The following is a 112,474-nucleotide window of genomic DNA, read 5'->3' on the forward strand; positions in this document are numbered from 1 at the left end:
AACAGGTGACGGCGGGGCTTCTCGCCATTGTTCTGCAGGACATGGGCATCTGGGCCCGTTCCTGGCAGGGCTGGCAGATCCCTATCCTGACCGACGGCGCCCACGGCGCTGCGCGAATCATCGGTGTCGACGGCTCGCGCATCATCCAGCACTTCGAGGAGCGCAACGAGGTTGCCGTGGTCACCGGCTTCCAGGGCATCCATCAGCCGACGAACCGCATCACGACGCTCGGCCGTGGCGGCTCGGACACGAGCGCGGTGGCGCTCGCCGCCGCCATCCACGCCGACCGTTGCGATATCTACACCGACGTCGACGGCGTCTACACGACCGACCCGCGCATCGTGCCCCAGGCCCGGCGCCTCGACCGCGTCTCCTTCGAGGAAATGCTGGAGATGGCCTCGCTCGGCGCCAAGGTGCTGCAGGTGCGCTCGGTCGAGCTCGCCATGACACACAACGTGAAGACTTTCGTGCGTTCCAGCTTCGACGATCCCGCCGATCCCAAGCCGGGCACGTTGATCTGTGACGAGGAGGATATCGTGGAACAGCAGATCGTCACCGGGATCGCCTTTTCCAAGGACGAGGCCCAGATCACGCTCCGGCGCGTCGCCGACAAGCCCGGCGTGGCCGCTGCGATCTTCGTGCCGCTGGCGGAAGCCAACATCAACGTCGACATGATCATCCAGGTCGTCTCCGATGACACGACGACGACCGACATCACCTTCACCGTGCCGGCCGCCGACTACGAGCGCGCCAGGACCATCCTCGAGAAGGCGCGCGAGGAGATCGGCTTCGCCACGCTGCAGGGCGCAACCGACGTGGTAAAGGTCTCCGCCATCGGCGTCGGCATGCGCAGTCACGCAGGCGTCGCCGCGAGGGCGTTCAAGGCGCTGGCTGAGAAGGGCATCAACATCCGTGCCATCACCACCTCGGAGATCAAGTTCTCGGTGCTGATCGACGCGGCCTACACCGAGCTTGCCGTGCGCACGCTGCATTCGCTCTACGGCCTCGACAAGGCGTAAGTGGAAGAAGCCCGGCAGCCGGGCTGCCGGGTTCGCAGGCGCTGGGCTGTGGCGGCGCGGGATACCTCGCATCGCCGCAGGTCGCTGATCAGCATGACAGCCCCGTGTACCAGCGCCGATCGCGCATTGTGTCGAGGTTTCGGAAGAACTCGCTTGTCCCGGGCCAACAGTTCCGCCTCCGTCGGTCTTCTCGGGCCCTTCGTCAGACCGTACGCCATATCCAGGTCATAGGCGCCCAGCCCCTTGGGGCCGGTGTGGCGCTTGTTTTCCGGATCCGTCACGACTCTGTACTTGTTGCCGCGATGCGGCACCGCTTTCTTGCGGAAGGTTTCCTCTTTATCGGCCGCGCCGCTTCGCATCTACCAAGAAGTATAATTTGCTGATACAACAGAGTTATATCGACCATCCTAATTTCCTCTACTACACGAAGTGCCGAAATACAACTGACATATTTTTCTGATATTCACCGACATTGGTAGAATTCATAATTCGGAACCCGGCCGGTGTGAAGTCGCCATGCAGACGCCACGAGCCGAATGCCCGACATTGCTGCCCGGCGCAGTTTTCGGGTGGGTCAAACCGCCCGCCGTAGTAATGTGCGCGGCCGCTGCACGCAGCGGTCCGCGGAGCACGAGGCATGACAACCCCACGCAGCCAGTCCATGGGATCCGCCGAATGGGCGATGCTCATCGCCCTCTCCATCCTGTGGGGCGGCTCGTTCCTCTTCATCGGCATTGCCGTCAAGGCGGTGCCGCCGCTCACCATCGTCCTCGCCCGGGTGGGCATCGCGGCCCTTGCGCTCAACCTCGTCCTGCGCCTGTCGGGCCAACGCCTGCCGCTCGACGGCCGCGTCTGGGCGGCCTTCGCCGTTATGGGCTTTCTCAACAACCTCATCCCATTCAGCCTCATCGTCTGGGGACAGGCGCGCATACCGAGCGGCGTCGCCTCCGTGCTCAACGCCATGACGCCGGTCTTCACCGTCATCGTCGCCCACTTCTTGACCAGCGACGAGAAGCTGACGGGCAACCGGCTGGCCGGCGTCGCGCTCGGCCTTGCAGGCGTTGCCGTGATGATCGGGCCGGCCGCGCTGGCCGGGGCGGGCGCCGACGTGATCGGCGCCTTCGCCGTCCTGCTCGCGGCCCTGTCCTATGCCTTCTCCGGCATCTACGGCCGCCGCTTCCGCGGCTTCCGGCTGAGTCCGCTCGTCGTCGCCACTGGCCAGCTCACGGCGACGACGATGATGATGGCCCCGCTCGCCCTGGTGGTGGAGCAGCCGTGGACGCTGACGGCCCCGGGCCCCGGGCCCGTGGCAGCCATCGTCGCGCTGGCACTCGCCTCCACCGCCCTCGCCTACATCCTCTTCTTCCGCATCCTTACTGCGGCCGGAGCGGTCAACCTGTCGCTGGTGACGCTGCTCATCCCGGTGAGTGCCGTCCTTTTCGGTGCCGCCTTCCTGGGCGAGACTATCGCGATGCGGCAGCTTGCCGGAATGGGGCTCATCGGCCTCGGCCTGCTGGCCATCGACGGGCGTCTCTTTGCCGCCATGAGGCGGTCCCCCGCGTGAAAGGGCGGGAAGGAAATCCGCACCCATATACGAACGGCGGCTTGCGGGTGCGGCAAGACCTTGGTTATACGGCTAGTCGAAGCTGTCGCCGGAGTCGAGCATCGGCACCGGCCGACGAAATTGGAACGGGCCGTGTCCGCGGCCCGATGACGGGAACCGGCTGATGCGAGGCGCTCTCGGTGGCCCGCGCGTTCTCCTGCGCCGCCTCCGCGAGGTCATGGCGGAGCCGGTCCACGCGCAGGAGAAGCTCGACAGGATCGTCACCCAGATCGCTGCCAACATGGTGGCGGAGGTGTGCTCGGTCTACGTCATGCGCGCCGACGGCGTGCTGGAGCTGTACGCGACCGAGGGCCTGAATCGCGAGGCAGTGCACCTGACGGCCATGCGCGCTGACGAGGGCCTTGTCGGCCTCATTGCCCGCGAGGCCGAGCCGCTGGCCCTCTCCGACGCCCAGTCGCACCCCGCCTTCAGCTACCGCCCGGAGACAGGCGAAGAGATCTACCACGCCTTCCTCGGCGTGCCGATCCTGCGGGCGGGCAACACGCTCGGCGTGCTCGTGGTGCAGAACCGGGCCCACCGTGTCTACAGCGAGGAAGAGATCGAGGCGCTGCAGACGACGGCGATGGTGCTTGCCGAGCTGATCGCCTCGGGCGAGCTGCAGGCCATCGCGCCGCCCGGCGCGGACATCGCCATCCGCCGGCCGCTGCATCAGCGCGGCGTGAGCCTCGCCGACGGTGTCGGTCTCGGCCACGTGGTGCTGCACGAGCCGCGCGTCGTGGTGAAGAACCTCATCGCCGAGGACGTGCAGCGGGAGGTGCAGCGCCTCGAGGATGCCATTGCCGCCATGCGCGCGGCCATCGACAAGCTCATCGAGCGCGGCGACGTCGCGCACCACGGCGAGCATCGCGACGTGCTCGAGACGGTGCGCATGTTCGCCAACGACCAGGGCTGGCTGCGCCGCATCCGTGAGGCGGTGCTGACCGGCCTCACGGCCGAGGCAGCCGTTGAGCGCGTGCAGTCGGACACGCGCGCCCGCCTCCTGCGCCAGACCGACCCCTATCTGCGCGAGCGCCTGCACGATCTCGACGATCTCGCCAACCGGCTGCTGCACACACTGGCCGGCACCGAGCTGGCGACGAGGCGAGAGGATCTGCCGGAAAACGCCATCCTCGTTGCCCGCTCCATGGGGCCGGCGGCGCTCCTCGACTACGACAGGTCACGCCTCAGAGGCGTCATCCTGGAGGAAGGCGGGCCGACAAGCCACATCGCCATCGTCGCCAGGGCGCTCGGCATCCCTGCCGTCGGCGAGGTCGAGAACATTACGAGCCTCGTCGAGCAGGGTGACCCCATCATCGTCGACGGCGGCGCAGGCGAGGTGCAGATCCGGCCGGCGCCGGACGTCGAGGCCGCCTATGCGGAGAAGGCGCGGCTGCGCGCCCGCCGGCAGGAACAGTACCGCCGCCTGCGGGATTTGCCGAGCCGCACGCGCGACGGCGTCACGATCGACCTGCACATCAACGCCGGCCTCCTCGTCGACATGTCGCACCTGGCGGAGACGAACGCGGCCGGCATCGGGCTGTTCCGCACCGAGATCCAGTTCATGGTGGCCCAGCGCCTGCCGACGACTGGCGAGCAGTACGCCCTCTATGCAAGCGTGCTCGAGGCGGCGCGGGGCCTGCCCGTCACCTTCCGCACGCTCGATATCGGCGGCGACAAGGTGCTGCCCTACATGGAAAAGGTGGAGGAGGAGAACCCGGCGCTCGGGTGGCGGGCCATCCGCATCGGCCTCGACAGGCCGGGCCTGCTGCGCTCGCAGGTGCGCGCGCTGCTGCGCGCCGGCGCGGGACACCACCTCAGGATCATGTTCCCGATGGTCGCGACCGTCGAGGAATTCGAAAGCGCCAAGGCCATCGTGGCGCGCGAGGAGGCGCATCTTGCCCGCCACGGCCACCCGCCGCCGGCCTCGCTGTCGCTCGGCGTCATGGTGGAGGTGCCCTCGCTTCTCTTCCACCTCGACGAGATCGCCAGGCGGGTCGACTTCATGTCGGTCGGCTCCAACGACCTGCTGCAGTTCCTCTTTGCCGCCGATCGCGAGAACCGCCAGGTTGCCGGACGGTTCGACCCGCTGAGCCGGCCCGCGCTGCGTGCGCTGAGGCTCATCGCCGAGCGCGCCGAAGCAGTGGGCTGCCCCGTCACCCTCTGCGGCGAGATCGGCGGACGGCCGCTGGAAGCCATGGCGCTCATCGGGCTCGGCTACCGGCGCCTGTCGATGTCGCCTTCCGCGCTGGGGCCCGTGAAGGCAATGGTGCTCAAGCTCGATGCCGGCGCCATCACGGCCGAGATGGAGCGTCTGCTCGCGCAGGACGGCGAACTGTCCGTGCGCAACGCGCTCCAGCGATTCGCCGAGGCCAACGACATCCCGTTGTAGCGACGCTGTCGCTCATCCCGGTTCCATGGCGGCCGGCCGAGCGACGGCCGCCGCATCGCACTGCCGCATTCCAGAAGAGCCATGTCCGAGAACACCTTCACACCGCCGCGCGAGCGGCTCGACGCCATCAGGGCGCGGCGTGACATCGTCTCCGCGACGCTGGCGGCCGGCGCCGGGGCGGACGATTTCGTGGCCCTGTCGCGCGAGCTGTCGGAGCTCGATCCGGTCGTCGCGGCCATCGACGCCTTCGAGGGCGCGCAAAAGAACCTCGACGAGATCACGGCCCTCCTCGACGACCCCGCCACGGATGCCGAGATGCGCGCCCTTGCGGAGGAGGAGCTGCCCCAGGCCCGCAAGGCGGTGGACGAGGCGGCACATGCCCTCAAGCTGATGCTGCTGCCGAAGGACGAGGCCGACGAGAAAAGCGCCATCCTCGAGATCCGAGCCGGCACCGGCGGCGATGAGGCGGCCCTCTTCGCGGGTGATCTCTTCCGCATGTACAGTCGCTACGCCGACCTCAAGGGCTGGAGCGTCGAGATCCTGTCACAGAGCGAGGGCACCGTCGGCGGCTACAAGGAAATCATCGCCCAGGTGAAGGGCCGTGGCGTCTTCGCCCGGCTCAAGTTCGAATCCGGGGTGCACCGCGTGCAGCGTGTGCCGGAGACGGAGGCTTCGGGCCGTATCCACACCTCCGCCGCCACCGTCGCCGTGCTGCCGGAGGCGGGGGAGGTCGACTTCGCCCTCGACGAGAACGACCTCAGGATCGACACCATGCGTGCCGGAGGCGCCGGCGGCCAGCACGTCAACAAGACGGAATCGGCCGTGCGCATCACGCACCTGCCGACCGGCATCGTCGTCGTCGTACAGGACGAGCGCTCCCAGCACCGCAACCGCGCCAAGGCCATGGCGCTGCTGCGCTCCCGCCTCTACGATGCCGAGCGCCAACGCAAGGATGCCGAACGCGCGGCCGACAGGCGGGCGCAGGTCGGCTCCGGCGACCGCTCGGAGCGCATCCGCACCTACAACTTCCCCCAGGGGCGCGTCACCGACCACCGCATCGGCCTCACCCTCTACAAGCTCGACGAGGTGATGATGGGCACGGCCCTCGACGAGGTGATCGACGCCCTCGTCACCGAGCACCAGGCGGCGCAGCTCGCCGCGCAGGAGGGGTGATCCGACCGTCGTGCCCAGCGCTGCCCCGCCCCTGACGCCCTCGACGATACGCGCCGACGCCCTGCGGCAATTGCGCGCGGCCCTTGCCGCGGCCGGCATCGACAGCCCCGCGCTCGACGCGCGCCTGCTCCTGCTCGCGGCACTCGACATCAGCAGCGCCGAACTCGCCGGCCTGCCCGAGGCGCCGCTCGGCGAGGAGGGTGCGTCACGCCTTGCGGGCTTCGCGGCCCGGCGGCTCGCCCGCGAGCCGGTGGCGCGCATTCTCGGCGAGCGGGAGTTCTGGGGCCTTCCCTTCCGGCTGTCCCCCGCGACGCTTGAGCCGAGGCCGGACACCGAAACGCTCGTCGAGGCCGTGCTGAAGACGCTCCGGAGGCGCGGCCACGCCGACTGGCCGCTCACCATCGTCGACGTGGGCACCGGCACAGGCTGCATCCTCGCTGCGCTGCTGCACGAGCTGCCCCAGGCGACAGGCCTCGGCATAGACCGCGCCCCGGAAGCGGCGCGGACGGCCCGCGACAACGCCGGACGCCTCGGCCTTGCCGCGCGTGCGCATTTCATCGTCGGCGACTGGTCAACGGCCGTTGCCGGGCCGGTCGACGTGCTCGTCTCGAACCCGCCCTACATCGAAAGCGACCTTATCCGGACGCTCGCGCCGGAGGTGCGGCGATACGATCCGCTCCTTGCCCTCGACGGCGGCCCCGACGGGCTTGATGCCTATCGCGCCCTGGCTGCGGACGCGCGGCGCCTGCTCGCCCCCGGCGGCCTTGCGGCGCTCGAGGTGGGCGAAGGGCAGGCCGATGCCGTTGCGGGCCTCCTCGCCGGCCTCGGCCCAGTCTCCATCCATCCCGATCTTGCCGGCATCGACCGTGTCGTCCTCGTTGAGGCCCGCGGCTGAACCTGCGGCAACACACTCGCCGGCCGGACACAAAAAACGCTTGGCGCGCACGGTTAAAGCCGCTAGTGTCCCGGCAGGAATCGCGCTCCACGACAAATGATCTGGCTTCAAGCCCGGTCGAGGTTGCGACAGCAAGCCTCCGGGTCGGCGCGAACATCAAGTCTTCGGAGTGCCGGGATGCGTCTGCACCTGGCATGAAGCGTCGGACGGCGAGGCGACGCCGGGTCGGCGCGGCCGGGGAAGTATCCGGAGAGCTCGATCGCCCTCGGATCATTGCCGCTGTTACATGACGTTCTCGGCTGACAAGCCCTTTTCGGTTCGGCACGCGATCCGAACCAACCGGCTCGCTCAATGCCTCTCGGCGGTTTCCGTTCGGGATGGCTCGCGGCGCCGGAATGTCATGCGGTTCAGGAAGCCTCAAAGAGACACTAGATGAGACCAGGTCAGAACAGGCGTATGCGGGGACGCAACCGCAAGGGGCCCAACCCGCTGACGAGAAGCTACGAGTCCAACGGTCCGGATGTGAAGGTGCGAGGCACCGCCCAGCACATAGCTGAGAAATACACCCAGCTGGCGCGCGACGCCCAGGCTTCCGGCGATCCGGTCGCGGCCGAGAATTACTTCCAGCACGCGGAACATTATTTCCGCATCATCGCCGCGGCGCAGGCGCAGCTTCAACAGAACTATGGCGGTTTCCAGCGCTCCTTCGACGACGAACGCGACGACCTCGATCTCGACGAGACCAACGGTAACGGTTTCGGCTACGGCCAGCAGCCCGCCGTGCACGAGCTGGGCGCGCCCCAGCCGGACGTCCGCGGCGAGGCCTTCGCCGACGAGGAGGGCGAGAGCAGGGGCGAGCGGCCGCAGCGCCTCGAGCAGCGCGGCCAGCGCGGCGACCGCCAGATGCGTGCGGAGCGCAGCGAGCGTCATGAGCGCAACGAGCGCCAGGAGCGCCAGGAGCGCAGTGAGCGGCGCGAGCGCGGCCCGCGTCCGGCCTATGTGAACGGCAACGCCGGTGGCGAGGACCGCCGCGCCGGGAGCGAGGACAAGGCCGACCTGCCAGCCTTCCTGACCACGCCCGTGCGCACAACCGTCGCCGCGGCCGAGGCCGAAGAGGCGCCCGCCCCGGCCAGCGAACCGGCGGCCGCCGAGGACACCGCGCCCCGGCGTACGCGCCGGCGCAAGGCCGCTCCGGCGGAGGAGGCTGCCGGTGAGGGCGCCGAGGCGAGCGCGCCGGCGGATGAGAAGCCCGCGCACACCCGCCGGACCCGCGCCCGCAAGGCGGCGGACGACAAGCTGCCGGCTGGCGAATAAGCCGCGACATTGCAAGGACTTCAAGGAAGGCGGGCGCAGGCCCGCCTTTCGCGTTTCGGCGCCGCTGCGGCGGTCCTGAAAAAAGAGCTGCGGCCATCCGGACTCTGCCCCTTGATGTGGCCGACGCGCAACACCTACATGATTGATGCGGCTCAATGACCTGGGCCGCAGCCGTGCCAAGGATCGCCGCAACGGGGTCTGAGGCTGGCACTTCATTGAATGGGGGACGCCTTCCCGGGCATTATCTGGCGGGCGGCGTGGCCTCGAGGAGGTATTGATGAACGTCGACAAGTACACGGACCGCTCCAAGGGCTTCCTGCAGTCCGCGCAGTCCCTCGCCCTGCGCGAGGGCCACCAGCAGTTCTCACCCGAGCATCTCCTGAAAGTGCTGCTCGACGATCCCGAAGGGCTCGCGGCCGGTCTCATCGACCGCGCCGGCGGTCGTTCGCGCGAGGCGCGGCAGCTGGCGGAGCAGGCGCTCGCCAAGCTGCCGAAGGTGGAGGGCGGCTCCGGCCAGCTCTATCTGACGCCGGGCCTCGCCCGCGTATTCGACACGGCCGAGAAGGCGGCGGAGAAGGCCGGCGACAGCTTCGTTACGGCCGAGCGGCTGCTCCTCGCCCTTGCGATCGAGAAGGATACGGAGGCCGGCAAGGCGCTCGCCAAAGCGGGCGTGACGCCGCAGAGCCTCAACGCCGCCATCGAGGCCCTGCGCCAGGGCCGCAAGGCGGACACCGCCTCGGCCGAGGAAGGCTACGACGCCCTCAGGAAATATGCTCGCGACCTCACCCAGGCGGCGCGCGAGGGCAAGCTCGACCCGGTCATCGGTCGTGAGGAGGAGATCCGGCGCACCATCCAGGTTCTGTCGCGGCGCACCAAGAACAACCCCGTCCTCATTGGCGAACCCGGCGTCGGCAAGACGGCCATCGTCGAGGGCCTCGCGCTGCGCATCGTCGACGGCGACGTGCCCGAGAGCCTCAAGGACAAGCGTCTGCTCGCGCTCGACATGGGCGCGCTGATCGCCGGCGCGAAATATCGTGGCGAGTTCGAGGAGCGGCTGAAGGCCGTGCTGCAGGAGGTGCAGGCGGCCGAGGGCGGCATCGTGCTGTTCATCGACGAGATGCACACCCTTGTCGGTGCCGGCAAGGCGGACGGGGCGATGGACGCCTCGAACCTGCTGAAGCCTGCCCTCGCCCGCGGCGAGCTGCACTGCGTCGGCGCGACCACGCTCGACGAGTACCGCAAGCACGTGGAGAAGGACGCGGCGCTCGCCCGGCGCTTCCAGCCCGTCTTCGTCTCTGAGCCCACAGTCGAGGACACGGTCTCGATCCTGCGTGGTCTCAAGGAGAAATACGAACAGCACCACGGCGTGCGCATCCAGGACGCGGCGCTCGTTGCGGCTGCGACCCTCTCGAACCGCTACATCACCGACCGCTTCCTGCCCGACAAGGCCATTGACCTCGTCGACGAGGCGGCAGCGCGCCTGCGCATGCAGGTCGACTCCAAGCCCGAGGAGCTCGACCTGCTCGACCGCGAGATCGTGCGCCTCAAGATCGAGGCCGAGGCCCTGAAGAAGGAGAGCGACGCCGCCTCCAAGGACCGGCTCGTGCGGCTCGAGAAGGAGCTGGCGGAACTCGAGGAGCGCTCGGCGGCCCTCACCGCCGTCTGGCAGGCAGAGAAGGACAAGCTCGGCCGTGCCGCGGAACTCAAGAAGAAACTCGACGAGGCCCGCAACGAACTCGCCATCGCCCAGCGCAAGGGCGAATACCAGCGCGCTGGCGAGCTCGCCTACGGCATCATTCCGCAGCTCGAGCGGGAGCTGGCCGAGACCGAGGCCAAGGCCGACGGCAAAACCGACGGCGCCGGCGTGGTGCAGGAGGCAGTAACCCCCGACAACATCGCCCAGGTGGTGTCCCGCTGGACCGGCGTGCCCGTCGACAAGATGCTGGAGGGCGAGAAAGAGAAGCTCCTCAAGATGGAGGAGGAGCTGTCGCGCCGTGTTGTCGGCCAGACCGAGGCCGTGGAAGCGGTCTCGACGGCGGTTCGCCGTGCCCGCGCCGGCCTGCAGGATCCGAACCGGCCCATCGGCTCGTTCATGTTCCTCGGCCCCACCGGCGTCGGCAAGACGGAGCTGACCAAGGCGCTCGCCGCCTTCCTGTTCGACGACGAGACCGCGATGGTGCGCCTCGACATGTCGGAATACATGGAGAAGCACTCGGTCGCGCGGCTCATCGGCGCTCCGCCCGGCTATGTCGGCTACGAGGAGGGCGGTGCGCTGACCGAGGCGGTGCGCCGGCGGCCCTACCAGGTCGTGCTCTTCGACGAGATCGAGAAGGCGCATCCGGACGTGTTCAACGTGCTCCTGCAGGTGCTCGACGACGGGCGCCTGACGGACGGCCAGGGCCGCACGGTCGACTTCCGCAACACGCTCATCATCATGACCTCCAACCTCGGTGCCGAGTACCTCGTCTCCCAGAAGGCCGGCGAGGATACGGAAGCCGTGCGTGAGGAGGTGATGGGGGTGGTCAGGGCCCACTTCCGGCCGGAGTTCCTCAACCGCGTGGACGAGATCATCCTCTTCCACCGTCTGCGGCCGGAGCAGATGGGTGCCATCGTCGACATCCAGCTCGGACGCCTCGCCCGCCTGCTGGAGGACCGCAAGATCACGCTCGCCCTCGACGACGCAGCGCGCGAGTGGCTCGCGACCAAGGGCTACGACCCCGCCTATGGGGCGCGGCCCCTGAAGCGCGTGATCCAGAAGAACGTGCAGGATCCGCTGGCCGAGATGATCCTCGCCGGCAAGGTGAAGGACGGCGAGACCGTGCGGGTGACGGCGGGTCCCGACGGTCTCGTCATCGGCGACACGCCGGTGGTGCGCGAGCGCCGGCCGGCGGGTGTGCCCCTGAACTGATCAGGCGGAGCCGCGGCCTGTGCCGCGGCTCCCCGCCCCTTCACGCCGTACACGAGTACTCGAACAGGTGCGACGCCTCCGCCGGGGGCTGCCGCGGCTCGACGGCCGCCGCGTCGGGCGCCGGTGCCTCGATGGCGCGCGCAGGAGCGCCTCCCAACGCGGTTTCGAGCCGACGGGACACCGCATCCTTCGCATGCTTCGCCGCGATGGCGACCCCCTTCAGCGCCGCGGCATTGCCATAGATGCCGGACACCGGCACCCTCACGGCGAGGGCCACGCTCCTTCCCGCCAGGTCTCCCCCGTACCGGGAAGCGCCCCAACTCTCGACTCTCCCCTTCACACCGGCTCTTGTCACGCCCACAAGGCTCATGCCCCCGATGAGGAACCCGCCAAACGCGACGTTTTCGGCCAACCGGGGCAACGGCCCGCCTTCCCCCCTGCAGAACGCCTTGACGTCAGCGATCGCGGCGTTCGCTGTGTCCAAGGGCAGCCGAACAACCTTGCGCCCGACATTGAGCGCAACATCACGCGTGGACGATGCTTTCAGCTGATCATAAGCCGCCTCCCAGTCACGCCTGGCGAAAAGCCACAGGGGACCACGCCTGCCACCGCGGTACTCGACACAGTAGCGGAAGCATTCCCAGGCGGCGCCGCCCGACAGCCGCAGGACGCTGTTGAGAACCAGGTCGCATTTGGCGGCGAAGAGGGCAGACGTTAATGCCTCAACGGCAGCTGCTACGGGGATCAGCATCGCGTTGCGCACAGGTGACACCTGGTTTACCAAGAAGCGGCTCCAGAATGCCTCGCAGAGTCCCGGTTCCATGCGTTCCAGCGCCGCAGCCGCCGGTTCAACCAGCTTGTCCGCCTTCGGCGCCAGATAGTACCGGTCGCCTGCGTCCGGCGGCGTGAGGCCCGCGGCGAGCGCATAGCAGCCGACGACATCGGCCCCATGCTCGAAAGCCGCGGCCTGCGCCGCGACGCTGGCTGCTTCGCCCAGCGGATTGCCCCGCGTTTCCGACTGGGCGAAGAAGTGCGGCGTGAAGTCGCCCACGGCCCCGGCCGTCATGGAGGGCAGCGCATTGGCCGCACCACAGGCAAGAGCCGCCCAGAGGTCGCGGACCATGGCTTTCTCAACCAGGCCCCTGATATCCTCCAGCCGCTCGCCTTTCTCCACGAGGCGGCGGCCGACCTCGTCAAGATGAGGCAGAAGGGCAGCGCGAATCTCTTCAGCAAGCCCTGTCGGGATGAAGGAATTCAGCCACGAGGTGATCGCCATTTCCTCGGGGATGTCGACCGCGACACTCGCGGCGGCGGACGCTTCCCGCGTGGCGGCCGTACTGTCGACTGCGGGCGGATCGCCGATTTCGATGACCACCGAATGATCGGCACGGTATCGCACGCGCGCGCCCGGCAAATCGAGCGGAACTTCGACCAGCTCGGTCTCTGCAGCAGGGCGGGCCGATCCGGCTTGCACCGCATCCCGGAACCGGGCCGCCGCCGATGTATCGCACGCACCAGGGGAACAGAACAGATTATTAGTGTCGACTACACCTAAGCCCATCGCTTAAAGCCTTCGAAAATTGTTACGCAACATAACGCGCGTCTATAGATAACCAAAATTGATAGTGCAGTCATATATTACAATAAAACATGACAAATATGACTTGCCGACATTCGGCCTGTCCATCGGCGATGGCACGCCGCGCAGCTGTCGCTTTTACTTTCTGCGTGCCTGGCCGATATCAAGCAACACTGCTCATGGGTTCCCGGGGTCTTGCGCGGTCCCCCTCGCCCAAGGATCTGCTGGCCCTTCCTCATTTGTCGGCCAGCGGATGCAGGTCGCGCACCATGGCCTTCAGGCGCTCGTCCAGCACGTGGGTGTAGATCTGCGTCGTGGCAATGTCGGCGTGGCCGAGCAGCTCCTGCACGATGCGCAGGTCCGCCCCGTTCTGCAGGAGGTGGCTGGCGAAGGCGTGCCGCAGCACGTGCGGGCTGACGCGCGCGGGATCGAGCCCGGCGGCCATGGCGAGATCCTTCAGCTCGCGGGCGAAGGCCTGACGCGTCAGGTGGCCGCTCTCGCTGTCGGCCGGGAAGAGCCACTGCCATGGCCTGTCGGCGGATTCACCCGTGGCGGCGAGGTCGAGCCAGGTACGCATCGCCCGGCGGGCGGCTTCCGTCAGCGGCACGAGGCGCTCCTTGCCGCCCTTGCCCTTGACGAGCAGGAAGCGCTCCTTGGTGCGCGCGGCGGATGCCGGCAGCGAGACGAGCTCCGACACGCGCAGCCCCGTGGCGTAGATGAGCTCCAGAAGGCAGGCGAGGCGGGCGGCACGGCGGCGCTCGCGCAGGGGGCGCTTCTCGTCGTCGACGCCCTCGTGCGCCGTGGCGATGAGCCGGTCGACCTCGGCCACGGTGAGCACCTTCGGCAGGGGCCGGCCCTGCCTGGGCCCCTCGATGGCGCCGGTGGGGTCGTCGCCGCGGTAGCCCTCGGCGTAGAGGAACTTGTGTAGCTGCCGCACGGCCGAGAGGCGGCGCGCGGCGGAACTCGGCTTGAAGCCGCGCGCATGCACATCCTGCAGGTAGGCGCGCACCGTCGCCGCATCGGCCCCCGTCAGATCGGTGCCCGCAGCAGCGAGGAAGGCGGCATAGTCCGCAAGGTCACGCCCATATGCCGCGAGCGTGTTGGCGGAAGCGCCGCGCTCGGCCGCCAGCATGTCGAGATAGAGGGCGATCAGCCGGTCGTCGCGCATCGTCGCTGGCCGGAATCACTTGCCTAAGCGGGCGTTGGGGATGGTCACTGTGATGTCCCGCTCCTGCGGCTCGACGAAGGTGGCGAGCGCCCACATGCCTGCATAGACAGCGCCAACGATGACGCCGATGATGAAGAGGAAGCGGAACAGGGTGGGCACGTCCTGAAGCCTGCTGTCGCAATCGGTACCGCGGCCACCGTGGCGCGGCATTTCGGTCCGTGATAGTGAAGCATCAAAGAGTGAATACCAAGATGACGAGCTATCAGGACATGGCGACCGTGGACGGCGAGGCTCCACCGGCCGTCCTCGCTCCCGCCGCCTTGCGTGCCCGCCTCGGCAAGCGTTCGATCGTGCTCGTCGGCATGATGGGCGCGGGCAAGAGCACGGTCGGGCGTCGCCTCGCCGCCAGGCTCGGCCTGCCCTTCGTCGATGCCGACAACGAGATCGAGGCGGCGGCGGGGATGACCATCCCCGAGATTTTCGCCACCCACGGCGAGGCCGCCTTCCGCGACGGCGAGCGGCGGGTGATCGAGCGGCTTCTCGGTAACGGGCCGCAGGTGCTCGCCACCGGCGGCGGCGCCTACATGAACGCGGAAACCCGCGCGCGAATCGCCGAGGCGGGCATCTCGGTCTGGCTGAAGGCGGACCTCGACGTGCTGCTGAAACGCGTGCGCAAGCGCCCCAACCGGCCGCTGCTGCAGACACCGGATCCGGAAAAGACCCTGCGCGACCTCATCGCACTGCGCTACCCGGTCTATGCCGAGGCGGCGATCACCGTGATCTCGCGCGATGCCCCTCACGAGGCCGTGATGGAGGACATCATCCGGCACCTCTCGGCCTATCTCCAGACGCCTGCCGCCCATTCATAACGGTCCCTGACGTGACGACATCCGATCCTGCCTCCCGTCCCGCCCCCCCTGCACGCGTCGTCACCGTCTCGCTGGGCAGCCGGTCCTACGACATCCGCATCGGCCGCGGCGTCCTCGCGGAGGCGGGCGCTGCCGTGGCGGCGCTCAAGCCCTCGGCCTGTGCCATCGTCAGCGACGAGACGGTTGCCCCGCTGCACGCGGCGGCGCTCACCGCTTCGCTCGAGGCCGCCGGGCTGCGGACAGCCCTCGTCACCGTCCCGGCCGGCGAATCGTCCAAGAGCTACGCCCGTTTCGCCGAGGTGTGCGACGGCATCCTCGCCGCGCGCATCGAGCGGGGCGATGTCGTCGTGGCGCTCGGCGGCGGTGTCGTGGGCGACCTCGCGGGCTTCGCGGCCGCCGTGGTGCGGCGCGGCGTGCGCTTCGTGCAGGTGCCGACGACCCTGCTTGCCCAGGTCGATTCCTCCGTCGGCGGCAAGACCGGCATCAACTCGCCGCTGGGCAAGAACCTCGTCGGCGCCTTTCACCAGCCGAGCCTCGTCCTCGCCGACACGGCGCTGCTCGACACGCTGCCGGAGCGCGAGTTCCGGGCCGGCTATGCCGAAGTGGTGAAATACGGCCTCATCAACGACGCCGGCTTCTTCGACTGGTGCGAGGCCAACGGCGCACGCGTCTTTGCCCCCGGCGAGGAGCGCGACCATGCCGTGGCGGTGAGTTGCGCCGCCAAGGCAGCCATCGTCTCGCGCGACGAACGCGAGACGGGCGAGCGGGCGCTGCTCAACCTCGGCCATACCTTCGCCCATGCGCTGGAGCGTGCCTGCGGCTACGACGGCCGCCGCCTCGTGCACGGCGAGGCCGTGGCCATCGGCCTCGCCCTCGCCTTCCGCTTCTCACAGCGGCTCGGCCTGTGCTCCGGCCAGGATGCGGTACGCGTCGCCCGCCATCTCCAGGCGGTCGGGCTGCCGTCGCGGCTGCAGGACGTGCCTAGCGGCGTCGGCACGGCGGACAGCCTGCTCGACGCCATGGGGCAGGACAAGAAGGTGGAGCGCGGGGCGCTCACCTTCATTCTCGCGCGTGGCATCGGCCAGAGCTTCGTCGCCAAGGGCGTCGAGGCCAGCGCCGTGCGCGACTTTCTCACGGAGGAACTGACGCCGTCATGACGGCCGACCTTTGGCTCGCGCTCGGGACCGTTCTCATCTGCCTCATCCTCTCGGCCTTCTTCTCCGGCTCCGAGACCGCGCTGACCGCCGCCTCCCGCGCGCGCATGCACGCGCTGGAGAAGAGCGGCGATGCGAAAGCCGGCATCGTCAACCGCCTGCTCTCGATGCGGGAGCGGCTGATCGGCAGCATTCTCATCGGCAACAACGTCGTCAACATCCTCGCCTCGTCGCTGGCGACGAGCGTGCTGGTCGCCCTCTTCGGCAACGCGGGCGTCATCTACGCGACGGCGGCGATGACCGTGCTGGTGGTCGTCTTTTCCGAGGTGATGCCCAAGACCGTTGCCATCAACGCGCCGGACCGGATGGCGCTCCTCGTGGCGCGTCCGGTCGCCTTCGTGGTGGCGCTCATCGGCCCTCTCACGCTCGCCGTCGAGGCTATCGTGCGGCTGACGCTGCGGCCCTTCGGCATCCGCATCGGCGAGAACCAGACGATCCTCTCCGCCCGCGACGAGCTGCGCGGCACCGTCGACCTGCTGCACCGCGAGGGTGGCGTGGTGAAGGACGACCGCGACATGCTCGGCGGTCTCCTCGACCTGCAGGATCTCGAGGTTTCGGACGTGATGGTCCACCGCACCAAGATGCGGACCATCAACGCCGACCTGCCGACGCGGGAGATCGTCAACGAGGTGCTGTCCTCACCCTACACGCGCCTGCCGCTGTGGCGCGGCACGGGTGACAACATCATCGGCATCCTGCACGCCAAGGATCTGCTGCGGGCGCTCGCTGCCGCCGGCGGCGACACGGACAAGCTCGACATCGAGAAAATCGCCCTGCCGGCCTGGTTCGTGCCGGACACGACCGGGCTGGTCGACCAGCTGCGCGCCTTCCTGTCGCGGAAGACGCACTTCGCGCTCGTCGTCGACGAATACGGCGAGGTAATGGGCCTCATCACCCTCGAGGACATCATCGAGGAGATCGTCGGCGACATCAAGGATGAGCACGACATCATCGTGCAGGGCGTGCGGCCGTTGCCGGACGGCTCCATCAACGTCGACGGCTCGGTGCCGATCCGCGACCTCAATCGCGCCATGGACTGGGACCTGCCGGACGAGGAGGCGACGACCATCGCCGGCCTCGTCATCCACGAGGCGCAGACCATCCCGGAGCAGGGGCAGGCCTTCACCTTCCACAACTTCCGCTTCCAGGTGCTGCGCAAGACGCGCAACCGCATCACCCTCCTGCGGGTGACGCCGCTCACCCCGCGCCGCAAGGCGGCCGGAGAGTAGCCGGACGGGCCGCGGCCTCACGTCTCGGCGATTGCCTTCTCCGGTCCCGCCTCGGCATCGGCGAGGAACTGCGCCCGTGCGAGCGCGGCGAAGTGGCCGCCCTTGGCCACCAGCTCGGCAAAGGTGCCGCTCTCGATGATGCGCCCCTCGGAGAAGACGAGGATGCGGTCGGCGTTGCGGATGGTGGCGAGCCTGTGCGCGATGACAAAGGTGGTGCGCCCGGTCATGACAGCCTCCAGCGCCTTCTGCAGCCTGGCCTCGGTCGCCGCATCGAGCGCGCTCGTCGCCTCGTCGAGGATGAGGATCGGCGGGTCCTTGAGGAGCACGCGGGCGATGGCGAGGCGCTGGCGCTCGCCGCCGGAGAGCGTGCGCCCCCGCTCGCCGATCACCGTGGCAAGCCCGTCCGGCTGGCGGGCCAGGAACTCCCCCGCCTGCGCCTTCGCCAGCGCCTGCCGCATTTCCTCCTCACTCGCGTCCGGCTTGCCGACGGCGAGGTTGTCCGCGATGGAGCGGGCGAAGAGCATCGGCTCCTGAAAGACGACGCCGATGTTGCGGCGCAGGCTCTCGAGCGTCAGCGAGCGGATGTCGCGCCCGTCGATGGTGATGGTGCCCGACTGCGGATCGAAGGCGCGGTAGAGGAGGCCGAGCGTGGTCGACTTGCCCGAGCCCGTGGCGCCGACAAGCGCCACCGTCTCACCGGGCGCGACGGAGAAGGTCACGTCTGCGACGGCCGGCCGCTTGCCGTCGTAGGAAAAGCTGACGTTCTCGAAGGCGACGGCGCCCGCGAGTCTGCCCGCGGGCACCGCATCCGGCCGGTCAGCGACGGTGGGGGCGGTGTCGGCCACGGCGAAAAACTCGGCGATTTTCGGCGCCTGCATGAAGAGCACATTGACGAAGCCGACCGCCTGCTCCAGCCGTCCGATGAGCAGGGTGGCGAGGCTCATGAAGGTGACGATCTCGCCAATGCTGGCCTCGCCGCGCAGGTGCAGCCAGGTGCCGAGGAGGAAGACGGCGAGGATGGTCAGCGTGGCCGCGGCGCGCGTCGAGATGGCGGCGAGCGCCCACCAGGACAACACGGGCGTCTGCGCGGCGAGCAGCCGGTCCGTCGTCTCGCGCAGGGCGCGCGCCTCCGCCTCGATGCGCGTGAAGCTCTGGATGACGGGCACGTTGCCGAGCGCATCAGACGCCTGTTCGGCCAGCGCACTGTAATACCGCTCCACCGTGCCCTGCAGCGTCTGCGTGCGCCTCAGCACGAAGTTGATCAGCCCCGCGAAGACGCCGACGAGGACGAGCAGCAGGGCCCCGAGGCGCAGGTTGATGATGAGCGACAGCGGCAGCAGCACCACGAGCATGACGAAGGCGGCGCAGTGCTCGCGGAAAAAGGAGAGCCAGAGGCTGGCCATGCCGTTTGCACCTTCCAGCATCACCTTGAGAAGGCGGCCGGAATGCGTCTCGCCGTGGAAGGATAGCGGCAGGCCGAGCACGTGCTCGAAGAGCCGCGACATCACGGCGAGCCGCCGGCGGTGCGACAACCGGTCGGCATGCAGCGCAACCACCACGCCCATGGCGATGGAGAACAGGCCGAAGGCCACCCACAGCGCCGCGAAGGTGACGAGGCGGTGCGTGTCGAGCGGCGCTTCCGGCGCCTGGGCGCGCGCCAGCACGTCGATGAGCCTTCCGAAGAGGACGGGCTCGGCAAAAAGGGCTGCAGCGAGCGCCACATTGGCAAGCGCGAGCATGATCGCCAGGCGCGCCTCGTCCCTGAGCAGGCCGAGGACGCGGGCGTAGAGACGGATGATCGACATGGACGTCAGCGCGATGGACCGGCTCCGCAGCTTGCCCGCCGGAACCCGTCGTCGCAACCCACTCCGGAGGCATTAAGACTTCCTTCACCGATCATCCCCTTGCTCGACGATGAGGGCAGCGCCGGTGCCTTGTCTTTGCCGCAACCTCGGAAGAGGTTGCCGCAGGCGGCCGTCGGGGGGCTGCGCCGAAGCAGCGGATGCCGCATGCGCACGACACGTTCTGTCCCCTTGTCTCGTCTTGCGGCGATTATCGCTCTCGCCGCCGCCCTGTTCACCGCCCATTTCTGGTTGGTCGGCCTGCCTGCCGCTGCACAGGATGCGACGGCGCAGCCGCAGCCGGCGCAGGCAGCGCCGCCCCCGGCCGCCGAGGCGGGCGCTGGCCAGGATCCGGCGGCGCATCGGGCCCGGCTCGACAGTGCCCGCGCCCAGCTCGACCAGATCGAGAGTGCCCTCGCCCGGCAGGATCTCTCGGAGGGCGACCTGCAGCGGCTGCGTGAGCTCCTCGCCACGCCCGCCGCCCAGATCGAAGCGGCGCTCACCGCCCTGGCGCCCAAGGTCGATGCCGAGCGGCAGCGCCTCGTGCAGCTCGGCCCGGAACCGGCGGCAGGCGCGACGCCGGAGACACCGGAGGTCAGCAGCGAGCGGACCGAGCGCACGCGCGCACTGAAGGAGCTGGAGGACACGATCCGCCTCGCCAGCGCCCTGAAGGTGCAATCCGAGCAGATTCGCGCCACGCTGCTGGAACGGCGGCAGGCGGCCTTCACGCGCATGATCTTCCAGCGCTCGCAGGGTCTCCTCAGCCCGGGCCTCTGGTCACGGCTGGTAGCCGCCCTGCCGGGCGAGTTCGCCGCCCTCTCCACCGTCGCGGGGGACTGGCTCGCCACCTTCGAGCGGCGCGCCCGCAGCGGCCAGGCCCTGGTGCTGCTCGCAGCCATCGGCATCGGCCTGGCGCTGCACTTTGCCCGCGTGCGGCTGCTGCCGCATGTCGCGCGACGACCGGCCGAGGTGACGGACCCGAGCCGCCTGCGCCGGTCCGTCACCGCGCTCGGCATCGTGCTGGCGCGGACCGGGCCGGTGCTCGCCGGCGCGCTGGTGCTCTATTTCGCCTTGGAGAGCATCCAGCTCCTGCCACCCCGCGTCGCGCCCGTCATCGCAACCTTCCTGACGAGCCTCGTTTTCCTCGCCTTCGTGCGCGCCCTCGCCCACGGCCTGCTCGCGCCCGGCCTGCCGGCCTGGCGCCTGGTGCCGGTGCAGGAGGGAACGGCGCAGAAACTCATCGCGGCGGTCACGACCGGCTCGGCGCTGGTCCTTCTCTTCACGACGGCAGTGCGCGCCGCCGAATCGATCGGCGCCGACTATTCCGTCCTCGTCCTGCTGCGTGGCCTCTACGCCACGACGATCGCGGGGCTGCTGGCCCTGACGCTGCACCGCACGCAGGGAGGTGGCGCCGAGGACGAAGCCTGCCTCGGCCCCTATGTGCCGGACTCCACCGCGGGCGGTCCGCTGCGGGCGGTCGGCTGGCTCGTGACGGCCGTCATCGTCATCGCCTGCCTTGCCGGCTACATCGCGCTTGCGAACTTCCTCGTCGAGCAGGTGCTCTGGGTGTCAACGCTCGCGGCCCTGCTCTACCTGCTGCTCGCGCTCGTCGAAGAGACCTTCGAGCACGCCGTGCGGCCCGAGAGCCGCTTCGCCCTCACGCTCCAGACGAGCCTCGGGCTGCGCCGCCGCGCGGTCGATCAGTTCTCGGTGCTCCTGGGCGGCGCGCTGCGCATCCTCCTTGCGGTCGGGGCCCTGGTGCTGGTGCTCGCGCCATGGGGCATCGAATCGTCTGACATCCTCGCATCGCTGCGCCATGGGCTCGCCGGCATCCAGTTCGGCGAGGTCAGGCTTTCGCCCACGGCGATCGCCATCTCCATCGTCACGTTTCTCATCGTCATCTTGGTCACGCGGGCCGTGCAGCGCTGGCTCGACAAGACCTTCCTGCCGACGACCGATCTCGACGCGGGCCTGCGCAATTCCATCCGCACCGCGACCGGCTATCTCGGCTTCTTTGCGGCGGTCGCCCTCGCCACGGCGCAGATGGGCCTCAGTCTTGAAAAGATCGCCATCGTCGCCGGCGCCCTGTCGGTTGGCATCGGTTTCGGCCTGCAGTCCATCGTCAACAACTTCGTCTCGGGGCTCATCCTCCTGTGGGAGCGGCCGATCCGTGTGGGCGACTGGGTCGTCGTCGGCGACGAGCAGGGCTACGTGCGGCGCATCAACGTGCGCGCCACCGAGATCGAGACCTTCGACCGGGCGATGGTCATCGTGCCGAACTCCAACCTCATCTCCGGCGTCGTCAAGAACTGGGTGCACAACAACCGCGTCGGCCGCATCATCGTGCCGGTCGGCGTCTCCTACGATGCCGACCCGGAAGAGGCGGCGCGCATTCTCGAGAGCTGCGCCCGCGAGCATTCCGAGATCCTCAGTGATCCGGCGCCGACCGTGCTGTTCACGCGCTTCGGCGACTCCTCGCTCGATTTCGAGCTGCGCTGCTTCGTCGGCAACGTGGAAACCGCCGGCAGCGTGAAGAGCGCCCTGCTCTTCACCATCTTCCGCAGGCTGCGCGAGGCAGGTATCGCGATTCCCTACCCGCAGCGCGACCTGCATCTCCACGGCAGCGAGCGGCTGGAACAGGCCCTCGAACGGCTGAGCGACACCGCTCCGCCCGCCAGCACCGGCGAGACACCGCCTCCCGAGGGATGACCCTGATGATCGAACGACCCTGCCAGCGCCTCGTGCGCCGCGCACTCGCCGCCGCCTCGCTCGCAGCCCTTGCCGCCTGCACCACCCCGCCGCCGCGGGAGCAGCAGCCGGCCTTCTACCGCTCGCTCGCCCTGGCCGGCGCGCGCATCGATGCCGAAAGCGCCGCCGGCATGATCTCCGCCTACCGCCGCAACCATGGTTTGCCACCGGTGACGGTCGACCCGGCCCTGCAGCAGGAGGCGGAGGCCGAGGCCCGGCGCATGGCGGCTGCCTACCGGCCGAGCTCGGCCGATGCGGTGAAGCAGCGGCTCGCCGGCGCAGGCATCAAGGCACCGGCGGTCAACCTCTCGGCCGGATATCACACCATGGCCGAGGCATTTTCCGGATGGCGCGAGTCGCCGCAGCACAACCGCACCATGCTCGCTCCCGGTGCGACGCGCCTCGGCATTGCCACGGCCTACGCGCCGGGCTCGAAATACAAGGTCTACTGGGCGCTGATCCTCGCCGGCCCCTGACGCACCGCCGGCGCAGGGCGCCCGGCCTGCGCTCAGGACGGCTGCTCGACTGCGTGGACCTTGAGCTGCCGCCGCTCGCCGCTCCTCGTCTCCCACGAGATCGACTGGCCGGCAGACAGGCCGAGGAGGGCGACGCCGATGGGCGTCAGGATGGAGATGCGACCTGCCGCGATATCCGCCTCGCCGGGGAACACGAGCTCAACCGTCTGCACCTTGCCCGTCACCTCGTCCTCGAAGGTGACACGCGAGCCCATGCCGACAACTGCGCTGCGCAGCTTGCTGGCGGGCACAACCTTCGCCCGCTCGAGCTCGCCCAAGAGATTCTCAGCCACCTCCGGCTGGCGGTCAGCCGCAGCCTCGGCCAGGGCGTAGAGGCGGTCGAAATCCTCCTGCGAGACCGTGATGGGGGGGCGGCGCAATGTGCGGCGCGAAGACACGATGGTCATGGGAAAGAACCTCTTGATCAGATGTTCGCACCCGGCACGGCTCCTGCCGGGCAGAGGACTGCGGAACAGCTCCTGTGGCGTGGCCGCTCGTGGCCGGGCGCCACGCGGCCTCACGGCCGCGTCATGGAACGGTTGTCATGGGATATTGGTGGAAGGCCGGCCCACGCCGGCGGTCGTCGGGCAGAGCCCGGCGGCTGCCCCGAGCCCGGGCAGCCATTGGCCACACCGCGCCCGGGGCTATAGTCCCGCGATGAGGGAACCCGCGCGAAGCAGGAAACGGTGCAGTGGGGCGACCTTCGACATCATGCCTTGAATATGGGTTCGGCCCGGCTGGCTGTCAAACGGGGCGAGCCGTCTGCCACATGTTTCCTGCAGCCAGGCCGGTGGAGGCGGAAAGACTGTGCTTGCACGAGCCGGCGGCGCCGGCAGGGCCGCAACTCCAGCCGCGGCTCGGCGACATCGCCGCGATCGATCGTTTAGCGCTGGGGGGCCGTGGCGCGGCCGTTGCCTCTTTTCTCCGCTCGCGGCCATCCAGCCCAGGCCTTGGCCCGAAAGGCAAGTGGCGTCCCGGATAGGATTCGAACCTATGACCTACGGTTTAGGAAACCGTTGCTCTATCCTGCTGAGCTACCGGGACAACCGCAGCCCCTTTAGCACATGATTCTCAAAATTGCAGCGCGGCAGATGCAACCCATCGGGCTCGCAGTTGCGCTCACGGTGCTGCTCGCTGCGGCGCCGGCAAAGGCGGCAACCTGTGCTGGCAACGGCGTGGAAACCGCCCGCGTCGCTGCGGTCACGAGGCACGGCGACCTACGTCTCGAGGACGGGCGCACGATCCGGATCGCCGGGACGTTGCTGCCGCAGGAGGGGCCGGCTGCAGACGCCTGGCGTGGGCGGCTTGCAACACTCGCCGGGGAAGAGGTCGCGCTCGCTGCCGTCGGGGCAGCAACGGATCGCTGGGGCCGCAATGTTGCCTCAATCTTGGTCGGAAAAAACTTTTCTGCTGTCTGGGACGTTCTCCCGGAACGCGCGTCAACCGATGCCGGGGGCGCTTCCGACATCGTGATGCTCGAGGAGCTGCTGGTGCGGAACGGCCTGGCGCGCGTGTGGCCCCAGTATGGCATAAGGGATTGCATAAAGATTCTGCTCACGGCAGAGACAAAGGCACGGCGCGAGGGGCGTGGGCTGTGGCGCGAAGCCGACCATGCGGTGCGTGAGGCGGATGATCTCGACGGGCTTGCGGCCCTTGAGGGACGCTTCGCCGTTGTCGAAGGCACGATCGTGAGTGTGGGTGAGCGTGCGGCACGCACCTATCTCAATTTCGGTCGCAACTGGTCCGAGGACATGACGGTCATGGTCTCGAAACCGATCTGGCGAAGGCTGCGTGCGGCGGGCTGGAGCGCAGCGTCCCTGAAGGGGCGCCGCGTGCGCGTGCGCGGCATCGTCGAGCTTCGGGGTGGCCCGCTGATCGAGGTGATGCGGGCTGAGGACATCGAGTGGATCGAGGTGGCCGGGACGGAATGAGCAGGTGGAGCGTCAGGACAGGTCGAACCGGGCCGGGGCGCGCCATGCGTCTGGCGGCCGGACTTCTCACGGCCCTTCTCCTCGCCGGCTGTGCCTTCGACGCCGATCGCCTGCCGCCTACGGCGCCCCTGCCGCCGGCGGCGCCGAGGCTGACCGGTATCGACCGGGCCGCGAGCCGCGAGCACCACCAGCTTGTGGCCGCGCTCGGCGGCGAGTACCGCCATGCCAGGGCAGAGCAGCTCCTGCAACAGGTGGTGGCGAGGCTGACGCCGGCGAGCGACCTGCCGGCCGAGCACTACCGCGTCACCATCCTCAACTCCCCCACCGTCAATGCCTTCGCCCTGCCGACAGGCCATGTCTATGTGACGCGTGGCCTCCTCGCCCTCGCCAACGACACGTCGGAGATTGCCGGCGTGCTGGCGCACGAGATCGCCCACGTCACGGCCCGTCACGCGGTGGCGCGCGCCGAGATGGAGCAGCGCTCCATGCTCGTCAGCCGCGTCGTCGCGGAAGTGCTGAACGATCCGGTGGCCGGCGAGATCGTGCGCGACCAGACGCGCCTGTCGATCGCCGGCTTCTCCCGCGCCCAGGAGCTCGAGGCCGACCGCATCGGCGTGCGCACCATCGCCAAGGCGGGCTACGACCCCTACGGTGCGGCGCGTTTCCTCGTCTCGCTCAGCCGCAACGCCGAACTCAACGGCGGCGCGAGCCGGACGGCGCCGGGGGAGAACTTCCTCTCCACCCACCCCACGACGCCGGAGCGTGTGTCCCAGGCCATTGCCGCGGCGCGGCTCGTGAGCAACGGGCGGCCCGGAGTGGCCGACCGCGACACCTATCTCAACGCCATCAACGGTATAGCCTATGGCGAGGACCCTGCTGATGGCGTCGTCCAGGGCCGCCGTTTCCAGCACCCGCGCCTCGGCATCACCTTTGCCGGACCGGAGGGGTTCCAGCTCGACAACACCGCCCAAGCCGTGTTCGGCGTCTCGCCCGACGGCTCGCAGGCCCTGCGCCTGGACGCCGTGGAACTGCCACCGTCACAGAGCCTCAAGGACTTCCTCGCCTCCGGCTGGATCGAGGGCATGACGACGCAGGACATCGCGGAGACGACGGTTAACGGCCTGCCGGCGGCGACGGGCGTCACTCACGGCAAGGAGTGGCATTTCCAGCTGGCCGCGATCCGCGTCGATGGCGCCGTCTACCGCCTCGTCTATGCCTCGCGCGACAGCAGCAGCGCCGCCATCCGCAACTTCCGGCAGACGCTGGCCAGCTTCCGCCGGCTCTCCTCGCACGAGATCGCGTCCATCCGCCCGCGGCGGATCGCCCTCGTGACGGCGCAGCCCGGCGACACGGCGGAGAAGCTCGCAAGCCGCATGTCAGCGCCCGACCGGCCGCTGGAGCGCTTCCTCGTGCTCAACGGGCTGACAGCCGGCAAGCCCCTGACGCCGGGCTGGACCTACAAGATCATCACGGAGGATTGATCGGCAGCGCAGTCCCGGGGGCAGCCTTGCGTCCGGCTGCACCGGGCGGGCTGCCCGTGCGCGATCGCGCCCGAGCGGCAACAAGGCCCGGCCATCCGGGCAAACAAAAGCCCGGCATCTCTGCCGGGCTCTTGCTGCGTGAAAGGTGGTCAGGCTGCCTCTTCCTGCACATCCTCGCCGTCGAGGTCGGCATCGGCCGGCGCCTTGGCGGCCCGCTTGGGCGACTTGGCGAGGCTGTCCTCGATGAGCTTCAGCGCCTCGGTCTCCGTGATGCGGTTGACCGCCGAGATCTCGCGCACCATCCGGTCGAGCGCGGCCTCGTAGAGCTGCCGCTCGCTGTAGGACTGCTCCGGCTGGGCGTCCGAGCGGTGCAGGTCGCGCACCACCTCGGCGATGGCGATCAGATCACCCGAATTGATCTTGGCCTCGTACTCCTGAGCACGACGCGACCACATCGTGCGCTTGACGCGCGCGCGGCCAGTCAGCGTCTCGAGCGCCTTGGCGACCATAGGGGTCTCGGCGAGCTTGCGCATGCCCACGCTGGCCGCCTTCGTGGTCGGCACGCGCAGGGTCATCTTGTCTTTCTCGAACGTGATGACGAACAGTTCCAGCTTGAAACCGGCGACCTCCTGCTCCTCGATGGCGACGATCTGGCCGACGCCATGAGCGGGATAGACGATGGATTCCCCCGTCTTGAAACCCTGACGCTGGGCGGTCTTCTTGGCATTCGTCATGATAGTGGTCGCCTCCTGTCGCACTCGCCTCGCAGCGGACGATACGCTCCACCACCGGGAAGGCTGGTTCACGGTGGTGGCACAACATCAGCGGGGCCGGAGTGACGTCTCCGCCTCGCAACCAGTCTCAGTCGATGAACTCGTGACGCACAAAGGCCTTGGGCGCCTGCGCGGCCTCGCAGGTTCCGATACCGACGTTCGTTGGCTGAACTGAAGTACGGCGAAAACGACCGTGCCCGTGCGCTAACCGACTGTAGGCCCACAACCTATCATAAAATGCGCTGAAAATCAAAGGCCTACCGCGCCGCAGCCTCGCTGCGCACGCCCAGACGATCAATCTCCCTGGCCCGGTTCAGGCGAAAAATACTTCTCAAACTTGCCGGGAACGCCATCGAACTCCTTGGCGTCCGGCGGCGGCTCGCGCTTCTGCGTGACATTCGGCCAAACCTTGGCGTAGTCCGCATTGAGCTTCAACCAGTTCTCGAGGTTGGGCTCGGTATCCGGCTTGATCGCCTCGGCAGGACACTCGGGCTCGCAAACCCCGCAATCGATACACTCGTCCGGATGGATGACGAGCATGTTTTCGCCCTCGTAGAAACAGTCGACCGGGCAAACTTCGACGCAATCCATATACTTGCAACGAATGCAGTTGTCGGTGACGACGTAGGTCATCCGCTTCTCCTGCTGCCAGGTCCCGTCTCAGGAGGCGTGGGCCTCGCCTCCTTCCGTCAGTATGAAAGCGCGCTCTACCCTCTCCCGACCGTCAACGCAAGCGACGTGTCGTCGCGCACTGCTGGCGAGAGCGGCATCCTGCAGCGCAATGTCGCAGCCCGCCCGTCTCCCTTGGTCTGCCGCCCTGGAGGCGGCCGGTGTGCAGTCATTCACGGGGCGCGGGTCCGTCCTGCAAATTTTCGACATATAGAGTGCGCGCTTCTGCCGCAGGCCCGCGCCGGGTGCCGAGGGCGACCACCCTGACGACGAACGTGCCATGCGCCAGGGCGATGGTGAGGACATCGCCCTTGCCGATGCGCCGGGCAGGATCCTCCATGCGCCGGCCGTTTACGCGCACGTGGCCGGCCGTCACCAGCTTGGCGGCAAGCGTGCGGCTCTTGGCCATGCGCGCGTGCCACAGCCACTTGTCGAGACGCAGTCGCTCGGCTTCCTGCTCCGCCATGCACTCCGCCCGCGCGGGCGGCGGGGCGCCGGCCCCTCCGCCCTACTTCTTGTCGTCCCGTGCCTCGAGCTGCTGCTTGAGGACGAGCAGCTTGGCGAACGGCGAGTTCGGGTCGGGCGCGCGCTCGCTGCGCTGGTCCTGCCGGCGCTCGCCACGCCCTTCCCCCGGCTTGCCGCGGCGTGGCCCGCCGTCGGCGCGTTTCTCGGGGCGCCCGTCGGCCGGTCCGCCGTTGCGCGGCTGAGCGGGACGCATCGGTCCGCGCACCGCCGGCTTTTCCGGGCGACCTGATGCGCCCTCGCGTGGTGCCTCGCCACGGCCGTGGCGACGGCCGCGCTTGTCGGCACCCTGCCGCTGCTGCGCGTGGTGGTGATGCCGGTGCGGCCGCCAGACCTCGATGAGCGCGGGCTCGGCCGGCTCTTCGGCGGCGCCCGCCTGTGCCTGAGGCTCCTGCTCTTCTGCCAGTTGTGCGACGCCTTCCGTGGCTTGCTGCGCCTCGGCGGCGGCCTCCGCAGACCCGGTGACGACGGCTTCCGCCCCGGCGGCCGGCGCGGCCGCTACGGCCTCGGCAGTCGCTTCCTGCTCGTCCGCCTGCGTGGCGGCGTCCTCCGTTCCCTCGGCCTGCGACGCCGTGGCATCCTCACCCGCCTGGTCGCCTTCCGTGGACGCAGTGCCCTCCGGTGGCGTGATCTGGCGGGGCGCCGGCACGAGCGGCACGGTGATCGCCGGGCCTGGGCGGCGGTCCATGACATAGCCGAGCGCCTTCAAGATCGACGAGAAATCCTCGCCCGAGCAGCCGACGAGAGACGTCATGGTCACGGTGACGACGAAACCGTCACCATCGGCCGCGCCGGGCGGCGGCTCGCCGGGCGTCGTGCCGGGCCGGTAGGCGATGGCCGGCCGGATGAGGTCGGCGAGACGCTCGAGGATGTCGACACGCACCGCCCGCCCGCCACAGACGCGGAAGCCGGCGGCGCGATAGAGCGCCTTCGGCACCTCGGGGTCCACGGGGATTGACGTGCGCCCGGAGGCGGCAAGATGGGGGATGTCGTCGAGCCCCTTGATGTCGAGGCCGCCGTGCTTGAGCGCCCAGAGCTGCGCGGCGAGCGCCCGCGGCGCCGGCTTCAGCAGCTGCGGCAGGTAGAGGTGGTAGGCACCGAAGCGCACGCCCATGCGCCGCAGGGCACCACGCTGCTCCTGGTCGAGCCCCTTCACCTCCTGCGCCACGCGCGCCCTGTCCAGCACGCCGAGGGATTCGGCGATCTGGAAGGCGATGCCACGGGCGATGCCGGTGAGCTCGTTCGCCTCCTCGAGGGCAATGAGCGGCCCGAGCAGCCTGGCGATGTAGGACTTGAGCCACAGGTCCAGCCGCTGCTCCACCTTCTCGCGTGCCGGGCCGGTCAGGTGCTCGTCGGACAGGATGCGCAGGCGCGGGCCCAGCAGCTTCTCGCCGGGGATGAGCCGCGCCACCGCCTCGCCCATCCAGCGCACGACACCGTCGTTCGCGAGCACGAACGTGTCGTCGCCGGAATTGGCGAGGCGCTCGGCGCGCATCTCGATCTCGCCGGCCAGCGCCTTCTGTGCCGCGGCCCGCAGGGCCTTGGCCTCAGTGCCATCAGCCTGCGGGTCTGCAGCGAACTGAAATCCGTGGAGCTGGCCCACGTGCTGGCCTTCGACCAGGACGTCCCCAGCGGCGGTGACTTCCGCTTCAAGCATCGCATTCTCTCTCAAACGCCGCATCAGGACACTGGTGCGCCGGTCGACAAACCGGCTCGCCAGGCGCTCGTGCAGCGCATCTGACAGCTTGTCCTCTACCTGACGGGTTCGCGCCTGCCAATGCTCCGGATCGGTCAACCAGTCGGGACGGTTTGCGACGAACGTCCAAGTGCGTACCTGTGCGATGCGTGCAGACAGCGTGTCGATGTCACCATCAGTGCGATCGACGAGTCGCACCTGCCGGGCGAACCAGTCCTCCGCTAGCACGCCGTTGCGGATGAGATCGCGGTAAATCGTGATGACGAGGTCGGCGTGGGCGGCTGACGCCACGCGCCGGTAGTCCGGCACCTGGCAGACCTCCCACAGCCGCTCCACTGCCGCGCGCGAGCTTGCGAGCTGGCGCACCTCGGGATCGCGGGCGGCGATCTCGAGCGCCGCCTCGTCCTCGGCGGTGGGCGCCCGCGCCAGCCCATCCTCGCGCGGCGGCATGGCGAGGCTGCGCTGCAGGGCGGCAACTGAGGAAAAGTCGAGCTCCGGGTTGCGCCACTGGAGCATGCGCACCGGCTCGAAGGCATGGTCCTCGAGCGCCGCGACAAGCTCGGCGTCGAAGGGCGGGCAGCGGCCGGTCGTGCCGAAGGTGCCGTCGCGCATGTGGCGGCCGGCGCGGCCCGCGATCTGGCCGAACTCGGCAGGCGTCAGCCGGCGGAAGCCATAGCCGTCGAACTTGCGCTCGGCGGCGAAGGCGACATGGTCGACGTCGAGGTTGAGGCCCATGCCGATGGCATCGGTGGCGACGAGATAGTCGACGTCGCCGGACTGGTAGAGCTCCACCTGGGCGTTGCGCGTGCGCGGGCTCAGGGCCCCGAGCACGACCGCCGCCCCGCCCTTCTGCCGGCGGATGAGTTCGGCGACCGCATAGACCTCCTCGGCCGAAAAGGCGACGATGGCCGAGCGGCGCGGCAGGCGCGTGATCTTCTTCTCGCCGGCGTAGGTGAGCTGCGACAGGCGCGGCCGGGAGATGATGTTGGCGCCGGGCAGCAGCTTCTCGACGAGCGGGCGCATGGTGGCCGCACCGATGATCAGCGTCTCGGAGCGGCCGCGCTGGTTGAGCAGCCGGTCGGTGAAGACGTGGCCGCGCTCGAAGTCGCTGGCAAGCTGGATCTCGTCGATGGCACAGAAATCCACGTCGAGATCGCGCGGCATGGCCTCCACAGTCGCCACCCAGTAGCGGGCGCGTGGCGGCTTGATCTTTTCCTCACCCGTGACGAGGGCCACCTTGTCGACGCCGGCACGCTCGACGAGGCGGCCATAGACCTCCCGCGCCAGGAGGCGCAGCGGCAGGCCGATGACGCCGCTCTCGTGCGCCAGCATGCGCTCGATGGCGAGATGCGTCTTGCCCGTATTGGTGGGTCCGAGGACGGCGGTAACGCCCCGGGCGCGCACGGAAGGCGGCAACGATCGAAACAGCATGCGATCCCGACTACGACAAACAATCCTGCGTCGCGGAGCCTGACCCCGGTACCCTCCTGTACCACAGTGGCACGCCTGCCCGCGCGCTTTTTAACGATGCGAACCTTCCGAGAACGAAATGCGCCCGAATCGCTGACGCACACAGAATCAGGATTCGTTCGCTACGATATATGGTGGTCGCCAAGGCCCTCCACCACAATGGTCGCCGATACCCCTTCCCCACGGCAGGACGAAGGCCCCGGAATGGTTAATGCGCCGGATCCCGCCCGAACGGAAAGGCGTTAACGCACCGGAGCGGCACCGCTGGCCTGGTGTTAACGATCGGGCTGAAACGAGAACAGAGATGCGACGAATCAGTGCGGAACCGCTGTTCTCCATCCGGTCCCCACGAGATATCGTGGCCCGCCCGCCCGACGGCCACAAGCGGCCCGACAACGCGAGCCGAACGCGGAGGCGAAAGACGGCCGCCCGTTTACCGAACCGTGCCGGATCGGCACAGGATTCCCCGCTCGCACGCATTGCGCTTCAACGAAATCGTAAATTCGCCGTCCGTCGTGGTTCAGTTCTGGGCCCGCACCGGCGACATGTCCCGGCCGAGGGGAACGCCGTCCATCGTCAGGCTCGTCGCCTCGATCTCGCTGAGGCCGATGGGCGTGCGCACGGAGATGCGGTAGGGCATGAACAGGCGCGTGCCGGCCAGCGGCGCGAGCCACACCTGCATGTCCCTGTTCTCCTCCATGAACTTCGTCACCTTGCGGTTGGCGCGATGCCCCGCGATGGCAGAATAGCGCACGTCACAGACGGCAACGGGGCCCTGGTAGCCGACGCCCTTTATGGTGCGCACCGTCCGCGGCGTCAGGGTAATGTCGTAGCGGGCCGCCCCGTCGAAGATGGGCAGGGTGCGCCGGCAGGCGCTCTGGCCCACGCTTGCCGCGTTCGCCGGAGACAGCGTGGCGCCGACCGGCATCAGCAGGGCGCTGACCGGGTCGAGCACGTTACGCCGGTGCTCATCGGTGACAGCGATTCGGTCAGGATGCGGCTCGATCTCCGGGTTGATCTCGACAGCCTGCACCACGCCGCCGGACATGGCCATGCGCACAGTGATGGATTTTTCCGATCCCGCAGTGGTGATGGCGAAGGTTTTAGGGGCGGGGCGGGTGTCCGTGAGGCTGCCCGTCGCCGTGGCGGCACCCTTGCCGCCGGTCATGACGCCGGCAAGGCCTGTGAGCTTGGCCCAGATCGACAGGTCATAGCGATCGCCGTCGATCTGCGCCTTGAGCGTGGCGACGCCGATCTTGAAACCCATCAGGGAGATGTCGTATCGCGCCTCAAGGTTGCCGGCGGCAGCCGGCGACAGCAAGGCGACGAGCGCCAGGGAGGCGCCGACAGGCGCGGGAAGACGCGCCCTGCCCAAGCCAGAGCGGCACAGCATGCGGGGAAGGGACTTCCACCGCCTCGTTCGGTTGCGCTGCATGTCGAACCCCGGATGCCCGCTGTCCTTACTGGCTCGCGAATCAGTCCGAATCGTGGCGCTTCCCCCCCCGTTTGGCGAGATGGCCGTCTTCACGTCCTTGACGAGCACCTGAGAAGTCCACTATACACCCGCGACTTTCTCGGGACATGTGGTGCCCAGCCGCCGGCGACGGTTGCCGGTCAAGGGGCTTTGCCTGGTCGGCGGCACCTGTAGCGTTGAGGACGATAATCATGGCACGCCGTTGTGAACTGACGGGCAAGGCGGTTCTGACCGGCCACCTCGTGAGCCACTCGAACCGCAAGACCAAGCGCCGGTTCCTGCCGAACCTGTGCAACGTCACGCTGCAGTCGGATGCGCTCGGCCGCGCCGTTCGCCTGCGCATCGCCGCCTCCGCCCTGCGCTCTGTCGAGCACCGCGGCGGCCTCGATGCCTTCCTGCTCAAGGCGGCCGACAGCGAGCTGTCGCAGGGTGCTCGCGCGCTGAAGCGCGAGGTCGAGAAGAAGCTCGCCGCCGCACAGTAAGGCCCGACGCGTCAGCCTTCCCGCGGGCGGCTCCGGCCGCCCGTTTGCGTTTAGACACCCGCGACGACGGGAGCCGGTCATGGAGCACGCGCGAGGCCTTTTCCTGAAGGTGCAGGCACGCCGCCTGTGGGCGCCCGTCATCGCCATGGCGCTCGTCGTCCTCGCCTCCAACGTGGCGGTGCAGTATCCCTTCACGACCTGGGGGCTCGAGGACTACCTGACCTGGGGCGCCTTCACCTATCCGGTCGCCTTCCTCGTCACCGACCTGACCAACCGCCGCTACGGCGCGTCGGCAGCGCGGCTGCTGGTCGTCGCGGGCTTTGTGGTGGCGCTTGCTGCCTCCGTCGTCGCGGCGACCCCGCGCATCGCCTTCGCGTCCGGCACCGCCTTCCTCGTCGGGCAGCTTCTCGACATCGGCGTATTCAACCGCCTGCGCCGGCTCGCCTGGTGGAAGGCGCCGCTGACCGGCAGCCTCGTCGGCTCGGCGCTCGACACGGCGCTGTTCTTCACGCTCGCCTTCGCGGGCGACGTGACCGACCTTGCCACCTATGGCGCCGGCGCGCTGACCGCGACCGTTCCCGTGTGGATCGGCTGGGCGGTTTGCGACTTTCTCGTCAAGGTCGCGATGGCTCTCGCCATGCTGGTGCCCTACGGCGCGCTGCTGGGCATCGTGCGCCCCGTCGTCGAGGCCCGCGCCTCCTGACGCGCTATGGCGTGAGGGCAAACTCCAGCAGCAGCGTGCGCTGGAGCATCGAGAAATTGTCGTCGGAGATGAGGGTGAGAACGATCTCGCCCCCCGCGCCGCGGCGGACGGCGAGGCCCTCCATGTTGTCGATCTCGCAGCCGTTGTCCGCCTCGATCAGCCGCGTGCCGTCCAGGGTAGCGCCAGGCACGAGGGCCCGCGCCTCAATGTGCCGGATGCGCATGCCGATGCTGAAGGGCGGCACGTAGCGCCGCTCGAGCACGACAAGATCGCCTCCGGGCAGGAAAGCGAGGTCCGTCACGTCGAAACCGTCCCGTCGGCGGAGGGTGAACCGGCCGGGGCGACGCCCGCCGATCATGAAGCCGGCTGTCTCGTCCTCGCCCGAACGCTCGGCGATGGCCACGATGGCGCCGGCCACGGGGCTGCCCTGCGGCGCCACCCCGAGGGCCTCGAGCCCGCGGTTGCGGCGCAGGTGCCGCACCTCGGCCGGCACGGCGAGCTGTCTGGCGCGGGCGGCGATGCCCGATCGTGCCCAGTCGAAGGAAAGGATCTGGTGGACGCGCTCGACGCCGACATAGGCGGTGCCGCCGGCAATCGTGAGGCTCTCGGTATCGTAGGCCGGGGTTGCTGCCAGAGGCTCGCCGTTACCGGCCAGCATCGGCGCCATCACCGCCTCGGCGAGGCCGACGACGTGATCGCCCTCGCGCAGTGGTCGCGCCACGAGCCACTCGGCCGCGTCCGAGATCGCGACGAGTCGTCCGTCGCCGGCATAGTCGAGGCTGGAGAAGCCGCCGAACCCTTCATAGCTCGCGCTGAGCTTCAGTCCGCCGAGGAAGGTGAGGTCGCCGAAGCGCCGGCGGTCGGGATCGCCGGGGCGGAAGGCATCGATGCGGTGCGCCTCGATGTCGAGGCGCACGGGCCCTTCCGGCACCGGCGGGCGGGCGCTGACACGGCGAAGGCCGCAGGCAGCGAGCCCGGCAACCGCCAGCCCGCCCCCGAGCAGGGCGCGGCGAGTCGGCCGCGGCAGCCTCATGCGTGCAGGCGCTGGCGCTGGCGGCGGCCCCTTGCCGGCGCGGCGCGGCTCGCCGTCTCGTCGAACAGCTCGGCCAGCTTCTCCGTCATCGCGCCGCCGAGTTCCTCGGCATCGACGATGGTCACCGCCCGGCGGTAGTAGCGGGTGACGTCGTGGCCGATACCGATGGCGATCAGCTCGACCGGCGAACGCTCCTCGATCTCGGCGATGACATGGCGCAGGTGCCGCTCGAGATAGTTGCCGGGATTGACCGAGAGTGTCGAATCGTCGACCGGCGCGCCATCCGAGATCACCATGAGGATGCGCCGCTGCTCGGGCCGCGCCAGGAGGCGCTTGTGCGCCCAGTCCAGCGCCTCGCCGTCGATATTCTCCTTGAGCAGGCCCTCGCGCATCATCAGGCCAAGGTTGCGCCGGGCACGGCGCCAGGGCGCGTCGGCCGCCTTGTAGATGATGTGGCGCAGATCGTTGAGGCGGCCAGGGTTGGCCGGCTTGCCGGACTGCAGCCACAGCTCGCGGCTCTGCCCGCCCTTCCAGGCGCGCGTCGTGAAGCCGAGGATCTCCACCTTGACGCCGCAGCGCTCCAGCGTGCGGGCGAGAACGTCCGCACAGGTCGCGGCGACGGTGATCGGGCGCCCGCGCATGGAGCCCGAATTGTCAATGAGCAGGGTCACCACGGTGTCGCGGAAGTCGGTGTCCTTCTCGCGCTTGAAGGAGAGCGGCTGGAACGGGTCCGTCACCACGCGCGGCAGGCGCGCGGGGTCGAGCATGCCCTCCTCGAGGTCGAACTCCCAGGCGCGGTTCTGCTGGGCGAGCAGCCGCCGCTGCAGGCGGTTGGCGAGGCGGGCGACGACGCCCTGCAGGTTGGCGAGCTGCTTGTCGAGATAGCTGCGCAGCCGCGCCAGCTCCTCGGCGTCGCACAGGTCCTCAGCGGCAACCGTTTCGTCGAAGCGCGTCGAGAAGGCCTTGTACTCGGGGCCACGCGGCTCGTTGGAGAGTGAGGTCGGGGGGCGTCTCGCTTCCCCCGCATCATCTGCCTCGGCCAGCTCGCCATCGTCGGCCATCTCGCCGGCGGGCGCCTCGGCGGCCTCGCTCTCGCCGTCCTCCAGATCATCCTGCACGGCGTCGGCGGACGCCTCGCTCTCGCCGCCATCCTCCTGCGCCTGGCGCTCGCCTTCGCCCTCGTTCTGGTCCTGCCGCTGCTCGGAGCTGTCCTGGCTGTCGTCGTCCGTCTCGTCCTCGGCGTCGAGATCGGTCTCGTCGATCATGTCGAGGCTGACGAGGATGTCGCGCACGCCGCGGGCGAACGCGCGCTGGTCCTCCAGCGAGGCCGCCAGCCTGTCGAGCTCGCGGCTCGCCTTGTCCTCGATCACGTCGCGCCAGAGGTCGACAAGCTTGCGCGCCGAGGGCGGCGGACGCAGGCCCGTCAGCCGCTCGCGCACGATCAGGGCGACCGCCTCCTCGATAGGGGCGTCGCTGCGGTCGACGACATCCTGCATGTGGGCGCGCTGGCAGCGGTCCTCCAGCATGGCCGTGAGATTGGCGGCGACACCGCTCATGCGGCGGGCGCCGATGGCCTCCACGCGCGCCTGCTCCACCGCGTCGAACAGCGCCCGCGCCTGCTGCCCGCTGGGGGCCAAGCGGCGGTGCACCTCCTCGTCATGGCAGGCAAGGCGCAGCGCCATGGCATCGGCGTGGCCGCGCAGAACGGCAGCGTCCGCCTCGCTCATGCGGCGCGGCGGCTCCGGCAGGCGAGCTCGCTCGCCGACGAGGGCCGGCCGGTCCACGGCGAAGGTGATGTCGAGATCCGGCCGCCGGGCCATGGCCTTCATGGCGCCGGAAACGGCGCGCTTCAGCGGCTCGCTCGGCGCCTCCTTCGACGTGGCAGGCTTGCGGTTAGAGATGCTCACGGCGCTGCCCCTCTGGCCGTCCTCAGCTCAGGGCGAAGTTGACGGCCGATTCCGGCAGGTCCTTGCCGAAGCACCGCTGGTAGAACTCCGCCACCAGCGGACGCTCCAGCTCGTCGCACTTGTTGAGGAAGGTGACACGGAACGCAAAGCCGATGTCGCCGAAGATGTCGGCGTTCTCGGCCCAAGTGATGACCGTGCGGGGGCTCATCACCGTCGACAGGTCGCCGTTGATGAAGGCATTGCGCGTCAGGTCTGCCACCCGCACCATCTTGTTGACGATGTCGCGGCCCTCGTCGTTCTGGTAGTGCTTGGCCTTGGCCAGGACGATCGCCACCTCCCTGTCGTGCGGCAGATAGTTCAGCGTCGTCACGATCGACCAGCGGTCCATCTGGCCCTGGTTGATCTGCTGGGTGCCGTGATAGAGGCCGGAGGTATCGCCGAGACCGATCGTATTGGCCGTCGCGAACAGGCGGAAGGCCGGATGCGGGCGGATGACGCGCTTCTGGTCGAGCAGCGTCAGCTTGCCCGAGACCTCGAGCACCCGCTGGATGACGAACATCACGTCCGGGCGGCCGGCGTCATATTCATCGAAGACGAGGGCCACGTTGTTCTGCAGCGCCCAGGGCAGGATGCCGTCCTGGAACTCCGTGACCTGCTTGCCCTCCTTGAGCACGATCGCGTCCTTGCCGACGAGGTCCACGCGGCTGACGTGGCTGTCGAGGTTCACGCGCACGCAGGGCCAGTTGAGGCGAGCCGCGACCTGCTCGATATGCGTCGACTTGCCGGTGCCGTGATAACCGGTGACCATGACGCGGCGGTTGCGCGCGAAGCCCGCGAGGATGGCGAGCGTCGTCTCGCGGTCAAAGAGATAGTCGGGGTCAAGGTCGGGCACGTGTTCGTCGGGCTTGGAATAAGCCGGCACCTCCAGATCGGTATCGATGCCGAACACCTGCCGCACGGACAGCTTCATATCGGGCAGGTTAGCGCCCGTATCGGTGGTCGCTTGCATGGCTCCTCACAATCGGCGGGACCTTCCGCCGCGTCGCGGCAGAGTTTCACCGCCTCCGCCCGCGGGCAAGCCCAAATCATCGCTATCGCACTCGATACGGGCTCGCGTAGGCGCGCACAAATCACCTTGCATCATCATGTCCATCACGACGACGGGTGATTCAGCACAATCCGACCGTCTTCAGGGTGTTGTAGGCGCGGATGATCTCCTGCAGCCGCGCCTCGAAGGACCGGTCGCCGCCGTTGGCGTCGGGGTGAAACCGTTTCACGAGCTGCTTGTAGCGCGCCTTGATGGCGGCCGCATCAGCCGTCTCGTCGAGACCGAGGACATCGAGCGCCTGCATGGCAGGGGCCGACAGGCGCCGCGCCGGCTCGGCCCGGCGGGATGCGCTCTGCGCGCCGCGCACGCCGGCAAAGAAGTCGAACGGGTCGACCACCTCCGCCTCCTCCGCAGCCCTGGCATAGGCTGCGGCACGCATGCGCGCGGCACCGTTGACGCCCATCTTCCACGTGGGCCGGTGGCCGATGACCGAGGCCTTCTGGTAGGCGACGACGGCATCCTCGCTCATGCCGGCAAAATAGTTATAGGACTGGTTGTAGGCCCGCACATGCTCAAGGCAGAAGAGGAAATACTGCCCCTCCTGCCCGCGCCCCTTCGGCGCCCGGTGCAGGCCAAGGCCCGTGCAGCCCGGATGCTCGCACCCCGGCTCGTTGCGACGCGCCCCTTCGTCCGCCACGGGACGGACGCGAATGCGATCGAAAAGGGGCGAGTTGAGATTCATGGCTCAAAGCTTATGTGAGACGCTGTTATCAGAACAAGTGCCGCGGAGACACAGCGGCGTTGCAACGCAGGGTGTACGCATGGGCATGAAGGACGCCATCGCCGCCAAGCTGACGGCGGGGCTCTCTCCCACCCATCTCTCGGTCACCGACGAATCGGACAGGCACATCGGCCACTCCGGCTGGCGCGAGGGTGGGGAGACGCATTTCAGGGTCGACATCACTTCGCCCGCCTTTGCCGGCAAGAGCCGTATCGAGCGTCACCGCATGGTCAATGCGCTGCTCGCCGAGGAGTTCGCCAGGGGCATGCACGCGCTGGCCGTGACCGCGCGGGCTCCCGGGGAGTGATCCGCAACGGCACGGCATCGTCGGCTCTGGCGGAAGGTCACGGGCGGGAATATGGGCATCGCCGCCCCAAATGCAACGGGGCGCCCGCGGCGCCCCTGATCGCCTGGCGGTGGCTGTCGCCGGCTACTTGATGCGCTCGAGCACCGAGACGTAGTTGGCGACCGCCGCCCCGCCCATGTTGAAGATGCCGGCCAGGGTCGCGCCCGGCACCTGGATGCCCCCTGCCTCGCCGCACAGCTGCATGGCTGAGAGGGCATGCATCGACACGCCCGTCGCGCCGATGGGGTGGCCCTTGGCCTTGAGGCCGCCGGAGGGATTGACCGGCAGACGGCCGCCCTTCTCCGTCCAGCCCTCCTTGATGGCGCGCGCGCCCTCGCCCTCCGGCGTCAGGCCCATGGCCTCGTACTCGATGAGCTCGGCGATGGTGAAGCAGTCGTGCGTCTCGACGAAGGACAGGTCGTCGAGCGTGAGGCCGGCCCGGTCGAGCGCATCGTGCCAGGCCTTGGCGCAGCCCTCGAACTTGAGGATGTCGCGGCGCGACAGCGGCAGGAAGTCCTGCACATGGGCCGTGCTGCGGAAGGCCACGGCCCGGCGCATCTTGAGCGCCGTCTCGATGTCCGCAAGAACGATGGCGGCCGCGCCGTCCGAGACGAGCGAGCAGTCCGTGCGCTTCAGCGGTCCGGCGACGATGGGGTTCTTCTCGCTCACATTGCGGCAGAAGTCGAAGCCCAGATCCTTGCGCATCTGGGCATAGGGATTGTCGACGCCGTTGCGGTGGTTCTTCGCCGCGATCATGGCGAGCGCGTCGGACTGGTCGCCGTGGCGCTGGAAGTAGGCAGCGGCGATCTTGCCGAAAACGCCGGCGAAGCCCCCGGTAATATCGCCCTCCTCCTTGAGGTAGGAGGCCTTGAGCAGGTTCCTGCCGATCTCGGGCCCGGGGGTCGTCGTCATCTGCTCGACGCCGACGACGAGCACGATGCGCGCATTGCGCGCGTCGATGGCCCTGATGCCCTGCCGCACGGCGGCCGAGCCCGTGGCGCAGGCGTTCTCGACGCGCGTCGCGGGCTTGAAGCGGAAGGCCGGGTCGGCCTGGAGCACGAGCGAGGCCGTGAAGTCCTGCTGCGAGAAGCCGCCGTTGAAATGGCCGAGCACGATCTCGTCGACATCCTCGGCGCCGATGCCGGCATGGGCGAGCGCCTCGTTGGCGACACGGACGATGAGGCTCTCGACGCTCTCGGCATCGAGCTTGCCGAACGGCGTATGGGCCCAGCCGACGATTGCCGCGGTCATTCTGTCATCCTCCCGATCATTTTGCGGCGCACTGTGCACGGGCGCCGGGCGGCCCGCAACCCGCTTTCTCACTCATATCACTGTGCGACGAAGAGCATCGCGACGCCGGCGCAGACAAGCACCATGCCGGCGATCTCGCGGCGCGAGGCCGTTTGCGCGAAGAGGCGCCGCGCCGCGATCTGCGCGAAGAACACCTCGACGAGGGCGAGGGTGCGCACGTTGGCGGCGCTCGTGAGCGAGAAGCCGATGAACCAGAACTGGGAGGCGAGCGCCCCCATGAAGCCGGCAAAGAGCGACGGCCGCCAGGCGCGGAAGCTGCCGACGAGCGCAGCCTTGTCGAACAGGGCGAGATAGAGCACGAGCACCAGGGTCTGGATGCCGAGGCCAAAGGCCAGCGTCGTCGTGGCCCGCACCAGGAACGACCCCTCCGGCAAGGCCAGGATGGCGCCGCGGAAGCCGATGGCGGCGAGCGCAAAGCAGGCGCCGGAGGCGATGCCGGCCAGGGCCGGGCCGCCGCGCGCGAGCGACGTGAGCCGGCTGCCCGGCTTCACCGACATCAGGATGACACCGAGCGTCGCGACGATGACGGCGGCGGCGCCGAGCAGGGTCAGCCGGTCGCCGAGGACGATGAGCCCGAAGAGGGCGACCTGCACCGGCTCGCTCTTGGTGTAGGCGATGGTGACGGCGAAGCCCTCGCGGCGCATGGCAGCGAGCATGAGCGCGGTCGCTACAATCTGGGCCACCGCCCCGCCCGTGACGAAGGCAAGGAAACGCCCCCCCGGCAGCGGCACGGCCTCCCCCGTCACGGTGGTGACGAGCGCGAGGAAGATGAGTGCGAAGGGAAAGCCGTAGAGGAAGCGCACCTGGGTGGCCCCGACGGTGCCGAGCACGTCGGTGAGGCTGCGCTGCATGGCATTGCGCAGGGTCTGCGCAGCCGCGGCCGCGATCGTGGCGGGGATCCACAGAAGAGCTGTGAACACGATTGAGATCCGATGCAACGGAATGTGGAAGACGCCACCGTCCGCCCGGACGCTGCCGCAATTGCTGTCTACAGGCGGCAGCATCCCTATGCAAATCAGACGACACGGGTTACGACTGACCAGCGACAATGCCTGCCTTTCCGGCCCTCGATGCCGGCAAGGCGCATCGGGCCACATCGCATCGCGATGGCGCCACGCCGTCAGGCGACCCGGACAGGTTCGACATGAGACCCGCTCTCTTCTCGCGAACGGCACCGCTTTTTTCCGGCCTTGCGGCGCTTCTTCTCTCGGCGTCGATGGCGCTCGCCGCGCCGGCCATCGTCGTCGATGCCAGCTCCGGCCGCGTGCTGCACGCGGAGGATGCGACGCTTGCCTGGTATCCGGCCTCGATCACCAAGCTGATGACGACCTATGTCGTGCTCAGTGAGATCCGCGCGGGCCGCATCAGCCTCGACACACCGCTCACGGTGAGCCCCAAGGCTGCGGCTGTCATCCCCTCCAAGATGGGCTTCAAGCCCGGCACGGAGGTGACGGTCGACAACGCCCTCAAGATGATCATGGTCAAGTCGGCCAACGACATGGCCGTGGCGCTCGCCGAAGGGGTCGGCGGCTCCGTGGACCGTTTCGCCGACATGATGAACGCTGCGGCAAGCCGGCTCGGCATGCACGACAGCTATTTCGTCAATCCCCACGGGCTGCCCGACGAGCGCCAGCGGACCAGCGCCCGCGACATGGCCATCCTCGCCCGCGCCCTGCTGACGGAGTTTCCCGAGTACAAGCAGTATTTCGGCATCGGCGCCATCCGCTTCGGCAAGCGCATCATGCGCAACACCAATGGCCTCATCGGCCGCTATCCGGGCGCCGACGGCATGAAGACCGGCTTCATCTGCGCCTCCGGCTTCAACGTGGTCGCCACGGCAACGCGGGGCGGACGCACGCTTATCACCGTGGTGCTCGGCGCCCACAGCGCCACCGAGCGCACGATCCGCGCCGCCGCGCTCTTCGACAAGGGCTTCGCCAGCAACGGCTGGGGCAGCTCCACCCTGGAGGCCCTGCCCGTCTCCTACACCTCCCCGCCGGACATGCGTGAGGCGGTTTGCGGCCGCAATCGCGGCACGGTCGGCGAGGACGGCGAGGAGATGCAGCTGGTGGAGGCGAATGCCGGCGGCCTGTTCAACATCTTCTCGCCGAGCCCCGGCCTGTCAAAGGTGCTGGGCCCCAAGCCCGGCACCCTCGCCCCGCGCGAGCCGACGACGCCGGTCGACGTCTATGTCGGCCGTGCGCCGGGCTCCAGGGCCGCACCGGCCGCCGTCGCCGCGACGCCGCCCGCCGCCCGCGCCTTCGCGCCGCAGGAGGCCGAAGGCACCACGCTCGGCGGCAACGGACCGATGGTGCTGCAGGGCGCCGTGCGGCCGCCACCGCGCCCGGTCATCAAGACGAAGGCGGCGGTGAAGAAGCCCGCCGAGAAAAAGTCCGTGCAGAAGACGCCTCCCGTCAGGGCGACCAGCAACTGACGGCCGCGGGGCGGAAGGCATTTTCCCGTCCCGGCCTTGCGCTTGTCCGCCCCCCGACAGATGTAATAGTGGAACATCGCCGCCGGTGCAGGACCGGCGGAGCCGATGCCCATGCAGCCGCCGGCGCACCCGGCGGCCTGCCAGCCATGCGGGGCTCCCGTCATGACCGCTCCACAGCCCGGCCGCCCGGCGCCGATCCCGCTCAATGTCGTCACCGGCTTTCTCGGCGCAGGCAAGACGACCCTGCTCAACCGGCTGCTGCGCGACCCCTGGATGGCCGACACCGTGGTCGTCATCAACGAGTTCGGCGAGATCGGGCTCGACCATCTCCTCGTCGAGAAGGTGGACGAGGATCTCGTGCTGATGGCGGCGGGCTGCCTGTGCTGCAGCATCCGCGGTGATCTGGTGGCGACGCTTGAGGATCTGCTGCGCCGGCGGGACAACGGCCGCATCCGACCCTTCCGCCGCGTCGTGATCGAGACCACGGGCCTCGCTGACCCGGCCCCCATCCTGCACACGGTCCTGCGCCACCCCTACCTGTCGATGCGGTACGCGCTCGACGGCGTTGTAACGCTCGTCGACGCCGTCAACGGGGCGGCAACACTGGATGCGCAGAAGGAAGCGGTGAAGCAGGCCGCCGTCGCTGACTGCCTCGTCCTCACGAAGACCGACCTGCTGCACGACGACCCGGAGCGGCTCGGGCAACTCACGGCCCGCCTCGCCGCCCTCAACCCGGCGGCGGACATGCTGCGTGCCGACGATGCTGCAGCAACCGCCGAGCGCCTCCTCGGCCGCGGCCTCTACAACCCGGAGGGCAAAATCGGCGACGTCGCCCGCTGGCTCGGCGCCGAGGCGTTCGAGGACGCGCACGAGCACGACCATGGCCATGAGCATGAACATGGGCACGGGCATGAACATGGGCACGGGCACAGCCATCACGACGTCAACCGGCACGATGCGCGCATCCGCGCCTTCTGCCTGACGAGCGACCGGCCGATCTCCGCCCCCTCCTTCGACCTCTTCCTCGACCTGCTGCGCTCGGCGCACGGTCCCAACCTGCTGCGGGTCAAGGGTATCGTGGCTGTGAAGGAGGGGCCGGACCATCCGGTCGTCATCCACGGCGTGCAGCACGTCTTCCACCCGCCGGTGGTGCTCGATGCCTGGCCGGACGACGACCGGCGCACCCGCATCGTCTTCATCCTGCGCGATCTCGACGAGAGCTTCGTCCGCCGCCTGTGGGGCGCCTTCGACGGCACGCCCGCGATCGACACGCCGGACGCGCAGGCCCTCACCGACAATCCGCTCGCCATCGGCGGAGGCCGTTGACACCGGCTGCACCGGGCAGCCCGCGTCGCAACGGCAGGCCGAATGCCTGCAGCAACACCGCGCCCACGCGCAGGGGACCGCTCAAACTATTGGCTATGCTGGCGTTTTTTGGAGCGGGCGAAGGGAATCGAACCCTCGACATACAGCTTGGGAAGCTGTCGTTCTACCACTGAACTACGCCCGCCGAAGACGCCGTCGGAACCGCAGCGTTCCTGGAGATGCCACCGGACGGTGGGGCCCATTGTGTACTCGGTTCCCCCCTCGCCGATCAAGCCCATTCTGTCGCCGGAAAGCTGTTTGTCCGCGCCCGCATTGCCGGTGGCGCGGCGCATCTGTCATGCTGCAGGCGGAGGTGCGCCGATGGACGAGCCGTCCGATGTTCCGCCGGGCTGGGAGAGCCGCCGCGAACGGCGCCTGTGGCTGATCGCCTACATCGTCATCCTCGTGGTCGTCGGCCTCGGCGCCGTGCGCCAGCTCCACAAGCTCTTCGGCGCGCCCGCGCCGGAGGTGCGCACGAGCGCGTCCCCGCCACCAGTCGTTCATCATTCCCGCTGACGGGCGGCCTCACCCGGCACGATCCCTGCTACAACATTCCCGTCGGCCGCAGGGCCGCCGGGATCCGTCCCGTGGTGGAACACGCGTTGCAAATCGGAACAGCGACATGACATCCAACGTCGCACGTCTCTCGCAGACTGGAAAGAAGAAGCCGCTCTCAGCGGACGGCGCCGTCGGGACCGTCGCCGAGCAGAATGCCGTCTCCGGCAATCGTTTCGTGCTCGAGCGGCGGCCGGCCGTCAGGCTTGCCGACATTGCGGAGGCGTGGGACGACCTCGCCCGCCGGGCGCTCGAGCGCAACATCTTCACCGAAAGGGCCTTTGCGCTCACTGCCGCGCAGCACATCGCCTCTGAGCAGCACATGGGTGCCGTGCTCGTCTGGCGGAGCAGCCGCAAGGCGCCGGGCGATCTCCTCGGCCTGTTCCTCGCCAACGGCAGGCGGATCGACGTGCCCGGCGTGTCGCGCCTGTGGCACATGCCGTTCTGCGGCCTCGACACGCCGCTGATCGACGCCGAGAACGCGCTGGATGTTGCGGGCGCCTTCCTCGACCACATGGCGAAGCGCGCCGCCCTGGCCGGCGGTGTCATGTTTCCGCTGCTTCCTGTTGAGGGCGCTGTGGCGAAGACCTTCGCGGCTGCGGCCGAGGCCCGTGGCCTGGCGACGCAGCTCTTCGACCGCCATGAGCGCGCCGTGCTCAACGGGGGCCATGATCCCGAAACGTTCCTGACCTCGGCCCTTCCCGGCAAGAAGCTGAAGGAGTTGCGCCGGCAGCTGCGCCGCCTTGACGAGCTCGGCGCGGTGCGCGTCGAAACCGCGGTCGAGCCGCAGGCCGTGCGCGACGCTACGGAAGTCTTTCTGGCGCTTGAGGCATCCGGCTGGAAGGCGCAGCGCGGCACCGCGCTGCTGCAGTCCGACGGCACGGCGACCTTCGTGCGCACCATGACGCGGCTGCTCGCCAGCAAGGGCCGCTGCCGCGTCATCACGCTGCGCTCCGGAGACAAGCCCATTGCTGCGGGTGTCCTCCTCGACGCCGGCAGCCACAGCTGGTTCTGGAAGATCGCCTACGATGAGCAGTTCGCGCGCTTCTCGCCGGGCGTTCAGCTCACCTTGGCCCTGACCCGGTACCAGCTCGAGCGCAAGACAGTGGAACGCACTGATTCCTGCGCCATTGCCGGCCATCCGATGATCGACCACCTGTGGCCGGAGCGGATGGCTGTCGCCGATCTCTTCATCGGCCTGCGTCCGGGTGGTCATGGTCTCCCGGCCGCCGTCATCCGCCTCGAGCGCCTGCGTCGCAACCTCCGTGGCGCCGCCAAGCATGTCTACTACCGCCTGAAAGGATACTGACAGCCATGACTGCCGAGATCACTGCCGCAGAGGCCGATCTTGCGAACCGCTTTCCCCACGAGCCGTTCGCCACGCGCCACAACCTCGCCGGCCATCCGCTGTTCTCGCTGCCCGCGCTCGCCCGCCTTGCCAAGACGCTGCCGCGCGACCGGGTGGAATACAACGCTGGCGACCTCGAGCCCGGCGTGAAGCCGGAAGACGTGCCGACGCTCGACATGTCGGCCGAGGAGGTCGTGCGCCGCATCGAGCAGTGCAACGCCTGGATGGTGCTGAAGCGCGTGGAGGTGGAACCGGCCTATCGCGCGCTGCTGGAGGAGGTCCTGACCGGCGTCGCCCAGAAGCTCGGGCACCGCTCGCTGGAGGAGGCCGGCTTCTACGACATCCAGGGCTTCGTCTTCGTGGCCTCGGCCAATGCGACGACGCCCTTCCATGTCGACCCGGAGGAGAATTTCTTCGTCCAGATCCACGGGCCGAAGTTCTTCCACATCTTCGACAACCGCGACAGGTCATTCCTGACCGACGAGGAGCTGGAGATGTCGCCCTCCAAGCACCGCAACAAGCGCTACGACCCGAGCTACGAGGCGAAGGCGCAGGTCTTCTCGCTCCAGCCCGGCGACGGGCTCTTCGTGCCCCACCTGTGGCCGCACTGGGTGCGCACGGGCGACAGCTATTCCGTCTCCATGGCCATTACCTGGAAGTCGCCGCGCGCCGAGCGGCTCAACACCCTGCTGCGCGCCAACGGGCTGCTGCGCAAGTACGGCTTCCCGCAGCCTGCGCCGGGGGTGAACCCGGTGATGGACGGCGTCAAGATCGCCGCCTACAGGGCGCTGCGCACCGCCGTCGAGCCACTGCGCCGCACGGAGGGGATGCGCCGCTTTCTGCGCGGCCTCGTCTTCGGCCGGCAAGCGAACTACTACTACCGTGAGAAGAAGGCCTGACGCGCCTTGCGGCCCGGGCGCTGCGTCCGCGCCGCGCGCCGCTCAAGAATAGCCGGCTAGACGTCCATGACGAAGTGCTTGGAGAGCTTGAGCCCCTGCGCCTGGTAGTGCGAGCCGGCGCCGGCGCCGTAGAGCACTGCCGGGCGGCCGGCCATGCGCTCGTAGACGAGGCGGCCGACGATCTGCCCGTCTTCCAGGATGAACGGCACGTCGCGGGAGCGCACCTCGAGCACGGCGCGCGCGCCCGCCCCGCCCGCGCCGGCATGGCCGAAGCCGGGGTCGAAGAAGCCTGCGTAGTGCACGCGAAACTCGCCGACCAGCGGATCGAACGGCACCATCTCCGCCGCATAGTCCGGCGGCACGTGCACGGCCTCCTTCGACGCGAGGATATAGAACTGGCCGGGGTCGAGGATGAGCTCGCCCTCCTCGCCGGCATAGAGCGGCTCCCAGAAGGCGCTCGCCTGGTAGGCACCTGGTCTGTCGACATCGACGAGGCCGGTGTGGCGCTTGGCCCGGTAGCCGACAAGCCGGCGCTCGCCGAAGCCGGACAGATCGACACTGACCGCGACGCCGGACTGGATCGAGGGCTCGTGCGAGGTGACCACCCGCTCCTTCTCGTGCAGGGCCGCGAGCTCCGCGTCGCTCAGCCGGCAGGCGCCGTGGCGAAAGCGCAGTTGCGACAGGCGCGAGCCCTGGCGCACCAGGACCGGGAAGGTGCGTGGCGAAATCTCGGCGAACAGCGCCCCCGCATAGCCGGCGTCGATGACATCGAACTCGCGGCCACGGTCGGCGATGACGCGGGTGAAGACATCGAGGCGCCCCGTCGAGCTCTTGGGGTTGGCCGCAGCGGCGAGCCCGGCGGGCAGCGCAAGCGCCTCCTGCAGTTCTGCGATATAGACGCAGCCTGTCTCGAGGACGGCGCCGCGCGTCAGGTCGATCTCGTGCAGGGAGAGGCTCGCAAGGCGCTCGCGCACCGAGCGGCCACGGCCCGGCAGGAAGCTCGCCCGGACACGATAGGCTCGCGCGCCGAGGCGCAGGTCGAGGCTCGCCGGCTGGATCTGGTCCGCGTCGAAGGGCGCCGCGGCGCGGATCACGCCGGCGGCAGCGAAGGCGGCGATCGTTTCTGCAGGCTGGATACCGGGAACGAGCTGGACCATGAAACCTCGCAGGAACCTCGCGGGGGCTGGACTGCGCCCGAAGGCCGGGCGCGGGGTCTTGTGATTACCGCGCTTTCGTGCCGATGGCTACTCGGCGCGTCGGTCCGCCCGGGACGTGGAAAAGCCCGGCTCCGCTCCATGCGGAGCCTCGCGGAACCGCTGCCAGCCCGCGAGCGCCCGGCCGAGGGCCGTGGCGAGCGTCATGGCGGCGAAGACATAGGCGATGGGCGGGAAATGCTGCGGCAGCGTCAGCATCAGGAGGAAGGCGAGGATCGTCTCCGTGCCCTCGGCAAGGCCCGCTGTGAAGTAGATGGATTTGACGCCGCGTGCCCGGCTTTCCCACCCCCGGCGCGCCGCCACCGCCGCATAGGCGAGGAACGTGGCGCCGTTGGCGTAGAAGCTGAACAGGAGGACGGCCGCAGCCAGCGCATTGGCCTGCGGCTCGCGCAACGCGAAGGCCAGTGGGAAGGCGCCGTAGAAGGCGAAGTCGCACACGATGTCGAGAAAGCCGCCGCGGTCGGTTCGGCCGCGTGCGCGGGCGATCGCGCCGTCGAGGCCGTCCGCGAACCGGCCGGCGAGAAAGAGCACAGCGGCGAGAAGATCGAGCCTCAGGACCACCGCAGCCGCGCCGCCGAGCCCTGCGGCGAAGCCCGCCAGCGTCACGGCATCGGCCGAGACGCCGGCCGCGGCCAGCCGGCGGCCCGCGACGGCAAGCGGCGGGTCGATGACACGGCGCATGATCCCGTCGAGCATGTGCTGCGGCCTCCCGGGCGTGCGGGACAATTGACGCTCGGCCCCGTTAGCGCTTACCACGCCGGGTGGGACGTTGTCCGCTCGCGACGTTCACGGAGCTGCGAGATGTACCGGGCCGAGACGAGGGGCATTCGCGTCACTGTCGAGCCGCGTTTCCTGGAGGAGGAATCTTCGCCGCGCGAAGGCCGCTTCTTCTGGGCCTACACGGTGGAGATCGTGAACCTCAGTGCCGAGACGGTGCAGCTCAAGGCCCGGCACTGGACCATCACCGACGGCGAGGGTCGCTCCCAGGAGGTCCACGGCCCCGGTGTCGTCGGCGAGGAGCCGATCCTCGAGCCGGGCGAGAGCTTCACCTACACCAGCGGCTGCCCGCTCTCGACGGCGCACGGCACGATGATGGGCTCCTACGACATGATCACGCAGCGCGGGGAGCGTTTTCCCGTGGATATCCCGCTGTTTCCACTGGACAGCCCCTATGTGCGACGGGTCATGCATTGATCCTCCGCAGCAACAATTGAACGGGCACCGCATGACTGGCACGCGCCTTTCCCCCCTCGACATGCTGGCGCGGCTCGTCGCCTTCGACACCGAGAGCTCCAAGTCCAACCTCGCGCTCATCGACTTCGTCGCGAGCTATCTCGACAGCTGGGGCGTGCGCTACATCCGCCTGCCGAATGCGACGGGCGACAAGGCGGCGCTGCTCGCCACGGTCGGGCCGGCGGTGCCCGGAGGCGTCGTCCTCTCCGGCCACACGGATGTGGTGCCCGTGGCGGGTCAGGCCTGGACCAGCGATCCCTTCACCCTGCGTGTGGAGGACGGACGCGCCTATGGCCGCGGCGCGGTGGACATGAAGGGCTTCTGCGCTCTGGCGCTTGCGCTCGTGCCGGAGTTCCTGGAGGCGGACCTCAAGCGGCCGATCCACATCTTCCTCTCCTATGACGAGGAGACGACCTGCCTCGGCGTGGTCGACGGCATCGCCCGCTTCGGCAAGGACGTGCCGATGCCGTCGGCCGTCTTCGTCGGCGAGCCGACGGGTCTCGAAGTGGCCGATGCGCACAAGAGCGTCGTCACCTTCGAGACGCAGGTGCACGGGGTGGAGGCACACTCGTCCAAGCCCGAGCTGGGCGCCAGCGCCGTCATGGCGGCCTGCGATCTCGTGGCGGAGCTCAACCGCATGGCCGAGGAGTTCGTGGCGCGCAGCGACGCCTCGGGCCGGTTCGACCCGCCCTACACGACGATCCACGTCGGCACCATCGCCGGCGGCACGGCGCGCAACATCCTGGCGCGGCACTGCTCCTTCCACTGGGAGTTCCGCGGCCTGCCGGACCTCGACCCGGAGGAGATCCCGCGCCGTTTCGCTGCGGTGTCGGAAAACGTGCTCGCCCGCATGCGCCGCACGGCGCCGGCGAGTCGCATCGAGACGCGGTGCGAGGTCTCCGTCCCCGGCCTGCGGCCCGACACAGGCTCGGCCGCCGAGACGCTGGCGCTGCGCCTCGCCGGCCGCAACCGCACCATCACGGTGCCCTTCGGCACGGAGGCCGGGCATTTCCAGAACGCCGGCATCGCGACAGTCGTCTGCGGGCCGGGCACCATCGACCGCGCGCACCAGCCGGACGAATACATCACGCTCGCGGAGCTGGAGGCGGGCGCCGCCTTCATGCGCGCGCTGGCGAGAGACCTCGCACAATAGGCTGCGCCGGCCGCACCGCCCGCGGGCGCCGGGCCTGACGGTCAGCCGGCGTCCGCCGCCGCAGCGACATCGGCAGGGTCGATGTCGTAGTGGCGCGAGCAGAACTCGCAGGTGATGCCGATGCGGCCGTTGTCCCCCACCATGTCGGCTCGGTCCTCGGGCGAGAAGCCCTTGAGCATGGCGAGGATGCGGTCGGACGAGCAGCGGCAGCTCTCCTCGACAGGCAGCGGCTCGAAGACACGCACGCCGCGCTCGTGGAAGAGACGGTAGAGCAGCTGCTCGCGCGTCAGCGTGGGATCGAGCAGCTCGTGGTCCTCGACCGTGGCGACGAGGAACTTGGCCTCGGTCCAGGCGTCGTCCTCGCCCGGCCCGGCTGCCGGCTCGTATCCCTCGGGCGCATCGCCGGGGTTGAGGTCCTCCCGGCGCATGCGCTCGCTCGAGCGCGGCAGGAACTGCACCATGAGACCGCCAGCCCGCCAGGCGTGGTCGCCGCCGCCCATCGCCTCGCCGACGGCCAGGCGCACGAGGGTCGGGATCTGTTCCGACTGGCGGAAATACTGGTGGGCCGCCTCCTCGAGGCTCTGCCCCTCGAGCGCCACCACGCCCTGATAGCGTGTCATGGTGCCGCCCTGGTCGATGGTGAGGGCGAGATGCCCATGGCCGAGGAGCTCGCCCGTCGTCGTCTCCCCGGCGGCCATCGCCGCCTCGACGCGCGCGGCATCGAAACGGGCGCAGGCGCGCAGCCGGCCCGGCGCGTCGAAATCGACGACGATCATGTTGATCGGCCCGTCGGTGCGCGTCTGCAGCTGGAAGCGGCCGTCGAGCTTGAGCGCGGAGCCGAGCAGCGCCGTCAGGACCACGGCCTCGCCAACGACACGCGAGACGGGAGCCGGATAGGCATGGCGCGCGATGATCGTGTCGATGCTGGGCCCGAGGCTCGCGACGCGACCGCGCACGTCGAGTGCCTCGACCGCGAAGGGCAGAACGCGGTCGTCACCCGCCGGCGTCACAGCCGCATCCATCACGAGATCGCTCCCAGACACCAGGCCAGAATACCCTTTTGCGCATGCAGGCGATTTTCCGCCTCGTCGAAGACGACCGACGCCGGGCCGTCCATCACCTCGTCCGTCACCTCCTCGCCCCGGTGCGCCGGCAGGCAGTGCATGAAGATGGCGTCCTTGCCGGCGGCTGCCATCAGCTTGCTGTTGACCTGATAGGGCCTGAGCAGGTTGTGGCGGCGCCCCTCATCCTCGTCACCCATGGACACCCAGCAGTCGGTGACCACGGCATCGGCGCCCTCGACGGCGGCGAAGGGATCGGTGGTGACGTTGACGCGCGCGCCGGCCTGCCGCGCGAAGGCCAGGACATCCTCCGGCGGCGCGAGCTCCCGCGGGGTCGCGATGTTGAGCGTGAAGTCGAGACGCGCCGCAGCGTGCACCCAAGAGGCGAGCACATTGTTGGAATCCCCCGACCAGGCGACCGTGCGGCCCTTGATGGGGCCGCGGTGCTCCTCGAAGGTCAGCACGTCCGCCATGATCTGGCAGGGGTGCGAGCGTTTCGTGAGGCCGTTGATCACCGGCACATCCGCGTGGCGTGCCAACTCCAGCATCGCCTCATGGTCGAGGATGCGGATCATGATGGCGTCGACATAGCGCGAGAGGACGCGGGCCGTGTCGGCGATGGTCTCGCCGCGGCCGAGCTGCATCTCCTTGCCCGTCAGCATCAGCGGCTCGCCGCCCAGTTCGCGCATGGCGAGGTCGAACGACACGCGCGTGCGCGTCGACGGCTTGTCGAAGATCATCGCCAGCACCTTGCCGGCGAGCGGCCTCTCCTTCGGCGGCTCGCCCTTGCGGCGGCTGGCCTTCAGGGCCGCGCTGATCTCGAGCACCCGGCGCAGGTCCGCCTGCGTGAAATCGCTGATGTCGAGGAAGTGGCGCACTGAACCGTTCATCACGCCGCTCCCTTCGCGCTGGCACGGGCCTCCAGCGCCGCCACCGTCGCCTCAAGGCGCTCCAGCGCCTCGCTCACCTCGGCCTCGCCGATGATGAGCGGCGGCAGCAGCCGCACCACGTTGTCGCCGGCGCCGATGACGATGAGGCGGTTGGCGCGCGCCTCGTCAACGAATTCCGTGTTGGGGACGCCGAGCTTGAGGCCGAGCATCAGCCCCTCGCCGCGTACCTCCGTGATGATGCCGGGATGCCGGTCCTTGAGCGCGGCGAGCCGCTGCTTCAGCAGCAAGCCGGTGCGCGCCACCTCCTCGAGGAAGCCGGGCGCCAGGACCACATCAAGCACCGCATTGCCCACCGCCATGGCGAGCGGGTTGCCGCCGAAGGTCGTGCCGTGCACACCCACGGTCATGCCGCTCGCTGCCTCCGCGGTGGCAAGGCACGCTCCCATGGGGAAGCCGCCGCCGATGCCCTTGGCCACCGCCATGATGTCCGGCGTGATGCCTGACCACTCGTGCGCGAAGAATTTGCCGGTGCGGCCAACGCCGCTCTGCACCTCGTCGAGGATGAGGAGCAGGCCACGCTCGTCGCAGAACTTGCGCAGGCGGCGCAGCACCTCCGGCGCGACAGTGCGGATGCCGCCCTCACCCTGGATCGGCTCGACGAGAATGGCGCCGGTCTGCGGGCCGACAACCGCCTCAAGCGCCTCCCAGTCGCCGAGGGCGACCTGGTCGAAGCCCTGGACCTTGGGGCCGAAGCCTTCGAGATATTTCTTCTGCCCGCCCGCGGCGATGGTCGCCAGCGTGCGGCCGTGGAAGGCGCCCTCGAAGGTGACGATGTGGAAACGCTCGGGCTGCCCCTTGGCGAAGTGGTAGCGCCGGGCCATCTTGATGGCGCATTCCAGCGCCTCGGCGCCGGAGTTGGTGAAGAAGACGCTGTCGGCAAAGGTGGCGTCGACCAGCCGCTGGGCAAGCCGCTCGCCCTCGGGGATGCGCACGAGGTTCGACGTGTGCCAGAGCTTGCCGGCCTGCGTGGTCAGCGCCTCGACGAGATGGGGATGGCAGTGGCCGAGGGCATTGACCGCGATGCCTGCGCCGAAATCGAGATATCGCTCGCCGCTTCGCGTCACGAGCCACGCGCCCTCGCCTTTCTCGAATTCGATGTCGGCACGCGCATAGGTCTGCAGAAGCGGCGAAGTCACGTCTTTCGTCTCCGCGATGAGACGCCGGCCCGCTGCCGGACGCCCCGGATTTTCCCGAAAATCAAAGTGCCGCCCGGGCAGGGGCGGCACCATCCACAATTTTAGATGGGTCACGATGCCTGTCAATTCAATCGCATTGATACCTTCGATCAGCACCTGCCCGATCGCTGTCATGATCTTGGGGAAAACGCAGATCTGCCGGCACGGAGCCTTGCTCGCGCCTTCCCTCATATTGTAGTTTCCGGGCCATAGACCACGACATATCGTGTGGCATTTCCCTATCGGCGCTACCTGGAGCAGGATGCGACGAGGCGAGAGCCTCTTTCGCATGCGGACGGCGTGTGCCGAGACGAGCCGGGCGGAGAGAGCGATGAGCGATCAGAGCAATACCTGGAGCGACGAGCGGGTTGAGCTGCTGCGCAAGCTCTGGGCCGAGGGCCTCAGCGCCAGCCAGATCGCTGCCGAACTCGGAGGCGTGACGCGCAATGCCGTGATCGGCAAGGTGCATCGCCTCGGCCTCTCCGGCCGCGCCAAGTCGGCGGCGCCGGCGGCATCGCGCCCGCGCAAGGCGGCGCCGACGCGCAGCCCGAGCCACCCCATGACCCAGCCGGCGAACCCCACGGTCGTGCGCGGCAACACAGCCCTTGCAGCGGCGCCGGAGATCGAGGCGGAAGTGGAGCCGCAGGAGGCGTTCCAGCCTCAGGAGGAGGTGGTCGTGCCGCTGAGCGAGCGCGTGACCATCATGGAGCTGCGAGAGGCCATGTGCCGCTGGCCGATGGGCGACCCGACGACGCCTGACTTCCGCTTCTGCGGCGCCCGCTCCCTGCTTGGCATGCCCTATTGCGCACACCATGCGCGCATCGCCTACCAGCCGGCCGCCGACCGCCGGCGCGAGAAGAAGGTGCTGCGGTCCTGACCGGAAGCGGACAGGGACAGCGAAGGCCGGGCAGCAAGCTCCGGCCTTTTTTCATGGCCGGAGCGGGCAGCCGGCGTCATTGCACGTGCGCGAAGGTCTCGTCGAAGGAATAGCCGGCGCCGCGCACCGTGCGGATCGGGTCCGGCTGGCGGGGACGGTTGAGGGCCTTGCGCAGCCGGCCGACATGCACGTCCACCGTGCGCTCGTCGATGTAGACATCGTGGCCCCAGACGCCGTTGAGGAGCTGCTCGCGCGTGAAGACGCGGCCGGGGCTCTGCATCAGGAACTCGAGCAGCTTGAACTCCGTGGGGCCGAGGTGCAGCTCACGACCGCCCCGGCGCACACGCCGCGTCTCCCGGTCAAGCTCGATGTCTCCTGCCCTGAGCACGGTGGCCACGTGCCCCGGCTTGGCGCGGCGCAGCAGCGCCCGCACCCGCGCCAGAAGCTCCGGCACCGAGAAGGGCTTGACGACATAGTCGTCCGCACCTGTGGCGAGGCCGCGCACGCGTTCGTCCTCCTCGCCGCGGGCGGTGAGCATGATGACGGGCAGCCGCTCCGTCTCGCGCCGGGCGCGCAAGCGCCGGCACAGCTCGATTCCGGACAGGCCGGGCAGCATCCAGTCGAGCAGCACGAGGTCAGGCACCTGCTCGCGCAGCCGGACCTCCGCCTCGTCGCCGCGCGCCACGGTGTCGACGGTATAGCCCTCGGCCTCAAGGTTGTAGCGCAGGAGGAGCGTGAGCGGCTCCTCGTCTTCGACGATGAGGATTCGGGGTCCCATCGGTCCTCCGTCCGGGCGCCTACTGCTGGCCGGAGACCGGCACGGTGGTGAAGCTCGACTCGTCGCTCTTCGGGCGCTCGGCGACGACCGGCTTGCCGGTGACGAGATAGTGGATCGTCTCGGCAATGTTGGTGGTGTGGTCGCCGATGCGCTCGATGTTCTTGGCGAGGAACAGGAGGTGTGTGCAGAAGCTGATGTTGCGCGGATCTTCCATCATGTAGGTGAGCAGCTCGCGGAAGATCGAGGTGTAGAGCGCGTCGATGCGGTCGTCGCGCTGCCACACGTCGAGCGCGCGGGCCGTGTCTTTCTGCGCATAGGCGTCGAGTACGTCCTTGAGCTGGGCCTGCACGAGGTCGCTCATGTGCTGCACGCCACCGACGATCTTCTGCGGCTGCAGCTCGTTGCTGATGGCGACGACACGCTTGGCGGTGTTCTTGGCGAGGTCGCCGATGCGCTCGATGTCTCCGGCGATGCGGATGGCGGAGATGATCTCGCGCAGGTCCACCGCCATCGGCTGGCGCTTGGCGATGGTCAGCACGGCGCGCTCCTCCACGTCGTGCTGCAGGGCATCGAGCCGCTCGTCGACGGCGATGACCGCTTGGGCGAGGGCCGCATCACGCCGCACGAGAGCCATGATGGCATCGCCCAGCATCTTCTCGGCAATGCCGCCCATCTCGGCGATCTTGCTGCGCAGGGTGTCGAGCTCGACGTCGAACGAGCTGACGATATGGTCGGTCATCGTCGGCACTCCCCTCTCTCGCGACGGCCTCAGCCGAAGCGCCCCGTGATGTAGTCCTGTGTCCGCTTGTCCTGCGGCGCGGTGAAGATCTGCTCGGTCGGCCCCTCCTCCACGAGCCTGCCGAGGTGGAAGAAGGCCGTGCGCTGCGAGACGCGCGCCGCCTGCTGCATCGAGTGCGTCACGATGACGATCGTGTAGTTCTCGCGCAGCTCGTCGATCAGCCCCTCGATCTTCGCCGTGGCGATCGGGTCGAGCGCCGAGCACGGCTCGTCCATGAGGATGACCTCGGGATTGACGGCGATGGCGCGGGCGATGCACAGGCGCTGCTGCTGGCCGCCGGAAAGGCCCGTGCCCGGCGCTCCAAGCCGGTCCTTCACCTCCTCATAGAGACCGGCGCGCTTGAGGCTCATGATGACGATCTCGTCGAGTTCGGCCTTCGAGCTGGTGAGCCCGTGGATGCGCGGCCCGTAGGCGACGTTCTCGTAGATCGACTTGGGGAAGGGGTTCGGCTTCTGGAACACCATGCCGACCCTGGCCCGGAGCTGCACCGGGTCGAGGCTGCGGTCGTAGATGTCGCGGCCATCGATCTCGATGCGGCCGGACACCCGGCAGATCGGGATCGTGTCGTTCATCCGGTTGATGCAGCGCAGGAAGGTGGACTTGCCGCAGCCGGACGGCCCGATGAAGGCGGTGACCGCCTTTTCGGGAATGTCGATGGAGACGTCGTGAAGGGCGTGCTTGTCCCCGTAGTAGACGTTGACGTCCCGGGCCACGATCTTCGTCGCCGCCTTCTCGGCGGCCCCGGCCGTCGCGGCCCTGGCCAGCTCGATGTTCGGCATCGTCGTCATCATAGGAAACTCCCTTCGCCTCGGGACAAGGGCTACCAGCGGCGCTCGAAACGGCGGCGCAGCAGGATGGCGAGCCCGTTCATGATAAAGAGAAAGCCGAGCAGGACCAGGATGGCGGCGGCCGTCTTGGCCTGGAACAGCGGCTCCGGCAGGTCGGACCACAGGTAGATCTGCACCGGAAGCGCCGTCGCCGCATCGGTGATGGAGCCCGGCACGTCGACGATGAACGCCACCATGCCGATGAGCAGGAGCGGCGCGGTCTCGCCGAGCGCGTGTGCCATGCCGATGATGGTGCCGGTCATGATGCCGGGCATGGCTAGCGGCAGCACGTGATGGAACACCGCCTGCTGGTGTGAGGCTCCGATGCCGAGTGCCGCCTCGCGGATCGACGGCGGTACAGATTTCAGCGCGGCGCGGCTGGCGATGATGATGGTCGGCAGCACGAGCAGGGCGAGCACGAGGCCGCCGACCAGCGGCGCCGAGCGCGGCAGGCCGAAAAAGTTGAGGAACATCGCAAGGCCGAGCAGGCCGAAGACGATCGACGGCACGGCGGCGAGATTGTTGATGTTGACCTCGATGAGGTCCGTCAGCCGGTTCTTCGGCGCGAACTCCTCGAGATAGACGGCGGCACCGACGCCGATGGGCAGGCACAGCACGAGCGTCACCAGCATGGTCAGTGCCGAGCCGACGAGCGCCCCGAGGATGCCGGCCTGTTCCGGCTCGCGGCTGTCGCCGGAGGTGAAGAAGCGGGTGGCGAAGTGCGACGAGACGAGGCCGCGCTGCTTCAGGTTCTCCAGCCAGGCGATCACCTGGTCGTCGAGGCGGCGGTCGGCTTCCGGCTGGGTCAGGGTGACGATCTCCCACCGGCCGGCCGGCGCAGCATCCGTATTGGCGAGAGGCACGAGCACGGTGCCGCGCGCCTCGGCGGCGCCGATCTCGGTCAGCTTGACGATGCCGCCGTTGATGAAAACAAGTTGTGAGGGCCGGCTGGCCGTCAGCGTCTCCGGCGCCTCGGCATTGGCGGCGCGCGCCTCGGCGGCCGAGGCTTTGGCCTCGAAGTCGGCGATGCGCCGGCTGAGCGCCTCGCGCTGGCCCTCGCCGCTGGTGGCGGCAGCAGCGGCCGCGAGCCGCGCGGCCTCGCGGCGGTTGGCCGCTGCCTGCCCGCGCAGGTCCTCCTTGATCCCGGCCAGAATGCGGGCGAAATCGGGTGCCGTGCTCCGCAGCAGGACGGTCCCGCCGTCGACCGTCACCTGCGCCTGCCCCTGGCCCGCGGTCTGGCGCCGCCCGGTCATCAGGCCCTTGAGGTAGAGATCGGCCGCATCGTCGAGCAGCGCCTCGATGGTCACCGGGTGGCCGATGATGGCGGGGTCCGCGAGGACCGCATCGCGCAGTGCCATCGCCGCACCTGAGGACAGGAGCTCGTTGTTGAGCTTGCGGCGCAGGGCCCGCGTCGTCACCTGCGGGAAGAGCTGCTGCAGCCCGGCGCGCAGCGCCGCGTCATAGTCGCCGCCGCGCAGCGCCTGCGGGTCGGTGGTGCCGTCGCTCGATACCTGCTCCAGCGTCGGCGTGACGGACATCGTCAGGCGATATTCCGTGAAGGCCGGCAGCGCCTTGATGATCACGTCGCCAATCAGGACGACGAGGAAGATCCCCGCGAGCGCGATGGCGCCGATGCCGTAGGCGCGGAAGCGCGCCTCCGCCGCATGGCGCCGCCTCAGCCGGGCCGCCGCCTCGTCAGGCGAGAGCCCCAACCGACGGGCGCCTGGAGAGGGTGCTGCGATGTCAGTCATATTGCTCTCGGTACTTGCGGACGATGCGCAGGGCGATGACGTTCAGCGTCAGCGTGAAGAAGAAGAGCACGAAGCCGAGGGCGAAGGCCGACAGGGTCTTTGCGCTGTCGAATTCCTGGTCGCCGACGAGCAGCGTCTTGATCTGCACCGTGACCGTCGTGACGGCCTCGAGGGGATTGAAGGTCAGGTTGCCGGCCAGCCCCGCCGCCATGACGACGATCATTGTCTCGCCCACGGCGCGCGAGACGGCGAGCATGAGGGCGGAGACGATGCCCGGCAGCGCCGCCGGCAGCACGACATGCTTGATGGTCTCCGATTTCGTCGCGCCCATGCCGTAGGAGCCGTCGCGCAGCGACTGCGGTACCGCGTTGATAACATCGTCCGACAGGGAGGAGACGAAGGGGATGATCATCACCCCCATGACGAGGCCGGCCGCGAGGGCGCTCTCGGACGCCACCGAGAGGCCGAGCGCCTCGCCCACGTTCTTGATGAACGGCGCCACGGTGAGCGCCGCGAAATAGCCGAAGACGACGGTGGGGATGCCGGCCAGCACCTCCAGCACCGGCTTGGCGATGGCGCGCACGCGGGGCGTCGCGTATTCGGACATGTAGATCGCTGCGAAGAGGCCGACAGGCCCCGCAACGAGCATCGCGATCAGCATGATGAGCGTGGTGCCGACGAAGAGCGGCACGGCCCCGAAGGTACCCGACTGGCCCACCTGGTCGGCGCGGATCGCCGTCTGCGGCGACCACTGCAGGCCGAAGAGGAAGTCGTACCAGGGATAGCGGGCGAAGAAGCGCAGCGTCTCGAACAGCACCGAGAAGACGATGCCGAGGGTCGTCAGGATGGCGACGGCGGAACAGGCGATGAGAACGACCTTTGTAACCTGCTCGAAGCCGTTGCGGGCGCGGAAGCCGGGCGCTAGCTGCCGGCGGCCCACGGCAAAGCCCCCCGCCGCGCCGGCAAGGCCGAGGACGATGAGCACCACCTCCGCCTCGGTGCGGGCGTCCCTGTAGGCATCAGCGGCGACGGCGATGCCGGGATGGGGCGTGCCGGCGAACTCGCCGAGGGCGAGAAGACGCGCCTCGCGCAGGCGCCCCTCCTGCTCCAGCGCGTTCTGCGGCGCGAGCTCCGCCGGCAGGGCCGCGAGCGTGCGCGCCTCGACATAGCGCGGCGCAAGCGGTGTCCACAGCGCCACGACGACGAGCATCGGCAGGACGCAGAGCGTGGCCAGGAACAGGCCGTGGTAGACCGGCAGGGAATGAAGGCGCGCGCCGCCGTCCCTGAACCCACGCCCCCTGGACCGCCCGAAGGCGAAGGCCGCCAGCGCCACGGCGACAACGAGCAGGAAGAACAAGCTAACCATCTCCGCTCCCGGGGGAGAGCACGGCAGGAGGCCGTCTCGGCGAGGGCCTCTACCGCATTTCGACGGCAAAACGAAGCGGATGGCCGTCCATCCGCCCCGCTTTCCGTTGGACGATCAGAGGCCCGCGTCGGCCGACAGCGGCTTCTGCTCCTTGACGTCCTCCCGCACCCGGGCGAGCTCGTCAGCCGGCAGCGGCACGAGACCCTTGCGCGAAAGATAGCCGTCCTCGCCCAGCGCCTTCTCGGAGACGTATTCGGCGATGAACTTGTCGAGGCCCGGCACGACGCCGATGTGCTGCTTCTTGAAGTAGACGTACAGCGGGCGCGAGACCGAGTACTCGCCTTCGGCGATGGTGTCGAAGTTTGGCGCCACACCGTCGATCTTGGCGCCCTTGATCTTCGCCGCGTTCTCCTCGAGGAAGGAGTAGCCGAAGATGCCGACCGCCTGCGGATTGGCATCGAGCTTCTGGACGATGAGGTTGTCGTTCTCTCCGGCGTCGATGTAGGCGCCGTCCTCGCGGATCGTCTTCCACGCGACGGCGAAGGCGTTCGGGTTGCTCTTCTTGAGGTCCGCGAGAACCTTCTCCGCGCCGGGCTCCATGACGAGTTCGAGGAACGAATCGCGCGTGCCAGAGGTGGGCGGCGGGCCGAGCACCTCGATCTTCTCGTTGGGCAGCGTCTTGTCGATGTCAGACCAGGACCTGTAGGGGTTGGGGACGAGCTTGCCGTCAGGACCCGGCACCTCCTTGGCGAGGGCGAGGAAGAGCTGCTCCTTCGTCAGGTCGAAGTCCGGCCCCGCCTTCGAGTTGGCGACGGTCAGACCGTCGAAGCCCACCTTAAGCTCGATGATGTCGGTGACGCCGTTCTTCCGGCAGTCCTCGAACTCGGATTTCTTGATACGGCGCGAGGCATTGGTGGCATCTGGATGGTCCGTGCCGACGCCGGCGCAGAACAGCTTCATGCCGCCGCCGGTGCCGGTCGACTCGACGACGGGCGCCTTGCCGAGGCCCGCGCGGGCGAACTGCTCCGCAACCGCCGTCGTGAAGGGATAGACCGTCGAGGAGCCGACGATGCGGATCTGGTCGCGCGCCTCGGCGGTACCGGCTGCGGCGACGCCGGCCAGGGCGAGGGCGGCGACGCTGGCGAGGGAACGGAATTTCACGGTGTGTCTCCCTGATCTCTGGAGCGGGGCGACGGTCGCATGACCGCGACCGGCCCTGTCGCTTCCGCTTCGGCGATGCCGCGGACGTCGCCGACGCCCCCCTGTCTATGAGGGCAAGGTGACAACCGAATGACAGCGTAAAATCTTGTTCTGTTTCACTTTCTGGATTCGCCGACGAGCACGGGAAGCGTCACCGTGAACGAAGCCCCCTTGCCCACCTCGCTCGCGATGGAGAGCTGCCCCCGGTGGCGCATCACGATGTGCTTGACGATGGCCAGGCCAAGACCAGTGCCGCCCTTGCCACGGCTCGCGGCGACATCGACGCGGTAGAAGCGCTCCGTCAGACGCGGCAGATGCTCTGGCGCGATGCCGGGTCCATAGTCGCGCACCTCGACAGACACCGCGCCCGCGCCGTCGGGGCGCGTCGCGGTCGTCACCCGCACGTCGACGCGGCCGCCGCTCTCGCCGTACTTGACGGCGTTCTCGATGAGGTTCTCGAAGACGCGCAGGAGCTCGTCGCGCTCCCCGCGCACGTTGACCGATCCCTCCGGCACGTCAAGCGCGATCTCGACGCCGCGCTCGCGCGCCAGCGGCAGGAGCGCGTCGATGAGGTGACGCAGCAGTGCGACAACGTCGACGATCCCGGTGGGCTGCACATGCACGCTGAGCTCGATGCGCGACAGCGACAGCAGGTCGTCGATGAGTCGGGCCATGCGCTGCGCCTGCTCGCGCATGATCGCGAGGAAGCGCTCGCGGGCCGCTTCGTCGTTGCGCGCCGGCCCCTGCAGGGTCTCGATAAAGCCCATCAGGGAGGCGAGCGGCGTACGCAGTTCGTGGCTGGCGTTGGCGACAAAGTCGACGCGCATGTGCTCCAGCCGCCGCGCCGGTGTCAGGTCGCGGAAGTAGAGCGCGGCGCCGGCGCGGGCGCCGTCGTTGCCGGCCTCGCCGGTCAGCGGCGCGATGTGCACCTCGAGGGCGCGCTCCACCGGCACGCGCTCGACGAACTCGACCGCTTCGGCCTCGCCGCCCTTCACCACCCGCTCGAGGCCGTCGAGCACGTCCGGCGCGCGCAGCGCAAGGGACAGGGGGTGGCCGTTGCGCAAGCCCGGCAGAACTGCCGTTGCCGCCCGGTTGGCGTCCACCACGAGGCCGCGCCGGTTCACGATGATGACGGGGTCGGGCAGCGCCGCCAGCACCGCCGCGGGGCCGAAGGCCTGCTGCTCGCTGCGCTCGCTGATGGTTACCGCGCGGTCGCCCGGCGGCCGGCGGTCGCGGAAGGCGAGCCCCGCCACCGCGAGACTGGCGAGTGCCGCCAGGGCGGTCCAGACGCCGACGACACCACCGGCGAGCGCTGCCAGCGTGAAGATGGCACAGCTGAGGCCCGCGGTCCTGAGCGCGATGGCATTGGCGCTGAGCCGCAGGCTGTTCTTGGTCGTCTCGATCATGCCCCTTGCCCGAACCGGCCGCCCCGGGGGCCGAGGCCGGCGAATCGGGACGGGCGGCAGGTCTCAAGAAGTCATCTCAACCGCGCTTCCGCGTCATCCCGATGACAGTGGCCCGGCGCTTCTCATCCGCGGCCGGCCCCTTTGGCCAGCTCGTCGAGCCGCGCCTGCATCTCGAGCACCTGGCGCTTGAGCTCGTCCAGGTCGTCGCTCGACTGACGCGCTTCGCCCTGGCGCGGGCGGGCGGCAGCCTCCTCCTGCTGCTCGACGCGCGGCCCGAAGGGGGAGAACAGCTTCAGCGCCTCGCCGAACATCGCCATGTTCGTGCGCACGTGCTCTTCCATGCTCTTGAACGCTGCCGCGGGGCCGAAGGCCTCGGCCATCTTCTCGCGCAGCTTCTGCTGCTCGCGCGTGAAATTCTCGATGGAGAACTCGAGGTAGCTCGGCACCAGCGCCTGCATGCTGTCGCCATAGAAGCGGATGAGCTGGCGCAGGAAGGCAACCGGCAGCAGGTTCTGCCCGGCCTTGTTCTCCTCCTCGAAGATGATCTGCGTCAGCACGGAACGGGTGATGTCCTCGTTGGTCTTGGCGTCGAAGACGACGAAATCCTCCCCTTCACGCACCATCTGCGCGAGATCCTCGAGGGTGACGTAAGTGCTGGTTCCCGTGTGATAGAGGCGACGGTTGGCGTATTTCTTGATGACCGTCGGATTTTCTTTTGTCGCCATGGCTCTGCTTTGTCTCGTCCCGGCCCGGATGCAGGCTCCGCCGCAGCGCCCCGAAGCATCTCCGGCACCGACCGGTTGCCTGCGCACGGCCTCCCCGGCCAGACGATAGGCGCTAATCGGCGCGACGAAAACTCATTTGTGCGACATGGCGGCGCGGAGTGCATTGACGTGTTGCGCTTGACGCTATGCAGCCCCCCCTCGAAGATGACCCACGACCCGTCACACATGGCCGCGTCGGGGCGACCACGGCATGGGAGCAAGGGCCGCCAGGACCGGTGAAACAAGGAAACTCAAGGAGATCGCCATGGCCTCCACGGACATCGTCATCGTCGCCGCCACACGCACGCCGGTAGGCTCTTTCAACGGCTCCTTCGCCAACGTGCCGGCGCATGTGCTGGGCGCTGCCGCCATCAAGGGCGCCCTGGAGCAGGCGGGTGTGGCTGCCGAGGAGGTGGACGAAGTCATCCTCGGCCAGGTCCTGACGGCTACCGAAGGCCAGAACCCTGCCCGCCAGGCCGCCATGAAGGCCGGCATCCCGGTCAGCAAGACGGCCTGGGGCCTCAACCAGGTCTGTGGCTCCGGTCTGCGCGCCGTCGCCCTCGGCATGCAGCAGATCGCCAACGGAGACGCCTCGGTCATCGTCGCCGGCGGACAGGAATCGATGTCGCTGGCGCCGCACGCGGTCCATATGCGCGCCGGCACGAAGTTCGGCGACGTGCAGTTCATCGACACGATGATTCGTGACGGCCTGTGGGACGCCTTCCACGGCTATCACATGGGCGTAACCGCCGAGAACGTGGCGCAGAAGTGGCAGATCAGCCGCGAGGAGCAGGACGCCTTCGCCGTCGCTTCGCAGAACAAGGCCGAGGCGGCCAAGAAGGCCGGCCGCTTCGCAGACGAGATCACGCCTGTGACGGTTGCCTCACGCAAAGGCGACATCGTCGTCGACAGCGACGAGTACATCCGCGAGGGCGTGACGCTTGAGGCGGTCGGCAAGCTCCGGCCCGCCTTCCAGAAGGACGGCACGGTGACGGCGGGCAACGCCTCCGGCCTGAACGACGGCGCTGCGGCGCTGGTGCTCATGACGGCCGCCGAAGCCGAGCGGCGCGGCCTGACGCCGCTTGCCCGCATCGCCTCTTGGGCGACGGCGGGCGTCGAGCCGGCTGTCATGGGCTCGGGTCCCATCCCGGCCTCGCGCAAGGCGCTCGAGAAGGCAGGCTGGAAGGTGCAGGACCTCGACCTCGTCGAGGCGAACGAGGCCTTCGCCGCCCAGGCCCTCGCCGTCAACAAGGACATGGGCTGGGATCCGCAGATCGTGAACGTCAACGGCGGCGCGATCGCCATCGGCCATCCCATCGGCGCCTCGGGCGCACGCATCCTGACCACGCTGCTTCATGAGATGCGCCGGCGCAATGCCAAGAAGGGCCTCGCGACGCTGTGCATCGGCGGCGGCATGGGCATTGCCATGTGCGTGGAGCGATAAGGGGGGCGGACGCAAGGGGTCCGGCGGCCGCGTCCCTCCTGGGCAAGGATAATGGCCAGAGGGAGAAAGAAATGGCACGAGTTGCAGTTGTCACCGGCGGTACACGCGGCATAGGGGCCGCGATCTCACGCGCCCTGAAAGCGGCAGGGCATACGGTCGCCGCCAACTACGCCGGCAACGATGAGGCCGCCGCCCGGTTCAAGAGCGAAACCGGAATCGCTGTATACAAGTGGGACGTGGGCGATGCCGCCGCCTGTGCCGAGGGGCTCGCGCGTGTCGCGGCCGACCTCGGCCCGGTGGACATCCTCGTCAACAACGCCGGCATCACCCGCGACGGCATGTTCCACCGCATGACCTTCGAGCAATGGCATGCGGTGATCCGCACCAACCTCGATTCCATGTTCACGATGACCCGCCCGGTCATCGAGGGTATGCGCGAGCGCGGATTCGGCCGCATCATCAACATCTCGTCCATCAACGGCCAGAAGGGCCAGATGGGCCAGACGAACTATGCGGCCGCCAAGGCCGGCGTGATCGGCTTCACGAAGGCGCTGGCGCTGGAGAACGCCGCCAAGGGCGTCACCGTCAACTGCATCTGCCCCGGCTACATCGACACCGACATGGTGGCTGCCGTGCCGGAGGACGTGCTGAAGAAGATCATCGCCGGCATCCCCGTGGGCCGGCTCGGCCGCGCGGAGGAGATTGCTGCCGCGGTGGTCTATCTCGCCTCCGACGCCGCCGGCTTCGCTACCGGCTCGGTCATGACCATCAACGGCGGCCAGTACATGGCCAACGGCTGACCAGGCGCGCGTCATTCCTCCCGGAAGGCGCGCGCCCATTGGTCCGTCAGCGGCTTCATCAGATAGGACAGGGCCGAGCGCGAGCGCGTCATGATGTGAACCTCGACCGGCATGCCCGGCACGAGTTCGCGCTGGCCGAGGCGCGCCAGCTCCTCCGGAGCCAGGCGGACGCGGACCTTGTAGAACGCCACCCCCGTCGCCGCGTCGGTCGTGAGATCGGGCGCGACGCTGATGACCGTGCCGAACAGCTCGGGTGTGGTGCGCTGGTTGAAGGCCGACAGGCGCGCCACGGCCGTCTGGCCCACCACGACCTGATCGATATCCGCCGGCGAGACCCGGGCCTCGACGACGAGTTCGTCGCCGCGCGGCACGATAAGCATCATGACCTGCCCGGCGGTGACGACCGCCCCGGCCGCATGCACGTCAAGCTGGTGGACAATGCCATCCTGCGGCGCGCGGATGTCGACGCGCTCGAGCTGGCTCAGCGCCGCAGCCCTGCGCTCGACGAGATCCCCGATGCGGGTCTCGTAATCGCGCAGTTCGTGCATAACTTCGGTGCGGCGATTCTGGTCGAGCTGGATGATCTGCAGTTCCATCTCGGCAATGCGGCCCCTGACCTGCGCGATGGCCGCAACGATCTGGCCGCGCTCGCCGCCGAGGCGCGCAGCCTCGCGCTGCAGCAGCTTGAGCCGATTGATCTGCACGAGGTTGCGCTCGAACAGGGCGAGGACACCCGAGAGCTCTTCCTCGATCAGCGCGATCTCGCGTTCCTTGGCTGCCTGCTGGGCCTCGAGCCCCTCGATCTCGCGCAGCGACTGCGCGATGCGCTCGCGAAGCTGTGCCTTCTGTCCCTCGATCGCCAGGCGGCGGGCGCTGAAAAGACCGTTTTCGCCGTCGATCACCGCTGCGACCTCCGCATCCGTCTCACCCCTCGCGGCGAACTCCGGCGGGAAGGCGACGGCGGCGAGGCCGTCGCGCTCGGCAACCAGACGGGCGACGCGCCCCGTCGCCTGGTCAAGCTGCTTGGAGACGAGCTGCAGGCTGGCAGTGGCGATGGTGTCGTCGAGACGCGCCAGCACGTCGCCCTCCCGCACCACGTCGCCTTCCCTGACCTTGAGCACGGCGACGACGCCGCCCGTCGGATGCTGCACGCGCTTGACGTGTGACTTCACCACGAGCAGGCCGGGGGCGATGACTGCACCGGCGAGCTGGGCCACCGTGGCCCATCCACCGATCGAGCCGATCAGCAGGAAGGAAAGAGCAAGGCCCAGCGTCAGATGGCGCTGGATCGACCGCTTTTCCCCTCCGGGCAACAGGGATCCGTTCATTGGGCACCGACCTTGCTGTTCTGGTCCGTGGCGGACGGCGACGCGCTGCCGGCCGATCCCGGCTGGCCGCGCATGCGGCGCAACACCTCCTGGTGCGGGCCGAAGGCTTGCAGTGCTCCGTCGCGCATGATCGCGATCCGGTCGACGCCGGCGAGCACGGCCGGGCGATGCGCTACGACGACCACAATGCCGCCACGGGCGCGCACGCCCTGAATGGCTTCCGTCAGCGCGTCCTCGCCTTCCGCGTCGAGATTGGAGTTGGGCTCGTCGAGAACGACGAGAAAGGGATCGCGATAGAGTGCCCGGGCGAGCGCCAGGCGTTGCCGCTGGCCTGCCGAGAGGATTTCGCCCCCCTCGCCGATCTCCGTTTCGTACCCGTCCGGCAGGCTCAGAATCATCTCGTGCACGCCAGCGGCCATGGCGGCGGCGATGACCGCCTCGGCGGCCGGATTCTCCTCGAAGCGGGCGATGTTGGCGGCGACGGTGCCGGCGAGCAGTTCCACGTCCTGGGGCAGATAGCCGATGTGCCGGCCGAGCGCCTCGCCCCACTGGTCGAGCGCGGCCCCGTCGAGGCGCACGGCTCCCGACACGGGCGGCCAGACACCGACGAGCGCGCGCAGGAGGGTCGACTTTCCGGCGGCGCTGGGGCCGATGATGCCGAGCCCCTGCCCCGCCCGCAGGGCAAAGGACACGTTGCGCACGCTCGGCCGGCGCTGCCCCGGCGCGGCGACCGACAGCTGCTCGACGACCACGCTGGCGACGGGCGCCGGCAGGTCGAGCCGGGGCGATGGTGGCGGCAGGGCCGAGAGAACCCTGGCCAGCCGGCGCCAGCTGTCGCGCGCCGCCACGAAGGACTTCCACTGCCCGATGGCAAGCTCGACCGGTGCGAGCGCCCGCGTGGTGGCGATGGACGCGGCGATGATGGCGCCGGCTGTCATCTGGCCGCGGATGGTCAACCACGCTCCGAGTGCCAGGATGAGCGACTGCAACAGGATCCTGAGGGCGCGCGAGGCGGCACCGAGCCCTCCGACGATGTCGCCCGCCCGCCGCTGCTCGGCGAGAAAGGCCGTATTGAGACGCAGCCAGCGCTCCGTCACCCGCTCACCGAAGCCCATCGCGCGCAGCACCTCGGCGTTACGGCGCCCGGCAAGGCCGAGGCCGATGCGCTGTGCGTTCTGCGTGGCCAGCGCGCGCTGGGGGCCACGTGACATCATCTCGGTCGATACCGTCAGGGCGACCAGTATCAGGGCTCCGAAGGTCGCGAGCAGGCCGAGGAAAGGATGCAGCGCGTAGACGAAGAGCAGGTAGAGCGGCATCCAAGGCAGGTCGAAGAAGGCTGACGGACCGGGCCCGGCGACGAAGTGACGCAAGGTGTCGAGGTCGCGCACCGGGGTGAGGCCGTCGTCCTGTACGGCGCTCCTGAGTGGCAGGGCGAGGACGCAGCTGAACACACGCGAACCGAGCTGCGCGTGCAGGTGGCCGCTGACACGAGTCAGGATCCGGCTGCGCACCGCCTCGAGCACGCCTTGGAAACCGAGCAGGAGCACCACAAGGACGCACAGCGTGGCGAGCGTCGGCTCGCTGCGGCTCGACAACACCCGGTCATAGACCTGCAGCATGAAGATGGAGCTGGACAATGCCAGACAGTTGATGACCCCCGAGACGAGGGCGAGACCCGCGAAAACCCGGTTGAGACGCAAGAATGCCGTAGCCAGTTCGCTGCGCGGCTCGCTCATCGACACGTATCCTCAGGGCCGAATCCGCAAGGGGCATCACACGGGCAGCGATGTCGGTGGCCGCCGTATTAGGGCTGGGAGAGCCGGGGGCGGCGAGCTGCGGCACACCGTGGGGGAAAGGTGGAAGGACCGCCGCCCCCGGCTCGAAGCGCTCCTGACCGGTAGCGCCCGCAATAACTGTATACGTCGATCTTATTACTTCATAAACAGCGACGACGATCCTGCAACATCAATTGCACAGGAAGCAATATTTATTCCGAATGCTTCTTATTTAGTAGAAACCGTCTGGAATTTTTCCATGCGAACGACACATAATGACATGCAAAGCCTTCCCGCCCGCGTGGCATCGCGCGCTCGTCCGGCAGCGGACTGCGAATCAGGCTTTCGATGTTTCGGCTGTCGTGTCCGCCGGCATCGTCCCGCGCCAGCCGGCGGCGGTGAGGGCAGCGTGCATGTGCGCCGGTGCGGGCGCCGCGACACGCACGGCCGCGCGGTTCGGATAGAGCGGAATAGCGAGTGCGGCGGCGTGCAGGTGCAGTCCGGGCCCGCCCGTGCGCGGGGCGTGGCCGTAGATGGCGTCGCCGCGGATGGGAAAGCCCGCCGCGGCACAGTGGACGCGCAGCTGATGGGTGCGGCCCGTCACCGGCGTCAGGGCGAGCCAGGCGAGGCCCTCGCCCCGGCCGAGCACACGCCAGCGCGTCAGTGCCGGCTGTCCGGCAGGGTCCACCTTCATCCACCACCCGCGCGAGGGATCGCGGGGGGCGAGCGGCAGGTCGATCTCGCCCGCCTCGTCGGCCGGCCCACCCTCGACGACGGCCCAGTAGGTCTTCTCGACCTTGCCGGACCGGAACAGCCGCCCCAGCTTGTCGAGTGCCTTGCGATGGCGGCCGAGGACGAGGCATCCCGACGTGTCACGGTCGAGCCGGTGGGCGAGTTCCGGACGGCGCGGCACGCCGAAGCGCAGCGCGTCCAGATGGTCGCTGAGCGTCTCGTTGCTCTTCGCCGTGCCGCTGCGCGGGCCGGGATGGACCGGCATGCCCGCCGGCTTGTCGATCACCAGCATCAGCGCGTCGCGATAGATGAGGCGCGACATTATATCGAAGGGCAACTCTTTCTCGTTCATGCGCTTCGGGCTATCGAGGGGGCAGGCCGAGAGCAAGGGAAAAGACGCGAGGACAGATGAGCGACGGCGACAAGGACAAGCGCGGGATGCTGGCCCGGCTCTTCCGGCGCGGTGAGGCCCCCCAGTCGCAGCCCAAGGTGCCGCCTCCGCAGGCCGAAGCGCCGCAGGACGACACGCCCCCCTCGACGCCCGAGACGGCCCCCCCGCCCGCTCCGCGGCGCAGCTGGTGGCAGCGGCTGAAGGAGGGACTGGCGCGCACCTCCTCCTCGCTCGGCCTCGGCATCACCGAGCTGTTCTCCAAGCGCCGGCTCGACGCCGCAACCCTCGAGGATCTGGAAGACATCCTCATCCAGGCCGACCTCGGCATCGAGACGGCAGCGCGCATCACGCGCTCCATCGCCGAGGGGCGCTACGACAAGTCCATCGACCCCGAGGAGGTCAAGGCGGTGCTGGCGCGCGAGGTTGAGGCAGTGCTCGCCCCCGTCGCCCGGCCCCTCGCCGTCGATGCCGACCGCAAGCCCTTCGTCATCCTGATGGTCGGTGTCAACGGCTCGGGCAAGACCACCACCATCGGCAAGCTGGCGGCGAAGTTCCGTGCGGAGGGCCGCAAGGTGATGCTGGCCGCGGGCGACACGTTCCGCGCCGCGGCCATCGAGCAGCTCAAGGTCTGGGGCGAGCGCACCGGCGCCAGGGTGATCGCACGCGAGCAGGGCGCCGACGCGGCGGGTCTTGCCTTCGACGCCCTGACCGAGGCCCGGGCCACGGGAACCGACGTGCTCCTCGTCGACACGGCCGGCCGCCTGCAGAACAAGGCCGGCCTGATGGCCGAACTCGAGAAGGTGGTGCGCGTCATGAAGAAGATCGACGAGACGGCACCCCATGCCGTGCTGCTCGTCCTCGACGCCACCACCGGCCAGAACGCGGTGAGCCAGGTGGAGATCTTCGGCAAGACGGCCGGCGTGACCGGCCTCGTCATGACCAAGCTCGACGGCACGGCCCGCGGCGGCATCCTCGTCTCCATCGCCGCCAAATTCGGCCTGCCGGTGCATTTCATCGGCGTCGGCGAAGGCGTCGACGATCTCGAGCCCTTCACGGCGCGGGACTTCGCCCGCGCCATTGCCGGACTGGAATGACAAGCCCCATGTCGAAAGAGCTCATCGAGAGCGATCCGAAGGGTCAGCACCTGCCGCCGCTCGTCAAGCTTGCACTGGAGCTGGGGCCGCTCGGGCTGTTTTTCCTCGCCAACAGCCGGCCTGGGCTTTTCGCGCCGCTCGTGCCGGCGTCGATCCTCGCCGGCGAGCAGGCCGGCATCTTCACCGCAACGGCGGTCTTCATGGTGGCGACGCTGGTGGCGCTTGCCATCCACTACCGGCTCGTTCGCAAGCTGCCGATCATGCCGCTCGTCTCGGGCATCGTCGTGCTCGTCTTCGGCACGCTGACGCTCGTGCTGCACGATGAGCTGTTCATCAAACTCAAGCCGACCATCGTGAACACCCTGTTTGGCGTGGTGCTGCTCGGCGGCCTCGCCTTCGGCAAGTCCCTGCTCGGCTTCGTGCTCGACAGCGTTTTCGAGCTCGATGCCGAGGGCTGGCGCAAGCTGACGCTGCGCTGGGGTCTCTTCTTTCTTTTTCTCGCGGTGCTCAACGAGGTCGTCTGGCGTACGCAGTCGACGGATTTCTGGGTGAGTTTCAAGGTCTTCGGCGTGATGCCCATCACGCTCGCCTTCGCGCTCGCGCAGACGCCGCTCATCATGCGCCACAGTCCAGCGGAGAAGGACGAGCGGTCGTGATGCCGGCTCCCGCTCAGTCCTCGCTGCCGGCGAGCGTATAGATCGGCATCGCCTCGCTGCGCCCGCGCAAGGCCTGGGTGCCGAGGCTGCGCCATGGCGAGCCCGGCTGCTCCGGATCCTCGCCCGCCGCTGCCAGCACATCGCGCGAGGCAACCAGCGACACCTCGAAGGCCTTGGCAGCATCCTCGAGCCGGGCTGTGACGTTGACGGCATCGCCCATGACGGTGAATTCGAGGCGCTGCTCGTCGCCAATCGCGCCGACGAAGGCCGTGCCGAAATGGACGCCCATGCCCACGGCCACGGGCGCGGCATCGGCCGCCTTGCGCAGGGCGTTCCATTCGTCGATCGAGGCGAGCATGGAGCGGCAGAAGGCGAGCGCCCGGGCCGCGTCGTCGCCGCCGGTCTGCGGCAGGCCGAAGATGATGAAGGCACCGTCGCCGATGAACTTGTCGATGACACCGCCGTGCTGGCGCGCCGCGCGCGTGACGCGGGCCCGGAAGGCGCCGATGAAGCTCGTCAGTGCCGCCGGGCTCATGGCCTCGCCCATGGCGGTGGAGCCGCGGATGTCGATGAAGACGAGCGCCACCTCGGCACGACGCCCGGTGCGCAGCTCCTCAATGTTGTCGCTCGACAGCACCGGCACCAGCTCGGCGGGCAGATAGCGCGCCAGGTTGAGCCGGCGCGTCGTCTCCTCCACCGCCTGGTGGAGGAGGCGCCGGCCGCGCAGCGTGGCGAGGACAAGCGCCGCCCCGCCGAGGGCGAACATGGCGGCCCGGGCCGTGTTCGCCGGCAGGGAGTAGAACATCCCCATGTCGTGCAGGAGGACCTCCGGAAGCGGCGGCGTGCGCGCCCCTCCCACGCCAACGACGAGTGCGAGGCCGGCCAGCATCAGGCAGAGGGCATAGAACTGCACGCCGGGGCGAATGCGCAGGGCGCTGACGGCGAGGAGCAAGGGGAAGACGCCGACCACCGGGAACATGCTCATGAAGGCCACCGGCAGGCCCATGTCGCGCAGGTCGGCGAGGAGGCTTCCGACGAGGACGACAACGTCGACCGTCACCGTCACATAGGCCATCCACGGCCGCCAGCGGCCGAACTTCACGAGAAGGTAGACGACAAGGCCCGCGAAGAAGAGCAGGGCGAGCGTCGCCCTCGCCTGGTTGCGCGCCTCCGTGAGGTCGAGCAGGGAGATGTTGTTGCTGCGCTTGAGGACGATCTCCACCGTACCGAGCAGCGCGACGGCGATGGCCATGCGCACCACGCTTGCAGCCCGCTCGGCCGACAGGTCGGCCTCGAGCAGCAGACGATCGCTGCCATTCACCGGCGCTGGCGCCATCGCTCCCCCTAGTGTTGCTGCGCTGCTCGCAGCGCAGGCAGAAAGGTTCCGCTCAGGCTGTCCGGCGTCAACGGGCCGATGTGCTTGTGCCGGATGGTGCCGTCCGGGCCGACGATGAACGTCTCCGGCACGCCGTAGACCCCCCAGTCGATGGCGGCGCGGCCGCTCTCGTCGACGCCTACCGCACTGAAGGGGTTGCCGAGGGCGCCGAGGAAGCGGCGCGCATTCTCGGGATTGTCCTTGTAGTTGAGGCCGAGGAGGCGCACGCCCGGCTGGGCCGCGAGCTCCATCAGCAGCGGATGCTCCTGCCGGCAGGGCGCGCACCAGGACGCCCAGACATTGACGACAGTGACCTCGCCCCGCTTCAGGTCCGCGTCGGAAAAGCCGGGCACCGGCGCGCCGTTCGCTCCGGTCAGGCCGTCGAGCGGCGGCAGAGAGAAGGTGGGCACCGGGCGGCCGATCAGCGCCGAGGGCACCCGCGAGGGGTCGCCCGAGAAGAGGCGCACGAGGAAGAGCCCCGCCAGCAGCAGGAAGACCACGAGGGGAATGAGGAGGATGAGCCGGCGGCGGCGCACCTCGGGAGACGCCGCTTCGGCCTCGGCGGCGATGCCGTTCCGAGGGTCGCTCATCGCGCCTCCTCCCGACGGGCCGACCGACGGCGCACGCCGCGAGCCTCAAGCTGCGCAATGGCACGCCGCAGGGCGCGATGGTCGAAGACGGCGCGCAGCACGAGCCCGCCGACGACGAGCGTGGTCAGGGCATAGCTCGCGACGATGAAGCCGGTGTGAGGATCGTTCATCGGGCAGCTCCCGCAGCCGGCTCGACGCCTGCGTCGAGCTGCTCGGCCTCCATCAGTCGCAGGCTGCGCACGCGCCGGCGCAGGATCTCGTTGCGCATGCCGGCAAGGTGCAGGGCGATGGCGAGGACCGTGAAGGCGACGGCCATGACGAGGAGTGGCCACAACATCGAGGGATGGATGGTGGGCCCGTCGATGCGGAAGACCGCCGCCGGCTGGTGCAGCGTGCTCCACCAGTCCACCGAGAACTTGATGATGGGGATGTTGACGACGCCGACGAGTGTCAGCACAGCCACGGCCCGCGCCGCCCGGGCGGGGTCGTCCACGGCCCGCCACAGGGCGATGATGCCGAGATACATGAGAAAGAGCACGAGGACGGAGGTGAGCCGCGCGTCCCACACCCACCACGTGCCCCACATCGGCTTGCCCCAGAGCGAGCCGGTGACGAGGCAGACGAAGGTGAAGGCGGCTCCGATGGGCGCCGCAGCCTTCTGCGCAACGTCGGCAAGCGGGTGGCGCCACACGAGCGTGCCGAGCGCCGAGGCGCTCATCATCACGTACATGAACAGGCCGAGCCACGCGGCGGGCACGTGGACGAACATGATGCGCACCGTCTCGCCCTGCTGGTAGTCCGGCGGCGCCACAAAGAAGGAGAGGTAGAGCCCGACGGCGAGCAGGACGGCCGCGAGCGCGGCGAGCCACGGCAGCAACCTGTCGGCGAGGCCGAGAAAGCGCGTCGGATTGGCGAGGTTCCAGAGGCTCGTGAGGCGCGGCACGCGGTCGTTCGTTCCAGAATTCGAGGGATGGCTCCGGGGACCGCGGATGCGGATCCCTCCGCCTGATCTAACGTCGCGCGATCGTGGCCGCAATTGGGCGCTTCGTCACGCGCCCTGCCGCAGGGCCGCGGCAGCGGCGAAGGTGCCGATCACGATCGCGACAAGGGAGAGGGCAACAAGGACGAGAAAGGGCGTGAGGAAACCGACGGTGGCGGCTGTCGCCGCATTTGCCGCCGAGACACCGAAGATGAGGGTCGGCACCATCAGCGGCATGACGAGGATGGCGAGCAACAGCCCGCCGCGCCCGAGCGAGGCCGTGAGCGCCGCCCCCACCGCACCGATGAAGGTCAGCGCCGGCGTGCCGACGAGAAGGGTTGCCGCCACGGCCAGCATCGCCTGCGGCGTCAGGGCGAGCAGCAGGCCGAAAAGCGGCGCGCACAGCGCGAGCGGCAGGCCCGTGGTCAGCCAGTGGGCCACGCCCTTGGCCGCCACCAGCACCTCGAGCGGCGTGTCGCTCGCCAGGATGAGGTCGATGGCGCCGTCCTCGACGTCGGTCTGGAACAGCCGGTCGAGCCCGATGAGCGTGGCGAGCACGGCCGAGAACCACAGCAGCGCCGGGCCTATGCGGGAGAGAAGGTTGAGATCCGGGCCGAGCGCGAAAGGCACGACGGCCACCAGCATCAGGAAGAAGACGAGCCCCATGGCGCCGCTGCCGCCGACACGGGCGGCGAGCCGCAGATCGCGCAGGACGAGGGCAAGGAAGGCACGCGTCATGTCAGGCCGCTTCCGTGTTCGCGCATTCGTGCCCGTGCGCAATGGCGCGAAACCGCCAGGCCGGGCTCCAGCCGCACCGCTCTCATGCCTCATCTCCCTGCACGGCGCCGGACGCGCCCGAACCCGGAGCGTGGGCGTCGATGTCCAGCGTCTTCGCCCCCTCCAGCCCGAGCGGCGCATGGGTGGCGGCGATGATGAGACCGCCTTCCGCCAGGTGCTCGCGCATGATCCCGGCGAGCCGGGCCTGCGAGGCCGCGTCGAGGGCGGAGGTCGGCTCGTCGAGGAGCCACAGCGGGCGATGGGAGACGAAGAGCCGCGCGAGCGCGACGCGTCGCCGCTGCCCGGCGGACAGGTAGCCCGCCGGCAGGTCCGCAGCGCGGGCGAGGCCCACGCGGGCGAGCGCCTCGCGCGGCGACATCCGCGGCCGGCCCAGCATGGCGCGGGCGAAGGCAAGGTTCTCCTCGGCGGTCAGGGCCGCCTTCAGCCCCTCCTTGTGGCCGACGTGGTTGGTGACCTCGGCGAGCGTCGCCTCGCCGATGCCCTCCGCCCGGATTTCCCCGGCCGCGGGCGCGAGGCGGCCGGCGAGCATGGCGATGAGGCTCGACTTGCCGGCGCCGTTGCGGCCCGTCACGACAAGCGCCTCGCCGCTCGCGAGCGAGAACGAGAGGTTGCTGAACAGGAGGCGTTCCCCGCGCCGGCAGGCCAGCCCCTCAACCGAAATGCGCATGAGCCCGCCTCTCCCGCATGCCTGCCTTCTTTAGAATGATTGTCGTCCGTGTAGCGGAACGCAGGAAAATTCTCTATATGACCGGTGGCTGCGCCGCGCGCCTCGTCGCGTGGATCCCCGGGCGCCCCCGGAGCGGCGCGCGCACTTCGCGCATCGGCCGAACGAACCTCTAGTTCGATCATCCGTGATGTGAGGATCCCGCCGTGACGACCATCGACAGTTTCAAAAGCCGCAAGACGCTGACCGTCGGCGGCAAGACCTACACCTATTACTCCCTGGCGGAAGCGGAGAAGAACGGCCTCGAGGGCATCTCGCGCCTGCCCTTCTCGATGAAGGTGCTGCTCGAGAACCTGCTGCGTTTCGAGGACGGGCGCTCCGTGACGAAGGATGACATCGTCGCGGTCAAGGAGTGGCTGGTCAACAAGGGGGCCGCGGGGCGCGAGATCGCCTTCCGCCCGGCGCGCGTGCTGATGCAGGACTTCACCGGCGTGCCGGCGGTGGTGGATCTTGCGGCCATGCGCGATGCAATGAAGCAGCTGGGCGGTGATCCGACGCGCATCAACCCGCTCGTACCGGTCGATCTCGTCATCGACCATTCGGTGGTCGTCGATTTCTTCGGTTCGTCTTCCGCGCTCGCCCAGAACGTGGCGCGCGAGTATGAGCAGAATCAGGAGCGCTACCGCTTCCTGAAGTGGGGCCAGAGCGCCTTCAACAACTTCCGCGTCGTGCCGCCCGGCACCGGCATCTGCCACCAGGTCAACCTCGAGTATCTCGCCCAGACCGTCTGGACGAAGACCGAGGGCGGCGAGACGGTGGCCTATCCTGACACGCTCGTCGGCACCGATTCGCACACCACGATGGTCAACGGCCTCGGCGTGCTCGGCTGGGGCGTCGGCGGCATCGAGGCCGAGGCCGCCATGCTCGGCCAGCCCCTGTCCATGCTGCTGCCCGAGGTCATCGGCTTCAAGCTCACCGGCCGCCTGAAGGAGGGCGTGACGGCGACGGACCTCGTGCTCACCGTCACCCAGATGCTGCGCAAGAAGGGGGTCGTCGGCAAGTTCGTCGAGTTCTATGGCCCCGGCCTCGCGCACATGACGCTCGAGGACAAGGCCACCATCGCCAACATGGCGCCGGAATATGGCGCGACCTGCGGCTTCTTCCCGGTCGATGCCGAGACGCTGCGCTATCTCGAGAAGACGGGCCGCGACGCCGACCGTATCGCGCTCGTCGGCGAGTACACCCGCGCGCAGGGCATGTTCCGCGAGGAGGGCACACCCGACCCGGTGTTCACCGACACGCTGGAGCTCGACCTCGGCGACGTGGTGCCTTCGCTCGCCGGCCCCAAGCGTCCGCAGGACCGCGTGACGCTGGCCGACGCCAAGGCCGGCTTCCTCGCCTCGCTCGAGAACGAGTTCAAGAAGCCGGGCGAGGCCACCAAGACCGCGCCGTCCTCCAACCTGCGCGGCGACACCTTCGAGCTCGGTCACGGCGCTGTCGTCATCGCGGCGATCACCTCCTGCACCAACACCTCGAACCCGAGCGTGCTCATCGGCGCCGGCCTCCTCGCCCGCAAGGCGCGTGAAAAGGGCCTGAAGCCGAAGCCGTGGGTCAAGACCTCGCTCGCGCCCGGCTCGCAGGTGGTGGCAGAGTATCTCGCCAAGTCCGGCCTGCAGGCCGACCTCGACGCCATGGGCTTCAACCTCGTCGGCTTTGGCTGCACGACCTGCATCGGCAACTCTGGCCCGCTCGAGGCGCCGATCTCGAAGACCATCAACGAGGCCGACCTTGTCGCCGCGGCGGTGCTGTCCGGCAACCGCAACTTCGAGGGCCGCGTCAACCCGGACGTGAAGGCGAACTATCTCGCCTCCCCGCCCCTCGTCGTCGCGTACTCGATCGCCGGTTCCATGCAGGTGGACCTCACCACCGAGCCGCTCGGCACGGGCTCGGACGGCCAGCCCGTCTTCCTCAAGGACATCTGGCCGTCGCCGCAGGAGATCCAGCAGTTCATCGACGCCTACATCACCAACGAGATGTTCCGCTCCAAGTATGCGGACGTCTTCAAGGGTGACGAGAACTGGCAGAAGATCGACGCGCCGACCGGGCAGACCTACGCCTGGGACAGCAAGTCGACCTACGTCGCCAACCCGCCCTACTTCGTCGGCATGAGCAAGACGCCCGAGGCGCCGAGCGACATTGTGGGCGCGCGCATCCTGGGCCTCTTCCTCGATTCGATCACGACCGACCACATCTCGCCTGCCGGCTCCATCAAGGCGGCGAGCCCGGCCGGCAAGTATCTCATCGAGCACGGCGTGGCAGTCGCCGACTTCAACCAGTACGGCACGCGCCGCGGCAACCATGAGGTCATGATGCGGGGCACCTTCGCCAACATCCGCATCAAGAACCAGATGGTGAAGGACGAGGCGGGCAACGTGGTCGAGGGCGGCTACACCCTCCACTGGCCGGATGGCGAGCGCCTGCCGATCTACGACGCAGCCATGAAGTACAAGGCCGAGGGCGTGCCGCTCGTCGTCTTCGCCGGCCGCGAGTACGGCACCGGCTCCTCGCGCGACTGGGCGGCCAAGGGCACCAACCTGCTCGGCGTGCGCGCCGTGATCGCCCAGAGCTTCGAGCGCATCCACCGCTCCAACCTCGTCGGCATGGGCGTGCTGCCGCTCGTCTTCGAGGAGGGCACCTCGTGGCAGACGCTCGGGCTCAAGGGCGACGAGACGGTGACCATCCGCGGCATCGCCGACGGCCTCAAGCCGCGCCAGACGCTGCAGGCCGAGATCACCTTCGCCGACGGCACGGTCAAGACTGTGCCGCTGACCTGCCGTATCGACACCCTCGACGAGCTCGAGTACTTCAGGAACCGCGGCATCCTGCACTACGTGCTGCGCCAGCTCGCGGCCTGATCCGGGCCCGGCTTGCCGGCGCTTGCACAGTGGCCGGCAGCGGGTTTATGGAGGACAACGACGCCGGCGGTTGGACAACCGCCGGCGCTCATGTATAGGGAACCGCTTTCAACGGAACCTGCGTTCGGCGGATGTCGGGGTGCCCATCCGCGACCGCTGCTCCGCCCCGCCGCAAACAGACAGGAGAGAGAAGCGATGGCTTCCACTTTCGAGACCGTCGCCGGCATCATCTCGGAGACGTGCGACATTCCCCGTGAGCAGATCACGCCCGAGAGTCACGCGATCGACGATCTCGGTGTCGACTCGCTCGCCTTTCTCGACATCGCCTTCGCCATCGACAAGGCGTTCGGCATCAAGCTGCCGCTCGAGACTTGGACGCAGGAAGTCAACGAGGGCAAGGTGCCTGCCGAGGAATATTTCGTGCTGAAGAACCTTTGCGCGCGCATCGACGAGCTCGTCGCCGCCAAGGCCTGACGCACGCCTGAACACGCCTTTCCCCCGGCGGCGCGCCTCCGTCGCGGCGCCGGGACCGCCGGAACCCGAAGAACCCATGCGCCTCGAATATTTCCAGATGATCGACCGTGTCGCCCACTTCGACGAGGCGGGCGAGCGGCTCGAGGCCCATTCGACGGTGCCGATGGAGAGCCCTGTCTTCGAGGGGCATTTTCCGGACCATCCGCTGATGCCGGGCGTCCTGCTCACCGAGACGATGGCGCAGGCTTCGGGCTATCTCATCCTGGCGCTGACGCGCTTCACGCACATGCCCTTTCTCGCCGGCGTGGAGAAGGCGAAGTTCCGCTCCTTCGTCGGGCCAGGCGCGCCGCTCGTCATCGAGGCAAGGCGCATCCACCAAGGGTCCGGCTATGCCGTGACCAAGGCGAAGATCGCAAGCGGCGGCAAGGGCATCTGCGACGCCGAGCTCATGTTCCGCATGCTCCCCTTCCCCGAGGGGCTGTCAGACCGCATGCGCGAGCAGGCCCGCACGATCGGCCTTGCGCCCGACGCGCCTGCCCCGGAGGCATGACATGACGCGCGAGGTCCTCGTCACCGGCATCGGTATCGTCTCCAATCTCGGCGAAGGCATCGAGGCGCATCTGGCCGCCATCGACGCTGGCCGTCCGGGTGTGGTCGATACGGAACGCTTCAAGCCCTATCTGGTGCATCCGGTGGTGCCGCTCGAATGGGAGCGGCAGATCCCGAAGAAGTCTGACCAGCGGCAGATGGAGGCCTGGCAGAGGCTCGGCGTCTACGCGGCCGGGCTCGCCCTCGACGATGCCGGCCTCAAGGGGGACAAGGAGCTCCTCGGCCGGATCCACCTCATCTGCGCCGCCGGCGGCGGCGAGCGTGACTACCAGGTCGACAGCCAGGTGCTCACCGGACTGCCGCAGGCGGCGGACCCTGGTGCTTTCCTCAACGAGCGGCTGATGAGCGACCTGCGGCCGACGCTCTTCCTTGCCCAGCTGTCGAACCTGCTCGCCGGCAACATCTCCATCGTGCATGGGGTCACGGGCGCAACGCGCACCTTCATGGGCGAGGAGCAGGCCGGCGTCGACGCGCTGCGCATCGCCAAGGCGCGCATCGCCGCGAACCAGGGCGACATCTTCCTCGTCGGCGGCTCCTACAACGCAGAGCGGCCGGACGTGCTGCTCGTCTACGAGATGGCCGGCCTCCTGTGGAAGGACGGCTTCGCGGGCGTCTGGGAACGCGAGGCGAAGGGCGGTGGCTTCATTCCCGGCAGCGGCGCCGCCTTCCTCGTGCTCGAGGCGCGCGAGCATGCCGAGGCACGCGGGGCGAGGCCCCTTGCCCGCCTCACCTACGTGTGTGCCGACCAGGTTCGCCGCACGCCGGGCGCGGCCGGCGAGTCGCTCGACGGCCTCTTCGCTGCTGCAGCCGCCTTCGACCCCCGGGACGGACTCGTCGTCTCCGGCGCCACGGGTGTTGCCGGCATCACGGGCGAGGAGCAGGCGGTGCTCGACCGGCGCACGGGCGGCGCACGGCGCATCTCGACCGGCGACCTCTTCGGCAACATGCTGGAGCCGCAGTTTCCTGCCGGCGTCGCGCTGGCGGCGGCCCTTCTGCACCGCGGCGACGCGCGGCAGGCGGCGGTGACCAGCGTCGGGCACGCCCGCGGCGAGGGCCTCGCCCTCGTCGAGCGTATCTGAGCGGAGACAGCAATGGCCGCGCCACACAGGGACAAGCACGGACGCCCCCTCGTCGTCGTGACGGGCATGGGCGTCGTCACCTCGCTCGGCGAGGGCAAGGCCGACAACTGGGCGGCGCTCACCGCCGGGCGCTCCGGCATCCACCGCATTACGCGCTTTTCCACCGAGAACCTGCGCACCACCATCGCCGGCACGGTGGACTTCATCCCCGCCGAACCGTTCTGTGCGCCCGCCCTCTCCGAGCAGCTGGCGCTGCGCGCGGCGGCCGAGGCCGTGGGTCAGGCCGCCATTGGCCGGCCGGGCGACTTCCCCGGCGCGCTGTTCATGGCCGTGCCGCCGGTCGAGATGGAATGGCCGCAGCGCGAGGCGCTGGCCGAGGCCGGCGGGCGTAACGGCGAGACCGACTATGGCACCCTGCTCGCCGGCGCGCGCACGGGCCGCTTCAGGGCCTGGCACGAGCTGTTCCTTTTCGGCACCGTGGCGGCCCGCATCCAGGAGCGATTCGGCACCAAGGGCTCGCCCATCTCGCTGTCCACTGCCTGCTCCTCGGGCGCTACGGCCATCCAGCTCGGCGTCGAGGCCATCCGCCGCGGCGAGGTGCAGGCAGCGCTCGCCATCGGCACGGACGGCTCGGTGAATCCGGAATCGCTCATCCGCTTCTCCCTGCTCTCGGCTCTGTCGACGCAGAACGACCCGCCGGAGGAGGCCGCCAAGCCCTTCTCCAAGAACCGCGACGGCTTCGTCATGGGTGAGGGCGCCGCGGCGCTGGTGCTGGAGGACTACGACCATGCGCTGGCGCGCGGGGCGAAGATCCTCGGCTTCATTCTCGGCTGCGGCGAGAAGGGCGACGGCTTCCACCGCACACGCTCGAGCCCGGACGGGGCACCTGCCATCGCCGCCATGCGCGAGGCCATCGCGGACGCCGGGCTGACCCCGGACGACATCGACTACATCAACGCCCACGGCACCTCGACGCCGGAGAACGACAAGATGGAGTCGATGGGCTGCCTCGCCGTCATGGGCGAGCGCATGCGCGAGGTGCCGATCTCGTCCAACAAGTCGATGATCGGGCACACGCTGACGGCGGCGGGCGCCATCGAGGCGGTGTTCTCGCTGCTCACCATCAGCGAGGGGCGCATTCCGCCGACCATCAACTACAAGGTGCCCGACCCGACGATTCCGCTCGACGTGGTGCCGAACGTGGCGCGCGACGCGAAGGTCGGCCGCGTGCTCTCCAACTCCTTCGGCTTCGGCGGGCAGAACACCTGCCTCGTCTTCGCGGCGGAACCGGCATGAGCGACGAAACGGCAAGGCGTGTCCTCGTTACCGGCGGCGCCAAGGGCGTCGGCGGCGCCATCGTGCGTGCGCTCGTGGCGCAGGGCTTCGACGTCGACTTCACCTACCGGGCCTCGTCCGCAGCCGCCGAAGCGCTCGCCGCCGAGCTCGAGACGGCCCATCCCGGCCGCTCCGTGCGCGCCCTCGCGCTCGACCTCGCCGACCGTGCGGCGCTCGACGCCTTCTGCACGACCGCCGAGGAGACAACCTATTACGGCCTCGTCCACAACGCCGGCCAGTCCTATGACGCGCTGGCCGCCATGATGGTTCAGGACAGGGCCGAGGCGGCGATGCAGGTCAACTTCTGGTCGCTGACCCAGCTCGCCAAGAGCCTGATGCGCTCGATGCTGCGCGCCCGGGCCGGGCGCATCGTCGTCATCGGCTCGGTCGCGGCGCTGCAGGGCAACCCCGGCAATGCGGCCTACGCGGCCTCCAAGGGTGCTCTGCTCAGCTACATCCGCACGCTCGCGGTCGAGACGGCGAAGCGCGGTGTCACCGTCAACTACGTGGCGCCGGGCTTCATCGACACCGACATGATGGCGCCCTACGCAGCCTACCGCGCCAGCATGGAAAAGCAGATCCCCACCGGCCGCTTTGCCCGGCCGGAGGAGGTCGCCGGTCTCGTCGCCTTCCTTTTCTCGGAGCCGGCGGGCTATATCACGGGGGCTGTCCTGCCGATCGACGGCGGGCTCACCGCACAGATCGGCGTGCACCGCTGAGGCGGCACACGCCGGAACCACATTGTTGAGTTGAAGAGACGACGAGGCTCATGCGCGCACTAAGGCTCCACGGCGACCGCGACCTGAGGCTGGAGGAGGTGGACAACCCGCCGCATCCCGGCCCCGGCGAGGTGCAGATCCGCGTTCACGCCGTCGGGCTCAACCACATCGACGTGTGGGGCTTCCGCGGTATGGCCTTCGCCCGGCGCAAGATGCCGCTCATCGTCGGGGCCGAAGCCGCCGGCGCGGTGGTCGCCATCGGCGAGGACGTGACGCATGTCGATGTGGGTGACCGGGTCGTCATGTACGGTGCGCGCACCTGCGGCCATTGCCGGGCCTGCGTCCAGGGCCGTGACAACCTGTGCGAGAACGTCGGCGGCATCATGGGCTTCCACGTCGACGGCTTCGCCTGCGATTTCGTCAACATGCCGCAGCGGCTGGTCGTCAAGGTGCCGGACGAGGTCTCCCTGGAGGACGCGGCCTGCGCCCCCATCGCCTTCGGCACCGTGCAGCACATGCTCTTCGACAACGCGCGGCTGGAGCCGGGCGAGAGCGTGCTCGTCCATGCCGGCGGCTCGGGCATCGGCACAGCCGCCATCAAGATGGCCAAGGCCATTGGCTGCACCGTCTTCACCACGGTCGGCGACGACGAGAAGGGCGAAAAGGCCAAGGCGCTCGGCGCCGACTACGTCATCAACTACCGCAAGGAACGGTTCGAGGGCGAGGTCAGGCGCCTCACGAAGCGCAAGGGCGTCGATGTCGTCTTCGAGCACGTGGGCGCGGATACGTGGAACGGCTCGCTGCTCTGCCTCAAGCGTGGCGGACGGCTCGTCACCTGCGGCTCGACCTCGGGCGTGTCGACGACCATGAACCTGATGCAGCTTTTCCAGCAGCAGTATCGCATCTTCGGGTCGTTCGGCTGCTCGATGCGCAACATCCGCGAATCGCTCGACAAGATGGCCGCCGGCCTCACCCCGGTCATCGACACGGTCTTCCCGCTCGAGAATTTCGCACAGGGGCTGGAGCGGCTCGAGAGCCGCAAGGTTTTCGGCAAGATCCTGGTGCGCTTCTGACGATGCGGCCGAAGGTGGGGCGTATGGCACCGGCCCGGCCGCCAGCAGGCGGAGGGACGCACGGGTGAGGCCGTTTTCCATGCTCAAGCGCGCCGGGCTCGCGGTCGCCGAGGGCGTGATGATCGGCCTCGTGCGGGCCGTCTTCGGCTTCCTGCGCCTGCTCGGGCCCGAGCGGGCGAGCAACCTCGGCGGCGCCATCGCGCGCACCATCGGCCCCCTCCTGCCGGTGCACCGCATCGGCCTCGCCAACGCGCGCGCCGCCTTTCCGGAAAAGAGCGAGGCCGAGATCCGCGCCATCGTGCGAGGGGCGTGGGAGAACCTGGGCCGCACCGGCGCCGAATATGCCCATCTCGACGTGCTCTTCGACTACGACCACTTCAACCCGAAGCCGGACGCGCGGGTGGAGGTGAAGGGCATCGAGCATTTCGAGACCCTGCGTGACGACGGCAAGCCGGGCATCATCTTCTCCGCCCATCTCGCCAACTGGGAGCTGCCGGCGATCTGCGCCGCCCGCTACGGCCTCGACGCCACGGCCGTCTTCCGCGCCCCGAACACACCGGCCGTCGCGCGCGTGGTGCACGAGGTGCGCAGCCGCACGATGGGCGGGCTCGAGGCCGCGCGCCAGGGCGCGGCCTTCGCCATGCAGAGCGTGCTGGAGCGCGGTGGCCACCTCGGCATGCTGATCGACCAGCATTTCACCCGCGGTGTCACCGTGCCCTTCTTCGGCCGGCCAGCCAAGACGAATCCGATCCTTGGCAAGTTCGCCCGGCGTTTCGACTGCCCGGTCCATGGCGTGCGGGTGATCCGCCTGCCGGGTCATCGCTTCCGCCTGGAGCTTACGCCCCCCATCGAGCTGCCGCGCGACGCGGACGGGCAGATCGACGTCGAGGGCGCGATGGCCACCATGACGGCCGTGGTCGAGGGCTGGGTGCGCGAGCACCCGGAGCAGTGGCTGTGGATGCACCGCCGCTGGCGGGTTCCGGTGAAATGACGCCGGGCCTTGCCCGCGATCAAGGCAAAGTGACTTCCGCAACGGCGCGGCTTGCGCTTCATTGTGGCCCTCTGAAGAGGGATCGGTCTTCATGAAGCGCTGGGTCGCCAGCCTCGTCCTCGCCACCGTCGTGCTCACTGCTGCCACCCGGGATAACGCCCGGGCGGAAAATGCGATCCGCGGCGTCGTGGAACTGTTCACCAGCCAGGGCTGCTCGTCCTGCCCGCCGGCCGACGCGCTGCTTGGCGAGCTGGCCGGTGATGCCGGTCTCGTCGCCCTGACGCTGCCCGTGGACTACTGGGACTATCTCGGCTGGAAGGACACGCTCGCCAGCGCCGCCTACACGGCGCGCCAGCGCGCCTATGCCGAGCAGCGGGGCGACCGGCAGGTCTACACACCGCAGATGGTCATCGACGGCCAGCGCCATGCCATCGGCTCGGACCGCAAGGCGGTTGAGGCAGCGCTCGCCGCCGCGAAGGAAGGTGGCGCTATGAGCGTGCCGCTCACCATCTTCTCCGACGAGACGACGGTGCGTGTCTCCGTCCCCGCCGCTCCGGATCTCGCGGACGACGCCGGCCCGGTGGATGCCGCCGCCTCCGACGAGGAGGCGGCGAAGGGCCCGCCGAAGGGCGTGCTGTGGCTGATGCCGGTCAAGCGCCGCGAGCGCGTGAAGATCGGCCGCGGCGAGAACACCGGCCGCCAGGCGGTCTACACCAACGTGGTGCGCGGCATCCTGAAGGTGGGCAAGTGGTACGGCCGCGAGGCCACCTTCATGCTGCCGCAGGACATCGCCCGCCCGGACGGCTGCGACGGCTACGTGCTCATCCTGCAGCGGGGCACCAGCGAGGCGCCGGGGACGATCCTCGGCGCAGCCAAGAGTCCTGGCCTTTAACACAGGTGCAGGTCAGTACCCGGCCGCGAGCGTGCCGCGCTGGCGCGTGTCGGATACGCCGGCCAGCCCCTCCGGCGTCACCATGATCGAGTTGGCCGAGCCCGATGTGGCGCCGACCGTGACCTTCTGACCGCGGGTGGCGAGGATTCGCAGCGTGTCGGGGGACAGGCCGCTCTCGACGAGCAGCCGGTCAGGCTGCCACTGGTGGTGAATGCGCGGCGCCACGACCGCCTCGGCGATGTTCATGCCGAAGTCGACCACGTTGACGATGACCTGCAGCACCGTGGTGATGATGCGGCTGCCGCCTGGGCTGCCGGTGACGAGTGCCAGCTTGCCGTCCTTGAACAGGAAGGTCGGCGTCATGGACGAGAGCGGGCGCGCGCCGGGAGCGACGCTGTTGGTCTCGCCGCCGACGAGGCCATAGGCGTTGAGCGCGCCGACCTTGGCAGCGAAGTCGTCCATCTCGTTGTTCAGGAGGACGCCGGTGCCGGCTGCGACGAAACCGGCGCCGTAGGAGAAGTTGAGCGTGTAGGTGTTGGAGACGGCGTTGCCGTCCTTGTCGACGACGGAAAAGTGGGTCGTCTGGTCGCTCTCGTAGGGCAGCGGGTCACCCGCCTTCACTTCCTCGGCGGGGCGGGCGCGGTCCTTGTCGATGGCGATGCGCAGGCTGTCGGCATAGAGCTTTGAGGTGAGCCCCCTGACCGGCACGTCGACGCGGTCGGGGTCGCCGAGCCAGGCGGCGCGGTCGGCATAGGCCGGCTTCATCGCCTCGGCCAGGATATGCAGGGCATCCGCGCTGCCGGCGCCCATGGCGGCGAGGTCGAACCCCTCGAGGATGTTGAGGATCTGGACGAGATGCACGCCACCGGAGCTGGGCGGCGGCATGGACACCACCTCGTAGCCCCGATAGGTGCCGCGCACGGGCTTGCGCTCGATGACCCGATAGCGGGCGAGATCGTCCACCGTCATGACACTGCCTGCCGCCCTGACGGAGGCGACGATCTTCTCGGCCACCGGACCGCGGCAGAAAGCGTCCGGCCCGCCCCTGGCGACGGCTGCGAGCGTGTCGGCAAGATCGGTCTGCACGAGGCGCTCGCCGCGGCGGAAGGGTCGTCCGTCCTTCAGGAAAATGGCGGCAGTGGCCGGATCGCGGCCGAGGCGCGCCGCGGCCTGTGGCAGGGAATCGGCAAGGTCGTCCTCCACCAGGATGCCCTCGCGCGCCAGCCGCTCGGCTGGTGCCACGAGATCGGCGAGGGTGAATTTGCCCGAGCCATACTTCTCGAGCGCGTAGGCGAGGCCCCTGACGGTGCCCGGCACGCCGACGGCGAGGCCCGAATCGCGCGACTTCTTCGGGTCCGGCTCGCCCTTCTCGTCGAGGAACATGTCGCGGTGCGCAGCCGCGGGCGCGCTCTCGCGATAGTCGATGGCGACGGTCTCGTTGCGGTCGGCCAGATGCACCAGCATGAAGCCGCCGCCGCCGAGATTGCCCGCCCGCGGCAGGGTGACGGCGAGCGCGAAGCCGACCGCGACCGCCGCGTCAACCGCGTTGCCGCCCTTGCGAAGCACCTCGACGCCGATGCGCGTTGCCTGGGCTTCCTGTGAGGAGACCATGCCGTTCGGCGCAATGACCGGCAGCAGCCGCGCCTGGGCCGAGATGATGGGCTGGCCGGCCGGGGGCGTCGCCGCTGGCTGCTGGGCGTGGGCGAGCGGCACCGCAAGGGCGATGGAAGCGGCGGCGAGAAGCGACCGGAGAGGGCGAGATGGCGTCACGATTCGACCTCCACATGTGAAGGGAGAGGTTAGCGTCTCGCCCGCTTGCTGATAAACATGCGGATCGTGGCGGGCCGCAGAAAAACCGTGACGTGGGCCGCCCCGAGGTGTCCCATGACCTTCCTGCCTGAACCTGCCGTCCTTCTCGCCTATTCGCTCGCCTGTTTCGTGCTGTTCGTCACGCCCGGGCCGGACATGAGCCTCTTCCTGGCCAAGACAATGGCCGAGGGGCGCCGCTCCGGCATCGCGGCCATGCTCGGGGCCCTCACCGGCTGCTGTGTGCACACGCTGCTCGCTGCCCTCGGCATCTCGGCCCTGCTTGCAGCCTCGGCAACCGCCTTCACCATCCTCAAGGTGGTCGGCGCGCTCTATCTCCTGTGGCTTGCGGTGGACGCGGTTCGCAACGGCTCGGCGCTCAACGTCAAGGAAGGCTCGCGCCCACCGGCCTCCTTCAGACGCACCTTCCTGCTCGGTATCGGCGTCAATCTCACCAACCCGAAGATCGTGCTGTTCTTCGTGACCTTCCTGCCGCAGTTCGTCGCCGCCAGCGATCCGCACGCCTCGGCCAAGCTCGTCTTCCTCGGCCTCTACTTCATCGCCTTCTCCCTGCCGCTCGCCGTGCTGCTCATCTTCGCGGCCGACAAGGTGGTGCGCGCCCTGAAGAACAGCCCGCGCATCATGCGCGGGCTGGATTTCGCCTTCGCCGGGCTCTTCGGCGCCTTTGCCCTGAAGATTCTCGCGACCCAGGGCCGTTGAGGCGCGAGGCCGCCGTCAGCCGCTGCTGGGCACCTCGAAGCTCTCGACCATGAGCGGCTGCTGCCCGAGGAAGGCGCGCGTCAGCCAGCGGCCTGGAATGCTGCTGATCGAGAGATTGTAGGCGCGGGCGAGTCTCACGAAATCGCTCCGCGCCACGACGATGCGGTTCTCCTGCGTCTCAAGCGCCGCAAGCACCCGGCGGATCTCGGGGTTGGAGCGCCGGTCGGAATAGATGTTCATGAGGTCCATGACCTTCCCGAGCGCGCGGGAGAGTTCGTCCTGTGTCTCCATGAAGGCCCGGAACCGGGCCGGATCCGTCGGCGCGTCCGGCTGAGGCGGCAGAGCAAGGACGGCGGCCCGCGTCGTGCTGAGCTGCTCGACGAGCGCCGTCTGCGTCGGATCCACCGCCTCCACCACGGCGATGACCTCGGGCACCATCTCGGCACGGGCACGGAACTGCCGCTCCACCTCCTGCCAGGCCGCGCGCGCCGCCGCGTCGTAATGCGGCGTCCTCTTGGAGTTGACGACCACCCAGGCAACCGCCGCCATGGCAACCGCGAGGCCGGCAACGAGTGCAAGGCGGCGCGGGATCATCAGGCGAACTCCCTCATAAAGCGGCCTCAGGAAACGGGCTCGCTGCGCCCTTCGGCAGCCGTGCGGCCGGCAAGGAGCCAGTAGACCAGCCCCGACAGCGCCCCGGCCAGAAACAGGATCAGGGTGATGCGCAGCTCGCCCTCGCCGGCCCGGCCGGCACCGGCCACCCAGGGGGCGGCGGCGCTGATGGCACCGCTCGCCCCGCCGTACCAGGCATAGGACCGCCAGCCCGCCATCTCGCCGACGAGCGCCGCGATCGCCGGCGGCAGCACGAGCACGACGAGCGCCATCGTCCACAGCGCCGCACCGATGGCGAAAGCCGCCGTGTCGGGCGCCCCCTCGCTCACGATGGCGTCGAAGAGGGCGAAGAAGCTGGCGAAGCCGAGTCCGGCAGCGAGCTGTTGCATGGCCGGCTCGCCCAGCGCCGCGATCACAAGAAAGACGAAGCCGGCCGTGACTGCGGCCCCCAGCGCGAAGGAAACGATGAGGAGCCGGACGAGAAAGCGCATGCGGGCCCTATTCGGCAGCGGAGAACATGCCCTCGGCACCAATGCCGGATTCCAGCATCATCCGGGCGCGGGCCCTCAGCTTTTCCGTCTCGCTCTTCAGCTGGCCGCAGGCCGCGAGGATGTCGCGGCCGCGCGGCGTGCGCACCGGGCTCGCATAGCCGGCGTCGAACACGATCTGCGAGAAACGCTCGATCGTTTCCCAGTCCGAACACTCGTACCGCGTGCCCGGCCAGGGATTGAACGGGATGAGGTTGATCTTGGCCGGGATGCCCTTGAGAAGGCGCACGAGGGCGCGGGCGTCCTCCTCGCTGTCGTTCACACCCTTCAGCATCACGTACTCGAAGGTGATGCGCTTGGCGTTGGAGACGCCGGGATAGTTGCGGCAGGCCTCGAGCAGCTCGGCGATGGGGTATTTCTTGTTGAGCGGCACGAGAACGTCGCGCAGGTCGTCCCGCACCGCATGCAGGGAGATGGCGAGCATGCAGCCGATCTCCGCGCCCGCGCGGGGGATCATGGGCACGACGCCGGAGGTCGACAGCGTGATGCGCCGGCGGCCGATGCCGAGGCCCTCGTTGTCGCACACGACATCCATGGCCGCCTTGACGTTGTCGAAGTTGTAGAGCGGCTCGCCCATGCCCATGAGGACGATGTTGGAAACGAAGCGCCCGCCGTCGCTCGGCACGAAGGCGCCCTCGGGTGGGCTTTCGCCGGGCCAGTCGCCGAGCCGGTCGCGCGCCACCATCACCTGGGCGACGATCTCCGCCGCAGTGAGGTTGCGCACGAGCTTCTGCGTGCCCGTGTGGCAGAAGGAGCAGTTGAGCGTGCAGCCGACCTGGCTCGAGACGCACAGCGTGCCGCGGTCGACCTCCGGAATGTAGACACACTCGATCTCGGCGCCCTTGTCGAAGGGTCCGGTGGACGGCATACGCATCAGCCACTTGCGGGTGCCGTCGCGCGAGACCTGCTCGGTGACGACCTCCGGCCGCGCCAGCGTGTAGGCCTCGGCGAGCCGGGCGCGCAGGCCCTTGCCGATCGTCGTCATGACGTCGAAGTCGCGGGCCCCGCTCAGGTAGATCCAGTGCCAGAGCTGGCCGACGCGCATGCGCAGCTCCCGCTCCGGCACGTCGAGGGCAGCGAGGCTGTCGCGCAGTTGCTGGCGCGTCATGCCCACGAGCGAGGGCTTGACGGGCGCCGCCACGGGGCGCGGTTGTGCGGGGGCGCGGAGCGCCGCCTCCTGCGAGGGCACTTGCATGGGTCCGGTCCAAAAACAGAAAGTCCCGGCGCTATAGCACGCCGGGGCCGTCACCGTCACCTCGTACAGGCGTGTCAGCGCATCGCACGCCCCGCCCCACCGCGCCCATCCGGCCGCTCACCGGGCCTTCGGCGTGGAGCGCGCCTGCGCTGCGTGCCTGCACTCGTTCACTTGCATTCGTCGTTCACGCGCTTCCAGGCCTGGGTGAAACCCGACAGCGAGTATTCGTCGGTCAGCTTGTTGCCGCGGCGCGATTCCACGTTGACGACCAGCTTGGCGCCACGCTGGAAGGCCGTAACCACCTGCCCCTCCTGCGCCGGGTCCTTCACCCAGGCGTGCTCGCCCTTTGTCACGAGTGCGAAGGACGCATCACCCACCGTCGCGCGCGCATCGACATTCTCGCGCGTCGGGAAGCCCATGACGAAGCTGACCTCGTTGCGCACGTTCTCGGCCGGCCGCTTCGAGACGAAGAGATAGGCAGGATCGCGGTTGAGGCCCGCGGGCAGGCGCTGTTTCGGCTGCGTCATGGCGTAGCAGACGCGGGACCGCCCCTGCCCCGAGGCATAGGCGCCCCAGTCACCGTAGCTGGCAAGCAGCGTTGCCTGACCGGTGCCCTGCGCCGCCGCCGGCTGGCTCGCGGCCAGGACGATCACCGCCGCGCCGATCATGAAGAGGCCCGCGCCGGGCCGCGCCGAAAATCCTCGAATCATCAGAGCGTCACACTCCCTCGTTCGAGTGGAACACATCCCGCCCGGCGCTCGTAGGCGTCCGGAAGGGGGCGAAATTATGATCGCGCCGGCCGACATCGGTCCCGGTGCGTGGCCGTTCATGAAGCTGAAACGTTAATCGAATTTTATTGAGAGATTATTTCCCGCGCCCGGCGGCGGTGATCGTCGGTAATGGCACCCGCCACGGTAGCGATGACCGCAGCGAGAACGGCCATGTCGTCGCTGAAGCCCACGAGCGGCAGGAAATCGGCGACGGCATCCGTCGGCAGGATGAAATAGCCGAGGGCAGCGAGCAGGGCGAGCTTGACGCGGCGCGGCGTTGCCGGGTCAGTCGCGCACAGGTAGGCGGCAACGAGATCCTCGGCAAAGGGGGCATTCGCGGCCACACGCCGCAGTGCCGACCAGAAGCGGCGCGTGACGCTTTCCTCGTCGCGCGCGGCGCGCCGCATGGCCTCCATCTCCTCGCGCGTCAGCGGGCGCGCGATCGTCTCGTCCATTCCTGTGCCTCCTCCAGGCGACGGCTCATCCCCTCGCCGTGACCTGCCTGATGCCGCAAGACTTGGACGAGAAGATGGTTGGAGCGGCCCCGCCGCACAAGGCCACCGCGGCCGGCTTCGCCTCCGGCATTGGCACCGGCGCACCGCCGGCGGCGTTCCCGCCGGCCCCGAGCTGCGCTAAACCCCGGAGTGTCGCCGCACGCGGCGAGCGAGCGGCTGCGGCAGGACGCACGAGGGAGGAAACGCCATGAAGCTCGACGCATCCACGCCCGCCATCGTCACCGGCGGAGCCTCCGGCCTCGGCGAAGCCACGGCGCGCATGCTGGCGGCGGCCGGCGCGAAGGTGGCGATCCTCGACATGAACGAAGAGCGCGGACGCGCCGTGGCCGGCGAGATCGGCGGGCTCTTCGTGCGCACAGACGTGTCCGACGAGGCCTCCGTCGACGCCGCGCTCGCTGCGGCGAAAGCGGCCCACGGGGCCGCCCGCATCGTTGTGAATTGCGCCGGCATCGCGCCCGGCAAGCGCACCGTGACGAAGAAGCGCGACACGGGCGAGTTCGTCGCTCACGATGTCGCGAGCTTCGCCCGCACGATCGCTATCAACCTGATCGGCACCTTCACCGTGACGGCCAAGGCCGCCGCCGACATGGCGACGCTGCCGCCCGTCACGCCCGACGGCGGACGCGGTGTCATCGTGTGCACGGCATCAGTCGCGGCGACGGACGGGCAGATCGGCCAGGCGGCCTATGCTGCCTCGAAGGCCGGCGTGATGGGCATGACGCTGCCGGTGGCGCGCGACCTCTCGACGCTCGGCATCCGCGTCATGACGATCATGCCGGGGCTCTTCGAGACGCCCATGTTCGCCTCCGTGCCCGAGGACTACCGGACGGCTCTCGAGGCGAGCGTGCCCTTCCCCTCGCGGCTCGGCAAGCCGGAGGAATATGCGGCGCTCGTGCGCGCCATCATCGAGAACGACATGCTCAACGGCTCGGCCATCCGCCTCGACGGCGCCATCCGCCTTGCCCCGAAGTAGCGGACGTCAGGCGCCTGCCGCCAGACGCCGGCCCGACATGTAGGGATGGCGCGACAGCGCGTATGCGGCTTCGACCACATATGGCCCGCCACCGACTGAGGCGCGCGAGGAGAACAGCACGAAGCGCTCGGCGGTAAAGGTCAGCGGGGGGAAGGCGCCGTGCCCGGCGAAGTAGTCCGCGACATCAAGCGGCGAGGCATCGCGCAGCCGCGCCAGCGTGACGTGCGGCGTGAACTTGCGCGTCTCGGGCGGCAGACCGACCCGGCGCATGCAGCGCTCGTGATCGGCCTGCAGCTCGAGGAGCGCCGGGTCCGGCCGCACGCGGGCGAAGATCGACCGCGGCCGGCCGCCGCCGAAGGAATCGAGCCTGTCGAGCGTCACCGTCACGGGAGGGCGGTCGATGTCGGCCAGGGAATCGACGATGTCCGCCGCCGTCGTGGCGTCGACATCGCCGATGAAGCGCAGGGTGATGTGATAGTTTTCGACATCGATCCAGCGCGCGCCATGGAGGCCGCCGCGGTAGCGGGCGAGAGCCTCGGCGATGTCGGCGGGGATTTCAAGGCCGGTGAACAGGCGAGGCATGGCCGTCCTCCTTCGTTCCAGGGCTTCGCGGCACCGGCAGCCGTCATGGATGCCGGGCTCCCCCTCCTGCCGGTCCCGATGACAGGCAGCCGGCCGCGGCGAATCGCTCCCGCCTGAAAGGATCGCGCGCCCACCCTGCCCTGTCCAGAGCGGCGGGCGGACGCGTCGAGCCGGCCTCAGGGGCAGGGATTGCCCTGGCGCTGGTGGATGGCGTCGATGCGCGCCTCGATCTCTTCCGTGATCTTCACGCCGAGCGCATCGATGTCCGTGCGCAGCTGCTCCATGGTCGTCGCGCCGATGATGGCGGAGGTGACGAACGGCCTGCTGACGACGAAGGCGATGGCCATCTGCGCCGGGTCGAGGCCGAGCTCCTCGGCCAGCGACACATAGGCGTCGATCGCCTCGGCCGCGCCAGGCTTCTCATAGCGCTGCAGCCGGTCGAACAGCTGCTTGCGGCTGCCGGGCGGCAGGGCGCCGTTGCGGTACTTGCCCGTGAGGTAACCCTGGGCGAGCGGCGAATAGGCGAGAAGGCCGACGTTCTCCCGCATGGCGATCTCGGCAAGGTTCACCTCGAACGTGCGGTTGACCAGCGAATAGGCGTTCTGGATCGACTGCACCCTTGGCAGTCCCCTCACGGACGCGTGATGCAGGAAGGTCATGGTGCCCCAGGCGCTCTCGTTGGAGAGGCCGATGTAGCGGATCTTGCCCGCCTTCACGAGGTCGCCCAGCACCTCGAGGATTTCCTCGATGGGATTCTCCGGCCCCTCAGCGACGCGGAAGATGGTGGGGTTGGAGCCGAACTGCGTCACCGGCCGGTCCGGCCAGTGCAGCTGATAGAGGTCGATGTAGTCGGTCTGCAGCCGCTTGAGGCTCTTGTTGACCGCCTCCTCGATCTGCTCGCGGTTAAGCTCGCCCTTGCGGCGGCCGTCGCGGAACCAGTCCATGTCCGTGCGGCCGACGACCTTCGTGGCGAGGATGATCTTGTCACGGTTGCCGCGCGCCTTGAACCAGGAGCCGATGATGCGCTCGGTGGCGCCCTGGGTCTCGGCCTTCGGCGGGATGGGATAGAGCTCGGCCGTATCGAAGAAGTTGATGCCGCGCTCGACGGCATAGTCCATCTGCGCGTGGCCTTCGGCCTCGGTGTTCTGCTCGCCGAAGGTCATGGTGCCGAGGCACAGCTCGCTGACCATGAGATCGGTGCGGCCGAGTCTGCGGTAGTTCATCAAGCGACAATCCTCGTCATGCGGCGTCCCGGCGCCGCTTCTGGTTCTCACGCATACGGGGCGGCCGGGTCAGCCGCGGGAAGGCAGGGAGGACACGAAGCGCTCGACCGTCGGCAGCATGCGCGCGACGATGCGTTTCACGCCCTCGGCGTTGGGGTGCATTCCGTCGGGGAGGTTGAGGCCGGGGTCTGCCGCCACCTCTTCGAGGAAGAAAGGATAGAACACGAGGCCACGTTCGGCCGCAATATCCTTATAGATCGCGTCGAAGCGCCGGCGGAAGTCCTCCCCCAGGTTGGGCGCCGCCACCATGCCGACGAGCATCACGGGAATGCCCCGCGCCGCGAGCCGCGTCACGATGTCCTCGAGAGCCTTGCGCGTCACCTCCGGTGCCACGCCCCGCAGCATGTCATTGGCGCCGAGCGCCAGGATGACCCCGTCCGTGCCGTCGGGCACCGACCAGTCGAGCCGTGCGAGACCGCCCGAGGCCGTGTCGCCGGAGACGCCGGCATTGGCGATCTCGACATCGATGCCGCGCTCCCGCAAGGCCCTTTCGAGCACGGCGGGGAAGGCCGCCTCGGCGGGCAGGCCGTAACCCGCCGTCAGGCTGTCGCCGAGCGCGACAAGGCGCAGCGGCTCGGCCAGCGCAGCGCCAGCCGGGGCGAGGAGGAGCATCACATGAAGGAGAGCGAGCGGCAGGGCGCGACGAAGACGTTTGATCATTGCGGACGAGGTCCCATATGACGGGGTGTTCTCACGCCCCTCCAGCCTCACGGATCAATTGATGGACAGCGCGACGGATCCGACGCCACCTGCCGATATGGTCATTTCCCTCGCGGATGTCCATTTGAGCCTCGGGCGCGGCGCAGCGCGCGTCCACATCCTCAAGGGCGTGTCGCTTGACGTGCGGCGGGGCGAGGCGGTCGGCCTCGTGGGCCCGTCCGGCTCCGGCAAGTCGACCCTGCTCATGACCATGGCGGGGCTCGAGCGGCCGGACAGCGGCACTGTGACCGTTGCCGGAGAGGACCTGTCCCGGCTCGACGAGGATGCGCTCGCCCGCTTTCGCGGCCGCAACGTGGGCATCGTCTTCCAGTCCTTCCACCTCATTCCCACCATGACGGCGCTCGAGAACGTCGCCCTGCCGCTCGAGCTCGCCGACGCACCTGACGCCTTTGCCCGGGCCGAGGCGGAACTCGCGGCCGTCGGCCTCGGCGAGAGGCTGCACCACTATCCCTCCCAGCTCTCCGGGGGCGAGCAGCAGCGCGTCGCCATCGCCCGCGCCATCGTGGCCAACCCGGCGATCCTCGTCGCCGACGAGCCGACCGGCAATCTCGACGAGCGCACCGGGCGCGGCATCATCGACCTTCTCTTCGCCCTCAAACGCGACAGGGGCGCAACGCTGGTCCTCGTCACGCACGACATGGGCCTTGCCGAGCGGTGCGACCGCGTCGTGCGGCTGCGCTCCGGCACGATCGTGTCGGACGAAGCGCCCGTGAGCGCGTGAGGAAGCCATGCACGGCTTCGTCCGCGCCCCTGCCGCCCCGCCCCGCCGCCCGCGCCTGCCGCTCGTGCTGCGCCTCGCCCTGCGCGAGCTGCGCGGGGGCCTGCGCGGCTTCGGCGTCTTCCTCGCCTGCATCGCACTCGGCGTCGCGGCCATCGCCGGAGTGTCTTCCGTCTCGCGCAGCCTGACCGAGGGCCTCGCCGTGGAGGGGCGGCGAATCCTCGGCGGCGACGTCTCCTTCAGCCTCGTCCAGCGCGAGGCGAGCCTGCAGGAGCAGGCCTTCCTCAAGGAGCAGGGCCGCGTCGCCGCCATCGCGACGCTGCGCGCCATGGCGATTGCGGAAAGCGGCGAATCCGCTCTCGTCGAGGTCAAGGCCGTCGACGGGGCCTATCCCATGGTCGGCACCGTGGAGAGCGAGCCGGCCGCCCCGCTTGCGGAGCTGCTCGCCGCGCGCGACGGCATCCACGGGGCACTCGTCGACCCTCTGCTGCTCGATCGTCTCGGCCTTGCGGTGGGGGATGTCGTCCGCCTCGGCAATGCCCGCGTCGCGCTGCGGGCCCGCCTCGTCTCGGAGCCGGACAAGATCGCAGCCGGCGTCGGCTTCGGCCCGCGGCTGCTGATGTCGCAGGAGGGACTGGCAGCCACCGGCCTGCTGCAGCCGGGCAGTCTGGTGCGCTGGACCTACCGCGTCGTGCTGCCGGACAGCAGCGCGGACGAGCGTGCCCTCGCGCGCATCGAGGACGAGGCGCGGCAGCGCCTGCCCGATGCCGGCTGGCAGATCCGCTCGCGCAACAACGCTTCGCCGCAGTTTGCCCGCAACATCGAGCGCTTCACCCAGTTCCTCACCCTCGTCGGCCTCACCGCCCTGCTCGTCGGCGGTGTCGGCGTTGCCAATGCGGTCAACGCCTTTGTCGAGCGCAAGCTGCATTCCATAGCCACGCTGAAGAGCCTCGGCGCGCCCGGCGGGCAGGTGGTGGCAGTCTACCTGACGCAGGTGATGATCCTCGCCGCTGTCGGCATCGTCATCGGGCTCGCGGTCGGTGCCGCGATGCCCTTCGCTGTGGCCCAGGCAGCGCGGAGCCTGCTGCCCCTGCCGCTGACACCTGCCCTTGCACCGCTCGAGCTCGCCGTCGCCGCGCTCTACGGTCTCCTCACGGCGGTCGCCTTCGCCCTCGGGCCGCTCGGCCGGGCGCACGACGTGCCGGTGTCCGCGCTTTTCCGCGACGAGGTCGATCCTGCAGCGAGAAAGCCGCGCCTGCGCTACCGGCTCACAAGCCTTGCGGCCGTCGTCACGCTCGTCACCCTCGCCCTCGTCTTCGCCTACGACCGGCGCGTCGCGCTCATCTTCATCGCCGCCGCGGCGGGCGCCTTCCTGCTGCTGCGGCTCGTCGCGCTCGGCCTCATGGCGCTCGCCCGCCGTCTGCCGCGCCCGCGGCGCGCGGCCCCGCGCCTCGCGCTCGCCAACATCCACCGGCCGGGGGCGCTGACGCCCTCGCTCGTGCTCTCGCTTGGCCTCGGCGTGACGCTGCTCGTCACGCTCGCGATGATCGACGCCAACATCCGCGGACAGCTGACGCGCGCCCTGCCCGCCCGGGCGCCGAGCTTCTTCTTCCTCGACATCCAGAACGGCGAGGTCGAACGCTTCGAGGCCTTCCTCGCCCGCGAGGCGCCGCAGGGGACGGTGGACCGGGTGCCGATGATGCGTGGCCGCGTCGTGTCGCTGAAGGGCATCCGGGCGAGCGACTACAGGGCACCGGAGGAAGCCGCCTGGGTGCTGGAGGGAGACCGCGGCATCACCTATGCCGCGACGCCGCCCGAGGGCGCGACAGTGGTGGCTGGCGAATGGTGGCCGGCCGACTATGCGGGCGAGCCGCTTGTCTCCTTCGACCGGGAGCTTGCCGAGCATCTCGGCCTCACCGTCGGCGACCGGCTCGTCGTCAACGTGCTCGGCCGCAACATCGAGGCACGCATCGCCAACCTGCGCACCGTGGAGTGGCGCACGCTCGGCATCAATTTCGTCATGGTGTTCTCGCCCAACACCTTTGCCGGTGCGCCGCACACCCATCTCGCCACGCTCACCGCGAAAGGTCAGGACGCGCGCATCGATGAAGGTGCGGTGATGCGGGCGCTTGCCAGGGAATTTCCCATGGTGACGAGCGTGCGCGTGCGCGACGCGCTCGATGCCGTCAACGATGTCGTGAGCCAGCTCGCCGTCGCTGTTCGGGCCGCGAGCTCCATCGCGCTCGCCGCGAGCCTGCTCGTCCTCGGCGGAGCGCTGGCCGCCGGCCATCAGGCCCGGCTGCACGATGCCGTGGTGCTCAAGACGCTCGGGGCCACGCGTGCGCGGCTGATCAGTGCCTTCAGCCAGGAATACGGCGCGCTCGGCCTCGCCACCGTCATCTTCGGCTTCATTACGGGCACCATCAGTGCCTATTTGATCGTGACCCGCGTGATGCGCCTGCCCTTCTCCTTCGAGCCGGGCGGTGCGCTTGTCGCGGCACTGCTCGCCGTCGTCGTCACCGTCGGCCTGGGGCTTGCCGGCACCTGGCGCATCCTCGGCCAGAAACCGGCGCCCTACCTGCGCAATCTGTAAGGCGCGGCAAGAGGAATGTCGTCCCGCCGTAGACACGGTACCCGCAGGTCAGCTTTTCCGCATCCGGCAACCGAAACAGCCTTGTAAGACGAGGCAGTTCAGCCCATATTTTGACCGGAGTGCGGCCCCGTGCCGTGCCGTCGCGTGATCAGCTTTCGAGAGGGAAAAATGTCCGATCTGAACCGCAACACCTATGCCTACGGCACAGGTGTCGCCCGGGCCGGGACCGCAGAGCTCGACCAGGGTCTGCGGGCTTTCATGCTGGGCGTTTACAACCACATGGTGCTGGGCCTCGCCATCACCGGCCTCGCCGCCCTGGGCACCTTCATGCTCGCCGTGACGAACGACCCGTCGGCAGCCGAGGCGCAGCTGCGCGGCGGCATGATGCTGACGCCGTTCGGCTACGCGCTCTTCGCCAGCCCGCTGAAGTGGGTGGTGATGCTGGCGCCGCTGGCGGCCGTGTTCTTCCTGAGTTTCCGCATCGCCAGCATGCAGCCGGGCGCGGCGCGGGCTCTCTTCCTCGTCTACGCGGCGCTCGTCGGCCTGTCGCTGTCGTCGATCTTCCTCGTCTACACGGGCGCATCGATCGTGCGCGTGTTCTTCATCACGGCGGCGGCCTTCGGCGCGTTGAGCCTCTACGGCTACACGACGAGGAAGGACCTGACGGCGATGGGTTCCTTCCTGGTGATGGGCCTCTTCGGTCTCATCATCGCCATGCTGGTCAACCTCTTCCTGCAGTCCAGCGCCCTGCAGTTCGCCGTGTCGGTGGTGGGCGTGCTTATCTTCGCCGGTCTGACCGCCTGGGACACGCAGCGCATCAAGGAGATGTACTACGAGCTCGACGCTGGCGACGTCGCCGCGCGCAAGTCGATCCTCGGCGCGCTGATGCTCTATCTCGACTTCATCAACATGTTCGTCATGTTGCTGCAGCTCTTCGGCCAGTCGCGCGAGTAAGCCCGGCAGCCTTGAGGAACGAAGCCCCGGCTCTCCACCGGGGCTTTACTTTTGCGCGCGCCGAAGAGGCGCTCTCTCAGCGCGCCACCAGTCGCACGGGCTTGTCGAGAACCTGCAACACGCGCGCGAGATCGTGGCCGCGCTTCAGGATGCGGCCCGACGCAGAGACGACGCTGTAGGCGCCCTGGCGGCGTGCCAGGCGCGGATCCTTCTCGATCCGGTAGAGCGGCACCTCGCTCGTGCGGCGGAAGACGGAGAAGACGGCCCTGTCCTTCATGAAGTCGAGCGCGTAGTCGCGCCACTCACCGAGCGCCACCATGCGCCCATAGACATTGAGAATTTCCCTGAGCTCGCGGGCGTCGAAGGAGACGACATTGGCCCCGCGCGGCACGGGCGGGCTGCTCTGGTGGCCGTGGGCCTCGGACGGCTCCTCGCCCTTTCGCCGGGAGGGGAAGGGCACGATGGCCGCTCCGCCCCCGAGGCGAAAGCGATCGGAAGAGGGCTCGCTCGTCTCCGTTTCGCTCATGGCCTCCGTCCGGCTTGGCGAAGGCGCAGCGCGCTGGCGGCCTCCGCATGCGTCATGATGCGACCGCAGCTCTGCGGGCGCAAGCCTCATCGCCACGGCTGGCCGGGCCGGAACGGGCGATCGAGACAAATCTGAAAGAAAAACCACAATTTGGCCGCATAGCGGTCAATGAGACGCCCCACTGCCGGGCGATAAATGCGACGTTGCCTCGATGGTCCGGCGCTCGCTGTCCTGGATCTAGTCAGCCCCCCAGCCCCCCGGGGCGGACGAGACGCCGGACCACTCGGTTCCGTGTAAGAGTAACTAGGGCCGGTGTCCCCGCACCGGCCCTATTTCTTTACGCTTCCGGGGTGACGCCGCAGCTGAGGCAATTCGACGCGCCGGCCCTTCCCCGCATCCTTCTTGCGGCAATTGCCTGTGCAGCGACTTCCGGCGCCAGGCGGATGGCTCGTGAGGCTGCATTTGTCCCCGACATGATCTAAGGAAGATCAGCTTCGACTCTGTCGGGAGGACGATGATGGAGCTCGCTGCGGCCGACCAACGGGCCGAACTGGTCAAAGCCATCGACGACGCGCTTGATTCGATGGGGGAGGTCCTGCCTCCCGGCTTCGTCGATCTCCTCATCGGGCGCGCTGCCCTCGAGGATCTCGCCGGCTACCCCGTCGCAAGCCTCGCTGCCCTTGCGGTCGCGTCCTACCGCCACCTGACGGAGCCGCGCCCGGCGGGCCGCCACGACGTGCGCCTTATCGACCACGAGATCGAGCGCGACGGTCGCCGCCGCGACATCACCGTGGTCGAGGTCATCAACGACAACATGCCGTTCCTTCTCGATTCGACGCTCGCCGAGATCGTCGATCAGGGATACGAGCCCTCTCTCGTCACCCATCCGATCCTCGCCGTCGAGCGGGCGGAAGACGGCACCTTCCTGCGCTTCGCCGGCGAGGCCGCGGCAGGAGCCCCGCGCGGCGCGCGGCGCGAGAGCCTCATCCACATCCACCTGCCGCGCATCGACGACGAGGCCGCGCGCCTCCGGCTTACCCAGGGGCTCGAGGCGGTCTATACGGACGTCGAGCGCGCGGTGCGCGACTGGAGCGCCATGCGCGGCCGTCTCGCCGGCGCCGCCGAGGCCTACAAGATCAACCCGCCGCCCCTGCCGGCCGAGGAAGTTGCGGAGGCGATCCGCTTCCTTGAGTGGATTGCAGCGGACAATTTCACCATCCTCGGCGTGCGCGAGTACCGCTTCGCCGGCGGCGACGCCCCGGGCTCTGCCCCGATCGAGGGCACCGGCCTTGGCATCCTGCGCGATCCGGACGTGCGCGTGCTGCGCCGCGGGCGCGAGCTCGTCGTCATGAGCCCCGAGATCACGGCCTTCCTCGCCCGACCCGTGGCGCTCATCATCACCAAGGCCAACGTCAAGAGCCGGGTGCATCGCCGGGCGCACCTTGACTACATCGGCGTCAAGCTGTTCTCGGAGGAGGGCGAACTCGCCGGCGAGCTGCGCATCGTCGGGCTCTTTACCGCCAATGCCTACACCGGCTCCACGCGCGCCATCCCGTATCTGCGGCACAAGGTGGCGCAGGTCATCCAGCGCGCGGGCTTCGACCCGGCGAGCTATTCCGGCCGCGCGCTCCTGCATGTGCTCGAGGACTATCCGCGCGACGAGCTCTTTCAGGTCGATATCGAGACGCTCTACCGCTTCTCGCTCGACATCCTGCACCTGACCGAGCGGCCGCGCGTGCGCGCACTCGCCCGGCTCGACGAGTTCGACCGCTTCGTCTCCGTCCTCGTCTTCATTCCCAAGGACCGCTACGATACCTCCGTGCGCCGGCGCGTGGGCCAGTTCCTCGCCGAGATCTACCAGGGCCGCGTGTCGGCGGCCTATCCGAGTTATCCCGAAGGCCCGCTGGCGCGCACGCACTACATCATCGGCCGCGACGAGGGGAAGACGCCGGAGGTGAGCCGGGAGACCCTGGAGGCCGGCATCTCGAACATCGTGCGCACCTGGGCCGATGCCCTGCGCAGCGCACTGGAGGACAGCGTCGGCGGCTACAAGGCGCGCGTCGCGGCCCAGCGCTATGCGGATGCCTTCAGCGCGGCCTACCGCGAGGCCTTCTCCGGCGAGGCTGTGCTCAAGGACATCGCCATCCTCGAACGCCTGTCCGACCGGCGGCCGCGTGCCGTGGACCTCTACCGGCGCGAGGGCGACGGCGAGGAGCGGGCCAACCTCAAGGTCTTCGCCCGCGGCGCCGCCATGCCGCTGTCCGAGCGCGTGCCGATGCTGGAGCGCTTCGGTTTCCGCGTCGTCAACGAGCGCACCTATCGGGTGCAGCCGGAAGGTGAGCCCAAGAGTGCGCAGGTGTGGCTGCACGATATGGCGCTGGAGCGCAGCGCCGGCGGGCCCATCGACATCGAGGCCCTGCGCCGTCCGCTGGAGGCGGCGCTCATGGCCGTCTTCCGCGATGCGGCCGAATCGGACGGCTTCAATGCCCTCGTGCTGGAAGCCGGTGCCAACTGGCGGGACGTGGCGATGCTGCGCGCCTTCGGCCGCTACATGCAGCAGATCGGCGTGCCCTACAACCAGGACTACATCGCCGCGGCGCTCACCCGCCAGCCGCAGATCGCGCTCGCCCTCATCCGCCTGTTCTACGCCCGCTTCGACCCGCGCGACGACGATGCGACGCGCACCGAGCGCTGCGCCGCCGAGCGGGCCGCCATCGAGGAGATGCTGGCCGCCGTCTCGAGCCTTGACGACGACCGCATCCTGCGCCGCTTCGTTAACCTGATGGAAGCGGCCGTGCGTACCAACTTCTTCCAGCTCGGGCCGGACGGGCAGCCGCGCGACACCATCGCCTTCAAGTTCGAATGCGCGCGCGTCGACGGCCTGCCGCTGCCGCGCCCGCTCTACGAGATCTTCGTCTACAGCCCGCGGGTGGAAGGTGTGCATCTGCGCTTCGGCAAGGTGGCGCGCGGCGGCCTGCGCTGGTCGGACCGGCCGCAGGACTTCCGCACCGAGGTGCTGGGTCTCGTCAAGGCGCAGCAGGTGAAGAACGCCGTCATCGTGCCCGTCGGCGCCAAGGGCGGCTTCGTGCCCAAGCGCCTGCCGCCGCCGACCGACCGGCAGGCGTGGCTGGCGGAAGGCACCGAGGCCTACAAGATCTTTGTCGGCACCCTGCTCGACCTCACCGACAACCTCGACGGCGAGACCGTCGTGCCCCCGGCAGACACGGTGCGCCACGACGGTGACGACCCCTATCTCGTCGTTGCCGCGGACAAGGGCACGGCCACCTTCTCCGACATCGCCAACAGCCTCTCGGAAGCGCACGGCCACTGGCTGGGCGACGCCTTCGCCTCCGGCGGCAGCAACGGCTACGACCACAAGGGCATGGGCATCACCGCCCGCGGTGCCTGGGAGGCGGTCAAGCGCCACTTCCGCGAGATGGACATCGACATCCAGCGCGAGCCGGTGCGGGTTGTCGGCGTCGGCGACATGTCGGGCGACGTCTTCGGCAACGGCATGCTGCTGTCGAAGGCCATCAAGCTCGTCGCTGCCTTCGACCACCGCGACATCTTCATCGACCCTGATCCCGATCCGCAGTCCTCCTGGGCCGAGCGCAAGCGACTGTTCGAGCTGCCACGCTCGAGCTGGCAGGACTATGACAGGAGCCTGATCTCGCAGGGCGGCGGCGTCTTCTCCCGCTCGCTCAAGGCCATCCCGCTCTCGCCGCAGATGCGCGCGCTCCTCGACCTTGACAAGGAGACAGCAACGCCGAGCGAGGTGATGAACGCCATTCTCAAGGCCAACGTCGACCTGCTCTGGTTCGGCGGCATCGGCACCTACGTGCGGGCGCAGGACGAGGACAACGAGGACGTGGGCGACCGTGCCAACGATGCCATCCGCATCACCGGCGCCGAGATCCGCGCCCGCGTGGTCGGCGAGGGCGCCAATCTCGGCTGCACCCAGCGCGGGCGTATCGAGGCGGCGCGGCGCGGCGTGCGGATCAATACCGACGCCATCGACAACTCCGCCGGCGTCAACACGTCCGACGTCGAGGTCAACATCAAGATTGCCCTCAGCCAGCCGGAGCGTGACGGCCGCCTGACGCGCGAGGAGCGCAACGCCCTGCTGGCCGCGATGACCGACGACGTCGCAGCGCTCGTGCTGCGCAACAACTATCTGCAGACGCTCGCCCTCTCGCTGGCCGAACGGCACGGGGCGAACGAGATCGGCTTCGCCCGCCGCCTGATGCAGGTGCTCGAGCAGCAGGGCCGGCTCGACAGAACGGTGGAGAACCTGCCGGACGATGCGACGCTCGCCGAGCGCGAGCAGCGCGGCGAGGGCCTGACGCGGCCGGAACTTGCCGTGCTCCTCGCCTATGCCAAGCTCGCCCTGCACGACGCGCTGCTCGAAAGCACCGTGCCGGACGAGCCCTATCTCGCCCAGGAGCTTGCCCGCTACATGCCGGCACCGGTGCGCGAGCGCTTCCCCGACGCGGTGGAAGGCCACCGCCTGCGGCGCGAGATCATCGCCACGCAGCTCGCCAACGCCATCGTCAACCGCGGCGGGCCGACCATCGTCACCAAGCTTGCCGACCAGACGGGCGCTGACGCACCGGCGATCGCCATGGCCTATGCAGCAACGCGTGATGCCTTCGGGCTCACCGAGCTCAACGCCGCCATCGACGCGCTGGACGGCAAGATCAGCGGCGCGCTGCAGCTGGGGCTCTACGGCGAGCTGCAGGATCTCCTGCTCGACCAGCTCGCCTGGTTCATCCGCAACGTCAACCTCGCCGGCGGGGATCTCGAGGCGGTCGTCGCGCGCTACCGCGACGGGCTTGCGGAGATCGCGGCCCATCTCGACACGATCCTGCCGCCCGCGGCGCGCGAGAGTCTCGCAGAGCGCGCCCGCACGCTCGTGTCCCAGGGGGTGCCGGAAGAGCTGGCAGAGCGTCTTGCCGCCCTGCCAGTGCTGGCGGAAGGCCCGGATATTGTGCGGGTGGCCACACTCGCCGGCCGACCGGTGCGCGACGTGGCCGCCACCCATTTCGCGGTGGAGGGCCTTTTCCGGCTCGGTGCCCTCGCCGCGCAGGGGCGGCAGATCAAGGTGGCCGACTACTACGACCGCCTCGCGCTCGACCGGGCCATCGACGGTCTGTCCGATGCCCACCGCCGCCTGACGGCGGAGATCGTCGCCGATGGTGCCGGTCCCCAGGCCGTGGAGGCCTGGGCGGAGCGTCGCGGCAGCGAGGTCACGCGCATCCGCACCACCGTCGAGACGATCGTCGCCTCCGGTCTGACCCTGTCGAAGCTGACAGTGGCAGCCAGCCTGCTCGGTGATCTTGCCCGTGGCTGAAACGGCTCACAGCACCGGCGGCCCCGTGCCGCCGGTGTTCAACGCGGCCTTTCGCACCCGCCTGGCAGAGCTTATCGCCTGGCGGCGAGATGTGCGTCGCTTCCTGCGCAATCCGGTCGACAGACAGGTGATCCTCGACCTGCTCGCGCTCGCTGCAAAGGCTCCGTCCGTCGGCAACGCGCAGCCCTGGCGCTTCGTGCTTGTCGACGACCCGACCCGGCGGGCAGCCGTGCGCGCCAATTTCGAGCGCTGCAACACCGAGGCGCTGCGCGCCTACGCGGGCGAGCGGGCGCAGCTCTATGCCCGGCTGAAGCTGGAGGGCCTCTCCGAGGCGCCGGTGCACATCGCAGCCTTCTGTGACGAGGAGGCGGACACCGGCCACGGTCTCGGCCGGCGCACCATGCCGGAGACGCTGCGCTATTCGGTCGTCACGGCCATCCACACCTTCTGGCTCGCGGCACGGGCGGCGGGGCTCGGCGTCGGCTGGATCTCCATCCTCGATCCCACTGCCCTGACGGCGGCGCTCGACGTGCCGGCCGGCTGGCGCTTCATCGGCTATCTGTGCGTCGGCTATCCTTGCGAGGAGCACCTCGACCCCGAGCTCGTGCGTCACGGCTGGCAGGACCGGCTGGCGCCCGACCGCATCATCCTGGAGCGCTGATGACAGCCGTGACGACCGAAGCATCGCCCGAGGCGGGCATCGCCGGGAGCTATCCGCCCCGGCGAGCCGTCGTCGCCTGGCTCTTCTTCGACTGGGCGTGCCAGCCCTTCTTCACGCTGATCACGACCTTCGTCTTCGCGCCCTTCTTCGCGGCACGTCTCACCGCCAGCCCGGCCGAGGGGCAGGCGCTGTGGGGCTATGCGACGGGGCTCGCCGGCCTCGTCATCGCGGTTGCCTCCCCCGTGCTCGGGGCGATTGCCGATGCGAGCGGGCCGAAGAAGCCCTGGATCGCCTGCTTCGGCGCCGCCATGGCGCTCGCCAGCGCTGCCCTGTGGTGGGCCGTGCCCGGCGCATCCTTCGCCGTTCCGCTCGCCCTCGTCGCCTTCGCCATCGGCACCATCGGGGCGGAGTTCGCCACGGTCTTCAACAATTCCATGATGCCGCGCCTCGTGCCGCCGGAGCGGCTCGGGCGCCTGTCGGGAACCGGCTGGGCCACCGGCTATGTCGGCGGCCTCATCTCGCTCGTGATCACGCTCGGCTTCCTCTCCGCGAGCCCGGAGACGGGCCGCACGCTCATGGGCTTTGTCCCCCTTTTCGGCCTTGACGCCGCCACCTCCGCCGGCGACCGGGCGGCGGGGCCCCTGACGGGGCTGTGGTTCCTTGTCTTCGTCATGCCCATGTTCCTGCTGACGCCGGACGTGCCGGCGACGGGCGCCTCGCTGCGCGAGGCGGCCGGGCGGGGCGTGCGCACCCTCCTCGGCACGATCGCCCATGCGCGGCGGCACGGCCCGGTGATGCGCTTTCTTCTCGCCAACATGGTCTACCAGGACGGGCTCGTGGCGCTCTTTGCCTTCGGCGGCATCTATGCAGCCGGCGTTTTCGGCTGGGGCACCATCGAGATCGGCGTCTTCGGCATCCTGCTCACCATCACCGGCACCATCGGCGCCTTCGTCGGCGGGCGGCTCGACGACGCCGTCGGCTCCAAGCCCGTCATCCTCGGCGCCCTCGGCATCCTCATCGCCTGCTGCATCGGCATCCTGTCCCTGTCGAGCGACCGCATCCTCTTCGTCGTGCCGGTGGAGCCGCCGCAGCCCGGCGACGGGCTCTACGCCAGCCTGCCGGAGCAGGTCTATCTCGGCCTCGGGCTGCTCATCGGCCTCGTCGCAGGCCCGATGCAGGCGGCCTCGCGCAGCCTTCTCGTGCGCCTGGCGCCTGAGGGCCGCGCCGGCGAGTTCTTCGGCCTCTTCGCGCTGTCCGGCAAGGTCACGTCCTTCCTCGCGCCGACCATGGTGGCCATCGCCACGCAGGCAAGCGGCACCCAGACGGCGGGGCTTGCCGTGCTCGTCCTCTTCTTCGGCACGGGTGCCGCGATCCTCGCCGGGGTCCGCACGCGACCCGCTTCGTAACCGGCCGTTCACCCTCGCCACCGAAAGGGCGGACGGCCACCGCCCCTTGCAAGGAGCCATTCACCGGGCCGACTGTTCAATCGCCGCCAACGTTCGCAACAGACGAACAGGGTGGCGACGATGAAGACTGGCCTTGCCGCAGGCGTGGCCTCGCTGGCGCTCGCCCTTCTGGCGGCGCCGGCCGAGAGCCGAGAGATCGTTTCCTTCCCCGGCTATGCGCCGGGAACGGTGGTGGTACGCACCAAGGAGCGCCGGCTCTACTTTGTCGCCGGCGAGGGCGTGGCACTGCGCTATCCCGTCGCCGTCGGCAAGCCGGGCAAGCAGTGGCACGGCATCACCCACATCGACGGCAAGTACGTGCGGCCGGCCTGGTCTCCGCCAGCCGAGGTCAAGCGCGACAACCCCCACCTGCCGGATGTCATTCCCGGGGGTGTGCCGGAGAACCCGATGGGCGAGCGGGCCCTGACCCTGGCCCTCGACGAATATGCCATTCACGGCACCAACCGGCCCGACTCCATCGGCCGCTTCGCCTCCTATGGCTGCATCCGCATGCACAACGCCGACGTCATCAACCTTTTCGAGCGCGTGCGCGTGGGCACGCCGGTGGTCGTTGTGCCCTGAGCGGCCCGCCCCGGACGGGCGCCCGCACGGCCTAGCGGTAGAGGTCCTCGCGCGTCGGTGGCAGGCCTGAGGGGCCCTTGGCGCGGCGCGAGGCGAGCGTCTGGAAGATGCCGATGGTGCCACGCTCGAAGCCCAGTGAGACACCGGCGAGATAGAGCAGCCACAGCCGCGTCTTGGCCGGCCCCACCTCGCGCTCGGCCGCCTCGCGGTTGGCATAGAGGCGCTCGCACCACAGCTGCGTCGTGCGGGCATAGTGCTCGCGCCAGGCCTCAACGTCGTGCACCTCGAAGCCGTAGCGCTCGAGGCTCGTGACCGTGCCGCCGATATGGTCCAGCTCCGAGCCCGGGAAGATGTAGTTGACGATGGCCGCATATTCCGGCCGCTTCTTGCGGAAGGCGCGGGCGGACTTCTTGGCCGGGCGCGTGATGGCGTGGTTGAGGAGCAGGCCGCGCGGGCGCAGCAGCTCGCGCATCTTGGTGAAATAGGCCCCGTGGTTGTCGAGCCCGACGTGCTCGAACATGCCGATGGAGGCGATCTTGTCGAAGGTGCCGGTGAGCTCGCGGTAGTCCTTCAGCTCCACCGTCACCCGGTCCTGGAGCCCGAGGCGGGCGATCTTCTCCCTGGCGAAGGCGAGCTGCGCCTCGCTCAGCGTGACGCCGTGGGCCGTGACGCCATAGTGCTGCGCCGCGTGGCAGACGAGTCCGCCCCAGCCGCAGCCGATGTCGAGGAAGCGCTCGCCCTCCTTCAGCCTCAGCTTGCGGCAGATCATGTCGAGCTTGGCCTTCTGCGCCTCCTCAAGGCTGGCGTCCCAGCGCGGGAAATAGGCGCAGGAATATTGCATCTCGGGATCGAGGAAGAGCCCGTAGAAGGCGTTCGACAGGTCGTAGTGGAACTGCACGAGGGCCTTGTTGTCGCGCCCGGCCGAATCCTTGTCGATCTGCGCCCCCTGGTAGGCGTAGCTCCGGGCCGGCTGCCGCGCCGGGCCGAAGAGGAAGGGCAGCAGGCTGCGCGCCAGCAGCCCCTTGTCGAGCCGCTTCAGCAGGCCCTTGGTGTTGGCCTCGCCGCGGCGCGCCGCGACATCGAGGAGCGTGCCGCCGTGCAGGTCGATGTCGCCCGCCGCCAGCAGCTCGACGAGCGTCGTCAGCCGGGGCGAGCGCAGGAGGCGCGTCACGACCTCCGGCGCCGCGATGGAGAAGACGAGGTCGCCGTTGGCCTTCGGCCCGAGCGGAATCGTCTCGCCGTTCCACAGCCTCACCGACAGGTCGGCCCCCAGCCGATCGCCGACGTGCCGCAACAGCCGCCGCGCGGCCTCGAGCCGCTTGTCCACTCCTTCAGCCTCGTGCGTCGCCATGCCGTCCCTCTTCGTTCGTATGGGCGCACGTTATAGCCTTTGCGCGGAAAGTGAATCATGCTTCCGCGCCGGTGCGGCCTTTCCCGCGGCAACGGGCCCGGCCTCGCACCAGGACAGGCGGCGGCCTCCCTCGTAGGGCCGCACATGACCGGCTTCTCCGAGAACCTGTCCGAAATCCCGCCCGTCGGCGCCGGCAACCCGGGCGACCACGCGGCCGAAATACTTGTCGGGCCGGACCTCGGAAAGGACGACGGCGCCGTTGCCGACAAGGCGTGACAGCGCCTCGCGCGCCGCCGCGGCCGCCCGCCTCTCCGCCGCGCATCGGCCGTCCAGCTCGGGAGCGTCGACACCGGCAAGGCGTACCAGGGTCACGATCTCCTGCCCCGGCCAGACCGCGACGCGCGCCTCGAGCGTGTCACCGTCGACGACGCGCAGAACCCCCGCCGCGAAACTGCCCGGCATGGCGCCGGCCGGCCGGTGCACCATCCGAGCCGTCTCGGCGACCACGGTTTCGGCCGGGCCGTGCCCGGCGAATGAGGCAGCGCCGATACCGGCCGCGAAGGCAAGAAGGGGAAGGAGCGATGGGCATCTCATCCCCTTCTTATAACCTACCGCGGTCCGTATGAGAATATTGTCCTTTATATAGGCCGCTCGTCACCGCTACTTGATGCAGCAGGGGGCCACGGTACGCCAGCCGTCAGAAGTCGCTGGCGATGCCCTTGCGCTCCCAGTCACTGTAGCGGACGGGCTCCGGCCCGTCGCAGCCATTGATCTCGCGCTGGCGCGTCAGTTCGCGCGTGCGGGCGTCGATTTCGGCCCGGCGCGCCGCCGCCTCCTCGAGCGCCCGGCGCGCCGCCGGACTGAGCGTCTTGCCGGGCGCGGCCCCTGGCGGGGTGTCGCCTGCCGGGTCTGCGGCCGCCTTGCTCGTCTCCATGGCAAATCCTCCAGGCAATCGCGGCAGCGCCTGCCGCGTCCTCTTGCGGCGCCGGCTGCCCTCCCCCCACATATAGGCGGAAATCGGCAATTGGCACGGGCGAATCGGCAGCGCCCGTGCCCGACGGAGGATGGAATGAACTATCTGAAAACCGGCCTGCTGCTGGCGGCGCTCACGGCGCTGTTCGGCGTCGTCGGTTTCCTCATCGGCGGCACGAGCGGCATGCTGGTCGCGCTCGGCCTTGCCGCAGCGATGAACCTCTTCGCCTACTGGAATTCCGACCGCCTGGCGCTCGCCGCCCACGGCGCGCAGGAGGTCGACGAGCGCACGGCGCCGGAGCTCGTGCGCATGGTGCGGGAGCTGAGCCAGCGCGCCGGCCTGCCGATGCCGCGCGTCTACATCATCGACAATCCCCAGCCCAACGCCTTCGCCACCGGCCGTAACCCGCAGAACGCTGCCGTGGCGGCGACGACGGGCATCCTGCGCACGCTGAGCTACGAGGAGTTGGCGGGCGTGATGGCGCACGAGCTGGCGCACATCAAGAATCACGACACGCTGACGATGACCATCACAGCGACCATCGCCGGCGCCATCTCGACCCTCGCCCAGTTCGGCATGTTCTTCGGCGGCGGCAACCGGGAGAACAACAACGGCGCCGGCGTCATCGGCACGCTCCTGCTCGTCGTGCTCGCGCCCATCGCCGCGATGATCATTCAGATGGCCATCAGCCGCTCGCGCGAGTATGAAGCGGATCGAATCGGCGCCGAGATCTGCGGCAACCCGCTCTGGCTGGCGAGTGCGCTCGACAAGATCGCCCGGGGCGTCGAGCGCATTCCCAACGAGAGCGCCGAGAGCCACCCGGCAACGGCGCCGCTCTTCATCGTCAACCCGCTCAGCGGCCGCAACATGGACAACCTGTTCTCGACCCACCCGGCGACAGAGAACCGCATCGCCGCCCTCACCGACCTGGCCCGCCGCATGGGCATCGGGCCTGCCGGCGGCTTCACGCGCGCGTCAGCCCCGATGGGGCGGGAGGCGCCGCGTGGCCCGTGGGGCGGCCCCTGGAGCGGCGGCCAGCGGCCCCGCGGACCCTGGGGCTGAGCCCTGAAACCCGCCCGTCATCACCGTAGCGCGCGCACGAGGCCCGCCCCGCCGGCGGGCCTCGCCGCACGCATGCTCGCCGTCGAGGCCCTCGATGCGGTGCTGCACCAGCAAGCGCCGCTCGACGAGACGCTGGAGCGGCTCGCGGCGCGCCACCCGGAAGCCGGCCCGCGCGACCGGGCACTGGCCCGCGCCATTGCCACTGTCGCCCTGCGGCGCCTCGGCACGATCCGGCTCGGGCTGAAGCGCTTCCTCGAACGGGGCCTGCCGCGCAACGCCGGGGGGCTCGAGGCGATCCTCCTCGCCGGTGCGGCGCAGCTCCTCTTCCTCGATGTGCCGGACCATGCCGCAGTCGATCTTGCCGTGCGCCAGACGCGGGCGGACCGGCGGGCCTTCCCCTACGCCAAGCTCGTCAACGCCGTGCTGCGCCGCCTGGCGGTTGCCCGGGCCGACATCCTGGCGGCCGGCGAGGCGCCGCGCGTCGACACGCCCGACTGGCTGCACCGGCGCTGGGCAGCGGCCTATGGCGAGGCGATCGCTGATGCCATAGCCACCGCCAACCGCCAGGAGGCGGCC

100 protein-coding genes and 2 tRNA genes (2 of these 102 cut by a window edge) are annotated in these 112,474 nt (G+C 69.1%); 49 read left to right on the forward strand and 53 right to left on the reverse strand.

Annotated elements, in window-relative coordinates:
• The 7 genes from HNQ73_RS13525 to clpB all read left to right on the forward strand — a co-directional run.
• Positions 1-1,019 carry the 3' portion of an aspartate kinase gene (locus HNQ73_RS13525; RefSeq protein WP_183335418.1) on the forward strand. It extends 220 nt beyond the left edge of the window, so only the last 1,019 of its 1,239 coding nucleotides appear in the window; its start codon lies off the left edge, out of view; the stop codon is at positions 1,017-1,019.
• Between the two features lie 637 nt (positions 1,020-1,656).
• On the forward strand, positions 1,657-2,583 hold the full coding sequence (locus tag HNQ73_RS13530; RefSeq protein ID WP_244650206.1) for a DMT family transporter: 927 nt from the start codon (positions 1,657-1,659) through the stop codon (positions 2,581-2,583).
• Between the two features lie 163 nt (positions 2,584-2,746).
• Entirely contained in the window at positions 2,747-5,011 is a 2,265-nt protein-coding gene (gene ptsP / locus HNQ73_RS13535; protein WP_183335419.1) for a phosphoenolpyruvate--protein phosphotransferase, read from the forward strand.
• Positions 5,012-5,092: 81 nt separating this feature from the next.
• On the forward strand, positions 5,093-6,184 hold the full coding sequence (prfA, locus tag HNQ73_RS13540) for a peptide chain release factor 1 (protein ID WP_183335420.1): 1,092 nt from the start codon (positions 5,093-5,095) through the stop codon (positions 6,182-6,184).
• Positions 6,185-6,194: 10 nt separating this feature from the next.
• Positions 6,195-7,079, forward strand: a complete 885-nt coding sequence (gene prmC, locus HNQ73_RS13545) for a peptide chain release factor N(5)-glutamine methyltransferase (protein WP_183335421.1) — start codon at positions 6,195-6,197, stop codon at positions 7,077-7,079.
• A gap of 432 nt (positions 7,080-7,511) precedes the next feature.
• Entirely contained in the window at positions 7,512-8,393 is an 882-nt protein-coding gene (locus HNQ73_RS13550) for a DUF4167 domain-containing protein (RefSeq protein ID WP_183335422.1), read from the forward strand.
• Between the two features lie 277 nt (positions 8,394-8,670).
• Positions 8,671-11,301: an ATP-dependent chaperone ClpB gene (gene clpB / locus HNQ73_RS13555; RefSeq protein WP_183335423.1), complete on the forward strand. Its 2,631-nt coding sequence runs from the start codon at positions 8,671-8,673 to the stop codon at positions 11,299-11,301.
• 40 nt (positions 11,302-11,341) lie between these two features.
• Here the strand turns inward: clpB and HNQ73_RS13560 are convergent, their stop codons facing one another.
• From HNQ73_RS13560 to HNQ73_RS13570, 3 genes are all read right to left on the reverse strand, one after another.
• Positions 11,342-12,775: a hypothetical protein gene (locus HNQ73_RS13560; protein WP_183335424.1), complete on the reverse strand. Its 1,434-nt coding sequence runs from the start codon at positions 12,773-12,775 to the stop codon at positions 11,342-11,344.
• 340 nt (positions 12,776-13,115) lie between these two features.
• Complete coding sequence (locus HNQ73_RS13565; RefSeq protein ID WP_183335425.1) at positions 13,116-14,048, reverse strand: site-specific tyrosine recombinase XerD; 933 nt, start codon at positions 14,046-14,048, stop codon at positions 13,116-13,118.
• Between the two features lie 15 nt (positions 14,049-14,063).
• Positions 14,064-14,207, reverse strand: coding sequence for a histidine kinase (locus tag HNQ73_RS13570; RefSeq protein WP_183335426.1), 144 nt, complete (start codon positions 14,205-14,207; stop codon positions 14,064-14,066).
• A 92-nt stretch (positions 14,208-14,299) separates the two neighbouring features.
• Between HNQ73_RS13570 and HNQ73_RS13575 the strand changes: the two genes are divergently transcribed.
• The 3 genes from HNQ73_RS13575 to HNQ73_RS13585 all read left to right on the forward strand — a co-directional run bounded on the left by HNQ73_RS13575 (position 14,300) and on the right by HNQ73_RS13585 (position 17,360).
• Complete coding sequence (locus tag HNQ73_RS13575) at positions 14,300-14,917, forward strand: shikimate kinase (protein WP_183335427.1); 618 nt, start codon at positions 14,300-14,302, stop codon at positions 14,915-14,917.
• A 71-nt stretch (positions 14,918-14,988) separates the two neighbouring features.
• Positions 14,989-16,074 carry a 3-dehydroquinate synthase gene (gene aroB / locus HNQ73_RS13580; protein ID WP_183335608.1) on the forward strand — a complete coding sequence of 362 codons (1,086 nt, stop codon included), beginning with the start codon at positions 14,989-14,991 and terminating at the stop codon, positions 16,072-16,074.
• The gene (locus HNQ73_RS13585; RefSeq protein ID WP_183335428.1) at positions 16,071-17,360 is read left to right on the forward strand and encodes an HlyC/CorC family transporter; all 1,290 of its coding nucleotides are present in this window, start codon (positions 16,071-16,073) and stop codon (positions 17,358-17,360) included. The genes aroB and HNQ73_RS13585 overlap by 4 nt, the downstream gene beginning before the upstream one ends.
• 17 nt (positions 17,361-17,377) lie before the next feature.
• Here the strand turns inward: HNQ73_RS13585 and HNQ73_RS13590 are convergent, their stop codons facing one another.
• Positions 17,378-19,165 (reverse strand): glucan ABC transporter ATP-binding protein/ permease, encoded by a 1,788-nt coding sequence (locus tag HNQ73_RS13590; protein ID WP_183335429.1) that lies wholly within the window; start codon positions 19,163-19,165, stop codon positions 17,378-17,380.
• A 204-nt stretch (positions 19,166-19,369) separates the two neighbouring features.
• Between HNQ73_RS13590 and HNQ73_RS13595 the strand changes: the two genes are divergently transcribed.
• Positions 19,370-21,910 carry a DUF3772 domain-containing protein gene (locus HNQ73_RS13595; RefSeq protein ID WP_183335430.1) on the forward strand — a complete coding sequence of 847 codons (2,541 nt, stop codon included), beginning with the start codon at positions 19,370-19,372 and terminating at the stop codon, positions 21,908-21,910.
• Between the two features lie 5 nt (positions 21,911-21,915).
• Positions 21,916-22,425: a CAP domain-containing protein gene (locus tag HNQ73_RS13600; protein ID WP_373284919.1), complete on the forward strand. Its 510-nt coding sequence runs from the start codon at positions 21,916-21,918 to the stop codon at positions 22,423-22,425.
• Between the two features lie 32 nt (positions 22,426-22,457).
• Here HNQ73_RS13600 and rnk read toward each other — a convergent pair whose 3' ends face one another.
• Together rnk and HNQ73_RS13610 are read right to left on the reverse strand one after the other, a co-directional pair.
• On the reverse strand, positions 22,458-22,871 hold the full coding sequence (rnk, locus tag HNQ73_RS13605) for a nucleoside diphosphate kinase regulator (protein WP_183335432.1): 414 nt from the start codon (positions 22,869-22,871) through the stop codon (positions 22,458-22,460).
• Positions 22,872-23,431: 560 nt separating this feature from the next.
• A tRNA-Arg gene (locus tag HNQ73_RS13610) sits at positions 23,432-23,508 on the reverse strand.
• Between the two features lie 80 nt (positions 23,509-23,588).
• Between HNQ73_RS13610 and HNQ73_RS13615 the strand changes: the two genes are divergently transcribed.
• Together HNQ73_RS13615 and HNQ73_RS13620 are read left to right on the forward strand one after the other, a co-directional pair.
• Positions 23,589-24,395: a thermonuclease family protein gene (locus HNQ73_RS13615; protein ID WP_183335433.1), complete on the forward strand. Its 807-nt coding sequence runs from the start codon at positions 23,589-23,591 to the stop codon at positions 24,393-24,395.
• A 44-nt stretch (positions 24,396-24,439) separates the two neighbouring features.
• Positions 24,440-25,876 (forward strand): M48 family metalloprotease, encoded by a 1,437-nt coding sequence (locus HNQ73_RS13620; RefSeq protein WP_183335434.1) that lies wholly within the window; start codon positions 24,440-24,442, stop codon positions 25,874-25,876.
• 149 nt (positions 25,877-26,025) lie between these two features.
• Here HNQ73_RS13620 and HNQ73_RS13625 read toward each other — a convergent pair whose 3' ends face one another.
• The 5 genes from HNQ73_RS13625 to HNQ73_RS13645 all read right to left on the reverse strand — a co-directional run bounded on the left by HNQ73_RS13625 (position 26,026) and on the right by HNQ73_RS13645 (position 32,399).
• Positions 26,026-26,610, reverse strand: a complete 585-nt coding sequence (locus HNQ73_RS13625) for a CarD family transcriptional regulator (RefSeq protein ID WP_183335435.1) — start codon at positions 26,608-26,610, stop codon at positions 26,026-26,028.
• A 333-nt stretch (positions 26,611-26,943) separates the two neighbouring features.
• Entirely contained in the window at positions 26,944-27,282 is a 339-nt protein-coding gene (gene fdxA / locus HNQ73_RS13630; protein ID WP_183335436.1) for a ferredoxin FdxA, read from the reverse strand.
• Between the two features lie 205 nt (positions 27,283-27,487).
• Entirely contained in the window at positions 27,488-27,784 is a 297-nt protein-coding gene (locus HNQ73_RS13635) for an RNA-binding S4 domain-containing protein (RefSeq protein ID WP_183335437.1), read from the reverse strand.
• A gap of 42 nt (positions 27,785-27,826) precedes the next feature.
• The gene (locus HNQ73_RS13640) at positions 27,827-30,967 is read right to left on the reverse strand and encodes a helicase-related protein (protein WP_183335438.1); all 3,141 of its coding nucleotides are present in this window, start codon (positions 30,965-30,967) and stop codon (positions 27,827-27,829) included.
• 559 nt (positions 30,968-31,526) lie between these two features.
• Positions 31,527-32,399, reverse strand: coding sequence for a DUF3108 domain-containing protein (locus HNQ73_RS13645; RefSeq protein ID WP_183335439.1), 873 nt, complete (start codon positions 32,397-32,399; stop codon positions 31,527-31,529).
• A 272-nt stretch (positions 32,400-32,671) separates the two neighbouring features.
• Here HNQ73_RS13645 and rpmB point away from each other — a divergent pair, with 272 nt between their 5' ends.
• Positions 32,672-32,962 (forward strand): 50S ribosomal protein L28, encoded by a 291-nt coding sequence (gene rpmB / locus HNQ73_RS13650; protein WP_183335440.1) that lies wholly within the window; start codon positions 32,672-32,674, stop codon positions 32,960-32,962.
• A gap of 79 nt (positions 32,963-33,041) precedes the next feature.
• The gene (locus tag HNQ73_RS13655; protein WP_183335441.1) at positions 33,042-33,665 is read left to right on the forward strand and encodes a queuosine precursor transporter; all 624 of its coding nucleotides are present in this window, start codon (positions 33,042-33,044) and stop codon (positions 33,663-33,665) included.
• Positions 33,666-33,669: 4 nt separating this feature from the next.
• Here the strand turns inward: HNQ73_RS13655 and HNQ73_RS13660 are convergent, their stop codons facing one another.
• The 4 genes from HNQ73_RS13660 to HNQ73_RS13675 form a co-directional block, all read right to left on the reverse strand.
• Positions 33,670-34,698: an esterase-like activity of phytase family protein gene (locus HNQ73_RS13660; RefSeq protein ID WP_183335442.1), complete on the reverse strand. Its 1,029-nt coding sequence runs from the start codon at positions 34,696-34,698 to the stop codon at positions 33,670-33,672.
• Complete coding sequence (cobT, locus tag HNQ73_RS13665) at positions 34,695-36,605, reverse strand: cobaltochelatase subunit CobT (protein WP_183335443.1); 1,911 nt, start codon at positions 36,603-36,605, stop codon at positions 34,695-34,697. The genes HNQ73_RS13660 and cobT overlap by 4 nt, the downstream gene beginning before the upstream one ends.
• A gap of 22 nt (positions 36,606-36,627) precedes the next feature.
• Entirely contained in the window at positions 36,628-37,614 is a 987-nt protein-coding gene (gene cobS / locus HNQ73_RS13670; protein ID WP_183335444.1) for a cobaltochelatase subunit CobS, read from the reverse strand.
• Positions 37,615-37,774: 160 nt separating this feature from the next.
• Positions 37,775-38,395 carry a J domain-containing protein gene (locus HNQ73_RS13675; protein WP_183335445.1) on the reverse strand — a complete coding sequence of 207 codons (621 nt, stop codon included), beginning with the start codon at positions 38,393-38,395 and terminating at the stop codon, positions 37,775-37,777.
• 79 nt (positions 38,396-38,474) lie between these two features.
• Here HNQ73_RS13675 and HNQ73_RS13680 point away from each other — a divergent pair, with 79 nt between their 5' ends.
• Positions 38,475-38,741, forward strand: coding sequence for a BolA family protein (locus HNQ73_RS13680; protein ID WP_183335446.1), 267 nt, complete (start codon positions 38,475-38,477; stop codon positions 38,739-38,741).
• A 123-nt stretch (positions 38,742-38,864) separates the two neighbouring features.
• On the opposite strand, the gene HNQ73_RS13685 is transcribed toward HNQ73_RS13680, so the two are convergent.
• On the reverse strand, positions 38,865-40,031 hold the full coding sequence (locus HNQ73_RS13685; RefSeq protein ID WP_183335447.1) for an acetyl-CoA acetyltransferase: 1,167 nt from the start codon (positions 40,029-40,031) through the stop codon (positions 38,865-38,867).
• 77 nt (positions 40,032-40,108) lie between these two features.
• Complete coding sequence (locus HNQ73_RS13690; RefSeq protein WP_183335448.1) at positions 40,109-41,011, reverse strand: DMT family transporter; 903 nt, start codon at positions 41,009-41,011, stop codon at positions 40,109-40,111.
• Between the two features lie 224 nt (positions 41,012-41,235).
• Between HNQ73_RS13690 and HNQ73_RS13695 the strand changes: the two genes are divergently transcribed.
• Positions 41,236-42,525, forward strand: coding sequence for a D-alanyl-D-alanine carboxypeptidase family protein (locus HNQ73_RS13695; RefSeq protein ID WP_183335449.1), 1,290 nt, complete (start codon positions 41,236-41,238; stop codon positions 42,523-42,525).
• Positions 42,526-42,687: 162 nt separating this feature from the next.
• Positions 42,688-43,851 (forward strand): CobW family GTP-binding protein, encoded by a 1,164-nt coding sequence (locus HNQ73_RS13700; protein ID WP_183335450.1) that lies wholly within the window; start codon positions 42,688-42,690, stop codon positions 43,849-43,851.
• Positions 43,852-43,960: 109 nt separating this feature from the next.
• Here the strand turns inward: HNQ73_RS13700 and HNQ73_RS13705 are convergent.
• A tRNA-Gly gene (locus HNQ73_RS13705) sits at positions 43,961-44,035 on the reverse strand.
• Positions 44,036-44,211: 176 nt separating this feature from the next.
• Here HNQ73_RS13705 and HNQ73_RS13710 point away from each other — a divergent pair.
• The 3 genes from HNQ73_RS13710 (at position 44,212) to HNQ73_RS13720 (ending at position 46,692) form a co-directional block, all read left to right on the forward strand.
• Positions 44,212-44,406 carry a hypothetical protein gene (locus HNQ73_RS13710; protein WP_183335451.1) on the forward strand — a complete coding sequence of 65 codons (195 nt, stop codon included), beginning with the start codon at positions 44,212-44,214 and terminating at the stop codon, positions 44,404-44,406.
• A 106-nt stretch (positions 44,407-44,512) separates the two neighbouring features.
• Positions 44,513-45,754, forward strand: a complete 1,242-nt coding sequence (locus tag HNQ73_RS13715) for a GNAT family N-acetyltransferase (RefSeq protein WP_183335452.1) — start codon at positions 44,513-44,515, stop codon at positions 45,752-45,754.
• Between the two features lie 5 nt (positions 45,755-45,759).
• Complete coding sequence (locus HNQ73_RS13720) at positions 45,760-46,692, forward strand: cupin-like domain-containing protein (RefSeq protein WP_183335453.1); 933 nt, start codon at positions 45,760-45,762, stop codon at positions 46,690-46,692.
• Positions 46,693-46,748: 56 nt separating this feature from the next.
• Here the strand turns inward: HNQ73_RS13720 and HNQ73_RS13725 are convergent, their stop codons facing one another.
• A complete protein-coding gene (locus tag HNQ73_RS13725; protein ID WP_183335454.1) occupies positions 46,749-47,849 on the reverse strand; it encodes a 2'-deoxycytidine 5'-triphosphate deaminase in 1,101 nt (366 codons plus the stop codon).
• Between the two features lie 87 nt (positions 47,850-47,936).
• Positions 47,937-48,602 carry a CDP-alcohol phosphatidyltransferase family protein gene (locus tag HNQ73_RS13730; RefSeq protein ID WP_183335455.1) on the reverse strand — a complete coding sequence of 222 codons (666 nt, stop codon included), beginning with the start codon at positions 48,600-48,602 and terminating at the stop codon, positions 47,937-47,939.
• Between the two features lie 105 nt (positions 48,603-48,707).
• Between HNQ73_RS13730 and apaG the strand changes: the two genes are divergently transcribed.
• Entirely contained in the window at positions 48,708-49,100 is a 393-nt protein-coding gene (apaG, locus tag HNQ73_RS13735) for a Co2+/Mg2+ efflux protein ApaG (RefSeq protein WP_183335456.1), read from the forward strand.
• A 31-nt stretch (positions 49,101-49,131) separates the two neighbouring features.
• Positions 49,132-50,292: an acetylornithine deacetylase gene (gene argE, locus HNQ73_RS13740; protein WP_183335457.1), complete on the forward strand. Its 1,161-nt coding sequence runs from the start codon at positions 49,132-49,134 to the stop codon at positions 50,290-50,292.
• Between the two features lie 41 nt (positions 50,293-50,333).
• On the opposite strand, the gene HNQ73_RS13745 is transcribed toward argE, so the two are convergent.
• The 3 genes from HNQ73_RS13745 to HNQ73_RS13755 are packed head-to-tail and all read right to left on the reverse strand — an operon-like array spanning position 50,334 to position 53,439.
• A complete protein-coding gene (locus HNQ73_RS13745) occupies positions 50,334-51,314 on the reverse strand; it encodes an Hsp33 family molecular chaperone (protein ID WP_183335609.1) in 981 nt (326 codons plus the stop codon).
• Entirely contained in the window at positions 51,314-52,243 is a 930-nt protein-coding gene (gene argF / locus HNQ73_RS13750; protein WP_183335458.1) for an ornithine carbamoyltransferase, read from the reverse strand. The genes HNQ73_RS13745 and argF overlap by 1 nt, the downstream gene beginning before the upstream one ends.
• Positions 52,243-53,439, reverse strand: coding sequence for an aspartate aminotransferase family protein (locus tag HNQ73_RS13755; RefSeq protein ID WP_183335459.1), 1,197 nt, complete (start codon positions 53,437-53,439; stop codon positions 52,243-52,245). Before HNQ73_RS13755 ends, argF begins: the two co-directional genes overlap by 1 nt.
• 370 nt (positions 53,440-53,809) lie before the next feature.
• On the opposite strand from HNQ73_RS13755, the gene HNQ73_RS13760 reads away from it, so the two are divergent.
• Positions 53,810-54,355 (forward strand): GcrA family cell cycle regulator, encoded by a 546-nt coding sequence (locus tag HNQ73_RS13760; RefSeq protein ID WP_183335460.1) that lies wholly within the window; start codon positions 53,810-53,812, stop codon positions 54,353-54,355.
• Between the two features lie 76 nt (positions 54,356-54,431).
• On the opposite strand, the gene phoB is transcribed toward HNQ73_RS13760, so the two are convergent.
• The 8 genes from phoB to phaR all read right to left on the reverse strand — a co-directional run bounded on the left by phoB (position 54,432) and on the right by phaR (position 63,207).
• On the reverse strand, positions 54,432-55,133 hold the full coding sequence (phoB, locus tag HNQ73_RS13765; RefSeq protein WP_183335461.1) for a phosphate regulon transcriptional regulator PhoB: 702 nt from the start codon (positions 55,131-55,133) through the stop codon (positions 54,432-54,434).
• A gap of 19 nt (positions 55,134-55,152) precedes the next feature.
• Positions 55,153-55,872 (reverse strand): phosphate signaling complex protein PhoU, encoded by a 720-nt coding sequence (phoU, locus tag HNQ73_RS13770; RefSeq protein ID WP_183335462.1) that lies wholly within the window; start codon positions 55,870-55,872, stop codon positions 55,153-55,155.
• A 29-nt stretch (positions 55,873-55,901) separates the two neighbouring features.
• Positions 55,902-56,720 carry a phosphate ABC transporter ATP-binding protein PstB gene (gene pstB, locus HNQ73_RS13775; protein WP_183335610.1) on the reverse strand — a complete coding sequence of 273 codons (819 nt, stop codon included), beginning with the start codon at positions 56,718-56,720 and terminating at the stop codon, positions 55,902-55,904.
• A gap of 32 nt (positions 56,721-56,752) precedes the next feature.
• A complete protein-coding gene (gene pstA, locus HNQ73_RS13780) occupies positions 56,753-58,510 on the reverse strand; it encodes a phosphate ABC transporter permease PstA (protein WP_183335463.1) in 1,758 nt (585 codons plus the stop codon).
• Entirely contained in the window at positions 58,503-59,876 is a 1,374-nt protein-coding gene (gene pstC / locus HNQ73_RS13785; protein WP_183335464.1) for a phosphate ABC transporter permease subunit PstC, read from the reverse strand. Before pstC ends, pstA begins: the two co-directional genes overlap by 8 nt.
• 114 nt (positions 59,877-59,990) lie before the next feature.
• Positions 59,991-61,037, reverse strand: coding sequence for a PstS family phosphate ABC transporter substrate-binding protein (locus tag HNQ73_RS13790; RefSeq protein WP_183335465.1), 1,047 nt, complete (start codon positions 61,035-61,037; stop codon positions 59,991-59,993).
• 155 nt (positions 61,038-61,192) lie between these two features.
• Positions 61,193-62,482, reverse strand: a complete 1,290-nt coding sequence (locus HNQ73_RS13795; protein ID WP_183335466.1) for an ATP-binding protein — start codon at positions 62,480-62,482, stop codon at positions 61,193-61,195.
• 122 nt (positions 62,483-62,604) lie between these two features.
• Positions 62,605-63,207, reverse strand: a complete 603-nt coding sequence (phaR, locus tag HNQ73_RS13800) for a polyhydroxyalkanoate synthesis repressor PhaR (RefSeq protein WP_183335467.1) — start codon at positions 63,205-63,207, stop codon at positions 62,605-62,607.
• 304 nt (positions 63,208-63,511) lie between these two features.
• Between phaR and HNQ73_RS13805 the strand changes: the two genes are divergently transcribed.
• Positions 63,512-64,690, forward strand: a complete 1,179-nt coding sequence (locus HNQ73_RS13805; RefSeq protein ID WP_183335468.1) for an acetyl-CoA C-acetyltransferase — start codon at positions 63,512-63,514, stop codon at positions 64,688-64,690.
• Between the two features lie 71 nt (positions 64,691-64,761).
• On the forward strand, positions 64,762-65,490 hold the full coding sequence (gene phbB, locus HNQ73_RS13810; RefSeq protein ID WP_183335469.1) for an acetoacetyl-CoA reductase: 729 nt from the start codon (positions 64,762-64,764) through the stop codon (positions 65,488-65,490).
• Between the two features lie 11 nt (positions 65,491-65,501).
• Here phbB and HNQ73_RS13815 read toward each other — a convergent pair whose 3' ends face one another.
• From HNQ73_RS13815 to HNQ73_RS13825, 3 genes are all read right to left on the reverse strand, one after another.
• Positions 65,502-66,818 (reverse strand): HlyD family type I secretion periplasmic adaptor subunit, encoded by a 1,317-nt coding sequence (locus tag HNQ73_RS13815; RefSeq protein ID WP_183335470.1) that lies wholly within the window; start codon positions 66,816-66,818, stop codon positions 65,502-65,504.
• A complete protein-coding gene (locus HNQ73_RS13820; protein ID WP_183335471.1) occupies positions 66,815-68,554 on the reverse strand; it encodes a type I secretion system permease/ATPase in 1,740 nt (579 codons plus the stop codon). Before HNQ73_RS13820 ends, HNQ73_RS13815 begins: the two co-directional genes overlap by 4 nt.
• A gap of 376 nt (positions 68,555-68,930) precedes the next feature.
• Complete coding sequence (locus tag HNQ73_RS13825) at positions 68,931-69,677, reverse strand: RluA family pseudouridine synthase (RefSeq protein ID WP_183335472.1); 747 nt, start codon at positions 69,675-69,677, stop codon at positions 68,931-68,933.
• Between the two features lie 56 nt (positions 69,678-69,733).
• Here HNQ73_RS13825 and ftsY point away from each other — a divergent pair, with 56 nt between their 5' ends.
• Together ftsY and HNQ73_RS13835 are read left to right on the forward strand one after the other, a co-directional pair.
• Positions 69,734-70,810 carry a signal recognition particle-docking protein FtsY gene (gene ftsY / locus HNQ73_RS13830; protein ID WP_183335473.1) on the forward strand — a complete coding sequence of 359 codons (1,077 nt, stop codon included), beginning with the start codon at positions 69,734-69,736 and terminating at the stop codon, positions 70,808-70,810.
• A gap of 8 nt (positions 70,811-70,818) precedes the next feature.
• Entirely contained in the window at positions 70,819-71,466 is a 648-nt protein-coding gene (locus HNQ73_RS13835; RefSeq protein ID WP_183335474.1) for a septation protein A, read from the forward strand.
• Between the two features lie 13 nt (positions 71,467-71,479).
• On the opposite strand, the gene HNQ73_RS13840 is transcribed toward HNQ73_RS13835, so the two are convergent.
• From HNQ73_RS13840 to ccmA, 6 genes are all read right to left on the reverse strand, one after another.
• Positions 71,480-72,802: an adenylate/guanylate cyclase domain-containing protein gene (locus tag HNQ73_RS13840; RefSeq protein ID WP_183335475.1), complete on the reverse strand. Its 1,323-nt coding sequence runs from the start codon at positions 72,800-72,802 to the stop codon at positions 71,480-71,482.
• An 8-nt stretch (positions 72,803-72,810) separates the two neighbouring features.
• Positions 72,811-73,431, reverse strand: a complete 621-nt coding sequence (locus tag HNQ73_RS13845) for a DsbE family thiol:disulfide interchange protein (protein ID WP_183335476.1) — start codon at positions 73,429-73,431, stop codon at positions 72,811-72,813.
• Positions 73,428-73,601 (reverse strand): heme exporter protein CcmD, encoded by a 174-nt coding sequence (ccmD, locus tag HNQ73_RS13850; protein WP_183335477.1) that lies wholly within the window; start codon positions 73,599-73,601, stop codon positions 73,428-73,430. Before ccmD ends, HNQ73_RS13845 begins: the two co-directional genes overlap by 4 nt.
• Positions 73,598-74,374, reverse strand: a complete 777-nt coding sequence (locus HNQ73_RS13855) for a heme ABC transporter permease (RefSeq protein WP_183335478.1) — start codon at positions 74,372-74,374, stop codon at positions 73,598-73,600. Before HNQ73_RS13855 ends, ccmD begins: the two co-directional genes overlap by 4 nt.
• Before the next feature lie 105 nt (positions 74,375-74,479).
• Complete coding sequence (ccmB, locus tag HNQ73_RS13860; RefSeq protein ID WP_183335479.1) at positions 74,480-75,148, reverse strand: heme exporter protein CcmB; 669 nt, start codon at positions 75,146-75,148, stop codon at positions 74,480-74,482.
• An 82-nt stretch (positions 75,149-75,230) separates the two neighbouring features.
• The gene (ccmA, locus tag HNQ73_RS13865; protein ID WP_183335480.1) at positions 75,231-75,875 is read right to left on the reverse strand and encodes a heme ABC exporter ATP-binding protein CcmA; all 645 of its coding nucleotides are present in this window, start codon (positions 75,873-75,875) and stop codon (positions 75,231-75,233) included.
• 203 nt (positions 75,876-76,078) lie between these two features.
• Between ccmA and acnA the strand changes: the two genes are divergently transcribed.
• The 9 genes from acnA to HNQ73_RS13910 all read left to right on the forward strand — a co-directional run bounded on the left by acnA (position 76,079) and on the right by HNQ73_RS13910 (position 85,959).
• Positions 76,079-78,787, forward strand: coding sequence for an aconitate hydratase AcnA (acnA, locus tag HNQ73_RS13870; protein ID WP_183335481.1), 2,709 nt, complete (start codon positions 76,079-76,081; stop codon positions 78,785-78,787).
• Between the two features lie 195 nt (positions 78,788-78,982).
• On the forward strand, positions 78,983-79,261 hold the full coding sequence (locus HNQ73_RS13875) for an acyl carrier protein (RefSeq protein ID WP_019400864.1): 279 nt from the start codon (positions 78,983-78,985) through the stop codon (positions 79,259-79,261).
• Positions 79,262-79,337: 76 nt separating this feature from the next.
• Positions 79,338-79,811: a 3-hydroxyacyl-ACP dehydratase FabZ family protein gene (locus HNQ73_RS13880; RefSeq protein WP_183335482.1), complete on the forward strand. Its 474-nt coding sequence runs from the start codon at positions 79,338-79,340 to the stop codon at positions 79,809-79,811.
• A 1-nt stretch (position 79,812) separates the two neighbouring features.
• Positions 79,813-80,949 carry a beta-ketoacyl-ACP synthase gene (locus HNQ73_RS13885; protein WP_183335483.1) on the forward strand — a complete coding sequence of 379 codons (1,137 nt, stop codon included), beginning with the start codon at positions 79,813-79,815 and terminating at the stop codon, positions 80,947-80,949.
• Positions 80,950-80,961: 12 nt separating this feature from the next.
• On the forward strand, positions 80,962-82,245 hold the full coding sequence (locus tag HNQ73_RS13890; protein ID WP_183335484.1) for a beta-ketoacyl-ACP synthase: 1,284 nt from the start codon (positions 80,962-80,964) through the stop codon (positions 82,243-82,245).
• A complete protein-coding gene (locus HNQ73_RS13895; RefSeq protein ID WP_183335485.1) occupies positions 82,242-83,003 on the forward strand; it encodes an SDR family oxidoreductase in 762 nt (253 codons plus the stop codon). The genes HNQ73_RS13890 and HNQ73_RS13895 overlap by 4 nt, the downstream gene beginning before the upstream one ends.
• A gap of 50 nt (positions 83,004-83,053) precedes the next feature.
• A complete protein-coding gene (locus tag HNQ73_RS13900) occupies positions 83,054-84,076 on the forward strand; it encodes a zinc-binding dehydrogenase (RefSeq protein ID WP_183335486.1) in 1,023 nt (340 codons plus the stop codon).
• Between the two features lie 79 nt (positions 84,077-84,155).
• On the forward strand, positions 84,156-85,067 hold the full coding sequence (locus HNQ73_RS13905; RefSeq protein ID WP_183335487.1) for a lipid A biosynthesis lauroyl acyltransferase: 912 nt from the start codon (positions 84,156-84,158) through the stop codon (positions 85,065-85,067).
• A gap of 91 nt (positions 85,068-85,158) precedes the next feature.
• Positions 85,159-85,959, forward strand: coding sequence for a DUF1223 domain-containing protein (locus HNQ73_RS13910; RefSeq protein WP_183335488.1), 801 nt, complete (start codon positions 85,159-85,161; stop codon positions 85,957-85,959).
• Between the two features lie 12 nt (positions 85,960-85,971).
• On the opposite strand, the gene ggt is transcribed toward HNQ73_RS13910, so the two are convergent.
• Positions 85,972-87,729, reverse strand: coding sequence for a gamma-glutamyltransferase (gene ggt / locus HNQ73_RS13915; RefSeq protein WP_183335489.1), 1,758 nt, complete (start codon positions 87,727-87,729; stop codon positions 85,972-85,974).
• A gap of 114 nt (positions 87,730-87,843) precedes the next feature.
• Here ggt and HNQ73_RS13920 point away from each other — a divergent pair, with 114 nt between their 5' ends.
• Positions 87,844-88,485 (forward strand): LysE family translocator, encoded by a 642-nt coding sequence (locus HNQ73_RS13920; RefSeq protein WP_183335490.1) that lies wholly within the window; start codon positions 87,844-87,846, stop codon positions 88,483-88,485.
• Between the two features lie 15 nt (positions 88,486-88,500).
• On the opposite strand, the gene HNQ73_RS13925 is transcribed toward HNQ73_RS13920, so the two are convergent.
• The 5 genes from HNQ73_RS13925 to HNQ73_RS13945 all read right to left on the reverse strand — a co-directional run bounded on the left by HNQ73_RS13925 (position 88,501) and on the right by HNQ73_RS13945 (position 92,065).
• On the reverse strand, positions 88,501-89,079 hold the full coding sequence (locus HNQ73_RS13925) for a LemA family protein (protein ID WP_183335491.1): 579 nt from the start codon (positions 89,077-89,079) through the stop codon (positions 88,501-88,503).
• A 26-nt stretch (positions 89,080-89,105) separates the two neighbouring features.
• Positions 89,106-89,588 carry a hypothetical protein gene (locus HNQ73_RS13930; protein ID WP_183335492.1) on the reverse strand — a complete coding sequence of 161 codons (483 nt, stop codon included), beginning with the start codon at positions 89,586-89,588 and terminating at the stop codon, positions 89,106-89,108.
• A gap of 7 nt (positions 89,589-89,595) precedes the next feature.
• Entirely contained in the window at positions 89,596-90,840 is a 1,245-nt protein-coding gene (gene rlmN, locus HNQ73_RS13935) for a dual-specificity RNA methyltransferase RlmN (RefSeq protein WP_210305262.1), read from the reverse strand.
• Between the two features lie 167 nt (positions 90,841-91,007).
• Positions 91,008-91,550 carry an invasion associated locus B family protein gene (locus HNQ73_RS13940; protein ID WP_244650210.1) on the reverse strand — a complete coding sequence of 181 codons (543 nt, stop codon included), beginning with the start codon at positions 91,548-91,550 and terminating at the stop codon, positions 91,008-91,010.
• A 143-nt stretch (positions 91,551-91,693) separates the two neighbouring features.
• Positions 91,694-92,065: a YkvA family protein gene (locus HNQ73_RS13945; protein WP_183335493.1), complete on the reverse strand. Its 372-nt coding sequence runs from the start codon at positions 92,063-92,065 to the stop codon at positions 91,694-91,696.
• Positions 92,066-92,312: 247 nt separating this feature from the next.
• Between HNQ73_RS13945 and HNQ73_RS13950 the strand changes: the two genes are divergently transcribed.
• A complete protein-coding gene (locus HNQ73_RS13950; protein WP_183335494.1) occupies positions 92,313-93,098 on the forward strand; it encodes an SDR family NAD(P)-dependent oxidoreductase in 786 nt (261 codons plus the stop codon).
• A 6-nt stretch (positions 93,099-93,104) separates the two neighbouring features.
• Here HNQ73_RS13950 and thpR read toward each other — a convergent pair whose 3' ends face one another.
• From thpR to HNQ73_RS13965, 3 genes are all read right to left on the reverse strand, one after another.
• Positions 93,105-93,680 (reverse strand): RNA 2',3'-cyclic phosphodiesterase, encoded by a 576-nt coding sequence (gene thpR, locus HNQ73_RS13955; protein ID WP_183335495.1) that lies wholly within the window; start codon positions 93,678-93,680, stop codon positions 93,105-93,107.
• A 176-nt stretch (positions 93,681-93,856) separates the two neighbouring features.
• Complete coding sequence (locus HNQ73_RS13960; RefSeq protein WP_183335496.1) at positions 93,857-94,903, reverse strand: NADP(H)-dependent aldo-keto reductase; 1,047 nt, start codon at positions 94,901-94,903, stop codon at positions 93,857-93,859.
• 69 nt (positions 94,904-94,972) lie between these two features.
• Positions 94,973-95,623 (reverse strand): arylesterase, encoded by a 651-nt coding sequence (locus tag HNQ73_RS13965; RefSeq protein ID WP_373284921.1) that lies wholly within the window; start codon positions 95,621-95,623, stop codon positions 94,973-94,975.
• 61 nt (positions 95,624-95,684) lie between these two features.
• Here HNQ73_RS13965 and HNQ73_RS13970 point away from each other — a divergent pair, with 61 nt between their 5' ends.
• The 3 genes from HNQ73_RS13970 (at position 95,685) to HNQ73_RS13980 (ending at position 99,948) form a co-directional block, all read left to right on the forward strand.
• Complete coding sequence (locus HNQ73_RS13970; RefSeq protein ID WP_183335497.1) at positions 95,685-96,404, forward strand: ABC transporter ATP-binding protein; 720 nt, start codon at positions 95,685-95,687, stop codon at positions 96,402-96,404.
• Positions 96,405-96,411: 7 nt separating this feature from the next.
• On the forward strand, positions 96,412-98,994 hold the full coding sequence (locus tag HNQ73_RS13975; RefSeq protein ID WP_183335498.1) for an ABC transporter permease: 2,583 nt from the start codon (positions 96,412-96,414) through the stop codon (positions 98,992-98,994).
• Positions 98,995-99,162: 168 nt separating this feature from the next.
• A complete protein-coding gene (locus tag HNQ73_RS13980) occupies positions 99,163-99,948 on the forward strand; it encodes a Bax inhibitor-1/YccA family protein (RefSeq protein ID WP_183335499.1) in 786 nt (261 codons plus the stop codon).
• A 76-nt stretch (positions 99,949-100,024) separates the two neighbouring features.
• Here the strand turns inward: HNQ73_RS13980 and HNQ73_RS13985 are convergent, their stop codons facing one another.
• Positions 100,025-100,474 carry a DUF2794 domain-containing protein gene (locus tag HNQ73_RS13985; RefSeq protein WP_183335500.1) on the reverse strand — a complete coding sequence of 150 codons (450 nt, stop codon included), beginning with the start codon at positions 100,472-100,474 and terminating at the stop codon, positions 100,025-100,027.
• Between the two features lie 517 nt (positions 100,475-100,991).
• On the opposite strand from HNQ73_RS13985, the gene HNQ73_RS13990 reads away from it, so the two are divergent.
• From HNQ73_RS13990 to HNQ73_RS14005, 4 genes are all read left to right on the forward strand, one after another.
• Entirely contained in the window at positions 100,992-105,824 is a 4,833-nt protein-coding gene (locus HNQ73_RS13990; protein ID WP_183335614.1) for an NAD-glutamate dehydrogenase, read from the forward strand.
• On the forward strand, positions 105,817-106,485 hold the full coding sequence (gene bluB, locus HNQ73_RS13995; protein ID WP_183335501.1) for a 5,6-dimethylbenzimidazole synthase: 669 nt from the start codon (positions 105,817-105,819) through the stop codon (positions 106,483-106,485). Before HNQ73_RS13990 ends, bluB begins: the two co-directional genes overlap by 8 nt.
• Positions 106,485-107,891: an MFS transporter gene (locus HNQ73_RS14000; protein ID WP_183335502.1), complete on the forward strand. Its 1,407-nt coding sequence runs from the start codon at positions 106,485-106,487 to the stop codon at positions 107,889-107,891. Before bluB ends, HNQ73_RS14000 begins: the two co-directional genes overlap by 1 nt.
• A gap of 120 nt (positions 107,892-108,011) precedes the next feature.
• Positions 108,012-108,512, forward strand: a complete 501-nt coding sequence (locus HNQ73_RS14005; protein ID WP_183335503.1) for a L,D-transpeptidase — start codon at positions 108,012-108,014, stop codon at positions 108,510-108,512.
• A gap of 31 nt (positions 108,513-108,543) precedes the next feature.
• Here the strand turns inward: HNQ73_RS14005 and HNQ73_RS14010 are convergent, their stop codons facing one another.
• The 3 genes from HNQ73_RS14010 to HNQ73_RS14020 form a co-directional block, all read right to left on the reverse strand.
• Positions 108,544-109,863 carry an SAM-dependent methyltransferase gene (locus tag HNQ73_RS14010; RefSeq protein ID WP_183335504.1) on the reverse strand — a complete coding sequence of 440 codons (1,320 nt, stop codon included), beginning with the start codon at positions 109,861-109,863 and terminating at the stop codon, positions 108,544-108,546.
• Between the two features lie 30 nt (positions 109,864-109,893).
• Positions 109,894-110,457, reverse strand: coding sequence for a thermonuclease family protein (locus HNQ73_RS14015; protein ID WP_244650212.1), 564 nt, complete (start codon positions 110,455-110,457; stop codon positions 109,894-109,896).
• A 103-nt stretch (positions 110,458-110,560) separates the two neighbouring features.
• Positions 110,561-110,797, reverse strand: coding sequence for a DUF1674 domain-containing protein (locus HNQ73_RS14020; protein ID WP_183335505.1), 237 nt, complete (start codon positions 110,795-110,797; stop codon positions 110,561-110,563).
• A 135-nt stretch (positions 110,798-110,932) separates the two neighbouring features.
• Here HNQ73_RS14020 and htpX point away from each other — a divergent pair, with 135 nt between their 5' ends.
• Both htpX and HNQ73_RS14030 read left to right on the forward strand, forming a co-directional pair.
• A complete protein-coding gene (htpX, locus tag HNQ73_RS14025; RefSeq protein WP_183335506.1) occupies positions 110,933-111,898 on the forward strand; it encodes a zinc metalloprotease HtpX in 966 nt (321 codons plus the stop codon).
• A 72-nt stretch (positions 111,899-111,970) separates the two neighbouring features.
• Positions 111,971-112,474, forward strand: partial view of an RsmB/NOP family class I SAM-dependent RNA methyltransferase gene (locus HNQ73_RS14030; protein WP_183335507.1) — the 5' end (the start) only. It continues 780 nt past the right edge of the window; the window shows 504 of its 1,284 coding nt (coding positions 1-504); the start codon lies at positions 111,971-111,973; its stop codon lies off the right edge, out of view.

Source organism: Chelatococcus composti (assembly GCF_014201415.1).
Classification (GTDB): Bacteria; Pseudomonadota; Alphaproteobacteria; order Rhizobiales; family Beijerinckiaceae; genus Chelatococcus_A; species Chelatococcus_A composti.

Coding starts and splice junctions, on each gene's coding strand:
- HNQ73_RS13530 (WP_244650206.1), top strand. CDS start 1,657: ATGACAACCCCACGCAGCCAGTCCATGGGATCCGCCGAATGGGCGATG.
- ptsP (WP_183335419.1), top strand. CDS start 2,747: ATGCGAGGCGCTCTCGGTGGCCCGCGCGTTCTCCTGCGCCGCCTCCGC.
- prfA (WP_183335420.1), top strand. CDS start 5,093: ATGTCCGAGAACACCTTCACACCGCCGCGCGAGCGGCTCGACGCCATC.
- HNQ73_RS13550 (WP_183335422.1), top strand. CDS start 7,512: ATGAGACCAGGTCAGAACAGGCGTATGCGGGGACGCAACCGCAAGGGG.
- clpB (WP_183335423.1), top strand. CDS start 8,671: ATGAACGTCGACAAGTACACGGACCGCTCCAAGGGCTTCCTGCAGTCC.
- HNQ73_RS13565 (WP_183335425.1), bottom strand. CDS start 14,048: ATGCGCGACGACCGGCTGATCGCCCTCTATCTCGACATGCTGGCGGCC.
- HNQ73_RS13575 (WP_183335427.1), top strand. CDS start 14,300: ATGACGAGCTATCAGGACATGGCGACCGTGGACGGCGAGGCTCCACCG.
- HNQ73_RS13585 (WP_183335428.1), top strand. CDS start 16,071: ATGACGGCCGACCTTTGGCTCGCGCTCGGGACCGTTCTCATCTGCCTC.
- HNQ73_RS13590 (WP_183335429.1), bottom strand. CDS start 19,165: ATGTCGATCATCCGTCTCTACGCCCGCGTCCTCGGCCTGCTCAGGGAC.
- HNQ73_RS13595 (WP_183335430.1), top strand. CDS start 19,370: ATGCGCACGACACGTTCTGTCCCCTTGTCTCGTCTTGCGGCGATTATC.
- HNQ73_RS13600 (WP_373284919.1), top strand. CDS start 21,916: ATGATCGAACGACCCTGCCAGCGCCTCGTGCGCCGCGCACTCGCCGCC.
- rnk (WP_183335432.1), bottom strand. CDS start 22,871: ATGACCATCGTGTCTTCGCGCCGCACATTGCGCCGCCCCCCCATCACG.
- HNQ73_RS13620 (WP_183335434.1), top strand. CDS start 24,440: ATGCGTCTGGCGGCCGGACTTCTCACGGCCCTTCTCCTCGCCGGCTGT.
- HNQ73_RS13625 (WP_183335435.1), bottom strand. CDS start 26,610: ATGACGAATGCCAAGAAGACCGCCCAGCGTCAGGGTTTCAAGACGGGG.
- fdxA (WP_183335436.1), bottom strand. CDS start 27,282: ATGACCTACGTCGTCACCGACAACTGCATTCGTTGCAAGTATATGGAT.
- HNQ73_RS13635 (WP_183335437.1), bottom strand. CDS start 27,784: ATGGCGGAGCAGGAAGCCGAGCGACTGCGTCTCGACAAGTGGCTGTGG.
- HNQ73_RS13640 (WP_183335438.1), bottom strand. CDS start 30,967: ATGCTGTTTCGATCGTTGCCGCCTTCCGTGCGCGCCCGGGGCGTTACC.
- HNQ73_RS13645 (WP_183335439.1), bottom strand. CDS start 32,399: ATGCTGTGCCGCTCTGGCTTGGGCAGGGCGCGTCTTCCCGCGCCTGTC.
- rpmB (WP_183335440.1), top strand. CDS start 32,672: ATGGCACGCCGTTGTGAACTGACGGGCAAGGCGGTTCTGACCGGCCAC.
- HNQ73_RS13655 (WP_183335441.1), top strand. CDS start 33,042: ATGGAGCACGCGCGAGGCCTTTTCCTGAAGGTGCAGGCACGCCGCCTG.
- HNQ73_RS13660 (WP_183335442.1), bottom strand. CDS start 34,698: ATGAGGCTGCCGCGGCCGACTCGCCGCGCCCTGCTCGGGGGCGGGCTG.
- cobS (WP_183335444.1), bottom strand. CDS start 37,614: ATGCAAGCGACCACCGATACGGGCGCTAACCTGCCCGATATGAAGCTG.
- HNQ73_RS13675 (WP_183335445.1), bottom strand. CDS start 38,395: ATGAATCTCAACTCGCCCCTTTTCGATCGCATTCGCGTCCGTCCCGTG.
- HNQ73_RS13680 (WP_183335446.1), top strand. CDS start 38,475: ATGGGCATGAAGGACGCCATCGCCGCCAAGCTGACGGCGGGGCTCTCT.
- HNQ73_RS13685 (WP_183335447.1), bottom strand. CDS start 40,031: ATGACCGCGGCAATCGTCGGCTGGGCCCATACGCCGTTCGGCAAGCTC.
- HNQ73_RS13695 (WP_183335449.1), top strand. CDS start 41,236: ATGAGACCCGCTCTCTTCTCGCGAACGGCACCGCTTTTTTCCGGCCTT.
- HNQ73_RS13700 (WP_183335450.1), top strand. CDS start 42,688: ATGACCGCTCCACAGCCCGGCCGCCCGGCGCCGATCCCGCTCAATGTC.
- HNQ73_RS13710 (WP_183335451.1), top strand. CDS start 44,212: ATGGACGAGCCGTCCGATGTTCCGCCGGGCTGGGAGAGCCGCCGCGAA.
- HNQ73_RS13715 (WP_183335452.1), top strand. CDS start 44,513: ATGACATCCAACGTCGCACGTCTCTCGCAGACTGGAAAGAAGAAGCCG.
- HNQ73_RS13720 (WP_183335453.1), top strand. CDS start 45,760: ATGACTGCCGAGATCACTGCCGCAGAGGCCGATCTTGCGAACCGCTTT.
- HNQ73_RS13725 (WP_183335454.1), bottom strand. CDS start 47,849: ATGGTCCAGCTCGTTCCCGGTATCCAGCCTGCAGAAACGATCGCCGCC.
- HNQ73_RS13730 (WP_183335455.1), bottom strand. CDS start 48,602: ATGCTCGACGGGATCATGCGCCGTGTCATCGACCCGCCGCTTGCCGTC.
- apaG (WP_183335456.1), top strand. CDS start 48,708: ATGTACCGGGCCGAGACGAGGGGCATTCGCGTCACTGTCGAGCCGCGT.
- argE (WP_183335457.1), top strand. CDS start 49,132: ATGACTGGCACGCGCCTTTCCCCCCTCGACATGCTGGCGCGGCTCGTC.
- HNQ73_RS13745 (WP_183335609.1), bottom strand. CDS start 51,314: ATGGATGCGGCTGTGACGCCGGCGGGTGACGACCGCGTTCTGCCCTTC.
- argF (WP_183335458.1), bottom strand. CDS start 52,243: ATGAACGGTTCAGTGCGCCACTTCCTCGACATCAGCGATTTCACGCAG.
- HNQ73_RS13760 (WP_183335460.1), top strand. CDS start 53,810: ATGAGCGATCAGAGCAATACCTGGAGCGACGAGCGGGTTGAGCTGCTG.
- phoB (WP_183335461.1), bottom strand. CDS start 55,133: ATGGGACCCCGAATCCTCATCGTCGAAGACGAGGAGCCGCTCACGCTC.
- phoU (WP_183335462.1), bottom strand. CDS start 55,872: ATGACCGACCATATCGTCAGCTCGTTCGACGTCGAGCTCGACACCCTG.
- pstB (WP_183335610.1), bottom strand. CDS start 56,720: ATGACGACGATGCCGAACATCGAGCTGGCCAGGGCCGCGACGGCCGGG.
- pstA (WP_183335463.1), bottom strand. CDS start 58,510: ATGACTGACATCGCAGCACCCTCTCCAGGCGCCCGTCGGTTGGGGCTC.
- pstC (WP_183335464.1), bottom strand. CDS start 59,876: ATGGTTAGCTTGTTCTTCCTGCTCGTTGTCGCCGTGGCGCTGGCGGCC.
- HNQ73_RS13795 (WP_183335466.1), bottom strand. CDS start 62,482: ATGATCGAGACGACCAAGAACAGCCTGCGGCTCAGCGCCAATGCCATC.
- phaR (WP_183335467.1), bottom strand. CDS start 63,207: ATGGCGACAAAAGAAAATCCGACGGTCATCAAGAAATACGCCAACCGT.
- HNQ73_RS13805 (WP_183335468.1), top strand. CDS start 63,512: ATGGCCTCCACGGACATCGTCATCGTCGCCGCCACACGCACGCCGGTA.
- phbB (WP_183335469.1), top strand. CDS start 64,762: ATGGCACGAGTTGCAGTTGTCACCGGCGGTACACGCGGCATAGGGGCC.
- HNQ73_RS13815 (WP_183335470.1), bottom strand. CDS start 66,818: ATGAACGGATCCCTGTTGCCCGGAGGGGAAAAGCGGTCGATCCAGCGC.
- HNQ73_RS13820 (WP_183335471.1), bottom strand. CDS start 68,554: ATGAGCGAGCCGCGCAGCGAACTGGCTACGGCATTCTTGCGTCTCAAC.
- HNQ73_RS13825 (WP_183335472.1), bottom strand. CDS start 69,677: ATGAACGAGAAAGAGTTGCCCTTCGATATAATGTCGCGCCTCATCTAT.
- ftsY (WP_183335473.1), top strand. CDS start 69,734: ATGAGCGACGGCGACAAGGACAAGCGCGGGATGCTGGCCCGGCTCTTC.
- HNQ73_RS13835 (WP_183335474.1), top strand. CDS start 70,819: ATGTCGAAAGAGCTCATCGAGAGCGATCCGAAGGGTCAGCACCTGCCG.
- HNQ73_RS13840 (WP_183335475.1), bottom strand. CDS start 72,802: ATGGCGCCAGCGCCGGTGAATGGCAGCGATCGTCTGCTGCTCGAGGCC.
- HNQ73_RS13845 (WP_183335476.1), bottom strand. CDS start 73,431: ATGAGCGACCCTCGGAACGGCATCGCCGCCGAGGCCGAAGCGGCGTCT.
- ccmD (WP_183335477.1), bottom strand. CDS start 73,601: ATGAACGATCCTCACACCGGCTTCATCGTCGCGAGCTATGCCCTGACC.
- ccmB (WP_183335479.1), bottom strand. CDS start 75,148: ATGACGCGTGCCTTCCTTGCCCTCGTCCTGCGCGATCTGCGGCTCGCC.
- ccmA (WP_183335480.1), bottom strand. CDS start 75,875: ATGCGCATTTCGGTTGAGGGGCTGGCCTGCCGGCGCGGGGAACGCCTC.
- HNQ73_RS13875 (WP_019400864.1), top strand. CDS start 78,983: ATGGCTTCCACTTTCGAGACCGTCGCCGGCATCATCTCGGAGACGTGC.
- HNQ73_RS13880 (WP_183335482.1), top strand. CDS start 79,338: ATGCGCCTCGAATATTTCCAGATGATCGACCGTGTCGCCCACTTCGAC.
- HNQ73_RS13885 (WP_183335483.1), top strand. CDS start 79,813: ATGACGCGCGAGGTCCTCGTCACCGGCATCGGTATCGTCTCCAATCTC.
- HNQ73_RS13890 (WP_183335484.1), top strand. CDS start 80,962: ATGGCCGCGCCACACAGGGACAAGCACGGACGCCCCCTCGTCGTCGTG.
- HNQ73_RS13895 (WP_183335485.1), top strand. CDS start 82,242: ATGAGCGACGAAACGGCAAGGCGTGTCCTCGTTACCGGCGGCGCCAAG.
- HNQ73_RS13900 (WP_183335486.1), top strand. CDS start 83,054: ATGCGCGCACTAAGGCTCCACGGCGACCGCGACCTGAGGCTGGAGGAG.
- HNQ73_RS13905 (WP_183335487.1), top strand. CDS start 84,156: ATGCTCAAGCGCGCCGGGCTCGCGGTCGCCGAGGGCGTGATGATCGGC.
- HNQ73_RS13910 (WP_183335488.1), top strand. CDS start 85,159: ATGAAGCGCTGGGTCGCCAGCCTCGTCCTCGCCACCGTCGTGCTCACT.
- HNQ73_RS13920 (WP_183335490.1), top strand. CDS start 87,844: ATGACCTTCCTGCCTGAACCTGCCGTCCTTCTCGCCTATTCGCTCGCC.
- HNQ73_RS13925 (WP_183335491.1), bottom strand. CDS start 89,079: ATGATCCCGCGCCGCCTTGCACTCGTTGCCGGCCTCGCGGTTGCCATG.
- HNQ73_RS13930 (WP_183335492.1), bottom strand. CDS start 89,588: ATGCGCTTTCTCGTCCGGCTCCTCATCGTTTCCTTCGCGCTGGGGGCC.
- rlmN (WP_210305262.1), bottom strand. CDS start 90,840: ATGCAAGTGCCCTCGCAGGAGGCGGCGCTCCGCGCCCCCGCACAACCG.
- HNQ73_RS13940 (WP_244650210.1), bottom strand. CDS start 91,550: ATGATTCGAGGATTTTCGGCGCGGCCCGGCGCGGGCCTCTTCATGATC.
- HNQ73_RS13945 (WP_183335493.1), bottom strand. CDS start 92,065: ATGGACGAGACGATCGCGCGCCCGCTGACGCGCGAGGAGATGGAGGCC.
- HNQ73_RS13950 (WP_183335494.1), top strand. CDS start 92,313: ATGAAGCTCGACGCATCCACGCCCGCCATCGTCACCGGCGGAGCCTCC.
- thpR (WP_183335495.1), bottom strand. CDS start 93,680: ATGCCTCGCCTGTTCACCGGCCTTGAAATCCCCGCCGACATCGCCGAG.
- HNQ73_RS13960 (WP_183335496.1), bottom strand. CDS start 94,903: ATGAACTACCGCAGACTCGGCCGCACCGATCTCATGGTCAGCGAGCTG.
- HNQ73_RS13965 (WP_373284921.1), bottom strand. CDS start 95,623: ATGATCAAACGTCTTCGTCGCGCCCTGCCGCTCGCTCTCCTTCATGTG.
- HNQ73_RS13970 (WP_183335497.1), top strand. CDS start 95,685: ATGGACAGCGCGACGGATCCGACGCCACCTGCCGATATGGTCATTTCC.
- HNQ73_RS13975 (WP_183335498.1), top strand. CDS start 96,412: ATGCACGGCTTCGTCCGCGCCCCTGCCGCCCCGCCCCGCCGCCCGCGC.
- HNQ73_RS13980 (WP_183335499.1), top strand. CDS start 99,163: ATGTCCGATCTGAACCGCAACACCTATGCCTACGGCACAGGTGTCGCC.
- HNQ73_RS13985 (WP_183335500.1), bottom strand. CDS start 100,474: ATGAGCGAAACGGAGACGAGCGAGCCCTCTTCCGATCGCTTTCGCCTC.
- HNQ73_RS13990 (WP_183335614.1), top strand. CDS start 100,992: ATGGAGCTCGCTGCGGCCGACCAACGGGCCGAACTGGTCAAAGCCATC.
- HNQ73_RS14000 (WP_183335502.1), top strand. CDS start 106,485: ATGACAGCCGTGACGACCGAAGCATCGCCCGAGGCGGGCATCGCCGGG.
- HNQ73_RS14005 (WP_183335503.1), top strand. CDS start 108,012: ATGAAGACTGGCCTTGCCGCAGGCGTGGCCTCGCTGGCGCTCGCCCTT.
- HNQ73_RS14010 (WP_183335504.1), bottom strand. CDS start 109,863: ATGGCGACGCACGAGGCTGAAGGAGTGGACAAGCGGCTCGAGGCCGCG.
- HNQ73_RS14015 (WP_244650212.1), bottom strand. CDS start 110,457: ATGAGATGCCCATCGCTCCTTCCCCTTCTTGCCTTCGCGGCCGGTATC.
- HNQ73_RS14020 (WP_183335505.1), bottom strand. CDS start 110,797: ATGGAGACGAGCAAGGCGGCCGCAGACCCGGCAGGCGACACCCCGCCA.
- htpX (WP_183335506.1), top strand. CDS start 110,933: ATGAACTATCTGAAAACCGGCCTGCTGCTGGCGGCGCTCACGGCGCTG.